Source organism: Streptomyces sp. NPDC046985 (assembly GCF_040644415.1).
GTDB lineage: Bacteria > Actinomycetota > Actinomycetes > Streptomycetales > Streptomycetaceae > Streptomyces.
The window spans coordinates 7,882-108,895 of sequence record NZ_JBEYWK010000012.1; the positions used below are offsets into that span (position 1 = coordinate 7,882).

Genomic DNA, 101,014 nt, shown 5'->3' on the forward strand with positions numbered 1-101,014 from the left:
CGGCCGGGAGGCCGGGAGGCCGGGAGGCCGGGAGGCCGGGAGGCCGGGAGGCCGGGAGGCCGGGAGGCCGGGAGGCCGGGAGGCCGGGAGGCCGGGAGGCCGGGAAGTACCGGTAGGACCGGAAGCAGGGAAAGAAGCCGAAGAGCAGGAGGCGCCGGGCGGACTGGGAAGACCGGGAGAGCAGGAAGCATCGGGCGGGCGGCAGGACAGTACGCCCCGGGCGGACCCGCAGGACAGGACGCACCAGACGGACTGGCAGGGGTGATGAGGGTCAGTCCCTCGATGTGGTCTTCAGGGCCAGCCACAGTTCCATGCGGACGTCCGGATCGTCCAGGGAGCGGCCCAGGATCTCTTCGACCCGGCGCATCCGGTAGCGGAGGGTGTGCCGGTGGACGCCGAGGTCGGCCGCCGCCGCGTCCCACTGGCCGTGCCGCGACAGCCAGGCCCGCAGCGAGGCCACGAGGTCGCCGCGTCCGGTCGCGTCGTGCTCGCGCAGCGCCCGCAACAGCCCGTCCGCGAAGGCCCGCACCGCGTCGTCCGCCAGCAGCGGCAGCACGGATCCCGAGGCGAGCTGCTCGTGCTCGACCAGGACCCGGCCGCGCCGCCGCGCCACCGACAGCGCCTGCTCGGCCTGCTTGTACGCTGCGGCGGCCGCGACCGGCCCGGCCGGTGCGGACAGGCCGACGACCAGTCCGTCCTCGTCGCGGGCCGTCTGCTCGGGCCCGGCGGCGCGGGCGGCCTCCAGGGCGGCGGCGTACTCGCCGCACGCCGCCGCGGCGGCGCTGCCGTCCCCGGCCAGCACGACGAGGCGCTCCCCGTCGGGGACGACCAGGACGGCCTCCCCGGACCGGGCGGCGGCCGACTCCGCCACCTCGGCGAGAGTCGCGAGCGCGGCCCCCGTGCCGCCGGTCCCGGCCGGCAGGGCGTCGGACGCGACGGCCTGCCCGCGTGCAGGCCCGTCGGCGTGCGCCCGCGCCGCGGGCGCCGGGACCGACTCGGCGACGATCAGCCGGAACGGCGCGTCCAGCAGAGCGCCGTACAGTCCCCCGGCGACGGCGCGGGCGTGGTCGGGCTGGCCGGTGAGCAGCAGGCGCAGCACGGCCGCGCCGATCCGCTGCTCGGCGGCGTGCAGCGAGCGCGAGCGCTCGGTGACGAGGGTCAGCAGGGCGGCGGCGGAGTGCACCGCGTACCGCTCCGCGGTGCCCAGTGGAGCGGCGGTGCCGACGGCGAGCGCGGCGCGGGGGCGGCGGCCGGTGCCGAGGGAGTGCAGTTCGATCCGGTCCTCGGCCTCCGGTCCGCCGGCGACGACCGCGCTGGCGGGCGCGGGCCGGTCCCGCAGCCGTTCGACGTCGGCGGTGATCCGGGCCGCTCTGCGGCCCGCCCACTCGGGTGCGGCGGCGACGACGGCGCCCGAGGCGTCGTAGAGGGCCGCCCAGCCGTCGACCTGGGCGGCGAGCGCGGCGAGCAGCCCCTCGGGGCCGGCGTTCAGCGCGTGCTTGGTCAGCTCCCGCTGGGCGGCGAAGCCCGCGGTGACCGAGCGGTACTGGTCGGCGGCGATGGCGGCGGAGACCGCCTTGCTGATGGCGAGGAAGGGGGTGCGCCGGGGCACCTCCAGCAGGGGCAGGCCCTCCTCTTCGGCCGCGTCGAGCAGCGCCTGCGGGATCTCGTCGTAGTTGACGCCGACCGCGAAGCCGAGCCCCACCACTCCGGCGCCGACCAGCCGCTTCACGTAGCGGTGCATGGCCTCGGGGTCCTCTGCGTCCAGTTTGAGCGCGGTGACCAGCAGCAGTTCCCCGCCCTCCATGTAGGGGACGGGGTCGGCGAGTTCGCTGACGTGCGCCCAGCGGACGGGCACGTCCAGGCGGTCCCCGCCCGCGCGCACGGTCAGCTTGAGCGCGGAGTGGTGGACGAGCGAGGCGAGCGTCGGGGGCATCGGGCCTTCAGGGCTGCGGGGTCTCAGGGCGGGGACGGGAGAGAAGGAGAAGGGGGGCGAGCGGGGCGAGGGGGCGCGGAGAACTCGGGGCGCGCGCTGATGCGTGAGGGGGCGGGAGCGCGTCCGGGGACGCGTGGCGAGGCGATGAGGAAGGGCGATCTTTGGCCGCCGCGTATGAACGGCCTCTGTCGATTCTGCCTCACTGTACGGTCCCCGCGCGCCGGGGCGTCCACACGGTCGGCCACGCGGCCGCGTACGCCGGGCGTGTGGCAGGGCGGCCTCCGGCCGGACGTCCGGGCGGGGGTGGGCGCGCCGCCCCTGGCCGGGCGGGGGGGCACGCGGCCCTGGCCGGGCGCTCGGGCGCTCGGCTGGCGCCCGGCAGGCGTCCGGCAGGCGTCCGGCGGGCGTCCGGCGGCCACCCAGCGCGCCCCCCGTCTGACGCGACCATGCGGCCCGGTGCCAGCCCCGCAAGCCCCCGGGCCCGGTGTTCAGCCCCGCAGGCTCACCAGGCCCGGTGCCAGCCCCGCAGGCTCACCAAGACCGGTGTGCGCCCCACAGAAGCACCACCCCCCGCGTCAGCCCCGCAGGTCCACCAGCAGCGGCGGCGCGTGCTCGCCCCGCACGCTGGTCAGCGACAGCACCGCGTGCCCCGGCGGGACCCGGTGGGCCAGCTCGGAGGCGGACCAACGCTCCCGCTCCACCTGCTTGGTGGTCACCGCGTCGGTGGTCACCGCCCGTCCGGTGAGCAGCTTGCGCAGGGCGTGCAGGGCCCGGGTCATCGGCTGGGCGGCGAAGACGGTGTGCTTCGCGACCTCCGTCGTCTCCACCCATTCGGTGCCCCAGGCCTGTGCGAACCGGCTGCCGTCCCAGGTGGTGATCCCGGCCAGCGTCATCCGGCAGCCGACGGCGCCCAGCAGCGGGCCGTGCAGGGGCTCGGGGACGTCGGCGAGGGTGCGCAGCGCGAGGACGACCCCGGCGTGGTGCGCGCGCAGCCGCTGGACGCGGCGCACCGACTCGGCGGTGACGCACCCGGTGGCGTCGTCGAGGACCAGGCAGGCGAAGTGCGGGCGCCCGCCGTCGCGGGTCACGGCGTGGAACTGGGCGAGGACCAGCCGGGTGAGCAGCCGGTTGGCCTCCTCGTGTCCGCGTTCGGGCAGGTCGACGCGGACCCGCAGCGGGTGGTGGGCGACGGCGCGCAGCGAGAACGCCCTGCCGCCCGTCGCGGCGGCGCCGAAGAACGAGGCGAAAACCGGCCGGTCGAGCAGGGCCAGCCGGCCGGCCAGGGCCGGCCCGACGTCGGCCGCGCCGCCCGCCTGCCGCATCCGGGCGTCGAGTTCGCGGCGCATCGCGGCGTGCCGGTCGGTCAGGCCCGCACGCAGAGCGGCCAGGGCGCCCGGGTCGCCCTCCAGCAGCTCGCGCAGCTCGGGCAGCGGCGGGAAGCGGCCGTGCACCGCGCGGTAGGGGCCGAGGAGCTGGGCGAGGGCGGTGGCGGCATGCGGGCCGCTCACGGTGTCGAGGTCCCCGACCAGGGCCTCGGCGAGGAACGCGGCGGCCTCGTCGGGGTCGTCGGACTCCGCGTAGGGGTCGAGGTCGTGGACGGAGGCCGGGTCTCCGAGGCGCACCACCACGTCGTAGGCCGCGTCCGCGCCGAGCGGCGCCCCGGCCGCGCCGACGGCGACGAGGGCGCAGCCCCCGGTGAGCGCCTGGAGCGCGAGCGCCTCCGCGACCGGCGCGGTGACGTGCCGGGTCTTGCCCGAGCCGGGCGGTCCGACCAGGAGCAGCGAGGCGCCCAGGGTGTCCGGCCCGACGGCGGCGCCCGCCCCGTGGTAGGCGCGGGGCGTCCGCTCCCCCGGCGTCCAGCGTCCGAGGCGCACCTGCCCTTCCAGCAGGTCGTGCGGTGCGGTGCGGCCCGGCAGGTCGCGGGCCCCGGACGGGTGGGTCCAGGCGGCCGCTCCCCCGCGCAGCACCGTGTCGGTGAAGGCGGCGAGCCGCGCCGCGCGCCGGGCCTCGCTCCACGCGCGCTCCACCCGGGCGCAGTCGACGTCGGTCATCCGCCCGGCGGCCACCTCGGCGGTGAGCAGGTCGGCGGCCTGGTGCTGCCCGGCGTGGCGCAGGGCGGGCCACTGCGAGCGGGGCAGGTCCGCGACCGGGGCCGCGGCCGGACCGGCGGCCGCCCCCGGGCGGGCGGCGATCTTCTTGGCGTACGTCCACCAGCCGCCGACACGGGCGAAGGGCCACAGGACCAGGGCGGTGACGAGCGCGTACAGGGCGAGGGTGAGCAGCGGCACGTGGAACAGCTCGTAGCCGCCGGGGATCAGCAGGATCAGGGCGAAGACGTAGTCGAAGAGCGGCAGCGGGTTGCCGCCGCCGGAGACGTCGCCGGAGTAGAGGAGGATCACCACGACGACGGCGCCGAGGGCGGCGAGCCGTGCCCGCGCGGGCTGCGGGCGGTCGGCGAGGAACCGTGACACCACGGACCAGCCGCCCAGGCGCCCCACGGCGAACACGAGCACGAGGAAGAAGACGCCGTCGTAGACGACCGCGGCCTCGCTGCCCTGATCGGTCCTGGGCGCGTCGGTGCCGCTCCACCACCAGTCGGCGGGAGTGAGCATCCTCAACGGCACCCGCTCGTAGGGCACGGCGCCGTGCAGCCACAGGACCCATACGAGCAGGCCGGCGGCCAGTGGGATGAGCAGCCCGGCCAGCGCCATGGGCGGCAGCCGGTCGGCGGCGTCCTTGGGCGGACGGTGACCCAGGCGCCAGATACCGGTCGCGGCGGCCGGACGGGGGGCGTCGAGCCAGTCGGCGACGGGGTTGCGCGGCGCGGGCGGCCGGTACCGGTCCTGCTCCCAGGCGCCCGCCTTCTCCGCCGCGCCCGCCCCGGTCCACGCGCCCGCCGCGCCCGCCCCGGCCCAGGCGCCCGCCGCACCCGTCGCATCCACCGCACCCATCGCATCCGGCACGCCCGCCGCATCCGGCACGCCCGGCGCATTCGGCGCACCCGGAGCATGCGGCGAGCCCGCCTCGGCCCACGCGCCCGCCGCATCCGGCGGCCGCGCGGGCCGGGGCGGCGCCGCGGGGGCGTCCCGCGGCGGCGCCGGGCGCGGCACCGGGTGCGCGTGCTGCGGGCGCGCGCCCCGGGCGTCCTGCGTTCCGTCGTCCATCTCCCGTGCCCCCTGGCCAGCCGTTCCGTGCACCGTCAGCGAGTCAATCTAACGCTCGCGCAAGGGGAGTTCACCGACGGCGCGGCGAGCCGCGCCAGCGGACGGTCCCGTCCCCGGCGCGCCCGCCCGCCCCCCTCTCTGTCCACCGCGGACAAGGGTGAGCGCGGACAACGCCCACATGGAGCATGCCCACGCCGCGGCCATCGACCTAACCTGCGAGAAAAGAAGGAATCGCGTCCCCTACGCCCCCGCGCGCACGACACGCAAGATCTCACCAGGGAGCCCCCCATGACCGCACTTGAGCAGCAGCGCCGCGTCGTCACCGCCATCCCCGGCCCGAAGTCGCAGGAGCTGCAGGCCCGGCGCACGGCCGTGGTCGCGCAGGGCGTGGGCTCCACGCTCCCGGTCTTCGTCGCACGTGCCGGCGGCGGCATCGTCGAGGACGTCGACGGCAACCGCATCATCGACTTCGGCTCCGGCATCGCGGTGACCTCGGTCGGCGCCTCCGCCGAGGCCGTCGTCCGCCGCGCCTCCGCGCAGCTCGCCGACTTCACCCACACCTGTTTCATGGTCACCCCCTACGAGGGCTACGTGGCCGTCGCGGAGGCGCTGGCCGAGCTGACGCCGGGCGACCACGCCAAGAAGTCCGCGCTGTTCAACAGCGGCGCCGAGGCGGTCGAGAACGCCGTCAAGATCGCCCGCGCCTACACCAAGCGGCAGGCGGTCGTCGTCTTCGACCACGGCTACCACGGCCGTACGAACCTGACCATGGCGCTCACGGCGAAGAACATGCCGTACAAGCACGGCTTCGGTCCGTTCGCCCCCGAGGTCTACCGCGTTCCGGTGGCCTACGGCTACCGCTGGCCGACCGGCCCGGAGAACGCGGGCCCGGAGGCCGCTGCGCAGGCCATCGACCAGATCAGCAAGCAGGTCGGCGCGGACAACGTGGCCGCGATCATCATCGAGCCGGTGCTCGGCGAGGGCGGCTTCATCGAGCCGGCCAAGGGCTTCCTGCCCGCGATCCGCCAGTACGCCGCGGACAACGGCATCGTCTTCGTCGCCGACGAGATCCAGTCCGGCTTCTGCCGCACCGGCCAGTGGTTCGCCTGCGAGGACGAGGGGATCGTCCCCGACCTGATCACCACGGCCAAGGGCATCGCCGGCGGCCTCCCGCTCGCCGCTGTGACCGGCCGCGCCGAGATCATGGACGCCGCGCACGCGGGCGGCCTCGGCGGCACCTACGGCGGCAACCCGGTGGCCTGCGCGGGCGCGCTCGGCGCGATCGAGACGATGAAGGAGCAGGACCTCAACGCCAGGGCGAAGGACATCGAGGCGCTCATGAAGGCGCGCCTGACCGCCATGGCCGAGAAGTTCGACGTCATCGGCGACGTCCGGGGCCGCGGCGCGATGATCGCCGTCGAGCTGGTCAAGGACCGCGCGACCAAGGAGCCGCACCCCGAGGCGACCGCCGCGCTGGCCAAGGCCTGCCACGCTGAGGGCCTGCTGGTCCTGACCTGTGGCACCTACGGCAACGTGCTCCGCTTCCTGCCCCCGCTCGTCATCGGCGACGACCTCCTGAACGAGGGCCTGGACATCATCGAGCAGGCGTTCGCGCGCATCTGAGCGCGGTGTTCGCACAGGTGACGGATTCAGGGGCAGGGCATGTGAAGAACGTGTGCGGGGAGGATGGCGGGATGCCCGTCCTGCTGTCCTCGGGCCCCCGGCTGCCGTAGGTTCTGTTCCAGATGAGAGATACACCCGCCCACGGGTGACCGTGGGCGGCATCAGGCCGCGGCCTCCCCAGCTTCGACCTGGTTCGTGCCTCGCGCACACCGACCGGCGCCCTCGGGCTCCGGGTCTCCTCACCGATCGGACGGTCGCTCGCCCCACACCCCCCGGGGCGCGCGACGTTCCGTATCGGACGGTCGCTGACGTGGAACGGCCGTTTCTCTCCGACGGGCCGGCGCGGATCCCCCCTCTTGCGCCGGCCCTTCGGCATGCCGGGACTCTGCGAAGCTGGGCCCGTGCCGACCCACCCCGACCCCGCTCCGCACCACGACCCCGCCCCGCAGTCCGCGCCCCCGGCCGCCCCGTCCGGGCGCCGCGACCGGCGGCGAAGCGGGTTCCTGCTCTCCCTCGCCGTGCTGCCCGCCGTGCTCTTCGCGGTGATCACCTGGCAGGTGGCGGCCTCCGGCCCGCTCCTCGGGCTGGACCGGAGCGTCAGCCACGCCCTGCTGGTCCCGGACCGCACCGGGCAGTTTCTCGCCGACCTCGGCGACGCGACGGTCGCCGTGCCGGTCCTGGCGGCCGCGCTCGTCTGGGCGGCGCGGCGGGCGCGCGCCGCGGGCGCGGCCCGCTGGTGGGCGGCGCCCCTGGCCGCGGCCGTGCTGACGGCGCTGCTGCCCGCGCTGGTCGTGCCGCTCAAGGAGTGGACCGCGCGGCACGGGACCGCGGTGATGCCGCCCGGGGTCGGGTACTACCCCTCGGGGCACGCGGCCACCGCCGGCGTCGCCTACGGCGCCGCGGCCCTGGTGCTGCGCCCCGTGCTGCGCGGCGCCCGCGCACGGCGCGCCGTGGTGGGCGTGTGCGCGGCGCTGGTGCTGGGCGTCTCCTACGGGCTGGTGCGGCGCGGCTATCACTGGCCGCTGGACGTGGTGGCCAGTTGGTGCCTGTGCGCCGTGCTGCTGACGCCGCTGCTCGCCGTCGCCGGGCCCGTCCTCCGGCGCGCCCGCCCAGGGTCCGGATGACCCGCCGGCGGCGGGCGCCCGGGGCGGCCGCGGGACGGGGGCCGCGCCGCCCGCGTCAGCCGTCCTCCTCCGCCGTCCTGGCCGCCGCCTCGTGCATCGCCATCTCCAGCAGCGCGGGATCGGTCAGGGTGCCGGAGCCGTCCGGCGGGATCAGCCAGCGCACCGTCCCGGCGGTGCGCCCCGGGCAGGGGACCACGATCCAGACGCCGGGTCCGGCGCTGCGGACGCCGGTGCCCAGCCAGCGCGCCGCCGTGCCCGGCGGCACCAGGAAGCCCAGCCGCGCGTCGCCGAAGTCGGCCAGCACCGGGCCGACCTGGTCCAGGACGCGGGTCAGCACGTCCAGCGTGGGGTAGCCGAGGTCGCCCGGCAGGATGAGGACGTCCCACGCCTTGCCCGCGGGCAGCAGCGCGGGGGCGTGCGGGTCGCGCTCCCACTCCCGGCGGCAGGCCCGGGGATCCGGTGCGACGGATGCCAGCCATTCGACCGCCGTCTTCGCACGCGTCATGGAAAGACCTCCCTGTCCCGTCCTGCTTCCGTTCCGGACGCGGGCGGCGTCCACGACGAGAGAGGGAGGTCCCCGCGGCGCATTACGCGGGTCCGGGCGCCCCGATGGAGTGAACCGGCGCGCAGCCGGGGCGGGAGGCGGCCGCCCCGCGCCGTTCAGGCGAGCGCCCCGCGCCGGTTCAACTGTCGAAGCCCAGGCCCAGCCGGTCCATCGAGCGCAGCCACAGGTTGCGCCGGCCGCCGTGCGCGTCCGCCCGCGCCAGCGACCACTTGGTGAGGGCGATGCCGGTCCAGGCGAACGGCTCCGGCGGGAAGGGCAGCGGCTTGCGGCGCACCATCTCCAGTTCGGTGCGCTCGGTGCGCTCTCCGGCGAGCAGGTCGAGCATCACCTCGGCGCCGAAGCGGGTCGCCCCGACGCCCAGGCCGGTGTACCCGGCGGCGTACGCCGTCCTGCCCTGGTGGGCGGTGCCGAAGAACGCGGAGAAGCGCGAACAGGTGTCGATCGCCCCGCCCCAGGCGTGGGTGAAGCGGACGCCCTCCAGTTGCGGGAAGCAGGTGAAGAAGTGCCCGGCGAGCCGGGCGTACGTCTCCGGGCGGTGGTCGTACTCGGCGCGCACCCGGCCGCCGTAGGGGTAGACGGCGTCGTAGCCGCCCCACAGGACGCGGTGGTCGGCGGTGAGCCGGAAGTAGTGGAACTGGTTGGCGCTGTCGCCGAGTCCCTGGCGGTTCTTCCAGCCGATCGACGCCAGCCGGTCGGCGGTGAGCGGCTCGGTCATCAGGGCGTAGTCGTAGACCGGGACGGTGTACGGGCGGACCCGTCTGACCAGGTTGGGGAAGACGTTGGTGCCGAGCGCGACCCGGCGGGCGCGGATCCGGCCGTAGGGGGTGCGGACCGCCATGCCGGCGCCGGACGGCTTCAGGGCGAGGGCGGGGGTGTGCTCGTAGATCCGGACGCCGAGCCGGAGGCAGGCCCGCTTCAGGCCCCAGGCGAGTCTGGCCGGGTGGACCATGGCGACGCCCCGGCGGTCCCACAGGCCGGCCTCGAAGGTGGGCGAGGCGACCTGTTCGCGGACCGCGTCCCGGTCGAGGAACTCGGTGTCCGCGGCCAGCCCGTTCCGTTCCAGCTCCGCGTGCCGGTCCTTCAACTCCCTTGCCTGGTAGGGCTCGGTGGCGACGTCGATCTCGCCGGTGCGCTCGAAGTCGCAGTCGATGCCGTGGCGGACGACCGCGGCCTCGATGGCGTCCAGGTTGCGGGCGCCCAGGTTCTGGAGGGCGTGGATCTCGCCGGGCCAGCGGGTGAGGCCGTTGACCGGGCCGTGGGTCAGGGAGGCGGCGCAGAAGCCGCCGTTGCGGCCGGACGCGGCCCAGCCGGCCTCGCGGCCCTCCACCAGGACCACGTCCCGCTCCGGGTCGCGTTCCTTGGCGATCAGCGCGGTCCACAGCCCGCTGTAGCCGCCGCCGACGACCAGCAGGTCGCGGGTCTCCTCGGCGGTGAGGGCGGGCTCGGGGCGGGGGCGGCCGGGGTCGTCCAGCCAGTACGGGACCGGCTGGGCCTCGGCCAGGGACGTCGTCCAGTCGGTGCGGCTCATGGCGTTCGGGGCCATGATCTCAGCTCCCTACGGGGGTCTTTCGGTCAGGCCCGGTGCTTGGTGCGGCGGTCGGCGAGGGCCATGGAGGCCAGGGTGAGCAGGACGGCGACGACGAACATGGCCGTCCCGATCACGTTGATCTGCACGGGCGTTCCGCGCTGGGCCGATCCCCACACGAACATGGGGAAGGTGACGGTGGCGCCCGCGTTGAAGTTGGTGATGATGAAGTCGTCGAAGGAGAGCGCGAAGGCGAGCAGCGCGCCGGCGGCGATCCCGGGGGCCGCGATCGGCAGCGTGACCCGCAGGAACGTCTGGAACGGCCCGGCGTACAGATCCTGCGCGGCCTGTTCCAGCCTCGGGTCCATCGACATCACGCGGGCCTTGACGGCGGTGACGACGAAGCTGAGGCAGAACATGACGTGGGCGATCAGGATGGTCCAGAAGCCGAGCTGGGCGCCCAGGTTGAGGAACAGGGTGAGCAGCGAGGCGGCCATGACGACCTCGGGCATCGCCATCGGCAGGAAGATCAGCGAGTTCACCGCGCCGCGGGCGCGGAAGCGGTAGCGGACCAGCGCGAAGGCGATCATCGTGCCCAGGACGGTGGCGCCGAGGGTGGCCCACACGGCGATCTGGAGGCTGATCGACAGCGAGCCGCACAGGTCGGCGACGCCGCAGGGGTCCTTCCACGCGTCGGTGGAGAACCGCTGCCACTGGTAGTTGAAGCGGCCCTTGGGGCGGTTGAAGGAGAAGACCGTGACGACGACGTTCGGCAGCAGGAGGTAGCCGAGCGTGCACAGTCCGGCGAGGACGACGAGACGGCGCTTGAGCCAGGTGACGACGGCCATGTCAGACCAGATCCTCCGTCCCGGAGCGGCGGATGTAGACGGTGACCATGACGAGGATCGCCGCCATCAGGAGAAAGGAGAGGGCCGCGGCGGTCGGGTAGTCCAGGACGCGCAGGAACTGCGTCTGGATGACGTTGCCGACCATGCGGGTGTCGGTGGAGCCGAGCAGGTCGGCGTTGACGTAGTCGCCGGCGGCCGGGATGAAGGTCAGCAGCGTTCCGGAGACCACGCCCGGCATGGACAGCGGGAAGGTGACCTTGCGGAAGGCGGTGAAGGGCTTGGCGTACAGGTCGCCCGCCGCCTCGTGCAGCCGGCCGTCGATGCGCTCCAGCGACGTGTAGAGCGGCAGGATCATGAACGGCAGGAAGTTGTAGGTCAGCCCGCACACCACGGCGAGCGGGGTGGCCAGCAGGCGGTCGCCCGCCGTCCAGCCCAGCCAGTCGGTCACGTCCAGGACGCCCAGGGCGTGCAGGGCGCCGACGACCGGGCCGTCGTCGGCCAGGATCGTCTTCCAGGCCAGGGTGCGGATCAGGAAGCTGGTGAAGAACGGCGCGATCACCAGGACCATGATCACGTTGCGCCAGCGGCCCGCCCGGAAGGCGATCAGGTACGCCAGCGGGTAGCCGAGCAGCAGGCACAGGAACGTCGCGGCCGCCGCGTACAGGACCGAGCGCAGGAACTGCGGCCAGTACTGCGACAGCGCGTCCCCGTAGGTCGCGACGTGCCAGGTGACCTTGTAGCCGTGCTCCAGGGAGCCGGTCTGCACGGACGTGGACGCCTGGTAGACCAGCGGCAGGGCGAAGAAGACGACCAGCCAGAGGATGCCGGGCAGCAGCAGCCAGTACGGGGTGAGGCGGCCCCGGGCGCGCGGCGGCCCCGGCTCGGGGGCGGCGGGCGCGAGCGGGGGCGGCGCCTCGGCGGTGACGGCCATCAGGCGGCCTCCTCCTCGTCGGAGCGCACGCCCGCGCCCGCGTCCTGTCCGGCGTCCAGGCCGAAGGTGTGGGCGGGGCTCCAGTGCAGGACGACCTCGGCGCCGGGCGTGAGCCGGGGGTCGCGGTCGATGTTCTGGGCGTAGACCTCGAAGCGCGAGCAGACGGGGCTGTCGACGACGTACTGCGTGCTGACGCCGAGGAAGCCGGCGTCGGCGATCCGTCCGGTGACGCGGTTGCGGCCCTCGGGTATCGCTCCGGCGTCGTCGGCGTGGGTGAGGGAGACCTTCTCCGGGCGCACGCCCGCCAGCACCCGGCCGCCGGCCGCGGCCGGCGCCGCGCACCGGGCCCGGGGCAGGAGCAGCTTGCCGCCGCCCGCGGTGAGCACGATCTCGTCGCCGCTCGCGGAGTCGACCTCGGCCTCGACGAAGTTGGAGGTGCCGAGGAAGTTCGCGACGAACGTGGTCCGCGGGTTCTCGTAGAGGTCGGCGGGCGAGCCGAGCTGCTCGACCCGGCCCGCGTTCATCACCGCGATCGTGTCGGCCATGGTCATGGCCTCCTCCTGGTCGTGGGTGACGTGCACGAAGGTGATGCCGACCTCGGTCTGGATGCGCTTCAGCTCCCCCTGCATCTGGCGGCGCAGCTTGAGGTCCAGCGCGCCGAGCGGTTCGTCGAGCAGCAGCACCTTGGGGTGGTTGATCAGGGCGCGGGCCACGGCGACGCGCTGCTGCTGGCCGCCGGAGAGCTGGTGCGGCTTCTTGCGCGCCTGCTCGCCGAGCTGGACCAGGTCCAGCATCTCCTCGACCTGCTTGCGCACACCGCTCCTGACGCCGCGCCGGCGCAGGCCGAAGGCGACGTTCTCGAAGACGTCCAGGTGCGGGAAGAGGGCGTAGGACTGGAAGACCGTGTTCACCGGCCGCTTGTACGGCGGCAGGCGGGTCACGTCCTGGTCGCCGAGGAAGACGGCGCCCTGGGTGGGCTCCTCCAGGCCGGCGATCATGCGCAGGGTGGTGGTCTTGCCGCAGCCGGAGGCGCCGAGCAGGGCGAAGAAGGCGCCCTGCGGCACGGTGAGGTCCAGCGGGTGGACGGCGGTGAAGCCGCCGTAGCGCTTGCTGATCCGCGAGAGGCGGACGTCGCCGCCGCGGTCCGTCGTCGCGTCTGTCGTCGTCTTCATCGTCACGCCCCTGTGAGCTTCGCGAACTTCTTCTCGTAGGCCGTCGCTTCCGTCTCGCTCAGGGCGCGGAAGGAATGAGATTTGGCCGCCGTCTCCTTGGTGGGGACGATCAGCGGGTTCTCGGCCGCGGCGGGGTCGATCTTCGCCAGGTAGGGCTTGACGCCCGCGACGGGAGACACGTAGTTGACGTAGGCGGCGAGCGCGGCGGCCTGTTCGGGCTGGTAGTAGAAGTCGATGAGCCGTTCCGCGTTCTGCTGGTGGCGCGCCTTGCGCGGGATGAGCAGGTTGTCGGTGGACGTCATGTAGCCGCTGTCCGGGATGACGTAGTCGACGTCCGGGCTGTCCGCCTTGAGCTGGACCACGTCGCCGCCCCAGGCGACGCAGGCGGCCAGGTCGCCCTTGGCGAGGTCGGAGGTGTAGTCGTTGCCGGTGAAGCGGCGGATCTGGCCGTCGTCCACGGCCTTCTGGAGGCGGGCGACGGCCGCGTCGTAGTCGTCGGCGGTGACCGTCGCCGGGTCCTTGCCCATGTCGAGCAGGGTCATGCCGATGCTGTCGCGCATCTCGGACAGGAAGCCGACCCGCCCCTTGAGGCGGGGGTTGTCCAGGAGGTCGGAGACGGACTTCACCTCGACGCCGTCCAGCGCCTTCTTGTTGAAGGCGATGACGGTGGACACGCCCTGCCAGGGGTAGGAGTAGGCGCGTCCGGGGTCCCAGTCGGGGCTGCGGAACTGGTCGGCAAGGTTGGCGAAGGCGTGCGGCAGGCGGGCCGGGTCGAGTCTCTCCGCCCAGCCCAGGCGGATGACGCGGGCGGCCAGCCAGTCGGTGAGGACGATGAGGTCCCGGCCGGTGTCCTGGCCCGCGGCGAGCTGCGGCTTGATCTTGCCGAAGAACTCGTCGTTGTCGTTGATGTCCTCGGTGTACTCGACGCTGATGCCGGTGCGCCGGGTGAACGTCTCCAGCGTCGGGTGGTGCTTGCCGCCGGCGTCGACGTCGATGTACTCGGGCCAGTCGGAGAAGGCGACGGTCTTCTCCAGGGCCGAGTGGTCCTCGCTCGCGGCGCCGCCCCGCGTCGTGCCGGCCGCGGGGATGCCGCAGCCGGTCAGCGCGCCGAGTCCGCCGGCGGCCAGCGCCCCGACCGAGGAGGCGCGCAGCAGGGACCGCCGGGTGAGGGCGGCCCGGCCGCCCCGGAAGCTGCGCCGTACGGCGGCGGCCTGCGCCGCCGGCCGGCGATCGGGCTCGTACTGCTCCATGCGCGTGGTGCCCTTTCGGAAGGGTTCGCCCTGGTCACGGGCCGGGTTACGGCTGCCTGTCCCCGAAGATCGTGCGGTGCCAGTCCTTGCGGGCCACCGCGGTGTTGTCGAACATGACGTGTTTGATCTGGGTGTACTCCTCGAACGAGTACGCGGACATGTCCTTGCCGAAGCCGGAGGACTTGTGTCCGCCGTGCGGCATCTCGCTGACGATCGGGATGTGGTCGTTGACCCAGACGCACCCGGCCTTGATCTCGCGGGTGGCGCGGCCCGCCCGGTAGACGTCGCGGGTCCACGCGGAGGCGGCCAGCCCGTACGGGGTGTCGTTGGCGAGCCGGACGCCCTCGTCGTCGTGGTCGAAGGGCAGGACGACCAGCACCGGGCCGAAGATCTCCGCCTGGACGATCTCGCTGTCCTGCGCGGCGTCCGCGACCAGGGTGGGCCGGTAGTAGGCGCCGTGCTTCAGCGCGCCCTGCGGGGCCTCGCCGCCGGTCACGACGCGGGCGTGGGAGCGGGCCCGGTCGACGAAGGCGGCGACCCGGTCGCGCTGCGCGTGCGAGATCAGCGGGCCGAGGTCGGCGCCGTGGGCGAACGGGTCGCCGAGCCGGACCGTCTCCATCAGCGCGGCCGTCCGCTCGACGAACGCCTCGTACAGCGGCCGCTGCACGTAGGCGCGGGTGGCCGCCGTGCAGTCCTGGCCGGTGTTGATCAGCGCGCCCGCGACGGCGCCGTGCACCGCGGCCTCCAGGTCGGCGTCGTCGAAGACCACGAACGGGGCCTTGCCGCCCAGCTCCAGGTGGAGCCGCTTGACGCCGCCTGCGGCGATCTCGGCGACGCGGCGGCCGACGGCGGTGGACCCGGTGAAGGAGATCATGGCCACGTCCGGATGCCCGACCAGGCGCTCGCCCGCGGCCTTCCCGGTCCCGGTGACGACGTTGACCACACCGTCCGGGATTCCCGCCTCGGTCGCGGCCTGGGCGAACATCAGCGAGGTCAGCGGGGTCAGCTCGGCGGGCTTCAGGACGATCGTGTTGCCCGCGGCGATGGCCGGGAGGATCTTCCAGGCGGCCATCTGGAGCGGGTAGTTCCACGGCGCGACGGCGCCGACCACGCCGATCGGCTCGCGGCGGACGTAGGAGGTGTGGTCGCCCGAGTACTCCCCCGCCGACTGGCCCTGGAGACCGCGGGCGGCGCCCGCGAAGAAGGCGGCGTTGTCGACCGTGCCCGGCACGTCGAACTCGCGGGTCAGCTTCAGCGGCTTGCCGCACTGGAGGGACTCCGCGCGGGCCAGGTCCTCGGCCTGCTCGGCGAGCACGCGGGCGAGGCGGTGCAGCGCGTCGGAGCGCTCGCCGGGCGTGGCGCCCGCCCAGCCGGGGAACGCCTCGCGGGCGGCGGCGACCGCGGCGTCGACGTCCTCGGCGCCCGCCAGCTCGTAGGCGAGGACGTCCTCGCCGGTGGCCGGATCGACCACGCGGTGCGTGCGGCCCGAGCCGCCCCGGGTCAGGCGTCCGGCGATGTACTGCGCGCCGTCCGCGAAGCGGTCCTGTGCGGGGAATCGCTCCGGGGGCGCGGCGCCCGGCTTGTGCATGTCGCTCTCCTCTGCCGACGCCCTGGTGTCCACAGCGGCGGCTGGCGTAGCTCCAGCTCGATATGAGTGTCGATCCTGACAGAGCAACAGGGTGTCAACAAGTGATTCCGTTGTTGCCTTTTGGTTACGCGACGGAATCTGTCGACCAGATGTCAAGCCCACCGCGAGAAGGCAGTACGGACTGTCCGTGGCGCCTGCGACACTCGCGTGCATGGGTTCCGCACGGCGGCGGGCGCGCGGGCCTTGTGGTGGGGCGGGTGCGAAGGCTCAGCGCGGTGGCATGCCCGAGGGCGCTGGGCTGGGGCGGGCGCGCGGGCGTGGCGTTCGGCGGCGCGTGGGGTGCGCCTACGATGGCTGTGCTCATTCGATCAGCCGATCACCCGCGTCGTGCCCGCTTCCGGGGCCCCGGCGCCGTTCCGGGAGGGACCTCTTGACCGAGCAGCACGCACCCCGCGATCCGCACGCCTTCATCGCCGGGTTGCCCAAGGCCGAACTGCACGTCCACCACGTCGGCTCCGCCTCCCCCCGGATCGTCTCCGAACTGGCCGCCCGGCACCCGGACTCCAAGGTGCCCACCGACCCCGAAGCCCTCGCCGACTACTTCACGTTCACGGACTTCGCCCACTTCATCCAGGTGTACCTGTCCGTCGTCGACCTGGTCCGCACCCCCGAGGACGTCCGCCTGCTGACGTACGAGGTGGCCCGCGACATGGCCCGCCAGCAGGTCCGTTACGCCGAGCTGACCATCACGCCGTACTCCTCCGTACGCCGCGGCATCGACGAACGCGCCTTCATGGACGCCGTCGAGGACGCCCGCAAGGCGGCCGAGGCCGACTTCGGCACCGTGCTGCGCTGGTGCTTCGACATCCCCGGCGAGGCCGGGCTGCGGTCGGCGGAGGAGACCGTCCGGCTCGCCACCGACGACCGGCTGCGCCCGGAGGGACTGGTGTCCTTCGGCCTCGGCGGACCCGAAGCAGGCGTGCCGCGCCCCCAGTTCAAGCCGTATTTCGACCAGGCCATCGCCGCCGGGCTGCACTCGGTCCCGCACGCGGGCGAGACGACCGGGCCCGAGACGGTCTGGGACGCGCTGACCGAGCTGCGCGCCGAGCGGATCGGCCACGGCACCAGCTCCGCCAGGGACGAGAAGCTGCTCGCGCACCTGGCCGAGCACCGCATCCCGCTGGAGGTCTGCCCGACCTCCAACATCGCCACCCGGGCCGTCCGCACCCTCGACGAGCACCCCCTCAAGAAGTTCGTCGAGGCCGGCGTCGTCGTCACGGTCAACTCCGACGATCCGCCGATGTTCGGCACCGACCTCAACGCCGAGTACGCCACCGCCGCCCGGCTGCTCGGCCTGGACGAGCGGGGCATCGCCGAGCTGGCCAAGAACGCGGTGCACGCCTCCTTCCTGGACGCGGGCGGCAAGGCGCGCATCGCCGACGAGATCGACGCCTACACCGCGCGCTGGCTCGCGCCCTGAACCCCGCGCGCTGGCTCGCGCCCTGAACCCCGCGGCGGGAAAGGCAGCGGACACAATGGGGGCCATGCAGACCGTGACCGCCGTAGGCCACCGCGGCGACCCCTACCGCTTCCGCGAGAACACGATCCTCTCCCTCCGCTCCGCGCTCAACCAGGGCGCGGACGCGGTGGAGATCGACGTGCGGCTGACCCGAGACGGCGTCCCGGTGCTCCTGCACGACGACTCCCTGAAGCGGTTGTGGGGCCACGACCTGCCGCTGCGCTCGCTGTCCGCCGAGGAGGTACGGGACCTGACGGCGGGCGGGGCGCCCACCCTGGTGGAGGCGCTCTCCGCGACGGAGGGCAGCCGGGTGATGGTCGACCTGCCCGGCGCCCCCGATCCGCGCTCGGTGCGCCGGATCGTCGATGTGATCGGCGAGTGCGGGGCGCGGGACCGGGTGTACTACTGCGCGGGCGCCGAGACGATGCTCGCCGTGCGCGCGGCCGACTCCGCCGCCGAGATCGCCCTCACCTGGACGACGCTGGCGCCCCCGCGCGCCGCTCTGCTGGACGCGGTGCGCCCCCGCTGGCTGAACTGCCGCTTCGGCCTGGTCGACCGCGAACTCGCCGCCCGCGTCCACCGCGACGGCATGCTGCTGTCGGTCTGGACCCCCGACACTGGCCGCTCGCTGCGCCGCCTGATCCGCCTGGGCGCCGACTCGATCACGACGAACCGCGTCGGCCTGCTGTGCACGCTACGCGACCGCTGACGCCCGACCGCGGCCTGTACGGACCCGCCCCACACGCGCCGCGGCCCCGGACGGCCTGTGCTTCGTCCGGGGCCGCGCGCCGGCGCCGCCGCGCCGCTCACCTCACGCGTCGCTCACCTCACGCGTCGAGCGACGTCATCACGTGCTTGATGCGGGTGTAGTCCTCGAAGCCGTAGCCCGAGAGGTCCTTGCCGTAGCCGGACTTCTTGAAGCCGCCGTGCGGCATCTCGGCGACCAGCGGGATGTGGGTGTTGATCCACACGCAGCCGAAGTCGAGCTTCTTGGACATCCGCATGGCGCGGGAGTGGTCCTTGGTCCACACCGAGGAGGCGAGGGCGTACTCGACGCCGTTGGCCCACTCCACCGCCTGGTCCTCGTCCGCGAAGGACTGCACGGTGATGACCGGGCCGAAGACCTCCCTCTGCACGATCTCGTCGTCCTGCTTCAGACCCGAGACCACGGTCGGGGCGTAGAAGTAGCCCCGCTCGCCGACCTGGTGGCCGCCGGCCTCGACCTTGGCGTGGGCGGGCAGCCGCTCGATGAACCCGGCGACCTGCTGGAGCTGGTGGGGGTTGTTGAGCGGACCGAAGAGCACGTCCTCGTCGTCCGGCAGGCCGGTCTTGGTGTCCTCGGCGGCCTTGGCGAGCGCGGAGACGAACGCGTCGTGGATCGCCTCGTGCACCAGCACGCGGGTGGCGGCCGTGCAGTCCTGGCCGGCGTTGAAGAAGCCCGCGACCGAGATGTCCTCGACGGCCTTGTCGATGTCGGTGTCCTCGAAGACGACGACCGGCGCCTTGCCGCCCAGCTCCAGGTGGACCCGCTTGAGGTCCTTGGAGGCGGACTCGGCGACCGACATGCCGGCGCGGACGGAGCCGGTGATGGAGGCCATCGCCGGGGTGGAGTGCTCGACCATCAGGCGGCCGGTGTCGCGGTCGCCGCAGACGACGTTGAAGACGCCCTCGGGCAGGATCGAGCCGACGATGTCGGCGATCAGGACCGTGGAGGCCGGGGTGGTGTCCGAGGGCTTGAGGACGACCGTGTTGCCCGCCGCGATCGCCGGGGCGAACTTCCACACGGCCATCATCATCGGGTAGTTCCACGGCGCGACCTGGGCACAGACGCCCACCGGCTCGCGGCGGACGATGGACGTCAGCCCCTCCATGTACTCGCCGGCCGAACGGCCCTCCAGCATCCGCGCCGCGCCCGCGAAGAAGCGGATCTGGTCGACCATCGGCGGGATCTCCTCGGTGCGGGTCAGCCCGATCGGCTTGCCCGTGTTCTCCACCTCGGCCGCGATCAGCTCCTCGGCCCGCTCCTCGAACGCGTCCGCGATCTTCAGCAGCGCCTTCTGCCGCTCCGCCGGAGTGGCGTCGCGCCAGCCCGGGAAGGCCGCCGCGGCCGCCGCCATGGCGGCGTCGACGTCCGCCTGACCGGACAGCGGCGCGGTCGCGTACGCCTCGCCCGTCACGGGGTTGACCACCTCGGTGGTCCGTCCGTCGGCGGCGTCCCGGAACTCGCCGGCGATGTAGTTGCGTAGCCTGCGCAGCCGTGCCAGCTCGGTGCTCACTGCCGGCCCTCCTGGTCTGGTTCTAGATGTCCGATCGCTGAGACACCACCCTAGTCCGCCCGCCCGCGTTCTCAACACCCCCGACCCGGCCCCTTCTGCGAAATCCGTATCTCAAGGTCACCCAGACAACGAATTTCATTGAATGAGGGTTGCGACACGGTTGAGACGTCGTGCACAGTGAGGGCGTGGCCAGTCGAAGCGCAGAGCAGAGGGACTCCTCCCGCGAGTCCCGCAACGGGAGCGGCACCCCCCAACTGGACGCCGTCTCCCTCGCGATCATCGAGCAGCTTCAGGAGGACGGCCGCCGGCCGTACGCGGCCATCGGCAAGGCCGTCGGGCTCTCCGAGGCGGCCGTGCGCCAGCGCGTGCAGAAGCTGCTCGACCAGGGCGTCATGCAGATCGTCGCCGTGACGGACCCGCTCACCGTGGGGTTCCGCAGGCAGGCGCTGGTCGGGGTGCATGTAGAGGGCGACGTCGACTCCGTGGCGGACGCGCTGACCGACATGCCGGAAGTCGAGTACGTGGTGATGACCGCGGGCTCGTTCGACGTCCTCGCCGAGATCGTCTGCGAGGACGACGACCACCTGCTGGACGTCATCAACAAACGCATCCGGGCGCTGCCCGGCGTGCGCTCCACCGAGAGCTTCGTCTACCTCAAGCTCAAGAAGCAGACCTACATGTGGGGAACCCGATAACCGTGAGCCAGGACCTCAGCCGCACCGCGTACGACCACCTGTGGATGCACTTCACCCGCATGTCCTCGTACGAGAACTCCCCCGTGCCGACCATCGTGCGCGGCGAGGGCGCCTACGTCTTCGACGACAAGGGCAAGCGCTACCTGGACGGCCTCGCGGGCCTGTTCGTGGTGCAGGCCGGGCACGGCCGCACGGAGCTGGCCGAGACCGCGTTCAAGCAGGCGCAGGAGCTGGCGTTCTTCCCGGTCTGGTCCTACGCCCACCCCAAGGCCGTGGAGCTGGCCGAGCGCCTGGCCCACCACGCGCCGGGCGACCTGAACAAGGTCTTCTTCACCACCGGCGGCGGCGAGGCCGTGGAGACCGCCTGGAAGCTCGCCAAGCAGTACTTCAAGCTGACCGGCAAGCCCGCCAAGCACAAGGTCATCTCCCGCGCGGTCGCCTACCACGGCACCCCGCAGGGCGCCCTGTCCATCACAGGTCTGCCGAGTCTGAAGGCCCCGTTCGAGCCGCTGGTGCCGGGTGCGCACAAGGTTCCCAACACCAACATCTACCGCGCCCCGCTCTTCGGCGACGACCCGGAGGCGTTCGGCCGCTGGGCCGCCGACCAGATCGAGCAGCAGATCCTCTTCGAGGGCCCGGAGACCGTCGCCGCTGTGTTCCTGGAGCCGGTGCAGAACGCCGGCGGCTGCTTCCCGCCGCCGCCCGGCTACTTCCAGCGGGTGCGCGAGATCTGCGACCAGTACGACGTGCTGCTCGTCTCCGACGAGGTGATCTGCGCCTTCGGCCGCCTGGGCACGATGTTCGGCTGCGACAAGTTCGGCTACGTGCCGGACATGATCACCTGCGCCAAGGGCATGACCTCGGGCTACTCCCCCATCGGCGCGTGCATCGTCTCCGACCGCCTGGCCGAGCCGTTCTACCAGGGCGACAACACCTTCCTGCACGGCTACACCTTCGGCGGCCACCCGGTCTCCGCCGCGGTGGGCCTGGCCAACCTCGACCTGTTCGAGCGCGAGGGGCTGAACCAGCACGTCCTGGACAACGAGTCCGCGTTCCTGTCCACCCTCCAGAAGCTGCACGACCTGCCGATCGTCGGCGACGTCCGCGGCGCCGGCTTCTTCTACGGCATCGAGCTGGTGAAGGACAAGACCACCAAGGAGACCTTCGACGACGAGGAGACCGAGCGCGTCCTGTACGGCTTCCTCTCCAAGGCCCTGTACGACAACGGCCTGTACTGCCGCGCCGACGACCGCGGCGACCCGGTCGTCCAGCTCGCCCCGCCGCTGATCTCCACCCAGGAGACCTTCGACGAGATCGAGCAGATCCTGCGCGCGACGCTGACGGAGGCGTGGACCAAGCTGTGACCGCGCCGGACGGTCCCGGACGGGGTGAGCGTCCCGCACGCTGCCGGACACGGTGAGCGTCCCGGGCGCGTACCTCCGATCAGATGATCATCACCGGCTCCGGCGCCGTCCGTTCGAGTGGGAAACGGCGGCCCGGGGCCGCGTGGCGTCCGGCCTGCCCGCCTCGGCTGCCTAGCGTGCCACGTGACCGATCGGGTCCGCCTTCGTTCCCCCGTACGGGGGATGCGCGCGAGGGATTCCACGGACCCGCACGGCAACCCCCGCGGCATTCCTGCTCCGAACCGAGGTGTACGCCATGGTGGCCCCGCCGGACGACGAACTGCTCTGGGCACGCGCCCTGCACTACACCCACGACGACGGCTCCCCCGCGCTCGGCGGCGTCTCGCTCGGCGTCCGCGAGGGCGAGATCCTCGCCGTGGCCGGACCGCGCGGCAGCGGCAAGACGACCCTGCTGCGGTGCCTGTCCGGCATGCTGCGGGTGCGCCAGGGCGAGGTGTGGTTCAACAGCGCCCCCGTCCACACCCTCGGCCCGCTGGCCCGCGAACGGCTGCGCCGCGACCGGTTCGGCTGGATCGACCCCGTCCCCTCGCTGGTGCCCGAGCTGAACGTGTGGGAGAACGCCGCCCTGCCGCTGATGCTGCGCGGCACCGGCCGGCGCCGGGCCAAGGCGGCCGCCCTGGAGTGGCTGGAACGGCTCGACGTGGGCGAGCTGGCCCGCAGGCGCCCGCACCAGTTGCGGCAGGCCGAGCGGCAGCGCGTGTGCGTCGCCCGCGCGCTGGCGCCCGCGCCGACGGTGCTGTTCGCCGACGAGCCCACGGCCCCGCTGCACCGGGCCGACCGCGCCCACGTCCTGCGCACGCTCACCACGGCGTCCCGCTCCCACGGCATCACGGTCGTGCTGGCCACCCACGACGCGGAGACGGCCGCCCTGGCCGACCGCACGGTGCCGCTGCTCGACGGCCGGCGCGTGAAGACCGTCCACCTGCCGCCGACCGGCGACGCGACGGAAGGCCGGGCGGCGTGCTCGCTCTCCGTCTGACCCGCGTCGCGCGGCCCGCTGTCCAGCTCCGCCGGTGCGCGGTCGCGGCGGCCTCGGCGGGCACGGGCTTCCTCCTGCTGAGCAGCCTGGGCCACGCCCTGAGCCACCCGGACGACGCGCACGCCGCGCTGCTGCGGCTCTCCTGGTGCGCGGCGCCGCTGGCCGCGACCGCGTACCTGGCGGTCGCGGTGGCCCGCACCGACCCCGGCGTGCGCCCCCGCGCCGCCCTGTCCGCGCTCGGTCTCGGGCCCGGCCGGATGATGGCCGTCTCGGCGGTCACGACCGCGCTGTCCTGCGCCTTCGGCACACTGCTCGCGCTGCTGCTCTTCCTGCACCTGCGCGGCGACCTCGCGGCCCTGCCGCACGGCACGGCCCCTGGGTTCACGGCGGCGGGGAAGGGGCTGCCGGTGGCCGGGGTGCTGACCCTGCTGGCGACCGTCCCGTCGATCGCGTCGGCCGCCGTGGCGCTGACCCTGCGCCCCCGCGAGGACCGTGGCGGCGCGACGGCGCGGGGCGGCCGCACGGCGCGGCCCGCGGACGGCGAGCCGGCGCCGCGACCGCCCGCGGAACAGCGGGCCGCGGAGCCGGACGAAGCCCGCACCGGCAACGCAGCCGTCGCCGTCGCCGTCGTTGAACGGGGTGACGCCCGGACCGCGACGACCCCGGACGCCCCGGCGGACGGCGCGGCCGACGCCCGGGACGAGCGGGCCGCCCGGGAAGGAGACCCGCACCGCCCGCTCCCGCCGCACCGGGCCCCCACCGGCCTGCCCTGGGGCGTCGCCGTGCTCGCCGCCGGGCTCTGCGTCGAGGCGTACGCGGGCCGCGCTCCCGGCGCCCCCGCCGGCTCGGCCGCCGCGCTGCCCGGCGGCCTGGCCGCCGACTCCGCGCCGGTGCTCGTGGGCTGGCTGCTGACCGCGCTCGGACTGGCCCTCGCCGGACCCGGCCTGACGTACCTGTGCGGTCGCCTGCTCCAGGCGGCCGGGCCCGGGGCGGTCCGTCTGCTCGCCGGGCGGATCCTGATGGCGGAGGCGGGCCGGATCGGCCGCCCGCTGGGCGTCGTGTGCGCGGTGGCCTCGGGGGCGTACGCGCTGACCGCGCTGCACGACGACGGCGGCCGGTCGCTGCTCGGCCCGCTGACCGCCCTGGGCGGTGTGCTCGTAGCGGGCTGCACGCTGGGAGCGCTGCTCAGCGCGGCCGTGGAGGCGCGTCAGGCGCGCGCCGGGGCCCGGGACGCCCTGCGGCGGCTGGGCGCGCCCGCCTCGGCCCTGCGCCGCGCCGCCGCGCTGCGCGCCGCCGCCCTGCTGGTCCTCTTCGTCCCGCTCACCCTGGTGATCGCGGACCTGGCCGCGCTGCCCCTGGTCCGCTGAGACCTCAGCGGGCCGGGAGGCGACGGCCGGGAGGCGGCGGCCGGGAGAACGTCTCCTCGCCTCACGTCCCTCGCCCCCCCCGCCGGGGGCGGGGGACGGCCGGAGAGCGGGGGCGGCGGAAAAAGATCGCCGGGGCCGATGAGTTCGGCGCGCGGCCCCGGTCCATCTCTGCGACACACGCGGGCGCCGCGACCGGCGCGGCAGGGCCCGCACCTCGACGGGAGACCCACCGTGTACCAGCAGATGATCTTCGTGAACCTCGCCACCGCCGACGTGGCCGCGGCGAAGGAGTTCTTCACCCAGCTCGGCTTCTCGCTCAACCCGCAGTTCACGACCGACCAGTCCGCCTGCGTCGTGATCAGCGACACCATCGTCGTGATGCTGCTCGGCAAGGAGCACTACGCGGGCTTCACGAAGAAGGAGATCGCCGACTCCACCCGGACCAGCGAGGTGCTGCTCTGCCTGAGCGCGGAGAGCCGCGAGAAGGTCGACGAACTGGTGGACCGGGCCCTCGCGGCCGGCGGCTCCGCGAGCGGCGAGACGCAGGACTACGGGCACATGTACGGCCGCGCCTTCGACGACCTCGACGGCCACACCTGGGAGGTCATGTGGATGGACCCGGCGGCGGTGCAGAGCTGACCCGGAGGCCGGGGCGCCGGGGAGGTGACGCCGGTTCGCCGGTTCGCCCTCGTTTGACGGGATCGAGAAGACTGTCGACCCGTCAAACATCCCGGTGATTAACAAATAGGTAAAGTCAACGCCCTTGCGGGGCTCCTGCGTTGACACTTCTCACGGCTCGCTTATAGAACCAGAGCTTCCTGGGGGTGCTGGGGCGGCGCACTTCTCGTGGTGCGCGTCCGCCCCGACACCCCTGATCTCCCCCGCAAGTGCACCTCCCGTGAAGGGCGAAGTGGCCATCTTGTCCATATCACCGTCCCGTCGAACCGCTCGCGTCCTGGGCGTCGCCTCCGCGTCCGCCGCGTTCGCGCTCGGCTTCGCCGGCAACGCGCTCGCCTGCAACATCAGCGAGTTCTCCGCCGAAGCCACGTGCACCGGCGGCAAGGGCGCCATCGTCGTCACCGACAAGGACAGGTCCGGGACCGAGGCGACCGTCTCGGTGTTCCTGGAGAACAACGGCGCCGACGCCAAGATGATCGGCGAGAAGTCGGTCAAGGGCACCGCGGAGGGCGTCTCGGTCACGTTCGCCGAGGACTGGCAGCCGAACGCCGTCTACCGCGTCCACGTCAAGGCCACCGGCGGCCGGGTCGACGAGGACGTCAAGCCCAGCCTCACCGTCCCGTCCACCGCCTGCGCGACGAGCACGCCGAGCGCGCCGGCCACTCCGACGAAGCCGGCCAGCCCGACTCCGTCGGCCTCCACGGCGCCGTCGCAGAGCGGCGCCCCGGCGCCGGTCCCGTCCGCCTCGCAGAGCAGCGGCACCGCCCCGGCGGGCACGGTGAGCAACGCGCCGTCGCCCGCGGTCGGCGACTCCAACCTCGCCGAGACCGGCGCCAGCTCGAACACCGGCCTGATCGCCGGCATCGCCGCCGCGCTGGTCGTCGTCGGCGGCGGCGCGGTCTTCTTCGGCCTGCGCCGTCGCGGCGCCGGTCAGGGCCGCTGACGCTCCGGCACTCCGGCACTCCGGCAGGCTGACCGGCAGCGGCCCGTCCCCGACTCGGGGGCGGGCCGCTGCCGTTGCCTCCGCGCTCCGCGGCCGTGCGGTCACTCCAGGACCACGACGTCCGCCGGATCGAACGCCACCCCGACCTCGTCGCCGACCTCCGGGGCCGACCGGAGCGGGCAGGCCGCCTCCAGGCGGGGTGCGTCGTGCGGCTGGAGGTGCACGGCGACGTGGGCGCCCCGGAAGGTGCGCGCGGCGACCCGGCAGGGCAGGCCCTCCCCGGCGGGGACGAGCCGGACTCCGGCGGGGCGGACGAGGAGCGTGCGCGCGCCCTGCGGCGTCCCGCGGGGCGCCGGGACCTTGCCCCACGGGGTGAGGGCGACGTCGCCCTCGACGCGGGCCTCAGCGACGTTCTCGAAGCCGAGGAAGCGGGCCACGAAGGCGTCCGCCGGGCGCTGCCAGACCTCCAGCGGCGTACCGGACTGGGCGATCCGCCCGTCCCGCATCACCACCACCCGGTCCGCGAGCGCGAACGCCTCGCCCTGATCGTGGGTGACCGCGAGCACGGTCGTGCCCAACGCCCCGAACAGCTCCCGCAGTTCCACGACGAGCCGTTCGCGCAGCGAGCGGTCGAGCTGGCCGAGGGGTTCGTCGAGCATCAGCAGCCGGGGGCGGGGCGCCAGGGCGCGGGCGAGCGCGACCCGCTGCTGCTCACCGCCGGACAGCGCGGCCACGGCCCGCCCGCCGGCCCCCGGCAGCCCGACCAGCTCCAGCAACTCTCTTACTTTGGCTTCCCGTTCGCTTCTCGGCACGCCGTGCATCCGCAGCCCGAAGCCGACGTTCCCGGCCACGTCGCGCTGCGGGAAGAGCTGGTGGTCCTGGAACATCAGGCCGACCTCGCGCCGGTGCACGGGCACCCGCGCCTGGTCGCGGCCGTCCAGCAGCACCCGCCCGGCGTCCAGCGGTTGCAGCCCCGCGACCGCCCGCAGCAGCGTGGACTTGCCGCTGCCGCTGGGGCCGAGCACGCAGACCGTCTCCTGCTCGGCGACGCCGAGGCCGACGGCGTCGAGCGCGGCCCGCCCGCCGAAGCGCACGGTGGCGTCCTCCAGAGCCAGCAGCATCAGAACTCTCCCGTTCGGTCCGTGCCCCGCAGCCGCTCCAGGAGCAGCAGGGCCGTGGCGCACACCAGCATGAGGATCGTCGACAGGGCCATCGCCTGCCCGTAGTTGAGGTCGCCGGGCCGCGCGAGCAGGCGGGCCACGGCGACCGGCAGCGTCGGGTCGCCGGCCCGCGCGAGGAACACGGTCGCGCCGAACTCGCCCAGCGACACCGCGAAGGCGAACCCGGCGGCGATCAGCAGCGCCCGGCGCACCAGCGGCAGGTCGACCTCCCGCCACGCCCGCCAGGGCGACGCGCCGAGCACGGCCGCCGCCTCCCGCAGCCGTGCGTCCACCGCGCGCAGCACCGGCAGCATGGTCCGCACCACGAAGGGCGCCCCGACCAGCGCCTGCGCGAGCGGGACCAGGATCCAGGAGTCGCGCAGGTCCAGCGGCGGTTCGTCCAGCGCGATCAGGAACCCGAAGCCGACGGTGACCGCCGAGACGCCGAGCGGCAGCATCAGCAGCGCGTCGAAGCCGCGGACGATCCGGCCGGCGTCCCGCCGGGTCAGCGCGGCGGCGGCCAGGGCGCCGACGACCACGGCGATGCCGGTGGCCGCGGCGGCGTAGGACAGCGAGACGCCGACGGCGTCGATCGGGGCGACGAGGAAGACGCCGCCGTCCGCGTTCGTCAGCGCCCGGTAGTAGCCGAAGCCGGGCGCGGTGAGCGAGCGGCGCACCAGCACGCCGAGCGGCAGCAGCAGGAGCACGGCGACGGTGGCGAGCACACCGGCGAGCAGCGCCCACTGGCGTGCGCCGCGCGGACGGCGGGCGGCTCCGGCGGCGCCGACGAGCCGCAGCGCGCTCTCCTGGCGCCGTACGGTCCAGGCGTGCACGACGAGGACGGCGCCCACCGCCACGAACTGCACGAGGGTGAGGACCGCCGCCGTGGACAGGTCGAAGACCTCCGAGGTCTGCCGGTAGATCTCGACTTCGAGCGTCGAGAAGGCGGGGCCGCCCAGGATCTGCACCACGCCGAAGGACGTGAAGGTGAACAGGAACACCATCAGCGCGGCGGCCGCGACGGCGGGGGCGAGCGCGGGCAGGGTGACCTTGCGCCAGGCGGTCAGCGGCGAGGCGCCGAGCACCCGCGCGGCCTCCTCCTGCCGCGGGTCGAGCTGGGACCAGAGGCCGCCCACGGTCCGCACCACGACGGCGTAGTTGAAGAAGACGTGGGCGAGGAGGATGGCCCACACGGTGGTGTCCAGGCGCACGCCCCACAGTTCGTCGAGCAGGCCGCCGCGCCCGAGCAGGGCGAGGAAGGCGGCGCCGACCACGATGGTGGGCAGCACGAACGGCACGGTGACCAGCGCCCGCAGCAGGCGCCGGCCGGGGAAGTCGTAGCGGGCCAGGACGTACGCGCCGGGCAGGGCGATCAGCAGGGTGAGCGCGGTGGAGGCGACCGCCTGCCAGGCGGTGAACCACAGCACGTGCCGGATGTCGGACTGCCCCAGCACGTCGGCGATCCGCCCGAGCCGCCAGGCGCCGTCGACCTTGAGGCCGCGCCGGACGATCGCGGCCACGGGGTAGGCGAAGAACGCCGCGAAGAACGCGACGGGCACGGCCATCAGGCCGAGCCGCGCCGCGTTCCCCCGGCGGCGGGCGCGCGGGCGGGCTACTTCAGTACGAGCGAGGTCCACGACTTGACCCACTGGTCGCGATGGGCGGCGATCCGGTCGGGCGCCAGCGTCTCGGGGTCCTTCGCCTGCGGTCCGTAGGCGGTGAACTCCTTTGGCGTCTGGGCGCCTTGGCGCACCGGGTAGACGAACATGTTCAGCGGCATGTCCTCCTGGAACCGCCGGGTGAGCAGGAAGTCGAGGAACGCCTTCCCGCCCCGGGAGTCCTTCGCGTTGCTCAGCAGTCCCGCGTACTCGACCTGCCGGAAGCAGGTGCCGTAGGCCACCCCGGTCGGCGCGGTCTTGGGGCGGGGGTCGGCGTAGACGACCTCGGCGGGCGGGGAGGAGGCGTAGGAGACGACGAGGGGCCGGTCGCCTCCCGCCTTGCGGCCTCCGGCGGATCCGGAGAACTCCTGGTCGTACGCCTGCTCCCAGCCGTCGACGACCTTCACGCCGTTGGCCTTGAGCTTCTTCCAGTAGCCCTGCCAGCCTCCGTCCCCGTACCGCGCGGCGGTGCCGAGCAGGAAGCCGAGGCCGGGCGAGGAGGCGGCGGCGTTCTCGGTGACGAGGAGGTTCTTGTACTGCGGCTTGAGCAGGTCGGCGAAGGAGGCGGGCGGGGCGAGGCGGTGGTCGGCGAAGTACTTCTTGTCGTAGTTGACGCAGATGTCGCCGGTGTCGATCGGCGTGACCCGGCGCCGGGCCTCGTCGACCCGGTACTGGGGCTGGACCAGGTCGGCGTCCTTCGCCCGGTACGGCTGGAACAGCCCGTTGTCGAGGGCGCGGGAGAGCAGGGTGTTGTCGACGCCGAAGAAGACGTCGCCCTGCGGGTCGTCCTTGGTGAGGATGGCCTTGTTGACGGCCTGGCCCGCGTCGCCGTCCTTGAGCACCTTGACGGTGTAGCCGGAGCTCTTCTCGAAGGCCGCTATGACGCTCTTGGAGGCGGCCCACGAGTCGTGGCTGACGAGGGTCACCGTCGTGGAGTCCGCGCCGGCGCGGCCGTCGGACGACCCGCACGCGGACAGCGTGACCAGGCCGAGGCCGAGGGCCGCGGCGACGAACGTGGTGCGATGCACTGATGTCCTCCTGGGTGACGGCCAGGAAGAGACGCGGCCCTGCCCGGGTTCCGCGGCGGGTTCCCGGGCAGGGCACAACAGCTTGAGTGATGACCGAACTTCCTACCCAGAATGACCTGGGCGAGGTTCAGAGGGTCTGCGGCCGGGCCGCACTCTCAGCGCTGTGGCGCTCCCCTGTCGGAATATGAAGGTGTGTACGGCCTCAGAGTACCGTCCGGCTACCGCTCGGTGGCGGCGAGCTGACCGCACGCCCCGTCGATGTCCTGGCCCCGGGTGTCCCGGACGGTCACCGGCACGCCGTGCGCGGCGACGGCCTCCACGAACGCCTTCTCGTCCTCGGGCCGCGAGGCGGTCCACTTCGAGCCCGGCGTCGGGTTGAGCGGGATCAGGTTGACGTGCACCGGCCTGCCCTTGAGCATGCGGCCGAGCCGGTCGCCGCGCCAGGCCTGGTCGTTGACGTCCCGGATCAGCGCGTACTCGATGGACAGCCGGCGGCCGGACTTCGCCGTGTAGTCGAACCCGGCGTCCAGCACCTCCCGCACCTTCCAGCGCGTGTTGACCGGGACGAGGGTGTCGCGCAGCTCGTCGTCCGGCGCGTGCAGGGAGATGGCGAGGCGGCACTTGAGGCCCTCGTCGGCGAACCGGTGGATCGCCGGGACGAGGCCCACCGTGGAGACGGTGATCCCGCGCTGCGACAGCCCCAGCCCGTCGGGCTCGGGGTCGGTCAGCGCGCGGACGGCGCCGATCACGCGCTTGTAGTTGGCCAGCGGCTCGCCCATGCCCATGAACACGACGTTGGACAGCCGCGCCGGACCGCCCGGGACCTCGCCGTCGCGCAGCGCCCGCATCCCGTCGACGATCTGGTGCACGATCTCGGCGGTCGACAGGTTGCGGTCCAGTCCGGCCTGTCCGGTCGCGCAGAACGGACAGTTCATCCCGCAGCCGGCCTGCGAGCTGATGCACATGGTCACCCGGTCCGGGTAGCGCATGAGCACCGACTCCACGAGCGTGCCGTCGAACAGCCGCCACAGCGTCTTGCGGGTGGCGCCCTCGTCGGTCGACAGGTGCCGCACGACCGTCATCAGCTCCGGGAGCAGCGCCTCCTGGAGCCTGCCGCGCGCCCCGGCCGGGATGTCGGTCCACTGCTGCGGGTCGTGCGCGTACCGCGCGAAGTAGTGCTGCGAGAGCTGCTTGGCGCGAAACGGCTTCTCCCCGATCGCGGCGACGGCCTCCTTGCGCTCGGCGGGCGAGAGGTCGGCGAGGTGCCGCGGCGGCTTCTGGGCTCCGCGCGGGGCGACGAAAATGAGTTCTCCGGGCTTGGGCATGGTGGTACCAGTGTCGCAGATCGACTGGGGTGGCCTGCGGCCGTCGGCGCGCAAGCCCGTCGCCGAGGCGAGACGCCGGGCGAGTGCCCGGCGTGCGGTCAGTTCCCCGTGGTCGCGGGGAAGAGGCGCTCGACGGCGGCGACGACGGCGGCTCGGCGCGCGGCCAAGAACGCGGCGCGTCCGTCGCCGGGCGGAGGCAGCAGGTCGGGCTGGGCGGCCCAGGCCATGGCGAGCTGGCTGACGAAGACGACGACGTCGACCGGGTCCCAGCCGGCGTCCAACCGGCCGGCTTCCTGGGCGTCGCGCACCCGCTGGACCTTGCGGGCCACCGTCTCCCGGAGGGCGTCGTCGGGGAGGGAGTCGCCGGCGCCGAGCTCCAGTTGTCCCCAGGTCATGAGGCGGAACCGTTCGGGGTGGGCGGCGAAGTAGTCATGGACGCGGCCTGCGTAGCCGGGCAGGTCCGCGGGGTCCAGGCGGGTCGCTTCGGCCACGGCCGCCAGCTCCTGCGCGGAGACGAACCGGTAGAGGGCCTCCTTGCTGGGGAAGTAGGCGTAGACGCGTTCCTTGCTGGTCCTGGCGGCCTTGGCGATCCGGTCGATGCGTGCTCCGGCGATCCCGTGCTGGGAGAACTCGGCCTTGGCCGCGGTCACGATGCGGTCGCGGGCCGAGTCGGTGCGGACCTGGGGAGTCATGCCTCCCACGCTACCTGACCGAACTGTTCGGTTTGGCACAGGGCCGCGGTCGGCCTAGACTTCAAACCGAACAGTTTGGTTTGACGTCGGGAGCTTCTCATGCAGCACAGGACACTAGGCGCCCAGGGCCTGACCGTCTCCGCGATCGGCTACGGCTCGATGGGCCTGACCATGGCCTACGGCCCAGGCGACGAGGATGCGGGCATCGCCGCCATCCGCCGCGCCCATGACCTGGGCGTCACCTTCTTCGACACCGCCGAGCTCTACGGCTGGGGCGCCGGGTCCAACGAGATCCTGGTCGGCAAGGCCGTCAAGGACTTTCGCGACGAGGTGGTCCTGGCCACCAAGTTCGGCTTCACTTTCGAGGAGCGCGGCTTCGGGCTGGACAGCCGCCCGGACAACATCCGCAAGGTCGCCGACAACAGCCTGCGCTACCTGGGCGTCGACCACATCGACGTCCTCTATCAGCACCGCGTCGACCCGGCCGTGCCGATCGAGGACGTCGCCGGGACCGTCAAGGAGCTGATCGACGCGGGAAAGGTGAAGTACTTCGGGCTCAGCGAGGCCGGCCCGCAGACCATCCGCCGCGCGCACGCCGTCCAGCCGGTCTCGGTCCTCCAGACCGAGTACTCGCTGTTCGAGCGCGACGTCGAACAGCTCTTCCCCACCCTGGAGGAACTCGGCATCGGCTTCGTCGCCTACTCCCCTCTCGGCCGCGGCTTCATCACCGGCGCCGCGAAGCCCGCCGGCCAGTACGACGCCTCCGACATGCGCAACACCGACCCGCGCTGGCAGCCCGGCGCCTTCGAGAAGAACGTCGAAGCGGTGGCCCTGCTCACCCAGCTCGCCGCCGCCAAGGGCATCACCGTCTCGCAGCTCGCTCTCGCCTGGCTGCTGGCCCAGGGCGAGCACGTCGTCCCGATCCCGGGCACGCGCAGCGCCGCCCGCGTGGAGGAGAACGCCCACGCCGCCGACGTCACCCTCACCGAGGCCGACCTCGCCGCGATCCGCGAGATCCTCCCCACCGGCGGCTTCGGCGCCCGCTACACCGAAGAGAACGTCCCCCACTGGATCTGACCCCACCCCAAGCAGACCTCCGAACCGACCGAAAGCTCCCCAACACGCCCACCCCAAGCCCCGGCGGCCGTCAGCGGCCGGGGCCTCCCCCACCTGGGCGCCTCGGTCTGGATGGGCCACACCATGGCCAATGTCGACTACGGACAGCCGCACCCGACGGCCCCCCAGATCACCCAGGCGGGGCAGGTGGGTATTGCCCACCTGCCCCACCTGGGCTAGGCTTCCGGTATCGCGATCCCGCCTGGGCTCGGCGCTCTCCCGCGATGTTGACCGACCAACGCCGAGAAGTCGGACACCAAGGAGTGCAGCAATGAGGACCACCGCGCGCGAGGAGTTCGAAGTCGTAGCAGAGACCGAAGTCGACGCCCGGGGACGCGTTTCCCTCGGACGCGCCGGAGCCAAGCCAGGCCGGCGCTACCGAGTAGAGGCAGACCCCGACGGCGTGCTCTTGCTGACCCCTGTCGTCTCCATCCCTGAGCGCGAGCTGCTGGTCTGGACAGACCACGAAGTAGCCGATCGCGTTCGTCGCGGAGTGCAGCAGGCGAAGGAAGGGAAGACCAAGGACCTCGGCGACTTCAGTCAGTACCTCGCGGAGGACGACACTGAGGACTAGCCTTTGTTCACCCTTCGCTTCTCCGACGATGCTGAAGCCACGCTCGAGCGGCTGGTGGCAGGTGGCAACGCCACTCTCTCGAAGCTGAAGAAGGTCCGCCGCACCCTTGGACGCCTGCAGAGGGACCCGAGGTACCCCGGCCTGCGTTCACACCAGTACGAGAACTTCCCGAACCTGCCGAACGAGAAGGTCTGGGACTCCTACGTAGAGAACCAGACGGCCTCCGCCTGGCGCGTCTACTGGATGTACGGCCCGAACGAAAAGGACGAGCAGGGCAACGAGGTCTCCGTGATCACGGTGCTGCTGATCGGTCCGCACCTGTAGCGGCGAGGCGGCATACGAGGCCCGGGGCGCGAGCCTTGGGCCTCGGTCCGTTTTCTGTCAGCAGCCGGTGACCGCGGGACACGTGCGACACGTCAGTGCCCTGGCTGCCGCAGGCGACGTCCCGTCGCGCAGCCGCCGGGGGCGGTCGGCGGGGGACGCTCGGCGGGTGGGACGGGGGCGAGCCCCGCCGCCGTTTCCGGTGGGGGGCTCGCCTGGGCGTCGGCGGCGGAGGCGGGTCAGGCCGCGCCGACGAAGAGGACCATCAGGAGCCAGACCACCGGGGCCGTCGGGAGCAGGGAGTCCAGGCGGTCCATGATGCCGCCGTGGCCCGGCAGCAGGGTGCCCATGTCCTTGATGCCCAGGTCCCGCTTGATCATGGACTCGCCGAGGTCGCCGAGGGTGGCGCTGACGGCGACCGCGAGGCCGAGCACCAGGCCCTGCCACCAGACGCCGTCGTCGATCATGAACTGCATGCACAGCGCCCCGGCCGCCATCGCGAAGGAGATCGCGCCGAGCAGCCCCTCGCGGGTCTTGCCGGGACTGATCCGCGGGGCGAGCTTGTGCTTGCCGAAGCGCCAGCCCACGGCGTACGCGCCGGTGTCGCTGACCACCGTGAGCAGCAGGAACGTCAGGACGCGGTACGGGCCGTCGTGCGCGCTGAGCAGCATCGCCACGAACGTGGCCAGGAACGGCACGTAGAAGGCGGCGAAGACGCCCGCCGTGACGTCCTTCAGGTAGCCCTCGGGCGGCTGGGTCATCCGCCAGACCAGGACCGCGAGCGCGGTCAGCGCCATCGCCACCCAGGCGCCCTCAGCGCCGCGGACGTAGCCGGCGACCACCATCGCCGCGCCGCCGACCGCCAGCGGCGCCAGCGGCGCGTGGACGCCCTTGCGCTCCTCCAGCCGCTTGGTCAGCTCCCACAGGCCGACCACCACCGCGGCGGCGACCACGCCGACGAACACGGCCTTGACGACGAACAGCGAGGCGATGATCACCACGCCGAGGCCGACGCCGACTCCTATCGCGGCGCCCAGGTCGCGGCCCGCGCTCTTCTTCTGCGGGGCTGGCGCCTGCTGCGGGGCGTCGGGCATGGGCTCCGGATTCTGCGGCGCCGCCCCGTGGGCGGGCGGCGGCTGCGGCATGTCGTAGGGCCGGGGCTGGGGGCGCGGCGGCCGCGTCGCCGGATGGGGCTGCGCGTGCGGCTGGGGCCGCGCCGCCTGGAACGACGCGGGGTCGTGGAGCGGAGGCTGCGGCTGCGCGTCGTAGGGGTACGGCTGGGCCTGCGGCATGCCGTACGGCTGCGCGGGCGCACCGTGGAGCGAGGGGCCGCCCAGCGGAGCGGCCCCCCGGTCGTCCTCCTGGTCCGCGCCGTGTGCGGACGCCTCGGGCACGAGAGGCATGGGGCGAGTCTGCTGGGCGCCCTGCGCACCGTACCCGGCTGGCTGCGGCGCTCCCCAGGAAGAGTCGTTCATCAGACCTCGAGCAGCTCCGACTCCTTGTGCTTCAGGAGCTCGTCCACCTGCGCGACGTACTTCGCGGTGGTGTCGTCGAGCTCCTTCTCCGCACGGCGGCCCTCGTCCTCGCCGACCTCGCCGTCCTTGATCAGCTTGTCGATGGCATCCTTGGCCTTGCGGCGCACGGAGCGGATGGACACCTTGGCGTCCTCGCCCTTGCCCTTGGCCACCTTGATGTAGTCGCGGCGGCGCTCCTCCGTCAGCTCGGGGAACACCACCCGGATGATGTTGCCGTCGTTACTGGGGTTGACGCCCAGGTCGGAGTCCCGGATCGCCTGCTCGATGTTGCGCAGCGCGGTCTTGTCGAACGGGGTGACGACCGCCATCCGCGGCTCCGGCACGGAGAACGACGCTAGCTGGTTGATCGGCGTCGGCGCGCCGTAGTAGTCCGCCACGATCTTGTTGAACATCGCCGGGTGCGCACGGCCGGTGCGGATCGCGGCGAAGTCCTCCTTGGCGACCACGACGGCCTTCTCCATCTTCTCCTCGGCCTCGAGGAGGGTCTCTTCGATCACCACTTGCTCCTGCGTGTCTTGAAGTAGGCCCGGCTGCGGTTCCTCGTCGGGGCCGACGGCCGGCTGCGTCGCGTCTTCTTCCTGCACGGTTCCCGACCGGCAGGACATTGTCCATCCCCTGGCCCGGCTCCGGTCAGTCCCGGCCCGCCGGTTCGCCCACCAGCGTGCCGATCTTCTCACCCTTGACGGCTCGGGCGATATTGCCCTCCTTCAGGAGTTCGAAGACGACGATCGGCAGCCGGTTGTCGCGGCACAGCGTGATCGCCGTCGCGTCGGCCACCTTCAGGTCGCGGGTGATGACCTCGCCGTAGCCGAGGGAGTCGAACTTCACCGCGTCCGGGTTGGCCTTCGGGTCGGAGTCGTACACGCCGTCCACGCCGTTCTTGCCCATGAGCAGCGCCTCGGCGTCGATCTCCAGGGCGCGCTGGGCGGCGGTGGTGTCGGTGGAGAAGTACGGCATGCCCATGCCGGCGCCGAAGATGACCACGCGGCCCTTCTCCAGGTGGCGCACGGCGCGCAGCGGGATGTACGGCTCGGCGACCTGGCCCATGGTGATGGCGGTCTGGACCCGGCTGTCGATGCCCTCCTTCTCCAGGAAGTCCTGGAGGGCGAGGCAGTTCATCACCGTGCCGAGCATGCCCATGTAGTCGGAGCGGGCGCGGTCCATGCCGCGCTGCTGGAGTTCGGCGCCGCGGAAGAAGTTGCCGCCGCCGATCACGACCGCGATCTCGGCGCCGTCCCGCACCACGGCCGCGATCTCGCGGGCGATGGCGTGGACCACGTCCGGGTCGACGCCCAGACCCCCGCCGCCGGAGAAGGCCTCTCCGGACAGCTTCAGCAGAAACCGGCCGGTCACGTTGCCGTCGTCGCTCTTCTGGGCCTTGGTGGTCATGAGATCCCGCCTCTGTTGCGTGCTGCACATACGAGAAGGCCATTGCCGGTGGGGCGTGTTTCGCATCCCATGCAGCGGCAATGGCCTCCTCGTCAGATCTGCTGCCGTACGTCTCTCCCGCCTGCGGGCCGGCAGGCGCGGGCGACGTGGACGGCTGCTGTCGACCCTATCCGGGCCGGGTGTCCGCGCGGTACGGACGCAAGGCTCAGATGCCGACCTTGATGCGCGCGAAACGCTTCAGGGTGACACCGGCCTCGTCCAGGACCTTCTGGACCGACTTCTTGTTGTCCAGGGCGTACGGCTGGCCGAGCAGCGTGGCGTCCTTGAAGAAGCCGTTCACACGACCATCGACGATCTTGGCGATCGCGGCCTCGGGCTTGCCCTCGGCGCGGGTGGTCTCCTCGGCGATGCGGCGCTCGGACTCGACGACGTCGGCCGGCACGTCCTCCTGGGACAGGTACTTCGGCGCGAAGGCGGCGATGTGCTGGGCGATGCCCTTGGCGACCTCGGCGTTCGGCTTGTCCAGCTCGACGAGGACACCGATCTGCGGCGGCAGGTCGGGCATCGTGCGGTGCATGTAGGCGGTGACGAAGCCGTCGGAGAACTGCGCGAAGCGGTCCAGGACGATCTTCTCGCCGAGGTTGGCGTTGGCCTCGTCCACGAACGCCTGGACGGTCTTGCCGGCCTCGATCTCGGAGGCGAGCAGGGCGTCGAGATCGGCCGGGGAGGTCTTGGCGACGTGCTCGGCGATGGTCTGCGCGACGGCCTGGAACTTGTCGCCCTTGGCGACGAAGTCCGTCTCGCACTTCAGCTCGACGAGGACGCCGGAGGAGTTGTCGTCCGCGAGGAGGGAGACCACGGCGCCGTTCTCGGCGGAGCGGCCCTCGCGCTTGGCGACGCCCTTCTGGCCCTTGATGCGCAGCGCCTCGACGGCCTTCTCGACGTTGCCCTCGGCCTCGTCCAGCGCCTTCTTGCAGTCCATCATGCCGGCGCCGGTCAGCTCGCGGAGCTTCTTGACGTCGGCGGCGGTGTAGTTCGCCATGAGTCTGTGAGTCTTTCTCGAAGTCGGGAAGATCGAAGGTCAGGGGGTCAGCGGGAACCCGTGCCGCCCGTCGAGCCCACCGCTCTCGGGGCCGGTCCCGCCGACGCGCCGCTGACCTACGGGTGAACGGCGGGAGCGGACTTCATGCGCCCGCTCCCGCCGTCGGCGCCTGACGGACGGGTCAGGCCTGCGGCTCGCCCTCGGCGGCCTTGACCTCGGCGGTCTCGGCCTCAGCGGTCTCGACCTCGGCGGTCTCAGCCTCAGCGGTCTCGGCCTCGGCGGTCTCGGCCTCAGTCGTCTCGACCTCGGCGGCGGCCTCCTCGACGGCCTCGGAGACCGGAGCGTCCGGAGCCGGAGCCTCGGCGGCGGCCTCGACGGCCTCGGCAGCCTCGTCGGACTTCTTCTCGCCCTCGAGCAGGTCGCGCTCCCACTCGGCCAGCGGCTCGCTCGCGGCCTTCTCGCCCTTGTCGCCGGCGTTGACGCCGGAACGGGAGATGAGGCCCTCGGCGACGGCGTCGGCGATCACGCGGGTGAGCAGGGTGACGGAGCGGATCGCGTCGTCGTTGCCCGGGATCTTGTAGTCGACCTCGTCGGGGTCGCAGTTGGTGTCGAGGATGGCGACGACCGGGATGTTGAGCTTCCGGGCCTCGCCGACCGCGATGTGCTCCTTCTTGGTGTCCACGATCCAGACGGCGCTGGGCACCTTCTGCATCTCGCGGATACCGCCCAGGGTCTTCTCGAGCTTGGTCTTCTCGCGGGAGAGGACCAGCAGCTCCTTCTTGGTGAGGCCGGAGGCGGCCACGTCCTCGAAGTCGATCTGCTCGAGCTCCTTCAGGCGCTGGAGGCGCTTGTAGACGGTCGAGAAGTTGGTGAGCATGCCGCCCAGCCAGCGCTGGTTGACGAAGGGCATGCCGACGCGGGTGGCCTGCTCGGCGATGGCCTCCTGCGCCTGCTTCTTCGTGCCGACGAACATGACCGTGCCGCCGTGGGCGACGGTCTCCTTGACGAACTCGTAGGCGCGGTCGATGTACGACAGCGACTGGAGCAGGTCGATGATGTAGATGCCGTTGCGCTCGGTGAAGATGAAGCGCTTCATCTTCGGGTTCCAACGGCGGGTCTGGTGACCGAAGTGGACGCCGCTCTCCAGCAGCTCCCGCATCGTGACGACGGCCATGGCCGTACTCCTTGGGTTCTCGGTTGTGCCGCGGAAGCCGGACGGCTCCCGCGCCTGACGCCCGCGTTGCGCCGTGCCGCGAAGGACCGAGGGGCGCTGACACCAGCCGTTGCCGGCCGAGATGTCGGGGCGTGCGAAGTCGACCCGGTGACCCGGGTCGCCACCAGAAGTGTACGGGACCCAGGAGGCCCCGGGTGACGCCGCTGTCCACAACTTCCGAGTTGTCCACAGACTCCGGCGGACTCGGACGGGGTGCGGCACGGTGGGCGCATGTCTGGGATGCGTGCGGTGCGGTGGGCGGGCCGGTGGTGCGGGGCGGCGATCGGTGCGGCGGCGGGGGCTGCGGTCGCCCTGCTGGCCTCGGTGGCGTGGGCGGCCGGAGGCGGCCCGGCCCCGCCGGGAGCTTCGCGCGCGCCGTCCGCCCCCTCCGCGCCGGCCACTGCGATCTCCCCGGCGGCGTCCCCTGCGTCGTCTCTGGCGTCCTCCCCGGCGCCGCCGGACGGCGTAGCGGTACCCGCGGTGGCACGGGCGTGGCCGGTGGGCGTGCGGCCCAGGGTGCTGCGCGGCTGGGAGCCTCCGGCGTCGGCGTACGGGCCGGGGCACCGCGGCGTGGACCTGGCCGCCGCGCCGGGGGCGCCGGTACGGGCGGTGGCGGCGGGCCGGGTGTCCTTCGCCGGGCGGGTGGCGGGACGGGGCGTGGTCTCGGTGGAGCTGACGGGGACGGGCGACCCGCCGCTGCGCACGACCTACGAGCCGGTGCGGGCCACGGTCGGCGAGGGCGACGCGGTGACGGCGGGCCAGATCGTCGGCGTGCTGGAGGCGGCAGGCCCGCACTGCGGGAACGGCTGCCTGCACTGGGGCCTGCTGCGCGGGGAGGAGTACCTGAACCCCCTGCTCCTGCTCCCCCCATGGCTCCTGAACACCGGCCCCCCACGCCTGCTGCCGGTCCTGGAGGTCGCCCTGCCATGACCCGAACGGGCCGGCGGCTGGCGCGGCGGAGGCAGTGGACGGCGGCGGGGCGCGGCGACCGGGCGCGCCGAGCGACGGCGGCAGTGGACGGCGGCGGGGCGCGGCGACCGGGCGCGCCGGGCGGCGACCGAGCTCTCCGGGTGGCGACCGCGCCCGGCAGCAGCGGCACCCGGGGGCCGCCGAGCCAACGGCGCGTCCCGGCTTCAGCCCCGCCTGGCTTCAGCCCCGTATCCGGCTCCGTCCGCGGCGGGGCGCGGCACGGACGGCGGGGCGGCGGCGAGGCGCGGCAGCGGGGTGACGGCCCGTCCCGGCTTCAGCCCCGCCTGGCTTCAGCCCCTGTCCGGCTCAGTCCGCGGCGGGGCGCGGCAAGGTCGGCGCGGCAGCGGCGAGGCGCGGCAGCGGGGTGATGGCGGCGCCGCCCGCTCCGGGCGACCTCCGCACCCGGCGGCCGCTGCCGAGCCGACGGCCCGTCCCGGCTTCAGCTCCTGTCCAGCTCCGTCCACGGCGGGGCGCAGCACGGACGGCGGGGCGGCGGCGGGGCGCGGCAGCGGGGTGACGGCCCGTCCCGGCTTCAGCCCCGCCCGGCTCAGTCCTCGGCGCGGCGCGGCGAGGCGGGGCGGAAGGGTTCAGCCCTGTACGCCGCGCAGCGCCATCCGCACCGTCGCCTCGGCGATGGCCGAGGGTTCCTCCGCCACGCCCAGTTCGATCCTGCGCACGGCCGCGTCCACCGTGCCCTGGAGGAGCATCGCCGCGAGGCGGGGGTGGTCGTGGCCCAGTTCCGCCAGAGCCTGGACGATCAGCGTGATGAGGCCGCCGTGGGCGGCACGGATCCTCTCCCGCGCGCCCGCGTCCAGCTCGCTCGCGGAGATCGCCACCACGGCCCGGTGACGGCGGTCGCCGACCAGCTCCAGTTGCGTGCGGACGTATGCCTCGACCTGGGCCTCGGGGCTCCCCGCCGCGGCCATCGCCGCCGCCACCTCCGCGGCCCAGACCGGGATGTCGACCTCGCACAGCTCCTCGACCACGGCGGCCCGGGACCGGAAGTACTCGTACACCGATGAGCGTGCCAGCCCGGTCCGCTCGGCCAGGGCCGGGAAGGTCAGCGCGTCCGTCCCGCCCTCGGACAGCAGGGTCCGCGCCACGTCCAGCAGGGCGGCTCGCTGCATCGACCGGTGCTCGGCCACGGAGGCCGCTCGAATCCTTGGCACGCCCCCACTGTACGGAGGCGCTACTCGGAGCGGGAGCGCGTCCGTGCCGGGCTGGCCACGTCCGGGCAGGGCCCGGCCGGTGCTGCCCACGTCTGGCCCGCGGTGCGGTCGGCGTTCCGCCTCGTGCGGCGCGCCTCCGGCCTGGCGCGGCCCGCGCCCAGCGCGGCGCAGCCCGCGCCCAGCGCGGCGCAGCCCGCGCCCAGCCCGGTGCGGCCCGCGTGCGGCCTTGCGCGGACCGCCTCTGCAGCCCGTGCGGACGCGGCCGGGCCGGTCAGCGGCCGAAGCTCGCCAGCTTTCCGCGCAACTGGAGCACGGACTTGGTATGGATCTGGCTGACCCGGCTCTCGGTCACGCCGAGCACGTTGCCGATCTCGGCGAGGGTCAGGCCCTCGTAGTAGTACAGCGTGACGACGGTCTTCTCGCGCTCGGGCAGCGTGTTGATCGCCCGTGCCAGGAACCGCCGCAGCTCCCGGTCCTCGGCGACCTCGACGGGATTGTCGGCGGCGGTGTCCTCCAGCGTGTCCATGAAGCTCAGGCCGTCGCCGTCCTCCCCGCCCACGTGCAGCAGCTCCTCCAGCGCCACCACGTTGGCCAGGGACAACTGGCTGAATACCGCGTGCAGCTCCTCCACCGCGATGCCCATCTCGGCGGCCACCTCGCCCTCCGACGGGGTACGCCGCAGCCGGGCCTCCAGCGTCGCGTACGCCCGCTCGACGTTGCGCGCCTTCTGCCGCACGGAGCGCGGGATCCAGTCCAGCGCCCGCAGCTCGTCGATCATGGCGCCCCGGATCCGGGTGATCGCGTACGTCTCGAACTTGATCTCCCGGTCGACGTCGAACTTCTCGATCGCGTCGATCAGCCCGAAGACCCCCGAGGACACGAAGTCGGCCTGCTCCACGTTGGGCGGCAGCCCGACGCTCACCCGTCCGGCCACGTACTTCACCAGCGGCGAGTAGTGCAGGATCAACTGCTCGCGCAGCCGGTCGTCCCCGGTCGCCTTGTACGACCGCCACAGCTCGTCGAGCGTCGAGGGAGCGGGCGGGCGCACGCTGCCGCCGTCGCGGGCGGCGGGCGGGGCCGCCGTCCGGTCGAACCCGGAGGTGTGCTGGGGCATTCGTCGCCTTGCGCTGTTCTGCCGTCGGGTGCGGCGTCCTGGGTGAATTGTCGGTGTACGTGCGAGAGAGGGCGGAGATGGGCGCTGCTGCGTCGGAACCACGTGAGCGTAGCGTGACTGAGGTGTCGCGATGCGCGAACGAGGACGCCCCGGGCGTGCGCGGACACGCTCCCCAGGGCACTTCGGCGGCCCATCTTCATCACTCAGGGTGAGTGATCCCCGGTGGCGGCGGCGGGTATTTCCGCAGGCACCGGCATTCCCCCGGACGGCCGAACACGCTCTGTCATCGCTCCTCGCGGCCTGGCCGGATCGAGTTCATCGCCTGGCGTGTCAACTTCCATCCTTCGCCTTGCCGTTCGGCGTAACCAAGCGCTCGGAGTTCGTACAGTCGCGCGACCGCGTCGTCCGTCGTGGTCCGTGCGCCGCGGGCGACCTCGGCCGCGCCGACCACGCCGCGAGCGGGGAGCGCGGCCAGGACCTGCCGGGTGTCGGCCTCCAGCAGGTCGCGCGGGAGGACGGGGCCGCGCCGGTCCGGCGCCAGCTCGCCCATGTCCCCGACCAGCTCGACGACCTCCGCAGCGTCCGTGACCAGCTCCGCCCCGCCGCGCAGCAGTTCGTGCACGCCCGCGGAGAGCGAGCTGGTGACCGGGCCCGGCACCCCTATGGTGTGCCGCCCGAGCCGCCGCGCGGCCCGCGCGGTGACCAGGGAGCCGCTGCGGTAGGCGGCCTCGACGACGACGGTGCCCCGGGTCAGGGCCGCGATGACCCGGTTGCGGACGACGAACCTGCTCGGCGTCGGATGCTCCCCCGGCGGCAGCTCGCCGATCACCAGACCCTGCTGGGCGATCCGGTGGATCAGCTCGGCGTGACCGCGCGGGTAGGGCCGGTCGACGCCGCAGGCCAGGACCGCGACGGTGGCGCCCCCGCTGCCGAGCGCGCCGCGATGGGCGGCGCCGTCGACTCCGTAGGCGCCGCCGGAGACCACCACCCAGCCGCGCTCCGCGAGGTCGGCGGCGAGCATCGCGGCCATGTGCGCGCCGTACCCGCTGCACGCCCGCGCGCCGACCACGGCGACCGAGCGCAGCGCCCACAGGCGCAGACTGGGCGCACCGCGCACCCAGAGTCCGGTGGGCCGGGCGTCCGACAGGTCGTCGAGCTGGGCGGGCCACTCGGCGTCGCCGGGCCGCACGAACCGCACGCCCGCCGCGCGCGCCTGGGCGAGGTCCTGCTCCGGGTCGGCGCGGGCGGCGCGGGCGCACAGCCCGGCCCACCGCCGGTCGGAGGCGCCGGCGAGCCGCGGGCCGCCCTCGCGGAGCCTGCGGGCCACCGTCGCGGCGCCCAGTTCGCGCACCCAGCGGCCGCCCGCGGGGTCGCCGGGTTCGAGGACGCGGCTGAGGAAGACCCGGGCCAGCAGATCGCCGCGGTCGCCGCCGTCCGGGGCGCTCACGCCGGCCCCCCGACGGACAGGGGCACGCCGCGCGGCACCCCGGTGCGCAGTTGCAGGGCGAGCGCGACGTCGCCCGCGCCGGGCCGGTCGTGACCGGCCAGGTCGGCGACGGTCCAGGCGACCCGGAGCACCCGGTCGAGTCCGCGGGCGGTGAGCGCCCCGCGCTCCAGGCTGCGCTCGGCCTCCTCCAGCACGCCGGGTGCCGGATGCCAGCGGCTGCGCAGCTCGCGGCCGGGGACGTCGCTGTTGGTCCGCCAGGGCGTGCCCGCGAGCCGGGCCGCCGCCCGCTCCCGGGCGGCCCGCACGCGGGCGGCCACCGTCGCGGTCGACTCGCCCCGGGCCCCGGCGCCGGTGAGCTGCGAGCGGGTGACCGGATCGACCTCGACCCGCAGGTCCACCCGGTCGAGCAGCGGCCCGGAGAGGCGGGCCTGATAGCGGCGGATCGCGGCCGGAGGGCACTCGCACAGGGGGTCGCGCAGCGAGAACCGGCCGCACGGGCACGGGTTGGCCGCGAGCACCATCAGGAAGCTGGCCGGGAAGCGCACCACCCCGGCACTGCGGGCGATCACCACGTGCCCCGCCTCCAGCGGCTGGCGCAGGGCGTCCAGGGCGCGGCTGCTGAACTCCGGGGTCTCGTCCAGGAAGAGCACGCCGCGGTGGGCGAGGGAGACGGCGCCGGGGCGGGCGATGCCGTGTCCGCCGCCGACCAGCGCCTGCATCGTGGCCGAGTGGTGCGGGGCGCAGTACGGGGCGCCGTCGATCAGGGGCTTGCCCGGCGGCAGCAGTCCCGCCACCGAGTGGACCGCCGTGACCTCCAGGGACTCCTGCCGGTCGAGGGGAGGCAGCACGGCGGGCAGCCGCTCGGCGAGCATGGTCTTGCCGGCGCCGGGCGGCCCTTGCAGGAACAGGTGGTGTCCGCCGGCGGCGGCGACCTCCACGGCCGTCCGCGCGGAGGTCTGGCCCACCACGTCGGCCAGATCGTGGCCGTGGTCGTGCTGGACGGCGCCCAGGCCGCCCATGCCGTCCGCGCCGGTGGCCGCTCCCGTGCCCGGCATCCGCAGTCCGGCCAGGAGCGGGTCGGGGCGGCCCCGGTCGTCCGGTTCCTCCTCGGGGACGGGCTCGTCGGTCAGCACGGCGATGAGCTGGCGCAGGCTGCGGACGCCGAGCACGGCGACGCCGGGCACCAGCGCGGCCTCGGCGGCGGCGCACTCGGGCACGACCACCTGCTCGTATCCGGCGTCGGCGGCGGCCAGCACGGCCGGCAGGATGCCCCGCACGGGGCGCGCCCGGCCGTCCAGTCCGAGTTCGCCGATCATCACGACGTCGGCGAGCACCCGGGGGTCGATCCGCTCGGCGGCGCCGAGCACCGCGCAGGCCACGGCCATGTCGAAGCCGCTGCCGGCCTTGGGCACCGAGGCCGGGCTGAGTCCCACGGTGAGCTTCTTCTGCGGCCACTCCGCCCCGGAGTTGACCACGGCGGCCCGCACCCGGTCCCGGCTCTCGGTCAGGCTCTTGTCGGGCAGGCCCACCAGGGTGAAGGCGGCGACGCCCGGTTCGAGGTCGGCCTGCACCTCGACGACCACGCCCTCGACGCCGACGAGGGCGACGGAGCAGGTACGCGCGAATCCCATCAGGCCGCCCCCCGCACGTGCTCGACCACGGGCGCGCCGCGCCGGGGCAGCAGGACGCCGACCAGATCGATGCGGACGCCGCCCGGAGGAGCGCCGCCGTGGGACTGGATCCAGCGCTGCGCGAGACCGCGCAGCCGCTCGGCCTTCCGCGGGGTGAGGGCCGCCATCGGATGCTGGAAGGCGCCGGCCCGGCGGGTCTTGACCTCGCAGACGACCAGCACGTCGCCGTCACCGGCCACGATGTCGATCTCGCCGCTTCTGCCGCAGCGCCAGTTGCGCTCCAGGACCGTCAGACCGGCCCCGGCGAGCCGCCGGGCGGCCAGATCCTCTCCGTACCTGCCGAGCGCCCTGCGCGCCTGCTGTGTGCTCATGTCGGCACCACCTCCGGCGCCCACGATGGGGCAGCCGGGCGGGCCGTGTGGATCTTGGTGGACTACTCGCCGGTTGTGGACAATCCCGTCACCCGGGAGGGTGCGCGCGTCAGCCGCCGGGCAGTTCCAGGTCGGTCTTGTTCAGCTCCTCGATGTTCACGTCCTTGAACGTGAGGACGCGCACCTGCTTGACGAACCGGGCTGGCCTGTACATGTCCCACACCCACGCGTCGGCCATCGTCACCTCGAAGAACACCTCTCCCTGGACGGAGTGCACCTGCATCTCGTAGTCGTTGGTGAGGTAGAAGCGCCGCTCGGTCTCGATCACGTATTTGAACAGACCGACGACGTCGCGGTACTCCCGGTAGAGCTTCAGCTCCATCTCGGTCTCGTACTTCTCGAGGTCCTCGGCGCTCATGGCATGTTCCCCTTCAGCCGTGCGGTCCCCCCATTGTGCGCCAGTCCCGCGCGCACCTAGACGATTTCGGTGTCCAGGGTGACGGGCCCGGCCGGGGGACCTTCGTCGAGCAGCGTGCGCAGCAGCTCGGCGAGTCTGGTCGGATACACGGTCTCATGCGACCGGGCCAGTTCCCGGCACGTCCACCAGCGTGCTCCGGCGACGCTGCGCCGCTCCAGTTCGGTCAGGCCGGTCGCCGCGATCGCCGTCTGGGCGGTGCGGGCCAGGTAGTACCACTCGTCCTGGTCCCAGCGCCGGCCGGCGAAGGGGAAGGAGCAGCGGCGGCGCCACAGCACGGGCCCCAGTTCGACCTCGGTGACGCCGGTCTCCTCCGCGAGTTCCCGCAGTGCGGCCTCCTCGCGGGTCTCCTCGCCCTCCAGGCCGCCGCCGGGCGTGAACCACCAGTCGTCGGCCGGGTCGTCCGGCTCGTGGCCGTGCAGCAGCAGGACGCGGTCCGCCGGATCCAGCAGGACCACCCGGGACACCTTGCGCAACCCACCGCCGTGCGCCTGCCGCTCCGCCGCCGGGCCGCGCTCGCCGCTTGAGCGGTGCTCCCCGCCGGGGCTGGGCTCCCCGCTTGAGCCGGGCTCCCCGGGCCCGCGATCGGCGCCGTTCCCGGCCTCAGCGGGCACGGACCGGCTCCGTCCGGCCGCGGGCCCGGGAGGAGGCGCCCAGCCGCTTGGCGATCGGGCCGTAAGCGCCCCCGGCGAGCACCAGGACGGCACCGGCGACGATCATCAGGACGACCGTGCGCAGCGGCCCCGGCTCGGACAGGGCGCCCAGCGCCCGGAACCCGGTGGGGCGCTCCAGCATGCCCTTGGCGGGCCAGACGACGGCGTCCACCCGGGCGCTGACGTCGGAGCGGGAGACGGTGCCCTGGGCCGCGTCGGCGAGGTGGGCGCTGGAGTCCAGGGAGCCCTGGCGTTCGTCGCCGAGCAGGAAGAGGCGGCCCGGGGGCACCTTCACCGTGGGGAAGTTCCTGACCTCGGCGGGGCCGCCCTTCAGATACGGCTCGTCGATCTCCTTGCCGTTCACGGTCAGCTTGCCCTGCCGGCAGCAGGCGACCGTGTCGCCGCCGACCGCCACCACCCGCTTGACCACGGGCGCGTTCTGCACCCAGGACGTGTCGCGGAACACCACGACGTCGCCGCGGCGCACCTCGGCGCCGTCCACGCGCTGGGCCAGCACCCGGTCGCCCATGCCGATCGTGGGCGTCATCGAGCTGGTGGGCACGGTGTAGGGGCGGTAGACCACCGCCGCCCAGGCGAATCCGCCGAGGAAGAGCACCAGGCCCAGCGCCACGGCCAGTCCGGACAGTCGCTGTCCCGTCTTGCCGCCCGCCGGGCCGGTGCCTGTGCCCCCGCTGCGCGGGGCCGTACGCGTCGTGCTCTCGCTGCCCATGGAGCCGCACCCTACCGGGCGGTACCCGGCCGGGGCAGCCCCTCCGGGGCCGCCGCGGAACAGTTCCACGACGGCTTCACAGGAGGCCGCTCAACGACCTGACCTCCAGAGCCGTCCCCCGCAGGGCCTCGCTCAGCGGCTTCCGGAGGCCGCCCCGGCGGGGCCTCGCTCAGCGGCTTCCGGCGGCCGTCCCCGAGTTGCCCGCGCCCAAGCGTCCCCGCGCGGCCGACTGGATCCGGCGGCGGCGCCAGAGCACCAGCGGGACGGCGGCGCTGAGCGCCACACCGCCCGGGGCCGCGGTCAGGGCGCCGGCGGCCGTGGTGTGCTGGCCGATGCCCGGCTGGTCGAAGGTGTCGGGGACCGGCAGGGTGCCCCAGCGGTTGACGGGCCAGGCCCGCACGATGGCGCGGCCGACGACTTCCTTGACCGGGACCATGCCGTGGTGCCGGTCCATCTGGTTGTAGCGGGAGTCGCGGGAGTTCTGCCGGTGGTCGCCCATGACCCAGATGTAGCCCTTGGGCACCGTGACCCGGAACTGGCCGCCTTGGTCGTCGACGCTGCACGGGGTGTTGCCCGGGTAGACGTACGACCCCTCGTTCAGCGGCTTGCCGTTGACGGTCAGCGGGCCGGAGTTGCGGCACTCGACGGTGTCGCCGCCGACGCCGATGACCCGCTTGATGAGGTCCTTCTCCTGCGCGGACGGCATCAGGCCGATCCAGCTCAGCACGGTCTGGAGGCCGTTGGGCTTGGCCGTGGGCTCACCGGCCAGCCAGTCGTCCGGGTCGTGGAAGACGACGACGTCCCCGCGGTCGGGCTCGGAGCCGAACCACGGGGTCAGCTTGTCGACCAGGACCCGGTCGCCCCGCTGAAGCGTGTTCTGCATCGAGTCGGACGGGATGGAGAACGCCTGCACCAGGAAGGTCTTGATCAGCAGCGCCAGGACCAGCGCGATGACGACCAGGATCGGCAGCTCCTTCCAGAAGGAGCGCGGCTTCTTCGCTTCCCGGGAGGGCTCGCCGGGCCCCGCCGTGTCCGTCTGGTTGTGCTCCGTCACTCTGCCGTCCTCGACCGCTTCGCTCTCACCTGCGGGGCGCTCAGCGCGGTGCTCAGCGGAGGCCGCCGCGTCCACCGGACGCCCGCGGTACTCCTCGCCGTCGCTTCCGGACCGTGCGCCCACCGCCACATCCCCCACGCTGACTCCTCACTCTCTGCCGCCGCCCGCACCGTACCCGGCGCAGGCCCACCACTCCCATAACGAGCGGGAGTTCCGCAGGGGTCGGGAGCTGAACCGATCGGTTGGGATCATAGGGGGCAACCCTATGCGACGGCGCCGCGGCGGCGGACGACCCGGCCGCCGGACCCGCCACGGCGGAGAAGGTCTTCGGCTCCTTGAGCGTGGTCCAGTGACCGAACGGCCAGCCGATGACCATGGCCCGGCCCACCACGGACTGCTCGGAGACCGTGCCGCCGTACGGGGTGTCGCGATGGGCGCGGGAGTCGGCCGAGTCGGCCCGGTGGTCGCCCATCACCCACAGCCGGCCGCGCGGGACGGTGACGTCGAACGGGGTGTCGGAGGGGGTGTTGCCCGGATAGAGGTAGTCGCCCTCGTTCAGGGGGACGCCGTTGACGGTCAGCCGCCCCTGGGCGTCGCAGCACTCGACGTGGTCGCCGCCGACGCCGACGACGCGCTTGATGAGGTCCTTCTCGTCGTCGGAGGGCAGCAGGCCGATGAAGGTCAGTCCCTGCCGGACCTGCTTGACGACGACCGGGTCGTGCTTCGCCGGGGTCTGCTCCCCGGCCAGCCAGCCGCCCGGGTCGTGGAAGACGACGACGTCCCCGCGCTTGGGCTCGGAGCCGAACCACGGGGTCAGCTTGTCGACCAGGACGCGGTCGCCGATGCGGATCGTCTGTTCCATGGAGCCCGACGGGATCACGAACGCCTGCACCAGGAACGTCTTGAGCACCAGGGCGATCAGCACGGCCACGCCGACGAGCAGGGGGATCTCCCGCACGGCGGACCGCCTGCGCTTGCGCTTGACCTTGCGCTGGAGCTTGCGCCGCTCGGCGCGGGTGCGCCCGCCGGCCGGCCCGGAGGCGCGCCGGGCCCCGGTGGGCAGCAGGTTCTCGGAGGAGCCGCCCGTCGTGCCGCGCGGTCGGCCGCGGTTACCCATGGTCGCCGCCCGCGTGGCCGGCGGCCGGCACCCGCGCGTAGGCGCCGGGGCGGGTCAGGCGGGCCGCGTCCCGCAGGGGCCACACGATCCAGTCGGCCCGGCCGATCACGGCGCCGACCGGGAGCATGCCGCCGCCCGGGGAGCCCAGGCGGTCGCGGGAGTCGCGGGAGTCGCCGCGGTGGTCGCCCAGCAGGAACAGCGTCCCGGCGGGCACGACGACGTCGAAGGGCGCCGCGGAGGGCGCGTCGCCGGGGTACAGGAAAGCCGACTCGTCGACCGACCGGCCGTTCACGTCGATCCTGCCCTCCTTGTCACAGCAGACGACATGGTCTCCCCCCACGCCCACGACGCGTTTGACGTAGTCCCCGTCACCGAAGTACCCCGTGCCGTCGAACACGACCACGTCGCCGCGCCGCGGCGCGGCCCCGAAACGGTACGCGACCTTGTTTACGAGTACGCGGTCACCGATCCTCAATCCCCGTTCCATGGATCCGCTCGGGATCTGGAACGGCTGCGCAAGGAAGGCGTTGACGAGCAGCAGCAGAGCCAGGCAGGTCAGCGCGCCCAGGGTGAGCCGCCCGCCGGGCGTCGCGTCCGCGATCCGCGCCGGCCACGACGAACGCGACCGCTCCTCCGGCCCCTGTGGGTCCGGGACCGGTTCGGGTCCGGCGCCGGAGGGGCGGGAGGAGCGGTCGCGCTCCGTCGGCTGTGCTTCGGTGTCCATCGGGGCGGAATGCTATCCCGCCCCGCCATGAACTCCGGAAGGCGCTCAGTTGTCGCGCTTCTCCTTGATCTTCGCGGCCTTGCCGCGCAGCTCACGGAGGTAGTACAGCTTGGCGCGGCGCACGTCGCCCCTGGTGACCAGCTCGATCTTCTCCACGATCGGGGTGTGCACCGGGAAGGTGCGCTCGACGCCGACGGAGAAGGAGACCTTGCGGACCGTGAAGGTCTCGCGCACGCCGGAACCCTGGCGGCGGATCACCACGCCCTTGAACTGCTGCACACGGGAGCGGTTGCCCTCGATGACGCGGACGTGCACGTTGACCGTGTCGCCCGGACGGAAAGGGGGGAGGTCCTCGCGCAGCGAAGCGGAGTCGACGGTGTCGAGCAGGTGGGCCATGTCGTCTGCTTTCCTCGCCGATGCCACAGGTCATCGACGGAAACTAGGAAGTCTTCAGGAGGTATGCCGTGCGGTCGGGGCGGGCGTCGTGTCCCCCCGTGGCAGGGGCGCACGCCGGACGGCGCACAGCAGCGGCTCATTGTTCCACGTCATCGGCCCTGCGCCAAAATCGGCCCCACGGCGCCCCGTCGGGGTCGGGGGCCCAGCCCAGGATGGACAGCGTCTCGCGGTCCTTCTTGTCGAACGCGTCGGGGGCGCAGCGCACGATCAGGTCGGGCCGGTGGGCGGCGGTGCGCCGCAGGGCCTCGTCGCGGCGCCAGCGGGCGATCTTCCCGTGATGGCCGCTGAGCAGCACCTCGGGGATGCCCCGGCCGCGCCAGACGGGCGGCTTGGTGTGCACGGGGCCCTCCAGAAGGCTCGCCATCGCGCCGGGCGCGAAGGAGTCGTCGCGGTGCGACTCGGCGTTGCCCAGGACGCCCGGCAGCAGCCTGGCGACGGACTCCGTGACGACCAGCACGGCCGCCTCGCCGCCGGCCAGGACGTAGTCGCCGATGGACACCTCGTAGACGGGCATGCGGGTGGCGTACTCGTCCATGACCCGGCGGTCGATGCCCTCGTAGCGGGCCGGGGTGAAGACCAGCCAGGGCCGCTCGGAGAGCTCGACGGCGAGTTCCTGGGTGAAGGGGCGTCCGCTGGGGGTGGGGACGATCAGCGCGGGCGCGTGGGCGCCGTGCTCGTAGCCGTCGGCGAGGACGGCGTCCAGCGCGTCGCCCCACGGCTCGGTCTTCATGACCATGCCGGGGCCGCCGCCGTAGGGGGTGTCGTCGACCGTGTGGTGGCGGTCGTGGGTCCAGGCGCGCAGGTCGTGCACGTGCACGTCGAGCTGCCCGCGCGCGCGGGCCTTGCCGACCAGGGAGACGTTCAGCGGTTCCAGGTACTCGGGGAAGATCGTGACGACGTCGAGGCGCATCAGGACTCGTCCCGGGAGGAGGCGATCTCAGCCCGGTCGTCGATCAGCCCGGGGGGCGGGGCGATGACGGCGCGCTGCTCGGTCAGGTCGATCGCGGTGACGATCTCCTCGACGAACGGGATCATGACCTCGCTGCCGTCGGGGCGCTCGACGATGAACAGATCCTGGGAGGGCAGGTGCGAGATCTCGGTGATCCGGCCGACCTCCGTCCCGTCCTCGGTGACCACGTCGAGGTCCATGAGCTGGTGGTCGTAGTACTCGTCCTCGTCCTCGGGCAGTTCCTCCGGGTCGACCTCGGCGATGAGGACGATGTTGCGCAGCGCCTCGGCGCCGGTGCGGTCGCTCACGCCCGCGAAGCGCAGCAGCAGGCGGCCGCTGTGCACCCGTCCGGTCTCGATGGTGAGCGGTCCCGCGGAGGCGGGATCGGTGGCCAGTACGGCGCCCGGCGCGAGCCGCAGCTCCGGTTCGTCGGTGCGTACCTCGACGGTGACCTCGCCCTTGATGCCGTGGGCGCGGCCGATCCGCGCGACTACCAGCTCCACGTGTGCACATCTCCTGTCATACGACTGCGGGCCGGGGACGGCCCAGTGGCCCTCCCCGGCCCGAGCCGGTGTGCGAAAAGCGTCAGCGGACGTGGTCCACGTCGACGAGGTCGACGCGTACGCCGCGACCGCCGATGGCGCCGACGACGGTGCGCAGCGCGCGTGCGGTGCGGCCGTTGCGGCCGATCACCTTGCCGAGGTCCTCGGGGTGCACCCGGACCTCCAGCACGCGTCCGCGGCGCAGGTCGCGCGAGGCGACCTGCACGTCGTCAGGGTTGTCGACGATGCCCTTCACGAGGTGCTCAAGCGCCTCTTCGAGCATGCTGCTCAGGCCTCGGTCGACTCGGAGGACTCGGCGGCGGCCTCGTCCTTCTTCTCAGCCTTCTTCTTCTGGGTGATCGCCTCACCCTTGCCCTCGTCGTCGCCGCCCAGCGCCTCGAACGACGGACGCGCGGTCTTCTCCTGCGGCTGGAGCAGCGGCGCAGGGGCGGGCTCGCCCTTGAACTTCTGCCAGTCGCCGGTCTTCTTCAGGATGGCGAGGACGGCCTCGGTCGGCTGGGCGCCGACGGAGAGCCAGTACGCCGCGCGCTCGGCGTCGACCTCGATGCGCGACGGGTTCTGCACCGGGTGGTACAGGCCGATCTCCTCGATCGCCCGGCCGTCACGGCGGGTACGGGAGTCGGCGACGACGATGCGGTAGTGAGGCGAACGGATCTTGCCCAGACGCTTCAGCTTGATCTTGACTGCCACGGGAGTGGGTTCTCCTGGATTTGACGTGGTAGGGCACGGCGGAACGCCGCGTGGGGTTGCGGTACCCGAGTGCCCGACGGACGCGTCAGCCGGAGGAGAGAGGGGTCCTGTGCGGCTGTCGAGTACAGCTTGCCATTGTGCCATACGTGGCACGGCGGCTTCAGCGCGGGGCGGAGGGCGGCCCGCGCGCGAGGAGGAGTGCGGATAACGCGCCCGCGCGGGAGGTGCATGGCAGGGCGCGCGGGAGGTGCGGGTAGGGCTCCCGCGCGTGGGAGTGCGGGCCGTCCCCTCGGCGGGCTCGGGCAACGCGAAAGGTAGGACCCCCGCGCGCGGGGGTGCGGGCGCACGGCGGCCCCGAGCGGGGGCACCCCCGGCATAGGGCACCCGCGCGCGGGGGTGCGGGCGAGCGCGCGGGGCCGCGAATCGCGAAGTGCGGGGTGCGGGCAGAGCGCCCGCGAGCGCCCGCGCGGGATGTCCGGGCACGCGTCGGGGCATACGTCCGGGCAGGACAGAGCGGCGCCGGGCTCGGCCGGGGCCCCGTAGCCCCGGCCCGGCGCCGCCTCCGCCTGCCGGACCGCGTCCGCGGCTGAGGCGCGGCTGCCACGAGCAGCCGCGCCTCAGCTCGCCGACGCGCCCACGGCCTCCGGGATCCGGAACGGCTTGCCGCACCCGCCGCACACGATCGGGGCCTGGGCCAGGACCGAGGGGACGACCCGGACGTTGCGCCCGCAGTCGCAGACCGCCTTGACCCGGACCCCGCCCCCGGAGGAGCCGTGGCGGGCGGCCGGGCCGCGGAAGGCCCGGCCGGTGTCGGCGGCCGTGGCGGCCGTGTGCGCCTTCAGCGCGCGTTGAAGGCGCTCGATGGTGGTGCGGTAGCGCCGCTTCGCCTCGGGACTGAGCGTGACCAGGGAGAAACCGCTGCTCGGATGCGGCTCGTCCGGGTGGTCGAGGCCCAGTTCCTCGGCGACGGCGAGGAACCGGCGGTTGTGGTAGCGGCCGGCGCGGGAGGTGTCGCGCACCCCGCGTGCGGCGGCGATTCCGTGGACTGCCTCATGGAGCAGTCGCTCGAAGGAGAGTTCGTGCCCGCACGCGGACGACGACTCCCCGATCAGTGACTCGGGCGCGGCGAGATCGGGCAGCTCGGGGTGGTGCCGTTGGATGTCGGCCCACGCCTGCGCCAGCTCCGCGGCGAGAACAGGTGGTGTCTGTGTCGTGCTCACGTAATAAGAACGAGCGAGGGCGCCAGTGTGTTCCGATTCCGGGGCATCCCAAATATTTTGCACGTACCCGTCAGTTGCCGCTGATGCGTCCGGACGAGGGCGGGTGCGCTGATCTGCGGAGAAGCCGCACAGCCCCGCCCAAGGTGGTGCGTAGCCCCGCGTACGCCCCGGCGCGTAGACCGCCGCGCCCGCGGGTGCGGCGGTGCGCCCGCCCCGGGCAAGAGGTGTTTCGGCCGCTTTCCCCGCGGAAGCCTTCCCTGGGCACGGCGTGCGCGTCGGCCCTGACGTTACCGGGCGCTCCCCCGGCGCTCCGCACCGGCCCGTCTCGGCGGCCGCCGGGCGGGCGGCCGGTACCCGGGTCGCCGGGATGTGACGTCCGGGACCGGGGCGCCTTAAGGGGACGACCGAGCCCCCCACGACCCCTGGACGCGAGGGGAAGCGGGGAGTTATCTGGCATACGGGCAGTGCGGGCGTACTGCACGGGGGCCATGGAACCGGACACAGCGGCATCTCTCGTCGGATTGGGGCGCTTATCCATGACACCTACGCTCGTGCGCGGGCATGTCCGTCACGCGGGGCGGACGCCCCGGGTGGACTCGCGTGCCCGCGCGCGTGACTGGTCCGAGATCCAGGAGCGGATGCTGGTCCCGCTCTACCAGGCCGTCTACGAGCGACTGGAAGTGGGCGGCGGCACCCGGCTGCTGGCCCTGGGCTGCGGCACCGGACTGGCCCTGCTGATGGCGGCGTCCCGGGGGGCGGCGGTCACCGGGACGGACTCCGACTTCCCCGAACGGCTCGCCCTCGCCCGGCGGCGGCTTCGGCCCGGGACGGCGAACCCTGGCGGGTCCGCCGGGTCGCCGCACGCGCGGGCGGACGTCCGGATCGTCGACGGGCCGCCCGACGGCGACGGCCTCGCGGACGCGGTCCGCCCCGGCGCGGCCCGGTTCAACCTGGTGACGGCCTTCGAGCCGATCGGCGGGCTGCCGGGCGACGCGGAGGGGCTGGAGCGGCCGCTCGCCGCGGCGGCGCCGCTCGCCGAGCGCGGGACCCCCGTCGTGCTGGCCGGCTGGGGGCCGCCCGAGCGGTGCGCCACGTCCTCGGTGCTGCGGGTGGCGGGCCGGCCGGCCGATCCGCCGCGCGGCGCGGTTCCTCCCGCCGCCGCCCGCGACGACTTAGAGGAGGCGGCACAGAACGCCGGCCTGCGTCCGGACGGCTCCGGGCGGGTGGCCTGCCCGTTCGGGTACGCCGACCTCGACAGCGCGGTGCGCGGCATGCTCTCCACGGGACTGTTCGACGCGGCCGTCGCCGCGAGCGACCGCCACCAGGTCGGCAAGGAGCTGACGGAGGCGCTGCACGCGCACCGCCGCCGGGACGGCACCGTGTGGATGCCGAACGTCTTCCGGTACCTGATCGCGCGGGTTCCCTAGCAGACGCCGTCAGGGCCGGACCGGTCCTCCGCGGCGCCGTCGGCGGCGGCTCCGTCGCCGACGGCGCCACGGGAGTCGGTGGTGTCAGCGGCAGGGCGGGCGTCGGTGATGGTGTCGACGTCGGCGGTGGTGTCGACGTCGGCCTCCAGGTCCTTCTTCAGGCGGGTGATGCCCGCGACCCGGTAGGCGTCGGCCTCCTCCAGGGTCTCGTTCTCCAGCAGGGCGGCGGCCAGCGCGTCCAGTCGGCCGCGGTGGTCGCGCAGTTTGCCGCGCGCCTCCTCGTAGCACTCGTCGACGATGCGCCGCATCTCGGTGTCGATGGCGTCCAGCGTCTGCGGGGCGGCGGAGAGGCCGTACGCCTGCTGGGCGTCGCCGGGCAGCGCCGACAGCCGGCCCAGGTGCTCGCTCATGCCCCAGCGGCCCACCATGCCGCGGGCGATGTCGGTGACCTGTTCGAGGTCGTTCTCCGATCCGGTGGTGACGACGCCGTAGACCATCTGCTCCGCGGCCATGCCGCCGAGCGCGCCGATGATCCGGCCGCGCAGGTAGTCCTCGGTGTACGCGTACTTGTCGGACTCCGGCGTCGACAGGGTGACGCCGAGCGCCCGGCCGCGCGGCACGATGGTGATCTTGCGGACGGGGTCGGCGCCGGGCTGGAGCATGCCCAGCAGGGCGTGCCCGCTCTCGTGGTACGCGGTGCGGCGGCGCTCGTCCTCGGGCATCACCAGGGCGCGCTCGGCGCCGAGCTGGACCTTCTCCAGCGCCTCGGAGAAGTCGGCCCGCGTCACGTCCCGCTGGCGCCGCCGGACCGCGAGCAGCGCGGCCTCGTTGGCGAGGTTGGCCAGTTCGGCGCCGGTCATGCCCGGAGTCGTGCGCGCCACCCGGGCCAGGTCGACGTCGGGGGCGAGCGGGATGTCCCGGCTGTGGATCCGCAGGATCGCCTCGCGGCCGCCCCGGTCGGGCGGCGCGACCTGGACCAGCCGGTCGAAGCGGCCCGGACGGGTCAGGGCCGGGTCCAGGACGTCGGCGCGGTTGGTCGCGGCCAGCACGATCACGCCCTCGGCGCCGGAGAACCCGTCCATCTCGGTCAGGATCTGGTTCAGCGTCTGCTCGCGCTCGTCGTGGCCGCCCATCGAGGCGCCGCCGCCGCGCGCCCGGCCTATGGTGTCGATCTCGTCGATGAACACGATCGACGGGGCCACCTTGCGCGCCTCCGCGAACAGCTCGCGCACCCGGGAGGCGCCGACGCCCACGATCATCTCGATGAACTCGGACGCGGAGGCGGAGAAGAAGGGCGCCCCCGCCTCGCCGGCCACCGCACGGGCCAGCAGGGTCTTGCCGGTGCCGGGCGGCCCGGTGAGCAGCACGCCGCGCGGCATCTTGGCGCCCATGCGCCGGTAGTCGTCGGGCCGCTTGAGGTAGTCGACGACGTCGTCCAGCTCGCCCTTGACCTCGTCGATCCCGGCCACGTCGGCGAACGTCGTGCGCTGGGCGCCCGGCAGCAGTTCGACGGGCCGGGGCGGCGCCTTGCGGCCCAGCAGACCGCCGGGGCCGCCCAGTCCGGAGCCGATCCGCCGGGCGAAGAAGATCCACAGGGCCGCGATCACCACGATCGGCGCCAGCGACAGCAGCAGGTTGGCCAGGAACCCGCGTTCCTGGACGACCGGCTGGGCGGTGACCGTGACGCGGTGGCTGCTCAGGCTCTGCCACAGCCTGTCCCCGGCGAAGGCGGGGCGCTGCGTCTTGAACTTGGTGTAGGCGCCGCCGCCCGCCGCGGTCCGGGCGCTTTTAAGCTGCCCTTGGATGGCCTCGCCCTTGGAGTAGATCGTGCTGACGTTGCCGGCGTCGACCTGCTTGCTGAACTCGGTGTACGAGATCGTCGGTTCGTCGCCGGCGCCGAAGTAGCTCAGGCCGCCGTAGGCCAGCAGGAAGACGATCACCGCGGTGACGACCAGGCCCCACCACCGGCCGCGCATCCTCCGTCCGCCGGGCCGCCTGGGCGGCTCGTCGGGGGTGCCCTCGGTGCGCCACGGCTGATCAGGTGCCTTGCCCGGCGGCGCGGCATTGCTCATATCTGGACGTTACGGCGCCTGGCGGACCCCGGCACGCGCTGAGGGCGCCCCCCGCGCGGGGGGCGCCCTCAGCGCCGTACGGCCCGGCGGGCGCGGTGCGCGCGGGCCGGGGCGGTCAGCTCGCGGAGTGCTCGGATCCTCGGATCAGCCCATGAACTTCTTGAACTCGTCCGGCAGCTCGAAGTCCTGGCCCTGCTGCGGCAGGCCGAGGGCGCCGCCGCCCTGAGCCGCGGCGGCGCGGCGCGCGGCCTCCTCCTGCTCCTGCTGCTTGCGCTTCATCGGGTTGCCCGAGCGCTGCTTGCCCTTGGCCTGCTTCTGCTGCTTCTTCTGCCGGCCGGGGCCGCCGCCCATGCCCGGGAGGCCGGGCATGCCGGGCATCCCGCCGCCCTGGGCCATGCGGGACATCATCTTGCGGGCCTCGAAGAACCGCTCGACCAGGTTCTTCACCGCGCTGACCTCGACGCCGGAGCCCCGGGCGATGCGGGCGCGGCGGGAGCCGTTGATGATCGTCGGGTCCTGGCGCTCACCGGGGGTCATCGACTTGATGACGGCGGCGGTGCGGTCCACGTCGCGCTCGTCGATGTTGCTGATCTGGTCCTTGATCTGCCCCATGCCGGGCAGCATGCCGAGCAGCTTGGAGATGGAGCCCATCTTCCGGACCTGCTCCATCTGGGCCAGGAAGTCGTCGAGCGTGAAGTCCTGGCCCTTCTTGGACGCCAGCTTGGAGGCCATCTTCTCGGCCTCTTCCTGACTGAACGTCTTCTCCGCCTGCTCGATCAGGGTGAGCAGGTCGCCCATGTCGAGGATGCGGGAGGCCATCCGGTCCGGGTGGAAGGCGTCGAAGTCGTCGAGCTTCTCCCCGTTGGACGCGAACATGATCGGCATGCCGGTGACCTGGCGGATCGACAGCGCCGCACCGCCGCGGGCGTCGCCGTCGAGCTTGGAGAGCACCACGCCGTCGAAGCCGACGCCGTCGCGGAACGCCTCCGCCGTGTTCACGGCGTCCTGGCCGATCATGGCGTCGACGACGAACAGGATCTCGTCGGGCGAGACCGCGTCGCGGATGTCCGCGGCCTGCTGCATCATCTCGGCGTCGATGCCGAGGCGGCCGGCGGTGTCCACGATCACGATGTCGTGGACCTTGGTCCGGGCGAAGTCGAGGGAGTCCTTCGCGACCTTGACCGGGTCGCCCACGCCGTTGCCCGGCTCGGGAGCGTAGACGGCGACGCCGGCCCGCTCGGCGACGACGCTGAGCTGGTTGACGGCGTTGGGGCGCTGGAGGTCGCAGGCGACCAGGAGCGGCGAGTGGCCCTGCTCCTTCAGCCAGTGACCGAGCTTGCCCGCCAGGGTGGTCTTGCCCGCGCCCTGGAGACCGGCCAGCATGATCACGGTCGGCGGCTGCTTGGCGAAGCGCAGGCGGCGCGTCTCGCCGCCCAGGATGGTCACCAGCTCGTCGTTGACGATCTTGAGGACCTGCTGGGCCGGGTTCAGCGCCCGGGACACCTCGGCGCCGAGAGAGCGCTCCTTGACGTTCTTGATGAACGTGCGGACGACGGGCAGCGCCACGTCCGCTTCCAGGAGCGCGATCCGGATCTCGCGCGCGGTGGCGTCGATGTCCGCCTCACTCAGGCGCCCCTTGCCGCGCAGATTCTTGAAGGTCGCTGAGAGGCGGTCGGAGAGAGTATCGAACACGGCGGCGTCGGTCCTCGGAGTCGGGGGCGGTCTGAGCTGCTTTAAGGGTATCCGGCGAAGCAAGCGAATCATCCCCCTCCGCCGCACCCGACCGCCGGGGTCGCCGCGGAGCCGTGCCGCCGGGCCCGAAACCGCTCCCCCGCGGGCCCCACGCCCCACCGTCCCGCAGGTCCCCCGCGTCCCCGCGCGGCCGGTACGCCGGGACCCCGCACGGCCGGGGGCGGCCGCGGAATCTCGTGCGGCCCAGAACGGCTGCGGGCTCCGCACAGCCGGGAACGGCCCGAGAACCCGCGCGGCCGGGAACGGCCCCGGACCCCGGGCGGCCGGAGACGGCCCGGGGGTCCTCACCGCTGGAGACGGACCCACCCCGCGTACGCCAGGCGCGCCCCCTCGCCCCGGATGGCCGGGGCCGCGCGCGGCCCCGGGAGCCGTACAACCGCAAGCGCCCTCGGGACCCCCGGACGGGGCCCGTCACGCGACGCACCCCGTTCCCGGAGCCCGCCCCCGGGGACGGGAGCGGGGCCCAGGGATCACCCCCGTAGCGTCTCCTCCAGGCGTCGGGCCACCGAGGTGGCCTCCTCGGCGGGGAGGGGGTCGCCTGTCGGGTCGGTGACGTAGAAGGCGTCCACGGCGTTGGCGCCGAGGGTGGAGACGTGGGCGCTGCGCACGCGCACCTTGGCGTCCTCCAGCGCCCGTCCGATGCGGAACAGCAGCCCCGGCGCGTCCTGGGCGCGGACCTCGATCACAGTGGCGTGCCGGGAGGCCGCCGGTGCGACCGTCACCCGCGGCGGGGGCGCCGTCAGGCCCCGGCGGCGCGGGTAGGCGGCGTCCCGTTCGGCGAGCCGGCCGGGGATGTTCAGGGAGCCGTCCAGGGCCCGCGCCAGGTCGGCGCGGAGCCGGGCGGCCTGCGGCAGCGAGCCGTACTCGGCGGCGACCCGCCATTGCAGCAGCAGGACGTCCCCGTCGCCGGCGCCGCCGGGCACGTCCAGGGTGCGCAGTTCGGCCGTGCGGACGGTGAGCCGGTGCACCGCGAGCAGTCCGGCGGCCGCGGGCAGCACGCCGGGCTGGTCGGGCACGGCGATCAGCAGCTCCGCGCCGAGCGGGCCGGGCCCGGTGGACTCCTCGGAGGACTCGTCAGAGGAATCCTCCGCGGGATGCTCGGTCCGGGCGTGCAGCGCCAGGACCGGGCCGCCGGTGCGCCACGCCTCGACGGCGAGCCGCTCGTGCTCCGCGCTGGGCGCCGCGTCCGGTGCGGACTCGGCGGGCAGGTCGCCTGCCAGCACGGCCGAGACCCGCCGGACCAGGTCGGCGACGAGCGCGTCCCGCCAGGACGACCAGGCGGCCGGGCCGGTGGCCAGCGCGTCCGCCTCGGTCAGGGCGTGCAGCAGCTCCAGGGTGCTCTGGTCGCCGACCGCCTCGGCGACCGCGCGGAGGGTGGCCGGGTCGTCCAGGTCGCGCCGGGTGGCGGTCTCGACGAGCAGCAGGTGATGGCGGACGAGGGCGGCGAGCACGGCGGCGTCGGCGCGGTCGAAGCCGATCCGGGCGGCGACGTCCCGGGCGATCGTCTCGCCCGTCTCGCTGTGGTCGCCGGGCCAGCCCTTGCCGATGTCGTGCAGCAGGGCCGCGACCAGGAGCAGGTCGGGGCGGCCGACGCGGCGGGTGAGCGCGGCGGCGCGGACGGCCGTCTCGATCAGGTGGCGGTCGACGGTCCAGAGGTGGACCGCGTTGCGCTGCGGGCGGCAGCGCACCCGCTCCCAGTCCGGCAGCAGCCGGGTGATCAGGCCCTCGGCCTCCAGCGCCTCCCAGACGTCGACGGTGGGGCGGCCGGAGCCGAGCAGGGTGACGAGCTGTTCGCGGGCCTCGGCGGGCCAGGGGGCGGGCAGCGGGCGCGCGGCGGCGGCCAGGCGGCGCACCGCGTGCGGGGAGAGCGGGAGGCCCGCCTGGGCGGCGGCGGCAGCGGCGCGCAGCGGCAGCACCGGGTCGCGTTCGGGGCGCGCGGTGCGGGCGAGCACCGCCTCGCCGTCCTGCTCCACGACCCCGTCGGCCAGCGGGGTGCGCTCGGCGGTCGGCTTGCCGCCGCCCAGCATGGCGCGCAGCCTCGGCCGCACGGCGCGTGCCTTGAGCACGCGTCCCACCTCGCGCCAGGTGACGTCGCTGGCGTAGGCGATGACGCGGGCCGCCTCGTAGACCTGGCGCAGCAGCGCGTCGGCGTCCAGCAGGTTCAGTTCCGCGGCGACCTGGTCCTGCTCCTGGAGGGCGAGCCGGTCGGTGGCGCGGCCGGTGGTCAGGTGCAGGGCGTCGCGCACGTCGAGCAGCCGGCGGCGGGCGTCGTCGAGTCCCTCGCGCGGGGCGTCGGCCAGCCAGGAGGCGGCGACGGCGCGCAGGGCGGTGGCGTCGCGCAGACCGCCGCGAGCCTCCTTGAGGTCAGGTTCCAGCAGGTAGCGCAGCTCGCCGTGGCGTTCGGCGCGGTCGGCGCACAGTTCGCGCAGTTCCGGCAGGCGCTTGGGCGCCTGGTTGCGCCAGTCGGCGAGCACCGTGGTGCGCAGGGCTGCCGCGGCGCCGCGGTCGCCCGCGAGGCAGCGGGCGTCGAGCAACCCGAGCTGCACCTTGAGGTCGTCGGCCGCCGCGGTGCGGACCTCGGCGGGGGTGCGCACGGAGTGGTCGAGGGCGATGCCGAGGTCCCACACGGGGTACCAGAGCCGGTCGGCGAGCGCGGCGACCGCGCCCGGGTCGCTGCCGTCGTGCACCAGGAGCAGGTCGAGGTCGCTGCGCGGGGACAGCTCGCCGCGCCCGTAGCCGCCCACGGCGAGCAGGCAGACGCCGCGCGGCGGTCCGCCGGCCGTCTGGGCCGTCGCCGCGTCGAACAGGCCGGCCAGCCAGTCGTCGGTGAGCCGGGCGAGGCCGGCGCGGCGCGGCGGCCCGGACCGCGCCTCCTCGGTGAGAAGGCGCAGCCGGGCCGCCGCGTAGCCGCCGGGTCCCGGGTCGTCTGCCTGGTCGCGCTGATCCGTGTCCGTCACCCGGTGACTCCCGTCCTCGTGCGGTTCAGAGCGCGTCCGGGCCGCGCTCGCCGGTCCGCACCCGTACGGCCGTGTCGACCGGGAGGGACCAGACCTTGCCGTCACCGATCTTCCCCGTCCGGGCCGCCTTGACCACGACCTCGATCAACTGCTCGGCGTCGTCGTCCTCGGCCAGCACCTCGATGCGGATCTTCGGCACCAGGTCGACCGTGTACTCGGCGCCCCGGTAGACCTCGGTGTGGCCGCGCTGCCGGCCGTAGCCGCTGGCCTCGGTGACCGTGAGGCCGTGCACGCCGAAGGCCTGGAGGGCCTCCTTGATCTCGTCGAGCCGGTGGGGCTTCACGACGGCGGTGATGAGCTTCATGCGTCCACCTTCTTGGTCGCGGAGGCGGAGACGGAGGCCGTGGCGACGCTGGAGAGTCCCCCGCCGGTCCCGCTGTAGTCGTACGCGGTCTCGGCGTGCGCGCTCTGGTCGAGGCCGGTGACCTCGTCTTCCTCGCTCGCCCGGAAGCCGATGGTCTTCTGGATGACGAGGGCCAGCAGGTAGGTCACCACGAAGGTGTAGCCCATGACGGAGAAGGCGCCGATGGCCTGGGAGCCGAACTGGCTCAGCCCGCCGGCCCCGTTGATCGCGAGGAGGCCGACCAGCAGCGTGCCGATCACACCGCCGACCATGTGGACGCCGACCACGTCGAGGGAGTCGTCGAAGCCGAGCTTGTACTTGAGGCTGACCGCCCAGGAGCAGATCGCGCCCGCGAGCACGCCGATCAGCAGCGCGCCGAACACGTTGACGTTGCCGCCGGAGGGGGTGATCGCGACCAGTCCGGCCACGGCGCCGGAGCAGGCGCCCAGCGTGGTGAACGCGCCGTGCCGGATGCGCTCGTAGGCCAGCCAGCCGAGCATCGCGGCGCCCGTGGCGACCTGGGTGTTCAGCGCCATGTTGGCGGCGGTGCCGTCGGCGGCCAGCTCGGAGCCGGCGTTGAAGCCGAACCAGCCGAACCACAGCAGGGCCGTGCCGATCATGACCAGCGGCAGGTTGTGGGGCCGCATCGGGTCCTTCTTGAAGCCGACCCGCTTGCCGACCACCAGGACGGCCGCCAGCGCGCCGATGCCGGCGTTGATGTGCACCGCGGTGCCGCCCGCGAAGTCGATGACGGCCGGGTCCAGCTTGGCGAGCCAGCCGCCGCCCCACACCCAGTGGGCGACCGGGAAGTACACCACGGTGACCCAGACGGCGACGAAGACCATCCAGGAGCTGAACTTCACCCGGTCGGCGAGCGCGCCGCTCATCAGGGCCGGGGTGATGACCGCGAACAGCATCTGGAACAGCGAGAAGGCGAAGACCGGGATCTTCCGGCCGGCGAAGTTCTGTATCAGGGTGTCGCCATGGACGCCCTTCAGCCCGACGAGGTCGAGGTTGCCTACGAAACCCCCGACGTCGCCGCTGAAGGCGAGCGAGTGTCCGTACAGCACCCACAGCACGCTGACGATGCCCAGGGACACGAAGGACATCATGAGCATGTTGAGGGTGCTCTTGGTGCGGACCATACCGCCGTAGAAGAGGGCGAGGCCCGGCGTCATCACCATGACCAGCGCTGCGCTGATCAGTACGAATCCGGTATCTCCAACATTCAAGGCCTGAGACTCCTTCTGCGGAAAGGTCCTGTGCGGATGCCTGCGACTACGGCGTCGACTAGGTCCAGAGACTGACTCAGGACGGTTTCGCGGAGCACGCGGAAATGTTTCCTGGAGGTGACGAAGGCCACGGGCGCGTTACGCCCAGGTGAAACGCCGGAGTCAGGCGGGTCACGCGCGGTGCGCCCGCCTCCGGCGGTGCGACGCCCGCGGCACGCGGCGCCGGACAGGGCCTCGGCAGGACGCCGGGCCGGCCGCGGCGGCCCTCCGACGACCTGGCACGGGGGAGCCGAGTCGGGCAGTTCGGGAGGACCGGCCGCGGCCGGGGTTCTGGGGAGTCCGGCGCTGCGGCGGGCGGGTCAGACGGCCTCGGCGGTCTCGGGCAGTTCGACGGCGAGCTGCTCGGTCAGGTCGATGACCTCGGCGACGTCGCCGTAGTCGCGGGCGGCGGCGCCGACCGTCTTGCGGATACGGGTGTTCACCCGTTCGGAACGGACCTTCTTGGCCACGCGCATGGCGTCCACGGCATACCGCGTGCTCACCTCGGGCTCGCGCTGGAGCAGGTGGACGGTGGCCTTGCCGATGAGGTTCAGCGCATACGAGCGCTGGTGCTCGCAGTCGTGGGCGAAGAGCTGGACCGCCTTCTCCATCAGCGGCTCGGCGAGCGAGGCGTAGGTGGGGCTGCGGCCGGCGACGTAGGCGAGGTCGCGGTAGGAGTGCGAGTTCTCCGCGTACAGCTCGGCCTCGGAGAAGAAGCGGATCCAGTCGGGTTCGGGCCCGCCCCAGTCGTCGACGTCGGCGAAGGTGTCCTCGGCCATCCGCACGGCGCGCTTGCACCTGCCGGGCTGGCCCATGTTGGCGTACGCGCGGGCCTCCATCGCATACAGCATGGACTGGGTGCGCGGGCCCGCGCACTCCCGGCTGCCGTACTGGGCGAGGTGGATCAGCTCCAGAGCGTCGTCGGGACGGCCGAGGTGGATCATCTGACGGCTCATGCTGGACAGGATGTAGGAGCCGAGGGACTTGTCGCCCGCTTCCTTGGCCGCGTGCAGGGCGAGCACGAAGTACTTCTGCGCGGTGGGCTGGAGGCCCACGTCGTAGCTCATCCAGCCCGCCAGTTCGGCGAGTTCGGCGGCGACCTTGAACAGGCGCCCGGTGGTGGCCTGGGGCTGCGGCTCCTGGAGCAGGTCCGTCACCTCGTGGAGCTGCCCGACGACTGCCTTGCGGCGCAGGCCGCCGCCGCACTGGGCGTCCCACTGCCGGAACATCCGGGTGGTGGTCTCCAGCAGTTCCAGCTCGGGCCGGGACAGGCGGCCGGGGCGGCGGGCGGCGGCCGACTCGGGCTCGCCGGAGGCGGCCTGGGCGGTGGGCACCAGCCAGCGCTGCAACGGCTCGATGAGGGACGGGCCCGCGGACAGCGCCAGCGAGGTCCCGAGGAAGCCGCGCCGCGCCAGCATCAGGTCGCTGCGCGAGAACTCGCTGAGCAGGGCGACCGTCTGCGGGCCCGTCCAGGGCAGGTCCACGCCGGTCGCGGCGGGCGTCGGGCGGGCGGCGCGCAGCCCCAGGTCCTCGACGGAGACCACGCAGCCGAAGCGCTCGGAGAACAGCTCGGACATGATCCTGGGGATCGGCTCGCGCGGGTTCTCCCCGTCCAGCCAGCGGCGCACCCGCGAGGTGTCGGTGGAGATGTGGTTCGCGCCCAGACGCCGGGCCCGGCGGTTGACCTGGCGGGCCAGCTCGCCCTTGGACCAGCCGCTGCGCACGAACCACGAGGTGAGCAGCTCGTTGGGGCGCTTGTCCGCATACGCAGCGTTCGCACCGCTGCCGCCGTTGCCGCTCACTGAACGCCCCCATTCCTGAGACTGCTCGCCGCCGAGTGGGCTGGAGCACTCTTCAGAATGCCCGTCGACACCGGCCCGCGTCCCGCGATCGTCACTCGTCGAACGGAAGACCGACTTGCCTCCGGCATGTCCATTTCGGCATGTGCCCCTGGGACTCGCGCACTCACCGTAGTGCCGCGATCACCCGTCCGGCCATGCGGTTCGCAGAAACGCCACCATTCGCCACCCCTTCGAATGAATCCCCCGTGGCCTTCGCGCGATTCACTTGACACCGAACCACGCCCGGTCGACGGAATGGCGCACAACGGGGCACGCGTCGCCGGGCGCACCACCCGCAACGCCGTCGAGCGCCACCCGGCCGCGACGGCGCCGGGACACGTGATGCATACACAGAGGCGATCCGCATCCCTCACGTAACCGGCGAGGCGGCGGACCCGTTGGAGGGGGCATGGGCTTCACGATCGGCGGCATTCGCGAGATCCGCTCCGGCGCGCGGCGGCGCGGCCGGCCCGACCGCTCGTCGGAGTGCACGGCGGTGGCCGAGTACACCGGACTGTGGGGCTGGGACGTGGTGCGGGGCGCGCGGGCCGCCGGCGGCGCCTGCTCCTGCGGCCGGGACGACTGCCCCGATCCCGGCGCCCATCCGCTGGATTTCGCGCCCGGGATCCCCGCCGGGTCCACGCTGGACGAGGCGACCCGGGCCTGGGCCGAGCTGCCCGGGGCCGCGGTGATGCTGGCCGTCGGGCGCGTCTTCGACGCGATCGAGGTCGCCGAGCCGGCCGCGCGGCGGGCCCTGGCCCGGATGGAGCGCATGGGCCTCCCGCTCGGCCCGGTGACCGCCTCCCCGGACGGCCGCGCCCACTTCTTCGTCGCCCCCGGGGCGGCCGCCGAGCTGCCCCGCCTGCTGTACCGCTTGGGCTGGGACGACCCCGCCTCGCTGGACCTGACCGGTCTCGGCCCGGGGACCTATCTGACGGCGCCGCCCTCCGACCGCGGCGGCCGGGGGCCGGCCCGCTGGCTGCGCCCGCCCGCCCTGGACACGGCCGGCAACCCGCCGCAGGCCCGCCTCCTCCTCGGTGCCCTGGCGTACGTGGCCCACCGGTCTCCGGCCCAGTAGCGCCCCTCCCCCACTGCTGCGCAGGGCCCGCGGCGCTGTGGCCGCTCGTGGCCGTAGCTTCTCGTGGCCGTGGCCGCACGTGGCCGTGGCCGCTCGTAGGGGGCGGCTTCTCATGGCGGCGCTGGCTTCTCATGGCGGCGGCGCCCGCCCCACTGGTGGGGGCGGGCGCCGCGGCGCCGTCGGGAAGGGGCGAGAAGGGCGGGGTCAGTCTCCGAGGAGGGCGTCGACGAACGCCTCCGGGTCGAACGGGGCGAGGTCGTCGGGCCCCTCGCCGAGACCGATCAGCTTGACCGGGACGCCCAGTTCGCGCTGGACCGCGATGACGATGCCGCCCTTGGCGGTGCCGTCCAGCTTGGTGAGCACGATGCCGCTGATGTCGACCACCTCGGCGAAGACCCGCGCCTGGACCAGGCCGTTCTGGCCGGTGGTGGCGTCGAGCACGAGCAGCACCTCGTCCAGCGGGGCGTGCTTCTCCACCACGCGCTTGACCTTGCCCAGCTCGTCCATGAGACCGGTCTTGGTGTGCAGGCGCCCGGCGGTGTCGATGAGCACCACGTCGGCGCCCATCTCCTTGCCCTCCTTCACCGCGTCGAACGCGACGGAGGCGGGGTCGCCTGCCTCCGGCCCGCGCACGGTGTACGCGCCGACCCGCTCGCCCCAGGTCTGGAGCTGGTCGGCGGCGGCGGCGCGGAAGGTGTCGGCGGCGCCGAGCACCACGCTGCGGCCGTCGGCCACCAGCACGCGCGCCAGCTTGCCTGTGGTGGTGGTCTTGCCGGTGCCGTTGACGCCGACGACCATCACGATGCCCGGCTTGCTCGTCGCGGGCTCGGTCTTCACCGTGCGGTCCATGGCGGGGTCGACCAGCGTGAGCAGCTCCTCGCGGAGCAGGGCGCGCAGCTCCTCGGGGGTGCGGGTGCCGAGCACCCGGACGCGCTCGCGCAGGCGCTCGACCAGCTCCTGGGTGGGCTGCACGCCGACGTCGGCGGTGAGCAGCGTGTCCTCGATCTCCTCCCAGGTGTCCTCGTCCAGGTGCTCTCGGGACAGCAGCGTGAGCAGGCCCTTGCCCAGGGCGTTCTGCGACCGGGAGAGACGGGAGCGCAGCCGGATCAGGCGGCCGGCGGTGGGCGCCGGGACCTCGATCTCCGGCGCCAATAGCTCCTCGACCGCGGGCGGCTCCTCCACGGCGACGGGAGACGAGCCGTCCGGAAGGTCCACTTCCTCGATCGTCCGCCGCGGCTCGTCGCGCGGCGTCTCGGCCTCCTCGCCGACGGACGGCTCGGCCGGAGGGGCGGTGATGTCGGGCGGGCTGGGCGGCGGCGGGGGCAGCGGCTTCCTCCGCCGGCTGCCGACGACGAGCCCGCCGAGCGCGCCGAGCACCACCACGGCGATGACTACAGCAAGGATGATGGTTTCCATAACGCGTCCAGTATCAAGCATGGCTCCCGGCCCGAGGCCGTTTGCGGCGTCCCGCGCGCGAGGGAAAGACCGCGGAAGGCCGTGAACCGGATCGGAGGACGGCGGTCCGGCCCGCGCCTGCGCCTTCGCGATACGACTGCTCGCGATACGGGTCGTCGGTCCGGCCCGCGCCTGCGCCTGCGCGCGGAGAGTGCCCGAGGCCGCCGTCGGTCGCGACGGCGCCCTCGAACCCCCGCGCGGGTCCAAGGCGCGGTGGGCGCGGGCCCCTCCGCTGAGCCTGCTGGAACGCGTGCGGCCCCGGCTTCTACGGGGAAGCCGGGGCCGTACGCGTTCCGGGTGCCGAGGGGCGGTCAGCGGGGGATGGTGGCCCGCTCCTCGAGTTTTCGGGGCTGGGGAGCGTATCCCCAGCCCATCTCCTCAGCCCATCTCCTCCAGCGCCTTGCCCTTCGTCTCCTTGACGAACTTCAGGACGAACGGGATGGAGAGCGCGGCGAAGACCGCGTAGATCACGTAGGTGCCGGAGAGGTTCCAGTCGGCCAGCGACGGGAAGCTCGCGGTGATCGCCCAGTTGGCGATCCACTGGGCGGCGGCGGCCACGCCCAGGGCGGCGGCGCGGATCCGATTGGGGAACATCTCGCCGAGGAAGACCCAGACCACCACGCCCCACGACAGGGCGAAGAAGAGCACGAAGACGTGGGCGGCGATCAGGGCGACCAGGCCGGGCGCAGTGGGCAGCTTGCCGTCGACGAGGTGGTGCGAGAACGCCCACGCCTCCAGGCCGAGGCCGAGCGCCATGCCGACCGAGCCGATGAGGGCGAGCGGCTTGCGGCCGACGCGGTCCACGAAGATCATCGCGATCACGGTGCCGACGATGTTGATGATCGACGTCGTGAAGGAGTAGAAGAACGAGTCCGCGGGGTCGACGCCGACCGACTGCCACAGCGTCGAGGAGTAGTAGAACGCGACGTTGATGCCGACGAACTGCTGGAAGACCGACAGGCCGATGCCGATCCAGACGATCGGCTTGAAGAAGAAGCCGCCGCCGAGCAGGTCCTTGAAGCTGGACCTGTGCTCGCGCGTCATGGCGTGCTCGATCTCGGCCACGCGGGCGTCGAGGTCGGTTCCCTTGCCCTCGACTTCGGCGAGGATCTCCCGGGCGCGCTCACGGCGGCCGACGGAGAGCAGGAAGCGCGGGGACTCGGGGATGGCGAAGGAGAGCAGGCCGTACAGGGCGGCCGGGACGACCATCACGCCGAGCATGACCTGCCACGCCTCCAGGCCCATCAGGCGCCCGCGCTGGTCGCCGCCCGCCGCGTTCAGCAGCCCCCAGTTGACGAGCTGCGAGACGGCGATGCCGACGACGATCGCGGCCTGCTGGAAGGAGCCGAGCCGGCCGCGGTAGGCGGGCGGGGCGACCTCGGCGATGTAGGCCGGGCCGATGACCGAGGCCATGCCGATGGCGAAGCCGCCGACGATGCGCCACAAAGCGAGGTCCCACAGGGCGAACGGCAGGGCGGAGCCGACGGCGCTGACGGTGAACAGGGCGGCGGCGATCTGCATGCAGCGGATGCGGCCGATGCGGTCCGCTATGCGGCCGGCGGTCGCGGCGCCGATGGCGCAGCCGATCAGGGCGATGGCGATGACCTGGGCCAGCGCGGCGGAGCCGATGTCGTAACGGCTCCGGATGGCCTCGACGGCGCCGTTGATCACGGAGCTGTCGTAGCCGAAGAGGAAGCCGCCCATGGCCGCCGCCGCGGCGATGAAGACGACATGCCCGAGATGATCGGGGTGAGCCGTGCCGGCTCCTGGCCTGGGCGCCTGCGCTGTGCTGGTCACGTGTACTCCTCGGGCACACCGGCAACGCTGCCGGGGTGGGGGTCAGCCCTCTCAGATCGTGAGATCTGAAGGTGAAAGCAACGTGGCAGAGACTATGACTTCAAGTTTCGAAGTCCATAGTTCATCTGATGTGACTTTTTTCCCGATCGACATGTCGGCTTGCGTTCAAGTTATGAAGTCAAGCAGCAGACACGGGGTGCCTACCTCGAAGTCCCACGCGCACACGGCGACATGGGCCGCCGCGGTCGTCGCGCCCGCGGGTCGGCTAGCGCAGCCGCTGGCTGATGACCTTCGACACACCGTCGCCCTGCATGGAGACCCCGTACAGCGCGTCGGCCACCTCCATGGTGCGCTTCTGGTGGGTGATCACGATGAGCTGGGACGCCTCCTGAAGCTCCTGCATGATCCGGATCAGCCGCTGGAGGTTGGTGTCGTCCAAGGCGGCCTCGACCTCGTCCATCACGTAGAACGGGCTCGGCCTCGCCTTGAAGATGGACACCAGCAGCGCGACCGCGGTCAGCGAGCGCTCGCCGCCGGACAGCAGGGACAGCCGCTTGACCTTCTTGCCCGGCGGGCGGGCCTCCACGTCCACGCCCGTGGTGAGCATGCTGTCCGGGTCGGTCAGCACCAGCCGGCCCTCGCCGCCCGGGAAGAGCCGCCCGAAGACCCCCTCGAACTCGCGGGCGGTGTCCCGATAGGCGTCGGTGAACACCTGCTCCACGCGCTCGTCGACCTCCTTGACCACCTGAAGCAGGTCGGCCCGGGTCTTCTTCAGGTCCTCCAGTTGCTCGCCGAGGAACGCGTGCCGCTCCTCCAGCGCCGCGAATTCCTCCAGGGCCAGCGGGTTCACCTTGCCGAGCTGCTGGTAGGCGCGCTCGGCGGCCTTCAGCCGCTTCTCCTGCTCGGCCCGGACGAAGGGCCGGGGCCGGTTGCGGGGGTGCCCGGGGTCGTCCGGGAGCTGCTCGCCCTCGGCCGGGAGCGAGGGCGGCACCGGCTGGTGCGGCCCGTACTCCTCTGCCAGCACGGCCGGCTCGACGCCCAGCTCCTCCAGCGCCCTCGTCTCCAGTTGCTCGATGCGCAGCCGCTTCTCCGCGCCGAGCACCTCGCCCCGGTGCACGGAGTCGGTCAGCTTGTCCAGCTCCGCCTTCAGGTCGCGGCCCTGGGTGCGGGCGCCGGTCAGCTCCTGCTCGCCGCGCGCCTTGGCCGCCTCGGCGGCGGCCCGCTCCCGCTCCGCGCGGGCCACCGAGACCTCGATGTGCGCCAGCAGTTGCCGCGCGCCCGAGGCCACGGCCCCGGCGACGGCCGCCTCGTGCCGCAGCCTCGCCCGCCGCTGCTCCGCCCGCGCGCGTGCCTCGCGTTCGGCGCGGGCGGCCCGGTCCAGGGAGTCCGCCCGGCCCGCGAGCCCCTTGACCCGCTCCTCGTGCGTACGGACCTGGAGGCGGGCCTCCATCTCGGTCTGCCGGGCGTTGGCCCCGTCGGCGGAGAGCCGGTCGCGCACCGAGGTGTCGGGCTCCTCCTCGACCGGCGCCTCCTCGGCGACGGCCAGCCGCTCGGCGAGTTCCTCGACCTCCTGGAGCGCCTGGTCCAGGGCGTCCTGGGCGCGGGCCGCCGCCGCGGCGGAGCGCTCGGCCTCCCCGGCGGCGCCGCGCGCCTGCCCGGCGAGGGCGCCGAGCTGCTGCGCGACGGCCGACTTCTCCCGGTCGGCGGTCCGGCGCCGCTCCCCCAGCTCCTCGACGAGCGCGGCGCACCGCGCGCGCCGCTCGGCGGCCCGCCGCTGGTCCTCGGCCAGCTCCTCGCAGCGCACGGCGAGCTGCCGGAGTTCGGCGGCGGCCTCGTCGACGGACGCCTGCACCTCCAGCAGGCTGGGCGCCCCGGCGGAACCCCCGTGGGCCAGGTGCGCCGCGAGCAGGTCGCCCTCGGCGGTGACGGCGGTGAGGCGGGGGTGGGCGCGGATCAGGTCCTCGGCGTCCTCCAGGGTGGCGACCACGACGACGCCGCGCAGCAGCCTGCGCACGGACGGCATCAACTTGGCGGGGCCTTGGACCAGGTCGACGGCGAAGAGCAGGGCGTCGGCGCGCGGCGGCGGGGACGCGGTGGCCTCGGGGGCGTGGGTGACGTGGGTGACGTGGGTGGCTTCGGGGGCGTGAGGGATCTCAGCGGCTTCGGGGGCCTCGGCCGCCTCGGGGGCTTGGGGAGTGTGAGGGGCCTGGGGGGCTTCGCGAGTTTGGGGGGCTTCGGGGGCGTGAGGGGCCTCGGGGGCCTGGAGGGTGTGAGGGACCTGGGGGACCTGGGGGACCTGGGGGACCTGGCGAGTTTGGTCGGCTTCGGCGGCTTCGGCGGCTTCGGCGGCTTCGGCGGCTTCGGCGGCTTCGGCGGCTTCGGCGGCTTCGGCGGCTTCGCGAGTTTGGGGGGCTTCGGAAGCGTGAGGGGTCTCGGGGGCCTGGGAGGCGTAAGGGGCCTCGGCGGCTTCGGGGGTCTGGGGGGCTTCCGGCGCCTGGGGGTCTTCGGGTGCGCCGCTGAGCAGCAGCGCGGCCCGGCCCGCGTCCTGTTTGCGCAGCAGGCGCAGGGCCTCGGCGGCCTCGGCGGGGCCGGCGAAGGCCAGCGCGTCCGCCGCGGCGCCGAAGGCGGCGGCCAGCGGGACCTCGTGGCCGGGGGCGAGGGTCAGCAGTCCGGCGGCCGGACCGAGCAGGCCGCCGAGCCGGTCCCCGGCGTCGAGAAGGGCCCCGGTGCCGTCCTTGCGGCGCAGGCCCAGCGCCAGGGCGTCGTGCCGGGCCAGGGTCGCCGCCCGCCGCCGCTCGGCCGCGGTGACCGCCTCGCGGGCGGCGGCGAGGGCGGTCTCCGCCGCGGCCAGTTCCGCCTTCGCGCTCCCATGCCGCTCGGCCAGTTCGCTGTCGTCGGCGTCCAGACCGTCGACCTCGGCGCGCAGGGCCTCGTACTCCTCCTGCGCCTGGACGGCCCGGTCCTGGGCCTCGTCCCGGGCGGCGGTCAGCCGGTCGATCTCGGCCTGCGCGGAGGCGGCGCGCGAGCGGGCGGCGTTCACCTGGCCGCTCAGCCGGGCCAGGCCCTCGCGGCGGTCGGCGAGGGCGCGGGCGGCGTCCTTCAGCCGGCGTTCCTCGGCGGCGAGCAGGCGCTCCAGCTCGGCGCGGTGGGCCGCGGTGTCCTCCAGCGCCCGTTCGGCCGCCTCCAGCGCCGCCTCCAGCTCGGCTTCCTGCTCGCGGACGCGCGCCGCCTCACGCTCCAGATCCTCGGGGTCGCGTCCGCGCCGCTCCTCGGGGGGCGCGGAGGTCGCGCTCCTGACCCGGGCGTCCGCGAGCGAGGCCGTGCCGCGGACCCGTTCGGCGAGCTGGGACAGCTCGTACCAGGTCTGCTGGGCGCGCTGGAGGCGCGGGGCGAGCCGGCGCACCTCGTCCTCCAGCAGCGCCTCGCGCCGCAGTGCCCGGCGCAGCTCCTGCTCGGCGGCCTCCCGGCGCTCCTTCAGGGCGGTCTCGTCCGCGATCTCCGCTTGCAGCGCCCCGCGCAGGCGCACCAGGTCGTCGGCGAGCAGGCGCAGCCGGGCGTCGCGCAGATCGGCTTGGATGACGGCCGCCCTGCGGGCTGCCGCCGCCTGCCGGCCCAGCGGTTTGAGCTGGCGGCGCAGTTCGTCGGTGAGGTCCTGGACGCGGGCCAGGTTGGCCTGCATCGCGTCCAGTTTGCGCAGCGCCTTCTCCTTGCGCTTGCGGTGCTTGAGGACGCCCGCGGCCTCCTCGATGAAGGCGCGGCGGCCCATGGGATCGGCGTGCAGCACGGAGTCGAGCTGGCCCTGCCCGACGATGACGTGCATCTCGCGGCCGATGCCGGAGTCGGACAGCAGCTCCTGGATGTCGAGCAGCCGGCAGGTGTCGCCGTTGAGCCGGTACTCGCTGCCGCCGTTGCGGAACATGATCCGCGTAATGGTGACCTCGGCGTACTCGATGGGCAGCGCGCCGTCGGAGTTGTCGATGGTGAGGGACACCTCGGCGCGGCCGAGCGGGGGGCGGCCGGTGGTGCCGGCGAAGATGACGTCCTCCATCTTGCCGCCGCGCAGCGACTTGGCGCCCTGTTCTCCCATGACCCAGCTCAGCGCGTCCACGACGTTGGACTTGCCCGAGCCGTTCGGGCCGACGACGCAGGTGATCCCCGGTTCGAAGCGGAGCGTGGTCGCGGAGGCGAACGACTTGAAGCCGCGGAGGGTCAGGGCCTTGAGATGCACGCCGCCGGACTCTACCCGCCGCCCCTACCCCATTCCACGAACCCTCGCAACCGCGCGGTTTCACTGGTGAACGCGCAGGGCACACCAGACGTTGAAGACGTGAAAGGACCGGCGGGGGCGGCGGAGGCCGGGAGGGGGCCTTCGCGAAGGACGCGCGGAGTCGCCGGCGTGGGGGCCTTGGCGAGGCCCTTCACCGAAGGAGGGGCGGGGGCAGGCGGGGCCACGAGGCGCGAGCCGGGGGCGGGGCGGGGAGGCACACCACGGGCACGCGAGAAGCGCAGGAGGCGGGGGCGGCAAGAAAGAAGGGACGCCGAAGCGTCCCTTGCAACTCTGAGAGCCGAGCGGTGGACTTGTGCGGCCCGACCACTGTGTCGTGAGGTGAGGCGGTGATCAGGTCAGCGCAGGCTCCGCCTGGTGTGCGTCGACGCGCTCCATGATCGGGTCGTGAGAAGCGGCAGCCGCCAGCACGTCGTTCTCCGCCTGGATCCGTACGAGCTCGGATTCCAGGTCCTGGACGCGCTGCTGGAGCCGTCGCATCTCGGCGAGGAGTCGAGGGTCGGAGCCACCGACGTAACCGAGAAGCGCCTTTGCCATGATGGATGGTCCTCCACACTGAGTGACCGATCGAATCGGTGTGGGTCGTGAGGGATTCGCACCCGCGGTGCTTGGCACTGTGGAGTTTTGCTGCCGTTCATCCATGCCAAACAGCTAAGGTGCGCGGGCTTTCAGCGTCTCACCAAAAAGTTTGACGGTCAACACGATCACACCCCGTATCGGCGGGGGGCCCGGGAGTACGACGCCGGCGGGGGTGGCGCGGCGGCTCCTGCGGGCCCCTGGGGGCGTGGCGAGCATCCTGCCTCGCGCGGCTCCCGAAGACAAGCGCTGAGAAGCGCTTCTCGCCGATCACCTGCTTCTTTTCCGTCCGGGCGGTCCGCTCGCGGCGGGTCGGGCGGCCTGCGCGCCGACGCGGGCGGCGCCGCGCTCAGCGGATGGCGAAGTCGTCGTAGCCGCCGCGCGGTGTGTCCCAGATCTCGGTGACGCCGTCTACCCGACCGGGCGTGTCGCTGCCCTGGAGCCAGTCGAGGAGCCCTTGACACGCTTCGCGCGGGCCCTCGGCCACCACCTGCACCCGTCCGTCGCCCAGATTCACGGCGAAGCCGCGCAGGCCGCCGATCTCCAGCGCCCGCGCCCGGGTGAACCAGCGGAAACCCACTCCCTGGACCTGTCCGCGCACCCACGCGACCAGTCGAACATCCTCGCTCATGACTGCAACCTAACCGGGCAATGTCACTCTGGGCACTTCCGCCACCCGTGCCATGCGGTACCGTCCCGCTCCAAAGAACTTCACAAGAAACTCACTCGATTGAGTGAGTTCGGTTGACCGGCGCGGCTCAGAGCTCGCAGCGGCCGCCGGGACGAGGAAGGCCAGGACATGGGACGCCACCGACGCCCGGACGCCGGACGCGCCGCCACGGACCGCACCACGGGGGCCGCCGACCGGCCCGGCTCGTACGCACCGGGCCCGAACGGCGGGGTCGCGCTCGCGGACGACCGCATGGGCATCGCGCCCTACCTCAACCAGGGCCGGTACGAGGACGCCTACGCGACGGCGCGTGAGGACTCCTACGGGACCGTGCGTCAGGCCCCCTTCGGGGACTCCATGCAGTTCAGGGACTCCATACCCTTCGGGGACTCCATGGATTACGGGGACTCGATGCAGTTCGGGGACTTCCCTGACCTCGGAGTCCTGGGGGACCTCGGGAACTTCGGGGATCTCGGGGACTTCCGCGACGTCCCGGGTTTCGTCGGCGAGGACTTCTCCGCGGCCGACGACGCCCACGCCCGCACCGCCGACACCGCGCTCCTCACGCCCGGGGGCTTCCCGTCGGGGGACTACCGCTCTGGAGACTTCCCGTCCGGGAGCTTCCCGTCTCGGGACTTCACCTCCGGGAGCTTCCCCTCCGGAGACTTCCCGACCGGGAGCTTCCCGTCCGACGGCTTCCGGCCCTCCGGCGACGCGCGGCGCGGGACCGGTCACCGCCGCCGGAAGAAGGCGGCCGCGCCGGTCCGCACGGGACTGCTCGGCGTCTCGGCCGCCGTCGCCCTGGGCACGGTCGCCGTCGCCACCGGGGCCGTCCCCGGCCTCCAGAACTACCGGCTGGGCGGCGACGACAGCACCGCCGACCAGGTGCAGGCCGCCGGCACGCCCACCAACAGCGCCTCCGAGCAGGGCGGCGCCTCCGGTGACGCGCTTCCTGGCGCCCGGCCGGGCGGCTCGGGCGCCGACCGCGGCGCCGGCCGGTCCGCCGTGCCGACGCAGTCCGCCTCCTCCGCGCCCTCCGCCCCCTCGGCGGCGCCCTCCGCCTCCGCGTCGTCCGCGCCCGCGGCGCCGTCCGCGAAGCCGACGACCGCGCCCGGCCGGACCGCTGGCTCCCAGGCCCCGCAGGCCGCCCCGAGCCCGGACGCGCCGGCTCGCACCGCGGCGCCGACCGCGCCGAGCACCCGTCCGCCCGCGGCGGCCTCCGCCGAGGCCGCCGCCGAGGCGGAGGTGCTGCGGCTGGTGAACCAGGAGCGGGCGCAGGCGGGATGCCACCCCCTCACCGCGAACGGCCCGCTGACCTCGCTGGCCGAGGGCTTCAGCACGGCCATGGCCGAGCAGGGCTTCTTCGACCACACCGACCCCAGCGGGGCCACCCCCTGGGACCGGGCGGCGAAGCGGGGCATCACCGGCCTGGGCGGCGAGAACATAGCCCGCGGCCAGGCCGACGCGGCGGCGGTGATGACGGCCTGGATGAACAGCCCCGGCCACCGGGCCAACATACTGAACTGCGACTTCAAGACCCTGGGCGTGGGCGTGCACTTCGGCGCGGGCGGACCGTGGTGGACGCAGGACTTCGGCTACTGACGTCGCAGTTCAGAGCACTGAGGGCCGTTCTGGGGCGGTCGGACGGGCGCCGCGTTTCGCAGTTCGTTCACGGTCCAGACGGTGACGGGGCGAGAGCGGTCTAGGTACTCTCAGGGAAGACAGTCGGAGAGCCGTCGCCGAAGGAGGAGAGCTGTGTCGAAGCGTGGGAAGCGCTCATCAGCAGCCCTGGTGGGGGCAGCGTCTCTGCTCGATCTCGCGGGGACGGCCACATATCGGGCGCTGCGGCGTCGAGCGTCGGGAACATCTGGCAAGGAGTCCGATTGGCAGAGGGTGGGCGCGGACCTGCGTCGAGCCGTGGCGAAGGCGAGCCAGACGGCGAAGGCGAGCCAGACGAGGGCGGCGGGCACCACGCCTCGGTAGAGGCATCCGTCTCAGGCGGTGAGCTGGTCCCGTCCGAAGCGGAGGCAGTAGAGGGCACACTGCTTGAGCCGAAGACGTTGCAGCAGGTCAGGCGGGTAGTCCGGTCCGAGGTTCGACGCCACAGCGGCCCGATACCGGACCCGGCCACGCTGGCGGGGTACGAAGCGATCCAGGCCGGCTTCGCCGAACGCATCATGGCCATGGCGGAGCGGGAGCAGGATCACCGTCACGGCGTGGACGATCTCGAGATCTCGCATGCGTACAAGCTCGCCAGTCGCGGCCAGGTCCTCGCCTTGGCGGCGCTCGCGATCATGGCCTCTTTGGCGATCACGCTGGCGGTCATGGGCGAGCCTGCTTGGGCCGCCGTCGTCGGCGGTGTCGACGTAGCGGCCGTGGTGGGCGTCTTCCTCACCGGGCGGCAAGGCGGCGCCGAGGAGCCGGGGAACGGAGAGACGTCAGCCGAGCGCGGCGCCCTCCCGGCAGCAGAACAAGACGGCGACGCCGGGGACGACGCCTCCAGCTAGGTCCGAGCGAGAACGCGACGGGGCACACGAGCACTAACCGCTGGTTAGCGCAATCTGTCGGTTTGCGCTGTGGTGGCGTATTCTTCGGTCATGAGCATCACGCAGGAGGGCGCCGCGGAGCGGGAGCTGCCCTATGACGTGTTCGCCAAGGCGTGCCCCTCGCGCGGCACGCTGGAGCACATCACCGGGCGCTGGGGCGTGCTGACCGTCGGCGCGCTATACCACGGCTCGCTCCGGTTCAACGAGTTGCGCCGCCGGGTGGACGGCGTGAGCGAGAAGATGCTGTCCCAGACCCTCCATGCCCTGGAGCGGGACGGCCTGGTGCACCGCGAGGCCCAGCCCGTGAACCCGCCCCGGGTCGACTACGAGCTGACCGGCTTGGGCCGCGAGGTCGCCGGACGGCTGCTGGCCCTGATCCACTGCGTGGAGGGCCGGATGGACGAGGTGCTGGCCGCCCGGGAGCGCTACGACAGCGCCCGCGGCGCCCGCTGACACACGGGGCAGTAGTAGCTGGAGCGGTTCATCCATGGGCGGCGGCGTATCGGCGTGGCGCAGCGTCGGCAGGGCAGGCCCTCGCGGCCGTAGGCCTCCAGGGTGCGGTCGAAGTAGCCGGACTCGCCGTTGACGTTGACGTAGAGGCTGTCGAAGCTGGTGCCTCCGGCGGCGAGCGCCGCGTTCATCACGTCCCGGATGTGGGTGAGGAGTTCGGCCGTGCGCGGGCGGGTGAAGCCGGCCGTGGGGCGCTCGTAGTGGACGCGCGCCCGCCACAGCGCCTCGTCGGCGTAGATGTTGCCGACGCCGCTGATCAGCGACTGGTCGAGCAGGGCGCGTTTGATCGTGGTGCGCTTGCGCCGCAGCGCCTGGTGGAAGCCCTCGTCGTCGAAGAGCGGGTCGAGGGGGTCGCGGGCGATGTGGGCGATGACGTCGGGCAGTCCGTCCGGCCCCGTCTCGTGCAGCGACAGGCCGCCGAAGGTGCGCTGGTCGACGAAGCGGAGTTCGGTGTGCAGCTCGTCGGCGAAGCGGACCCGGATGCGCAGGTGCTTCTCGGCGGCCGACTCCTGCGGCTGGACGAGGAGTTGGCCGCTCATGCCGAGGTGGGCGAGGATCGCCTGCGGGGTGTCGTCGAGGGGCAGCCACAGGTACTTGCCGCGGCGGCTCGGCGTGCCGATCCGGTGGCCCTTCAGCCGGTGCGCGAAGTCGTCGGCGCCCGCGAGATGGCGGCGCACGGCGCGCGGGTGCAGCACCTCGACGTCGGCGACGGTCCGGTGGGCGACCCACCGCTGAAGGCCGCGCCGGACGACCTCGACCTCGGGCAACTCGGGCATCGGGCCCCCCTGTGGACCGCTGGATGAGCCGAGCGCCCGCCCCGGCGTCGTGGACGGGAGGCGGGCGCTTCGGCGATGTTCGGAACAGAGCTTCAGGCGGTGGCGGGCGACGGGTCGCCGTCCCTGACGGCCTCCCCGGCCGGCTCGGCCGTCTTGGCGCGCTCGTCCGCGGCGGCCCGGATGGCCCGCCAGGCGGACTCGGCGGCCTGCTGCTCCGCCTCCTTCTTGCTGCGGCCGGTGCCGGTGCCGTACGAGACGCCTCCGACGCGGGCAGCAGCGGTGAAGGTCTTCTCGTGGTCGGGGCCGGTCTCCGTGACCGCGTACTCGGGGACGCCGAGTCCTTCGGTCGCGGTCAGCTCCTGGAGCGACGTCTTCCAGTCCAGGCCGGCGCCGAGGTTGGAGGACTTCTCGATCAGCGGGTCGAACAGGCGGTGCACCAGTTCGGAGGCCGCGTCGAGGCCCTGGTCGAGATAGACCGCGCCGATCACCGCTTCGAGGGTGTCGGCGAGGATGGACGCCTTGTCCCGGCCGCCCGTGCCCTCTTCACCGCGGCCGAGCCGGATGAAGGAGCCGAGGTCGAGCCCGCGGCCCACCTCCGCCAGCGCACGCGAGTTGACCACCGCGGCCCGCAGCTTGGCCAGTTGGCCTTCGGGCAGGTCGGGGTGGACCCGGTACAGCGTGTCCGTGACGACGAGGCCGAGGACGGAGTCACCGAGGAACTCCAGCCGCTCGTTCGTCGGCAGGCCGCCGTTCTCGTACGCGTAGGAACGGTGGGTCAGCGCACGCACCAGAAGGGCGGACTCGAGCCGGTAGCCGAGCCGCCCTTCCAGAAGCGTGTGGGACGAGGCTGTGTTGTCCGCCTTGGCGGCGTTGTCTGCCTTCCTGGCAGTGGACACGGTGCCTCTCACCAGCCGCTCAGACCTCGAGGACCTGGCGCTTGTTGTAGGTGCCGCAAGACGGGCACGCGATGTGCTGCTGCTTGGGCTCGTGGCAGCGCTCGCACGCAACCAGGGTGGGGACCGCAGCCTTCCACTGCGACCGGCGGTGGCGCGTGTTGCTGCGCGACATCTTCCGCTTCGGAACAGCCACGGCTACTTCTCCTGCTTCTCGTCGACGCCAGGTTCGGCGCCGCTCATCTCGTCCTTCTCGCCGTCCGTCATGGTTTCGGCGAGTCCCTGCAATGACGCCCAACGGATGTCGACGGCGTCATGGTGGTGGTCCGGATCGTCCGTGAGCCGCGCTCCGCACTCGGAGCACAGACCCGCGCAGTCGTCCTGGCACACCGGCTGCATGGGCAGTGCGAGCACCACCGCATCGCGCAGCACGGCCTCGAGGTCGAAGAGTCCGTCCTCGAGGAAGAGCCTGTCCTCGTCGTCCTCGGCGTCATCGCCCGGTTCCGCGATCACGCGGCCCCGGTCGTCGGCGTCAGGGTACGAGAACATCTCCTGGAAGTCCGCTTCGAGCTCCAGCCCGACCGGCTCCAGACACCTTACGCACTCCCCCTCGGCCTGTGCACGGGCGGCGCCGGTGACGAGCACGCCGTCCATCACCGACTCCAGGCGGAGGTCGAGTGCGACCGGGGCGCCTTGCGGCACTCCGATCACTCCCGCGATGCCGAGGTCCCGGGGAGCGTCGACCGTGCGGGTCAGGCGCTGGAGCGCGCCAGGACGCCGACCCAGCTCGTGCGTGTCGAACACGAGAGGGTTGCGGTGGTCGAGGCGGACTTTGTGAGCCATTCCTGCTTTCGGCTTCCGAACTCGGAGGGACGCCGTCCCGGCGGTGCTTCCGGGCAGCGGGGATCGCGGACGTAGGCGCGACCGAACAGCCAGGATACTGGACCATTCGCTTTCGGCCCAATCCGGCGCCCGGGAGCCGCCGCGCCACACCCGCCGCCGCCCCGCCAGGGGGCGCCGGGAGCGCTTATGAGGGTTCTAGAGGCCGCGGCCCTGCTCGTACGCCCTGAGCTGTTCGGCGCTGATCATGCCGGTGTCGAAGAGGCTGGTCTCGTCCAGGGCGTAGTCCTGCGGGGACGCGTGCGACTGCTGCTGCGACGCGTGGGACTGGTGGTCCGGCTGGTGCGGGACCTGACCGGTGGGGAAGGCGCCCGGGTGCGAGGCGTCGTAGCGCTCGTCGTACGCCTCCTCGTAGCTCTCGGCGTAGTTCTGGAAGGCGGCGCCGGCCGCCGGGGCGTAGCCGCCGGCGGCGTACGGGTCGGCCTGCGGGTAGCCGTACGGGTCCTGCTGGCCGTAGTCCTGCGGGTAGCCGCCGTAGGGGTCGGCCTGCGCGGGCTGCTGGTAGCCGTAGGCGGGCTGCGGCTCGTACGCCGGTTGCGCGGGCTGGGGCGGCCGGGCGGGGCGCCCGGCGGGCGCGGCCGGGGCGTCGGCGAGGGCGGCCAGGTCGGCGAGGTAGTCGGCGTCGCTGGAGTGCCGCACGGTGGTGGTGTCGTCGGCCAGGGCGCCGAGGTCGTCGGTGGCGATCCGTCCGTGCAGCTTCTGCCGGCCGCGGCCGACCGCCTCCAGGGTCTTGGCCAGGACGGCCTCGAAGGCGCCCAGTTTGGCGTCGACGTAGGCGTCGGCGGTGCGGCGCAGGGTCTCCGGGTCGTGGCTGCGCTCGGGGGCGTCCTCGTCCTCGTAGCCCTCCTCGTCGAGGCCGGGGCCGGTGCCGAGCAGCTTCTCCCGGCCGCGGCCGACCGAGCCGAGCGTCTTGGTGAGGACCACCTCGAAGTTGGCGAGCTTGGAGTCGACGTAGTCGTCGGCGTCGGCGCGGACCTCTTCGGCCTCGGTGCGGGCCTCGGTGAGGATGCGGTCGGCCTCGGCCTGGGAGCGCAGGGCGACCTCGGTGCCGGAGACGAGGGAGCCGCGCTCGGCGTGCGCGGTCTCGATGATCTGCTCGGCCTCGCGGCGGGCGTCCTCGACCATCTGCTCGCGGCCGCCGATCAGTTCCTGCGCCTGCGCGAGCGAGCCGGGCAGCGCCTGGCGCACCTCCTCCAGCAGCGCGAGCAGGTCGGCCCGGTTGACGACGCACGACGCCGACATGGGCATGGACCGGGCGCCGGAGACCGCGGCGGCGATCTCGTCGAGCTTCTTCTGCACGTCCACGGTGTGCTCGCCACTTCCTGCCGATGGGGGGAACGGACGGGACGACCGTACCGCCACGGGGCGACCCCCGGACAGCGGGTGACGGGACGTCAGCGGATCAGCGCTCGCCGAGCCGCCCGGACAGCGCCTGGAGGACCTGCGGCGGCACCAGTTGGGCCACGTCGCCGCCCCAGGCGGCGACTTCCTTGACCAGGGACGACGACAGGAAGCTGTAGGCGGGGTTGGTGGGCACGAACAGCGTCTCGACGCCGGTGAGGCCGTTGTTCATCTGGGCCATCTGGAGTTCGTAGTCGAAGTCGCTGACCGCGCGCAGGCCCTTGACGATGGCGGGGATGTCGCGCTGCTTGCAGAAGTCGACGAGGAGGCCGTGGAAGGACTCGACGCGGACGTTGCCGAAGTCGGCGGTGACCTCCCGGATGAGGTCGATCCGCTCCTCGATCTCGAACAGGCCCTTCTTGGCCTGGTTGATCATCACCGCCACGTAGACCTCGTCGTACAGGCGGGAGGCGCGGGCGATGATGTCGAGGTGCCCGTTGGTGATGGGGTCGAACGACCCGGGACAGACGGCGCGGCGCACTTGAGTTCCCTCGCTCTCCGGTCCGGTCATCGTGCGTCTTCGCACGTAGAGGCGGCGCGACCGTACCAAAACGTTCCCTCGCCGTAGCGGCGGGCCCTGATCGCGTCGAACCCGGCCGGCCACCGGAAGTCCCCGCCTCTGGTGCTGCGCTCCACGGTGACGAGGGCGCCCGCCGCGAGCCACCCCCGCGAGCGGAGTGTGAGCAGGATCTCTCCAAGATCGCCGTCCGAGACGGCGTACGGCGGGTCCAGGAAGACGAGGTCGTACGGCTCGGCGGGCGGCGGCGACTGGACGACCTGCTCCGCCTTGCCCGCCCGCACCTCGGCGCCGGGCAGGGCGAGGGAGCGCACGTTGTCGCGGACGGTGCGGACGGCTCGGGCGTCGGCCTCGACGAGCAGCGCGTGCCCGGCGCCGCGGGACAGCGCCTCCAGTCCGACGGCACCCGAGCCGGCGTACAGGTCGAGGACCCGTTCGCCGTCGAGCGGGCCGCCCAGGAGGGCCTGCCAGGTGGAGAACAGGCCCTCGCGCGCCCGGTCCGAGGTCGGCCGGGTCCCGTTGCCCGGGGGTACGGCGAGACGGCGTCCACCGGCCCGGCCGGCGATCACGCGGGTCATGTCCTGGGGTCCTCGGGTCTTCGTCAGGCGGTGGGGCGGCGGGGCCGGCCGGCGGCGCGCGGTCAGGCGGACGGGGCGGACGGCGGTCGTTCGCCACCCAGTCTGTCAGTCCTGCTCCCCTTCCACCCCGTCAGTCCCGCTCAGCCGCCCTGCCCGCCGCCTCGGCCGCCTCTCCCGCCTTCGCGGCAAGGAGCGTCGTCACCCTTCCTGACTCTTCGCCGCCCTCTGCCGCTCCTCGGCGCCTCGGGCCGCTTCTCGTCATCCCTTGTCGAGGAACTGCTCGCGCTCCTCGTCCAGCAGGGCGTCCAGGGCCGTGCGCAGGGCGGGCAGGCCCTCCAGGCCGGGGTCGGCGGCCACGACCGCGGCGGCCTCCTCGCGGGCCTCGGCGATGACCTCCTCGTCGTCGATGACGGCGAGCACCCGCAGGCTGGACCGGGCGCCGGACTGGGCCTGGCCGAGCACGTCGCCCTCGCGGCGCTGTTCGAGGTCGATGCGGGACAGCTCGAAGCCGTCGAGCGTGGCTGCCACCGCGTTGAGCCGCTGCCGGGCGGCGCTCGCCTCGGGCATCTCGGTGACCAGCAGGCACAGGCCGGGCGCCGAGCCGCGGCCGACCCGGCCGCGGAGCTGGTGGAGCTGGGAGACGCCGAAGCGGTCGGCGTCCATGATCACCATCGCGGTGGCGTTGGGGACGTTGACGCCGACCTCGATGACGGTGGTGGCGACCAGGACGTCGGTCTCCCCGGCCGCGAAGCGGCGCATCACCGCGTCCTTGTCGTCGGGCGGCATCCTGCCGTGCAGCACCTCCACCCGCAGGCCCTGAAGGGGTCCCTGGGCGAGCTGGTCGGCCACGTCCACGACGGCGAGCGGCGGGCGCTTCTCGGCCTCGTCCTGCGCGGACTGCTTCCCGGCGCCCTTATTCGGGCCGCCGGGTCCGTCCGGCTTGTCCAGGGAGTCCCCGATGCGCGGGCAGACCACGTACGCCTGGTGCCCCTTGGCCGCCTCCTCGCGCACCCGCTCCCAGGCCCGGGACAGGAAGTGCGGTTTGTCGGCGGCCGGGACGACATGGCTGGCGATGGGCGAGCGCCCGGCCGGGAGCTGGTCCAGGACCGAGGTCTCCAGGTCGCCGAAGACGGTCATCGCGACGGTGCGCGGGATGGGCGTGGCGGTCATGACCAGCAGGTGCGGGGTCCGCTTCTCCCCCAGGCGGTCGCCCTTGCCGCGCAGGGCGTCGCGCTGCTCCACGCCGAAGCGGTGCTGCTCGTCGACGACCACGAGTCCGAGGTCGTGGAACCGCACCTTGTCCTCGATGAGGGCGTGGGTGCCGATGACGACGCCCGCCTCGCCGGTGGCCAGGTCGAGCAGCGCCTGACGGCGGGCCGCCGCGCCCATGGAGCCGGTGAGCAGCACCACCTTGGTCGCGTGCTCGGCGCCGCCCAGCAGGCCCTGCTCGGCCAGCTCGCCCATCATCTCCGTGATCGACCGGTGGTGCTGCTGGGCCAGCACCTCGGTGGGCGCCAGCATCGCGGCCTGCCCGCCCGCGTCGACGACGGCGAGCATCGCGCGCAGCGCCACCATGGTCTTGCCCGAGCCCACCTCGCCCTGGAGCAGGCGGTGCATGGGGTGTTCGGCGGCCAGGTCGTCGAAGATCTCGCGGGAGACCTTCTGCTGGCCCTCGGTGAGGGTGAAGGGGAGGCGGTCGTCGAACGCGGCGAGGAGGCCGTCCGGGCGGGGGCGGCGGGCGACGGCGGGGAGTTGGGCCTCCGCGTGCCGGCGGCGGGCGAGGGCGACCTGGAGGACGAACGCCTCGTCCCACTTCAGCCGGGCGCGGGCGTCCTCGATGTCCGCCTTGGTGTGCGGGCGGTGGATCCTGAGCAGCGCCTCGGGCAGCGTGACCAGGCCGCGGCCGTCGCGCAGCGACTCGGGCAGCGGGTCCAGCGCCTCCTGGGCGGTGGGCAGCACGGTCTGCACGGCCTTGGCGATCTTCCACGACTCCAGCTTGGCCGTGGCCGGGTACATCGGGATCAGGGCGCCGGCCCAGGACTCGACGGTCTCCTCCGGGTCGTCGGCGCCGCCCTTCAGCAGTTCGTAGGCCGGGTGGGCCAGTTGGAGGCGGCGGTTGAAGACGGAGACCTTGCCCGCGAACATCGCGCGGGTGCCCGGCAGCAGGTCCTTGTGCGGCTTGTGCACGCCGGCGCCGAAGAAGACGAGCTGGAGTCTGCCGCTGCCGTCGGTGATCGTCACCTCCAGGCGCTGGCCCTTGCCGCGCGGCGCCCGGGAGGAGGCGAAGCTGTGCAGGCGCGCGTCGGCGACCTGGGCGACCACCGTGACGTGCTCGTCCATGGGCAGGTCGGCGAGGTGGGTGAGCTGGCCCCGCTCCTCGTACCGGCGCGGGTAGTGGTGGAGGAGGTCGCCGACGGTGTGCAGCCCGAGGTGCTCGGCCATCACCTTCGCGGTGGCGGGGCCGAGCACCGGCTTCAGCGGCTGTCGCAGGGATTCTCGCGGTGCGTGCACGAGATCCATTGCACACCACGGCACTGACAATGCCGTAGACGTGCCGGGAAACACCTGGTCAGAGGGGGCGTCCACGGGCCGGAGCGACGCGCTCGGGCCCCTCTCGGCGCGATTCGCCCCTCTCGCCCTGTCATTCCACGTTATTCCACCTGTCATCCCACCTGTCATTCCACGCCGATGAGCAGCAGCGCGCCCTGGCGGCCGCCGCGGTAGACCACCGTGTCCACGGCCAGGTAGGAGTCGCGGACGCGGGTCTCCAGGGAGTCGGCGACGGCGTCGGGGGCGTCGTCGCCCAGCACGAGGGTGACGAGTTCGCCGCCCGCCGCGAGCATGCGGTCCAGGACGGTCTGCGCGGTGGCCGCGACGTCCGAGCCGATCACGGCCACGTCGCCCTCGATGAGGCCGAGGACGTCCCCGGCCTGGCAGATGCCCGCCGTGGTCCAGGACCGGTGCTCGGCGACGGTGACCTCGGCGTGGCGGGTGGCGCCGGCCGCCGAGGTCATGGCGACCACGTCCTCGTAGAAGCGGCGGTCCGGCTCGTGCACCGCGAGGGCGGCGATGCCCTGGACCGCCGAACGCGTCGGGATCAGGGCGACCCGGACGCCCTCGCCGCGGACCTGTTCGGCCGCCGCCGCGACGATGTCGCGCAGGTCGGCGTCGTTGGGCAGCAGGACCACCTCGCGCGCGTGCGCCCTGCGCACCGCCTCGACGATTTCGCCGCTGGCCGGGGGCTCGCCGGGGCGGGCCAGCACGGCAGTGGCGCCGGCCTCGGCGTAGAGGCCGGCCAGGCCCTCGCCGGGGACCACGGCCACCACGGCGCGCTGGGCGCGCTCGCGGGGCGGCCGCTCGGCGCGGGTGGCGTGCGCGTCGTCGGCGGCGAAGTGGGTGATGCGGACGCGGTGCGGGCGGCCCGCCTCGACCCCCGCCTCCACCGCGGCGCCCGCGTCGTCGACGTGCACGTGCACGCTCCACAGCCCGTCGCCGCCCACGACGACGAGGCTGTCGCCGAGCGCGTCGAGCCGCTGCCGCAGCCGGGCGACGGCCGTGTCGTCGGCGTCCAGAAGGTAGACGACCTCGAAGGCGGGACCCGCGTCGGAGACACGGGCAGCGGAAGCCGGACCGGAGGCAGCAGGGCCGGAGGCAGCACGGGCGGCGGAAGCCGGACCGGAGGCAGGAAGGCCGGAGGCAGCAGGGGCAGCAGGGCCGGAGGCAAGGGCGGCCTTGGCGGCCGCGCACGGGGGCGTCTCCCCCGCCCCGTCGTCCCGGTCGTCCCGTACGCGCGCGTGCGGGACGACCGGCGGGTCCGCGTCCGCCGCCCGGCCGGTCTCGCCCGGCGGGACGGTGTCCGCGGGCGCCCGGCCCGTGAACGTCTCGACCAGGGCGGCCAGCACCGTCACCAGGCCGCGCCCGCCCGCGTCGACGACCCCGGCCCGTTCCAGGGCCGCCAACTGGCCGGGGGTCGCGGCCAGCGCGCGGGACGCTCCCTCGTAGGCGGCCCGTGCGACCGCGCCGCAGTCGCCCTCGGCGCCGGCCGCCGCGTCGGCGGCGGCCGAGGCGACCGACAGGACGGTGCCCTCGACCGGGTGCGCCACCGCCTGCCGGGCGGAGTCGGCGGCCCGCCGCAGAGCGGCCCGCAGCGCGTCCCCGCCCGTACGGGCCCCCTCAGCGCCCGCCCGGACGCCCTCGCCGCCCGCCACCACCTGGGCCATGCCGCGCAGGAGTTGGGCGAGGATCGTGCCGGAGTTGCCGCGCGCCCCGATCAGCGCCCCGTGCGCCATCGCCTGGGCGGCCTCGGCCGGTGAGGGGCCGCCGCGCGCGTCGGCGCCGGTCTCGTGCGCGGAGAAGACGGCCTCCACGGCCGCCGCGGCGGACTCGACGGTCAGGTACAGGTTGGTGCCGGTGTCCCCGTCGGCCACGGGGAAGACGTTGATCGCGTCGATCTCCTCGCGCGCCCGCCCCAGCGCCCGCAGCGCCAGAGAGCACCAGGTGCGCACCGCCGGCGCGTCGAACGTCTGCGCCACCTGCGCCACCTGCGCCTCCCTGAGCTGCTGGACTGGACGGCAGCGTAGACCCAGGGGCCGGGTCCGGGGGTAGAGGGCCGGAAGGGGTCCTGGGGAGAACATGGTAGTTTCGCTGTACCGGAGCAGACGTTGTATGCTGCTCCGGTTGCCCGATCCCGGTCGGGCTCTCCCCCTGGCAACGCCACTCGGATCTCCCGGACCTCGTTGAGGTCGGGTCTTGATTCCGGCACGCTGGGATCAACCGTAAGTGCATCTGAAGTCTTTGGAGTGACCCGTGGCTGCCAACTGCGACGTCTGCGGCAAGGGGCCGGGCTTCGGCAACAACATCTCGCACTCGCACCGCCGTACGCCCCGTCGCTGGAACCCGAACATCCAGCGCGTGCGTACTGTGGTCGGCGGGACGCCGAAGCGCGTGAACGCCTGCACCTCGTGCATCAAGGCCGGCAAGATCTCGCGCTGACGCACAGCAACAGCTAAGCGCGCGGCCACTGCTGGTTCGCTGCACTAAGCCGGTCCGTCTCGACGGACCGGCTTTTTGCCTTACCCCGATGCCGTCACCGGCCCCCACCTGCCAGAATCCGGGGAATGCGCTTCGGCGTCCTGGGCCCCTGGACATCCGCACCGACGAGGGCGCCTCAGTGGACCCCGGCGGCCCCCGCCCGCGCGCGCTGCTGACCCTGCTGCTCCTGGACGCGGGCCGCACGGTCGCCGCGGAGCGCCTGACCGACGGCCTGTACGGGACCGAGCCGCCCGCCGGCGCCGCCGCCATCGAGCTGCCCGCCTATCCGGCCGTCTGAGTCCCGCGCAGGCGCCAGCCGTGGTCCACGGGACCGATGCCGCCGCCGAGCGCGAACCCGGCCGCGATGGCCCCGGTCACGTACTCCTTGGCGGCCGTCACCGCCTCGGGCACCGGGCGCCCCTTGGCGAGCTGGGCCGCGAGGGCGGAGGCGAGGGTGCAGCCGGTGCCGTGGGTGTGCCGGTTGTCCAGGCGCGGGGCGCGCAGCCAGTGCTCCTCGGCGCCGTCGGTGAGCAGGTCCACGGCGTCCCCGGGCAGATGGCCGCCCTTGATCAGCACCCACCGGGGCCCGTAGGCGAGCACGGCCGCCGCGGCCTCGGGAAGCTGCTCGGGCGCGGTGACGCGGACGCCGGTGAGCTGGGCGACCTCGTCGAGGTTCGGGGTGGCGACGAGGGCCGCGGGCAGCAGCCGGGTGCGGACGCTCTCCAGAGCGGAGGCGGCCAGCAGCGGATCGCCGTGCTTGGAGACGCCGACCGGGTCGACGACCGCCGGGGCATCCGTGCCGGCGATCAACTCGGCCACCGCGGCGACCAGTTCCGCCGAGGCGAGCATGCCGGTCTTGACCGCCTGGACGCCGATGTCGTCGACGACGGAGCGGTACTGGGCGCGGACGGCCTCCACCGGCAGCTCCCAGGCGCCTTGGACGCCGAGGGAGTTCTGCGCGGTCACCGCGGTGATCACGCTCATGCCGTGCACGCCGAGGGCCAGCATGGTCTTCAGGTCGGCCTGGATCCCCGCGCCGCCGCCCGAGTCCGAGCCGGCGACGGTGAGGACCCGCGGGGGCGCGGCGGTCATGCGTCCAGGTCCCCGAAGTGGTCCCAGCCGCCCTTGCGGGTCCACGGCGCCCCGTCGACCGTGACCTGCGGCAGGGCCGAGGGGTTGAGCACCTCCCCGATCACCTTCCAGCGGGCCGGGAGCTTCACGTCCGGCGGGAAGGTGGCCACGATGGCGTGGTCCTCGCCGCCGGAGAGGACCCACTGGAGCGGGTCGACGCCGACGGCCTGCCCGATGTCGTTCATCTGGGAGGGGACGTCGACGGCGCCGGAGCGGACGTCGATGCGGACCTTGCTGGCCTCCGCGATGTGCCCGAGGTCCGCGATCAGTCCGTCGCTGACGTCGCACATCGCGGTCGCGCCGAGCCCGGCGGCGGCCGGGCCCGCGTGGTAGGGCGGCTCGGGGCGGCGGTGCGCCTCGACGAAGGCGCGCGGGGAGCGGAAGCCGCGGGAGAGCACCGCGTACCCGGCCGCGGACCAGCCCAGCCAGCCGGTGACCGCGACGAGGTCGCCGGGCTGGGCGCCCGCCCGGGTCACCGGCTCGTGGCCGCGCAGGTCGCCGAGGGCGGTGATGGACACCGTGATCGTCTCGCCGCGCACCACGTCGCCGCCGACCACCGAGGCCCCGGCGACCTGGCACTCGTCGCGCAGGCCGTCCATCAGCTCGGTGGGCCAGGTGACCGGGAGTTCGGCGGGGACCACCAGGCCGAGCAGCAGGGCGGTCGGCACGGCGCCCATGGCGGCGATGTCCGCGAGGTTCTGGGCGGCGGCCTTGCGGCCCACGTCGTAGGCCGTGGACCAGTCCCGGCGGAAGTGCCGCCCCTCCAGGAGTATGTCGGTGCTCGCGACGACCCGGCGGTCGGGGGCGGCGACCACGGCGGCGTCGTCGCCGGGTCCGACCCGGACCGCCGGGGTGGTGGTGAGACGGGAGGTCAGCTCCCTGATGAGCCCGAACTCCCCTAGCTCACCGACGGTGCCCTTCATGGCCCTTTCGCCCCTTCTGTCCCTGTGCGTTCCCGGCCGCGACCCCGGTCGTGATCCCGGTCGCGCGTCCGCGCGGTCCTCGCTACGGTCTAGGTGACCGTCGCCTTCCGTCCAGCTTCCGTCCTACCCGCACCCCGGCGCGCGGGCCATGCCCCCGCAGGGTCTCCCCGCGGCGCCCGGCGACGCGATACCGTGGCGTTCCCCTTCCCCACATGATCCTCGTGGCCGCCCTGGAGGTTCCGTGGTACAGGCGTACATCCTGATCCAGACGGACGTCGGCAAGGCGTCGACCGTCGCCGAGACGATCTGCGAACTGCCGGGAGTGATGCAAGCCGAGGACGTGACAGGACCGTACGACGTCATCGTGCGCGCGCAGGCCGAGACCGTGGACGACCTGGGCCGCATGGTGGTCGCCAAGATCCAGCAGGTGGACGGGATCACGCGCACCCTGACCTGCCCGGTCGTGCATCTGTAGCCCCCGTCTACCCTTGGCCCGGTGAGTTCCTCGCGCCACCGGCTCTCCGGCCTGCCCGCCCTCGCCGCGCTGCTCGCCGTCGCGGGCTGCTCCTCAAGCGACGACGGCGCCGCCGCTGCGGTTCCCCGCCCGGACGCGGCCGTCGCGAAGCTGTGCCGCAACCTGGACGCGAAGCTGCCGCGGACCGTGGACGGGCAGCGCCGCTCCGACCCGCGGCCCGCCTCCGCGCTGACCGCGGGGTGGGGAAGCCCGGTGATCATACTGCGCTGCGGCGTCCCCCGGCCGCCGAAGATGATCGACCCGAAGGTCGCCGAGGGAAGCGATCCGGACGCGGTGGCCGGCGCGGTGAACGGCGTCGACTGGCTGATGGAGAGGCAGGGCGGCGGCGGGTACCGCTTCACCACCGCCAACCGCGAGGCGTACGTGGAGGTCAGCGTGCCCGCGGTCCGGGACAGCGCCACCGTGCTGGTCGCCCTGGCCCCGGCCGTGCAGAAGGCGATCCCCGAGGGGATCGCCGACTGACCGGGGCGGCCTGCGTCAGCGCAGGCCCGTGGAGCGGCGCAGCGCCGCCTGGATCAGGAGGTCCACCAGTTCCGCGTAGGAGACCCCGGTGGCCTGCCACATCTGCGGGTACATCGAGATGGGCGTGAAGCCGGGCATGGTGTTGATCTCGTTGATCACGAACTCCCCGTCCTCGTCGAGGAAGAAGTCCGCGCGGACCAGGCCCTCGCAGGAGGCCGCCTCGAACGCGTCCACCGCGAGGCGCCGCACCTCGGCGGTCTGCTCCTCGGTCAGCGGGGCGGGCACGACGCCGGGCGTGGAGTCGATGTACTTCGCCTCGAAGTCGTAGTACGCGTGCGCCGTGGGCGGCGGGATCTCCGCGGGCAGCGAGGCGCGCGGGCCGTCCTCGAACTCCAGCACGCCGCACTCGATCTCGCGGCCGCGCACGGCGGCCTCGACGAGCACCTTCGGGTCGTGCCGCCGCGCCTCCTCCAGGGCCTCGTCCAGGCCGCCGAGGTCGTCCACCTTGGTGATGCCGATCGAGGAGCCGGCGCGGGCGGGCTTCACGAACAGCGGCCAGCCGTGCTCGCCGGCGAAGTCCACGATCCGCTTCCGGGCGGCGGCCTCGTCCCGCGCCCAGTCGCGCGGCCGGATCACCGTGTACGGGCCGACCTTGAGCCCGAAGGAGGCGAACACCCGCTTCATGTACTCCTTGTCCTGGCCGACGGCCGAGGCGAGCACGCCGGAGCCGACGTAGGGCGTCCCGGACAGCTCCAGCAGGCCCTGGAGGGTGCCGTCCTCGCCGTAGGGGCCGTGCAGCACCGGGAAGACCACGTCGACCTCGCCGAGCGCCTTGGGCACCGAACCCGGCTCGCTGTAGACGACTTCGCGGGCGGCCGGGTCGACGGGGAGCACCACGCCGCCTTCGCCGGGCTCGGCCAGTTCCTCGACGCTGGGCGTGCGCCGCTCGGTGATCGCCATGCGGTCGGGGTCGTCCGCGGTCAGGGCCCAGCGGCCGTCCCGGGTGATGCCGATCGGCAGGACCTCGTAGGCGGACCGGTCGATGGCGCGCAGCACCGCTCCGGCGGTGACCACGGAGATCCCGTGTTCGGAGCTGCGCCCGCCGAAGACGACGGCCACGCGCGGCTTGCGCGGCTGCTGCTCAGGGCTCTGGGGGAGGTTCTCGGTGCTCATATCGCGATGAGCGTACCCGGTGGTAGGGCCCGGTGGCCGCCTTGAAGACGCGCCGTCGCTCAGCGTCGCTCGGGCTTCGCGCTGCGCGACATCAGCTCCTTGAGAGCGACCGCCGGGGGCTTGCCCTCGTGCACGATGCCGACGACCGTCTCGGTGATCGGCATGTCGATGCCGTGCCGGCGGGCCAGGTCGAGGACCGACTCGCACGACTTGACGCCCTCGGCGGTCTGCCGGGTGACCGCGACGGTCTCCTGGAGCGTCATGCCCTTGCCGAGGTTGGCGCCGAAGGTGTGGTTGCGCGACAGCGGCGAGGAGCAGGTGGCCACCAGGTCGCCGAGGCCCGCGAGTCCGGAGAAGGTCAGCGGGTCGGCGCCCAGGGCCATGCCGAGCCGGGTGGTCTCGGCGAGCCCGCGGGTGATGAGCGAGCCCTTGGCGTTGTCGCCGAGGCCCATGCCGTCTGCGATGCCCACCGCGAGGCCGATCACGTTCTTCACCGCGCCGCCCAGTTCGCAGCCGAGGACGTCGGTGTTGGTGTACGGGCGGAAGTACGGGGTGTGGCAGGCGGCCTGGAGCCGCTGGGCGACGTCCTCGTCGGCGCAGGCCACGACGGCGGCGGCCGGCATCCGGGCGGCGACCTCGCGGGCGAGGTTGGGTCCGCTGACCACGGCGACGCGGTCGGCGCCCGCCTTGGCGACGTCCGCGATCACCTCGCTCATCCGCATCGCCGAGCCGAGTTCGACGCCCTTCATCAGGGAGACGAGGACCGTGTCCGGCGCGAGCAGCGGCAGCCAGTCGGCGAGGTTGGCGCGCAGGGTCTGCGAGGGGACGGCCAGCACGGTGAAGTCGGCGTCCCGGGCGGCCTCGGCGGCGTCCGCGGTGGCCCGCAGGCGCTCGGGCAGCGCCACGCCGGGCAGGTAGTCCGGGTTGGTCCGGGTGGAGTTGACCGCCTCGGCGAGTTCGGGGCGGCGGGCCCACAGGGTGACCTCGCAGCCCGCGTCGGCGAGGACCATGCCGAAGGCGGTCCCCCACGATCCGGCGCCGAAGACGGCGGCCCTGACCGGCCCGGCCGGACCGACCGACCCGGCGGATCGCGCCGGTTCGGCGGACTGCGCGGGCGCGGTGGACTGCGCCGGTTCGGCGGACTGCGCGGACGCGGTGGACTGCGCCGGTTCGGCGGACTGCGCGGACGCGGTAGGTGCGGCAGGTTCGGCGGACGCGGTCGTCGCGACGGGCTCGCTCACGTGCCCTGCCCCTCTTCCTGGACGGCTTCGCGCGCCACCGGCGCCTCCTCGGCCGAGGCGGCGGCGGGGGCCGGCGTCGGGGCCGGGGCGGGCGCCGGGCTCTGCGTCTGGGTGCGGCGGCGCTGCTCGATGCGCTCGCGGCGCGGGTCGTAGGGCACGGCGGGCGCGGTGCGGCCGCGGATCTGCTCCAGGCGCCCGGTGATGGCGGCCATGATGACCTCGGTCGCCTCCCTCAGCAGCTCCGGAGTCATCTCCCGGTCGTAGAAGCGGGACAGGTCCACCGGCGGCCCGGCCAGCACGCGGTGGGTCTTGCGCGGCAGCAGCGCCGGCTTCTTCGCGTAGGGCGGCAGGAGTTCGTTGACGCCCCACTGGGCGACCGGGATCACCGGGCACTTGGTCTGGAGGGCGACCCGCGCGGCGCCGGTCTTGCCGGTCATCGGCCAGCCGTCCGGGTCGCGGGTGAGGGTGCCCTCGGGGTAGAAGGCGACGCACTCGCCGCGCTCCACGGCGTCGATGGCGGCGCGGAAGGCGCTCAGCGCGTCGGTGCTCTCCCGGTAGACGGGGATCTGCCCGGTGCCGCGCATGACGGCGCCCACGAAGCCCTTCTTGAAAAGCCCGCTCTTCGCCAGGAATCGCGGCACCCGGCCGGTGTTGTACTGGAAATGCGCATAAGCGAAGGGGTCGATGTACGAATTGTGGTTCATCACGGTGATGAATCCGCCGTCGACCGGAATATTCTCCATTCCGCGCCAGTCCCGTTTGATCAGAACCACCAGGGGCGGTTTGCAGATCACCGCTGCGAAGCGATACCAGAAGCCGATTCTGCGGCGGGACACGCGGACACCTTCCTCTAGGACTGCCCCTGGAGCCGGGAGCCGCACAAGTGTCGCCCCAGGCCGCCGGTCTGTCGAGAACACCGTACGCCCCGGCCCGCGCGCCCTCCGATGCGCCGGTGACAATGTCCTCGACGAGAGAGGGGCGAACGCCCGTGCAGTGGACCTTGGTCATTCCCCTGAAGCCCCTGGCGCAGGCCAAGAGCAGACTGGCGGACACCGCCCACGACGGGGTCCGGCCCGACCTCGCCCTCGCGTTCGCGCAGGACACGGTGGCGGCCGCGCTGTCCTGCCCGGCGGTCGCGGATGTGGCGGTCGTCACGGACGACGCACGGGCCGCACGGGAACTGGCGGCGCTGGGCGCGCGGATCGTCCCGGACGCGCCGGGCGCGGGCCTGAACGCCGCGCTGGCGCACGGCGCGGCGGCCGTGCGGGCCGCGCGCCCCGACGGCGCGGCGGCCGCCCTGAACGCCGATCTCCCGGCGCTTCGCCCGGCGGAACTGGCCCGGGTTCTGGAGGCGGCCGGTGAATTCCCGCGCGCGTTCCTCGCGGACGCGGCCGGCGTCGGCACCACGCTGCTGGCCGCGACCGCGGGCCGGGAGCTGCGTCCGTCGTTCGGCGCCGGCTCCCGCGCCCGCCACCGGGCCTCGGGCGCCGCGGAACTGCGGCTCGGCGCGGTCGACTCGGTGCGCCAGGACGTGGACACGGGCCAGGACCTGCGCGTCGCCCTGGCCCTCGGCGTGGGTCCGCGCACGGCGGCCGCGGCCGCCCGGCTGCTGATCCCGGAGAGCTGAGCCCCCGTACGAACCGAGGTCGCGTACGAACCGAGGTCACGGACGGGCCGAGCCAGTAGGCTTGCCGTTCATGCAGGCCACCGCGTACACCTACGACCCCGACAGCCGCAGCGGGCAGGTGCTCCTGGACGACGGCACCCCGGTGCCGTTCGGCGCGGCGGCGTTCGACGCGGGCGGCCTGCGGCTGCTGCGCCCGGGGCAACGGGTGCGGATCGAGACGGCGGGCGAAGGCGCGGAGCTGCGCATCACCCTGGTCACGTTGCAGACGTTCTGACCCTGTCCGCGCGCCTCTCCCCCGGCGCGCAGGGCGCACGGCAGTCCCCTCGGCGCGTGCGGGCGGAACGCCGCGGGCCGGACTCCCCCGGAAGTCCGGCCCGGCGCGCGAGCGGCGCCTCCGCGCTCCTCAGAAGATCGCTGCTAGGGGATGTCTGCCCGCTCCTCGCGGATCGGCTCACGGCGTCGGGGGCGGCGAGGCGCCGGGCCGGGCGCCGCGGGTCCGCGAAGATCAGGGAGGCACTCCCTAGGCGAGGGACGCGGTCTTCTTGGCGGTGGTCTTCCGGGCGCTCGACTTCTTGGCCGGGGCCTTCTTCGCCGTCGCCTTCTTGGCCGGGGCCTTCTTGGCGGCGGTCTTGGCCGCCGGGGCCGCGGTCTTCTTGGCGGCGGTCTTCTTGGCCGCCGCGGTCGTCTTCGCCGCGGTGGTCTTCTTGGCCGCCGTCTTCTTGGCCGCGCCCGTGGCCTTCTTCGTGGCGGCCTTCTTGCCGGCGGCCTTGGCGATGACGGCGGGCGGGCCGGACAGGCTGCCCTTGGGCGCCTTCTTCACCGCGATGTCGTTCTTCGGGAGCTTCTTCGAGCCGCTCACCAGGTCCTTGAAGCCCTGACCGGCGCGGAAGCGGGGAACGGAGGTCTTCTTGACCCGCACCCGCTCGCCGGTCTGCGGATTGCGGGCGTAGCGCGCCGGGCGGTCCACCTTCTCGAAGGACCCGAAGCCGGTGACCGAGACCCGGTCTCCCGCCACGACCGCGCGCACGACGGCGTCCAGCACCGCGTCGACGGCGTCGGCGGCCTGTTGCCGGCCGCCCATCTTGTCGGCAATCGCTTCTACGAGCTGCGCCTTGTTCACGTCTTCCCCTTCGGAGACCTCGCCAGAACGAAAGTGTTCAAGCCTTTTCGCACGTTAGGCAGATATATACCGCAAATCAAACACGAAACGGGCTGATCACCCTTGTGCCGCAACGGATTCGGCGGACGCGGGCTGTTCAGCCTTCCTCGCCGGGGATTCGGCCCTCGTCGAGGTCGGCCGTGAACCGCTCCAGCCGCCGTGCCGCACCGGCGAGATCGTGCTTGGCCGCGGCCGTGATGACCAGCAGCTTCCGGGTCAGCGCCATCCGTACGCCCTCCGGGACTTGCAGTGCGCGCACGCGTCCGTGCGCTTCCTTGAGCCGGACCGCGACCGCCGTATAGAGCTCGAGTTGGCCGTCGTCGTCCATGCACAGATTGTGCCATCTGGGGCGAGTTGTCGCCTGCGCAGGGGGCAACTACCGTGCCCCCCGGCCTTCCAGAGCGTCCGGCCGGGCGGCGCGGCGGGCGGGGTGCTCGCCGCCGAAACCCCTTCTGACGTGGGGAGTTGATCGCGCGCACCCTCGTGCGGCGGGGGCGGGCGACCCCGGAGACGGCGGTACCCCCGATCGTGGCGATCGGGGGTACCGGGGTGTTGCGCGGTGGCCGAAACTCGACGCTCCGGACCCGGACCGGGGTCCCGGGCCGCAGCCCCGCGGGGGGGGGGGCGCGGCCCCGGTGCCGTCCGGGGGCCGGATCAGACCGGCAGAGTGCGCGGCTTGAAGGACGGGCGCCGCTCCTCGTACGCGGCGATGTCGTCCTCGTTCCGCAGGGTGATCGAGATGTCGTCGAGCCCGTTCAGCAGCCGCCAGCGGGAGTTCTCGTCCAGCTCGAAGGAGGCGGTGATCCCCGCGGCGCGCACCTCGCGGGTCTGGAGGTCCACGGTGACCTCGGCGGCCGGGTCCTGCTCCGTCAGCTCCCACAGGGCGTCGACGATCTTCTGCTCCAGGACCACCGTGAGCAGGCCGTTCTTCAGCGAGTTGCCTCGGAAGATGTCCGCGAAGCGGGAGGAGATCACGGCCTTGAAGCCGTAGTTCTGGAGCGCCCAGACGGCGTGCTCGCGGGAGGAGCCGGTGCCGAAGTCGGGCCCGGCGACCAGGACCGTGGCGCCCCGCCGCTCGGGGCGGTTGAGCACGAAGCCGGCGTCCTTGCGCCATGCCTCGAACAGCCCGTCCTCGAAGCCGTCGCGGGTGACCTTCTTGAGCCAGTGGGCGGGGATGATCTGGTCGGTGTCGACGTTGCCGCGGCGCAGCGGGACGGCCCGGCCGGTGTGCGTGGTGAAGGCTTCCATGGCTCTCAGACTCCAGCGGGCGTACGGGTCTCGGCGTCGGACAGGTCGGCCGGGGAGGCCAGGTGGCCGAGGACCGCGGTGGCGGCGGCGACCTGCGGCGACACCAGGTGGGTGCGGCCGCCCTTGCCCTGCCTGCCCTCGAAGTTGCGGTTGGAGGTGGAGGCGGAGCGCTCGCCGGGGGCGAGCTGGTCGGGGTTCATGCCCAGGCACATCGAGCAGCCCGCGTGCCGCCACTCGGCGCCGGCCTCCTTGAAGACCGTGTCCAGTCCCTCGGAGACGGCCTGGAGGCCGACCCGGGCGGAGCCGGGCACGACCAGCATCCGTACGCCCTCGGCGACTTTGCGGCCCCGGACGACGTCGGCGGCGGCGCGCAGGTCCTCGATGCGGCCGTTGGTGCAGGAGCCTACGAAGACGGTGTCCACGGTGATGGAGCGCAGCGCCTGGCCGGCCTCCAACCCCATGTACTCCAGCGCCTTTTCGGCGGCGAAGCGCTCCGAGGCGTCTTCGTACGAGGCCGGGTCGGGGACGTCCGCCGAAAGGGGCGCGCCCTGGCCGGGGTTGGTGCCCCAGGTGACGAACGGGGACAGCTCGGCGGCGTCGACGACGACCTCGGCGTCGAACACGGCGTCGTCGTCGGAGCGCAGCGTCCGCCAGTAGGCGACGGCGGCGTCCCAGTCCTCTCCCTCGGGGGCGTGCGGGCGGCCCTTGAGGTAGGCGAAGGTCGTCTCGTCGGGGGCGATCATGCCCGCGCGGGCGCCGGCCTCGATCGACATGTTGCAGACGGTCATGCGGGCCTCCATCGAGAGCTTCTCGACGGCGCTGCCGCGGTACTCCAGGACGTAGCCCTGGCCGCCGCCGGTGCCGATCCGCGCGATGACCGCCAGGATCAGGTCCTTGGCGGTGACGTCGTCGGGCAGTTCGCCCTCGACGGTGATCGCCATGGTCCTGGGGCGGGTCATCGGCAGGGTCTGGGTGGCCAGCACGTGCTCGACCTGCGAGGTGCCGATGCCGAACGCCAGCGCGCCGAAGGCGCCGTGCGTGGAGGTGTGCGAGTCGCCGCAGACGACCGTGGCGCCGGGCTGGGTCAGGCCGAGCTGCGGGCCGACCACGTGCACGACGCCCTGCTCGACGTCGCCCAGCGGGTGCAGCCGGACGCCGAAGTCGGCGCAGTTCTTGCGCAGCGTCTCCAACTGGGCGCGGGAGACCGGGTCCGCGATCGGCTTGTCGATGTCGAGGGTCGGGGTGTTGTGGTCCTCGGTGGCGATGGTCAGGTCGAGCCGGCGCACGCCGCGGCCGCTCTTGCGGAGGCCGTCGAAGGCCTGCGGGCTGGTCACCTCGTGCAGCAGGTGCAGATCGATGAAGAGGAGGTCGGGCTCGCCCTCGGCGTGCCGGACGACGTGGTCGTCCCAGACCTTCTCCGCGAGTGTCCTACCCATCGCGTTCCCTTCGGCCGGGCGCACGGCGGCGCCGGTCCTACTAGAGATCTTGTGGAGGCGGGCGTCCGTGCCCCGGGCGGGCGGCCGTCTCCGGACCCGCCGGTCCACGGGCCGCTGTGACTACCAGGGTGGCGCGTTCCATGGAAAATTGAACTTGCGTTTCACAGAGTGAGACGCGAGTATCGTTTCATGGACAACAGTAGCGGCGTCGGCGTTCTGGACAAGGCGGCCCTCGTCCTGAGCGCTCTGGAGTCCGGTCCGGCCACCCTCGCGGGCCTGGTCTCGGCCACCGGACTGGCACGGCCCACGGCTCACCGGCTGGCCGTGGCACTGGAACACCACCGCATGGTGGCGCGGGACATACAGGGCCGGTTCATCCTCGGCCCCCGGCTGGCGGAGCTGGCCGCCGCCGCGGGCGAGGACCGCCTGCTGGCCACCGCCGGGCCGGTCCTCACGCATCTGCGCGACGTCACGGGCGAGAGCGCGCAGCTCTATCGCCGCCAGGGGGACATGCGGATCTGCGTCGCCGCTGCGGAACGCCTGTCCGGACTGCGGGACACGGTCCCGGTCGGCTCGACGCTGACGATGAAGGCGGGCTCCTCGGCCCAGGTGCTGATGGCCTGGGAGGAGCCCGAGCGGCTGCACCGCGGGCTCCAGGGCGCCCGCTTCACGGCGACGGCGCTGTCCGGTGTGCGGCGGCGCGGCTGGGCCCAGTCGATCGGCGAGCGCGAGCCGGGCGTCGCCTCCGTCTCGGCCCCCGTGCGCGGCCCGTCCAACCGCGTGGTGGCCGCCGTGTCCGTCTCCGGTCCCATCGAGCGCCTCACCCGTCACCCGGGCCGGATGCACGCCCAGGCCGTCATCGACGCGGCCGGCCGGCTCTCCGAGGCCCTGCGCCGCACCGGCTGACCGCGCCGCCGGAACCGGCCCCCGAGGCGCCCGCCGCACGCTCCCGGGCTTCCCCGACAGACGAGCGGCGCGGCGCCCGGCGCGCTGACCGGCCTGGCGCCCGGCGCCGCGCCGGAAACGCCGAAGGGCCCTCCCACGGGAGGGCCCTTCGGTCGATGCGTACCCCCGACCGGATTCGAACCGGCGCTACCGCCTTGAGAGGGCGGCGTGCTAGGCCGCTACACAACGGGGGCGTGGACTCTGCGTTTCCGCAGGCCCGAGCTGGTCTACCTGGACTCGAACCAAGACTAACTGAACCAGAATCAGTCGTGCTGCCAATTACACCATAGACCAATGATGGTTTAGACCAGTCAGTACCCCCGACCGGATTCGAACCGGCGCTACCGCCTTGAGAGGGCGGCGTGCTAGGCCGCTACACAACGGGGGCCCTAGCGATCCTGCATCGACG

At 73.4% G+C, this 101,014-nt stretch carries 93 protein-coding genes, 3 tRNA genes and 1 riboswitch; of the genes, 26 read left to right on the forward strand and 70 right to left on the reverse strand.

All coding sequences use genetic code 11. The annotated features are described in order from the left end of the window. Window positions 1–271: 271 nt before the first annotated feature. The gene (locus ABZ861_RS16940; protein ID WP_361630485.1) at window positions 272–1,933 is read right to left on the reverse strand and encodes a PucR family transcriptional regulator; all 1,662 of its coding nucleotides are present in this window, start codon (window positions 1,931–1,933) and stop codon (window positions 272–274) included. 575 nt (window positions 1,934–2,508) lie between these two features. Then, entirely contained in the window at window positions 2,509–4,884 is a 2,376-nt protein-coding gene (locus ABZ861_RS16945; RefSeq protein WP_361630488.1) for an ATP/GTP-binding protein, read from the reverse strand. 501 nt (window positions 4,885–5,385) lie between these two features. Here ABZ861_RS16945 and gabT point away from each other — a divergent pair. Further along, window positions 5,386–6,720 (forward strand): 4-aminobutyrate--2-oxoglutarate transaminase, encoded by a 1,335-nt coding sequence (gene gabT, locus ABZ861_RS16950; RefSeq protein WP_361630491.1) that lies wholly within the window; start codon window positions 5,386–5,388, stop codon window positions 6,718–6,720. A gap of 503 nt (window positions 6,721–7,223) precedes the next feature. Then, window positions 7,224–7,844, forward strand: coding sequence for a phosphatase PAP2 family protein (locus ABZ861_RS16955; RefSeq protein ID WP_361631026.1), 621 nt, complete (start codon window positions 7,224–7,226; stop codon window positions 7,842–7,844). 55 nt (window positions 7,845–7,899) lie between these two features. On the opposite strand, the gene ABZ861_RS16960 is transcribed toward ABZ861_RS16955, so the two are convergent. From ABZ861_RS16960 to ABZ861_RS16990, 7 genes are all read right to left on the reverse strand, one after another. Further along, a complete protein-coding gene (locus tag ABZ861_RS16960; RefSeq protein WP_361630494.1) occupies window positions 7,900–8,349 on the reverse strand; it encodes a hypothetical protein in 450 nt (149 codons plus the stop codon). 178 nt (window positions 8,350–8,527) lie between these two features. After that, window positions 8,528–9,952 (reverse strand): FAD-dependent oxidoreductase, encoded by a 1,425-nt coding sequence (locus ABZ861_RS16965; RefSeq protein ID WP_361630497.1) that lies wholly within the window; start codon window positions 9,950–9,952, stop codon window positions 8,528–8,530. Between the two features lie 29 nt (window positions 9,953–9,981). Continuing rightward, window positions 9,982–10,782 (reverse strand): ABC transporter permease, encoded by an 801-nt coding sequence (locus tag ABZ861_RS16970; RefSeq protein ID WP_361630500.1) that lies wholly within the window; start codon window positions 10,780–10,782, stop codon window positions 9,982–9,984. A gap of 1 nt (window position 10,783) precedes the next feature. Further along, window positions 10,784–11,713: an ABC transporter permease gene (locus ABZ861_RS16975; protein ID WP_361630503.1), complete on the reverse strand. Its 930-nt coding sequence runs from the start codon at window positions 11,711–11,713 to the stop codon at window positions 10,784–10,786. Then, entirely contained in the window at window positions 11,713–12,885 is a 1,173-nt protein-coding gene (locus ABZ861_RS16980; RefSeq protein ID WP_361630506.1) for an ABC transporter ATP-binding protein, read from the reverse strand. The genes ABZ861_RS16975 and ABZ861_RS16980 overlap by 1 nt, the downstream gene beginning before the upstream one ends. A 2-nt stretch (window positions 12,886–12,887) precedes the next feature. Continuing rightward, the gene (locus ABZ861_RS16985; protein ID WP_361630509.1) at window positions 12,888–14,135 is read right to left on the reverse strand and encodes a spermidine/putrescine ABC transporter substrate-binding protein; all 1,248 of its coding nucleotides are present in this window, start codon (window positions 14,133–14,135) and stop codon (window positions 12,888–12,890) included. 46 nt (window positions 14,136–14,181) lie between these two features. Further along, a complete protein-coding gene (locus ABZ861_RS16990; protein ID WP_361630512.1) occupies window positions 14,182–15,723 on the reverse strand; it encodes a gamma-aminobutyraldehyde dehydrogenase in 1,542 nt (513 codons plus the stop codon). 430 nt (window positions 15,724–16,153) lie between these two features. Between ABZ861_RS16990 and ABZ861_RS16995 the strand changes: the two genes are divergently transcribed. Further along, window positions 16,154–17,203 (forward strand): adenosine deaminase, encoded by a 1,050-nt coding sequence (locus ABZ861_RS16995; RefSeq protein WP_361630515.1) that lies wholly within the window; start codon window positions 16,154–16,156, stop codon window positions 17,201–17,203. 64 nt (window positions 17,204–17,267) lie between these two features. Continuing rightward, window positions 17,268–17,951, forward strand: a complete 684-nt coding sequence (locus ABZ861_RS17000) for a glycerophosphodiester phosphodiesterase (RefSeq protein ID WP_361630518.1) — start codon at window positions 17,268–17,270, stop codon at window positions 17,949–17,951. 118 nt (window positions 17,952–18,069) lie between these two features. Here the strand turns inward: ABZ861_RS17000 and ABZ861_RS17005 are convergent, their stop codons facing one another. Further along, window positions 18,070–19,518 (reverse strand): gamma-aminobutyraldehyde dehydrogenase, encoded by a 1,449-nt coding sequence (locus tag ABZ861_RS17005; protein WP_361630521.1) that lies wholly within the window; start codon window positions 19,516–19,518, stop codon window positions 18,070–18,072. Window positions 19,519–19,688: 170 nt separating this feature from the next. Here ABZ861_RS17005 and ABZ861_RS17010 point away from each other — a divergent pair, with 170 nt between their 5' ends. From ABZ861_RS17010 to ABZ861_RS17035, 6 genes are all read left to right on the forward strand, one after another. Beyond that, window positions 19,689–20,213, forward strand: a complete 525-nt coding sequence (locus ABZ861_RS17010) for an Lrp/AsnC family transcriptional regulator (RefSeq protein ID WP_361630524.1) — start codon at window positions 19,689–19,691, stop codon at window positions 20,211–20,213. After that, on the forward strand, window positions 20,198–21,577 hold the full coding sequence (locus ABZ861_RS17015; RefSeq protein ID WP_361630527.1) for an aspartate aminotransferase family protein: 1,380 nt from the start codon (window positions 20,198–20,200) through the stop codon (window positions 21,575–21,577). Before ABZ861_RS17010 ends, ABZ861_RS17015 begins: the two co-directional genes overlap by 16 nt. Before the next feature lie 295 nt (window positions 21,578–21,872). Continuing rightward, complete coding sequence (locus ABZ861_RS17020; RefSeq protein WP_361630530.1) at window positions 21,873–22,616, forward strand: ATP-binding cassette domain-containing protein; 744 nt, start codon at window positions 21,873–21,875, stop codon at window positions 22,614–22,616. Then, window positions 22,598–23,983 carry a hypothetical protein gene (locus tag ABZ861_RS17025; protein ID WP_361630533.1) on the forward strand — a complete coding sequence of 462 codons (1,386 nt, stop codon included), beginning with the start codon at window positions 22,598–22,600 and terminating at the stop codon, window positions 23,981–23,983. Before ABZ861_RS17020 ends, ABZ861_RS17025 begins: the two co-directional genes overlap by 19 nt. A gap of 231 nt (window positions 23,984–24,214) precedes the next feature. Beyond that, complete coding sequence (locus ABZ861_RS17030; protein WP_361630536.1) at window positions 24,215–24,622, forward strand: VOC family protein; 408 nt, start codon at window positions 24,215–24,217, stop codon at window positions 24,620–24,622. A gap of 286 nt (window positions 24,623–24,908) precedes the next feature. Beyond that, window positions 24,909–25,604: an LAETG motif-containing sortase-dependent surface protein gene (locus ABZ861_RS17035; RefSeq protein ID WP_361631029.1), complete on the forward strand. Its 696-nt coding sequence runs from the start codon at window positions 24,909–24,911 to the stop codon at window positions 25,602–25,604. Window positions 25,605–25,705: 101 nt separating this feature from the next. Here the strand turns inward: ABZ861_RS17035 and ABZ861_RS17040 are convergent, their stop codons facing one another. The 5 genes from ABZ861_RS17040 to ABZ861_RS17060 form a co-directional block, all read right to left on the reverse strand. After that, window positions 25,706–26,725 (reverse strand): ABC transporter ATP-binding protein, encoded by a 1,020-nt coding sequence (locus tag ABZ861_RS17040; protein WP_361630538.1) that lies wholly within the window; start codon window positions 26,723–26,725, stop codon window positions 25,706–25,708. After that, window positions 26,725–28,401 (reverse strand): iron ABC transporter permease, encoded by a 1,677-nt coding sequence (locus ABZ861_RS17045; RefSeq protein WP_361630541.1) that lies wholly within the window; start codon window positions 28,399–28,401, stop codon window positions 26,725–26,727. The genes ABZ861_RS17040 and ABZ861_RS17045 overlap by 1 nt, the downstream gene beginning before the upstream one ends. Beyond that, on the reverse strand, window positions 28,377–29,450 hold the full coding sequence (locus ABZ861_RS17050) for a thiamine ABC transporter substrate-binding protein (RefSeq protein WP_361630544.1): 1,074 nt from the start codon (window positions 29,448–29,450) through the stop codon (window positions 28,377–28,379). Before ABZ861_RS17050 ends, ABZ861_RS17045 begins: the two co-directional genes overlap by 25 nt. Before the next feature lie 81 nt (window positions 29,451–29,531). Continuing rightward, window positions 29,532–29,636, reverse strand: a riboswitch (TPP riboswitch). 32 nt (window positions 29,637–29,668) lie between these two features. Continuing rightward, window positions 29,669–30,775: a 23S rRNA (adenine(2503)-C(2))-methyltransferase RlmN gene (gene rlmN, locus ABZ861_RS17055; protein WP_361630546.1), complete on the reverse strand. Its 1,107-nt coding sequence runs from the start codon at window positions 30,773–30,775 to the stop codon at window positions 29,669–29,671. A 98-nt stretch (window positions 30,776–30,873) separates the two neighbouring features. After that, entirely contained in the window at window positions 30,874–31,467 is a 594-nt protein-coding gene (locus ABZ861_RS17060; RefSeq protein ID WP_361630549.1) for a TetR family transcriptional regulator, read from the reverse strand. A gap of 99 nt (window positions 31,468–31,566) precedes the next feature. On the opposite strand from ABZ861_RS17060, the gene ABZ861_RS17065 reads away from it, so the two are divergent. The 3 genes from ABZ861_RS17065 (at window position 31,567) to ABZ861_RS17075 (ending at window position 33,481) form a co-directional block, all read left to right on the forward strand. Then, the gene (locus ABZ861_RS17065; protein ID WP_361630552.1) at window positions 31,567–32,544 is read left to right on the forward strand and encodes an aldo/keto reductase; all 978 of its coding nucleotides are present in this window, start codon (window positions 31,567–31,569) and stop codon (window positions 32,542–32,544) included. Window positions 32,545–32,854: 310 nt separating this feature from the next. Then, a complete protein-coding gene (locus ABZ861_RS17070; RefSeq protein WP_361630555.1) occupies window positions 32,855–33,157 on the forward strand; it encodes a hypothetical protein in 303 nt (100 codons plus the stop codon). Window positions 33,158–33,211: 54 nt separating this feature from the next. After that, on the forward strand, window positions 33,212–33,481 hold the full coding sequence (locus ABZ861_RS17075) for a hypothetical protein (RefSeq protein WP_361630557.1): 270 nt from the start codon (window positions 33,212–33,214) through the stop codon (window positions 33,479–33,481). Window positions 33,482–33,717: 236 nt separating this feature from the next. Here ABZ861_RS17075 and ABZ861_RS17080 read toward each other — a convergent pair whose 3' ends face one another. From ABZ861_RS17080 to rpsB, 5 genes are all read right to left on the reverse strand, one after another. Continuing rightward, window positions 33,718–34,953 carry a phosphatidate cytidylyltransferase gene (locus ABZ861_RS17080; protein WP_361630559.1) on the reverse strand — a complete coding sequence of 412 codons (1,236 nt, stop codon included), beginning with the start codon at window positions 34,951–34,953 and terminating at the stop codon, window positions 33,718–33,720. Beyond that, window positions 34,953–35,510, reverse strand: a complete 558-nt coding sequence (gene frr / locus ABZ861_RS17085) for a ribosome recycling factor (protein ID WP_361630561.1) — start codon at window positions 35,508–35,510, stop codon at window positions 34,953–34,955. The genes ABZ861_RS17080 and frr overlap by 1 nt, the downstream gene beginning before the upstream one ends. A 133-nt stretch (window positions 35,511–35,643) precedes the next feature. Then, complete coding sequence (gene pyrH, locus ABZ861_RS17090; protein ID WP_361630564.1) at window positions 35,644–36,402, reverse strand: UMP kinase; 759 nt, start codon at window positions 36,400–36,402, stop codon at window positions 35,644–35,646. Between the two features lie 205 nt (window positions 36,403–36,607). Next, window positions 36,608–37,444, reverse strand: coding sequence for a translation elongation factor Ts (gene tsf / locus ABZ861_RS17095; protein WP_361630567.1), 837 nt, complete (start codon window positions 37,442–37,444; stop codon window positions 36,608–36,610). A gap of 181 nt (window positions 37,445–37,625) precedes the next feature. After that, the gene (rpsB, locus tag ABZ861_RS17100) at window positions 37,626–38,618 is read right to left on the reverse strand and encodes a 30S ribosomal protein S2 (RefSeq protein ID WP_361630570.1); all 993 of its coding nucleotides are present in this window, start codon (window positions 38,616–38,618) and stop codon (window positions 37,626–37,628) included. Window positions 38,619–38,888: 270 nt separating this feature from the next. Between rpsB and ABZ861_RS17105 the strand changes: the two genes are divergently transcribed. Beyond that, complete coding sequence (locus ABZ861_RS17105) at window positions 38,889–39,587, forward strand: M23 family metallopeptidase (RefSeq protein ID WP_361630573.1); 699 nt, start codon at window positions 38,889–38,891, stop codon at window positions 39,585–39,587. A 626-nt stretch (window positions 39,588–40,213) separates the two neighbouring features. On the opposite strand, the gene ABZ861_RS17110 is transcribed toward ABZ861_RS17105, so the two are convergent. From ABZ861_RS17110 to ABZ861_RS17190, 17 genes are all read right to left on the reverse strand, one after another. Continuing rightward, window positions 40,214–40,771, reverse strand: coding sequence for a helix-turn-helix domain-containing protein (locus ABZ861_RS17110; protein WP_361631032.1), 558 nt, complete (start codon window positions 40,769–40,771; stop codon window positions 40,214–40,216). Between the two features lie 295 nt (window positions 40,772–41,066). Continuing rightward, entirely contained in the window at window positions 41,067–41,909 is an 843-nt protein-coding gene (whiG, locus tag ABZ861_RS17115) for an RNA polymerase sigma factor WhiG (RefSeq protein WP_361630576.1), read from the reverse strand. Window positions 41,910–42,192: 283 nt separating this feature from the next. Continuing rightward, entirely contained in the window at window positions 42,193–43,356 is a 1,164-nt protein-coding gene (gene dprA, locus ABZ861_RS17120) for a DNA-processing protein DprA (protein ID WP_361630579.1), read from the reverse strand. Then, complete coding sequence (locus ABZ861_RS17125) at window positions 43,353–44,987, reverse strand: YifB family Mg chelatase-like AAA ATPase (RefSeq protein WP_361630582.1); 1,635 nt, start codon at window positions 44,985–44,987, stop codon at window positions 43,353–43,355. The genes dprA and ABZ861_RS17125 overlap by 4 nt, the downstream gene beginning before the upstream one ends. Continuing rightward, window positions 44,987–45,358 carry a YraN family protein gene (locus ABZ861_RS17130; protein ID WP_361630585.1) on the reverse strand — a complete coding sequence of 124 codons (372 nt, stop codon included), beginning with the start codon at window positions 45,356–45,358 and terminating at the stop codon, window positions 44,987–44,989. The genes ABZ861_RS17125 and ABZ861_RS17130 overlap by 1 nt, the downstream gene beginning before the upstream one ends. A gap of 109 nt (window positions 45,359–45,467) precedes the next feature. Continuing rightward, window positions 45,468–45,776 (reverse strand): DUF2469 domain-containing protein, encoded by a 309-nt coding sequence (locus ABZ861_RS17135; protein WP_358653186.1) that lies wholly within the window; start codon window positions 45,774–45,776, stop codon window positions 45,468–45,470. A 56-nt stretch (window positions 45,777–45,832) separates the two neighbouring features. Next, entirely contained in the window at window positions 45,833–46,309 is a 477-nt protein-coding gene (locus ABZ861_RS17140) for an NUDIX hydrolase (RefSeq protein ID WP_361631035.1), read from the reverse strand. Window positions 46,310–46,436: 127 nt separating this feature from the next. Beyond that, window positions 46,437–47,216 carry a signal peptidase I gene (lepB, locus tag ABZ861_RS17145; RefSeq protein WP_361630588.1) on the reverse strand — a complete coding sequence of 260 codons (780 nt, stop codon included), beginning with the start codon at window positions 47,214–47,216 and terminating at the stop codon, window positions 46,437–46,439. Between the two features lie 169 nt (window positions 47,217–47,385). Then, entirely contained in the window at window positions 47,386–48,408 is a 1,023-nt protein-coding gene (gene lepB, locus ABZ861_RS17150; RefSeq protein ID WP_361630591.1) for a signal peptidase I, read from the reverse strand. Beyond that, complete coding sequence (gene lepB, locus ABZ861_RS17155) at window positions 48,323–49,387, reverse strand: signal peptidase I (protein WP_361630594.1); 1,065 nt, start codon at window positions 49,385–49,387, stop codon at window positions 48,323–48,325. The genes lepB (ABZ861_RS17150) and lepB (ABZ861_RS17155) overlap by 86 nt, the downstream gene beginning before the upstream one ends. Continuing rightward, a complete protein-coding gene (lepB, locus tag ABZ861_RS17160) occupies window positions 49,380–50,111 on the reverse strand; it encodes a signal peptidase I (protein ID WP_361630597.1) in 732 nt (243 codons plus the stop codon). Before lepB (ABZ861_RS17160) ends, lepB (ABZ861_RS17155) begins: the two co-directional genes overlap by 8 nt. Window positions 50,112–50,156: 45 nt before the next feature. Next, window positions 50,157–50,507 (reverse strand): 50S ribosomal protein L19, encoded by a 351-nt coding sequence (rplS, locus tag ABZ861_RS17165; RefSeq protein ID WP_361630600.1) that lies wholly within the window; start codon window positions 50,505–50,507, stop codon window positions 50,157–50,159. A 136-nt stretch (window positions 50,508–50,643) separates the two neighbouring features. Beyond that, window positions 50,644–51,477 (reverse strand): tRNA (guanosine(37)-N1)-methyltransferase TrmD, encoded by an 834-nt coding sequence (gene trmD / locus ABZ861_RS17170; RefSeq protein WP_361630603.1) that lies wholly within the window; start codon window positions 51,475–51,477, stop codon window positions 50,644–50,646. After that, on the reverse strand, window positions 51,477–52,019 hold the full coding sequence (rimM, locus tag ABZ861_RS17175; RefSeq protein ID WP_361630606.1) for a ribosome maturation factor RimM: 543 nt from the start codon (window positions 52,017–52,019) through the stop codon (window positions 51,477–51,479). Before rimM ends, trmD begins: the two co-directional genes overlap by 1 nt. Window positions 52,020–52,101: 82 nt before the next feature. After that, on the reverse strand, window positions 52,102–52,341 hold the full coding sequence (locus tag ABZ861_RS17180) for an RNA-binding protein (protein ID WP_161180513.1): 240 nt from the start codon (window positions 52,339–52,341) through the stop codon (window positions 52,102–52,104). Window positions 52,342–52,346: 5 nt separating this feature from the next. Next, complete coding sequence (gene rpsP, locus ABZ861_RS17185) at window positions 52,347–52,769, reverse strand: 30S ribosomal protein S16 (protein ID WP_361630609.1); 423 nt, start codon at window positions 52,767–52,769, stop codon at window positions 52,347–52,349. A 617-nt stretch (window positions 52,770–53,386) separates the two neighbouring features. Then, a complete protein-coding gene (locus ABZ861_RS17190; protein ID WP_361630612.1) occupies window positions 53,387–53,989 on the reverse strand; it encodes a hypothetical protein in 603 nt (200 codons plus the stop codon). A gap of 536 nt (window positions 53,990–54,525) precedes the next feature. Between ABZ861_RS17190 and ABZ861_RS17195 the strand changes: the two genes are divergently transcribed. Beyond that, window positions 54,526–55,416, forward strand: coding sequence for an SAM-dependent methyltransferase (locus tag ABZ861_RS17195; RefSeq protein WP_361630615.1), 891 nt, complete (start codon window positions 54,526–54,528; stop codon window positions 55,414–55,416). Here the strand turns inward: ABZ861_RS17195 and ftsH are convergent. The 6 genes from ftsH to ABZ861_RS17225 form a co-directional block, all read right to left on the reverse strand. Continuing rightward, window positions 55,413–57,488, reverse strand: a complete 2,076-nt coding sequence (gene ftsH, locus ABZ861_RS17200; protein ID WP_361630618.1) for an ATP-dependent zinc metalloprotease FtsH — start codon at window positions 57,486–57,488, stop codon at window positions 55,413–55,415. The two genes, ABZ861_RS17195 and ftsH, sit on opposite strands and share 4 nt — an antisense overlap. Window positions 57,489–57,632: 144 nt before the next feature. Continuing rightward, window positions 57,633–59,180 (reverse strand): signal recognition particle protein, encoded by a 1,548-nt coding sequence (gene ffh / locus ABZ861_RS17205; RefSeq protein ID WP_361630621.1) that lies wholly within the window; start codon window positions 59,178–59,180, stop codon window positions 57,633–57,635. Between the two features lie 530 nt (window positions 59,181–59,710). Further along, complete coding sequence (locus ABZ861_RS17210; protein WP_361630624.1) at window positions 59,711–62,197, reverse strand: [protein-PII] uridylyltransferase; 2,487 nt, start codon at window positions 62,195–62,197, stop codon at window positions 59,711–59,713. Between the two features lie 25 nt (window positions 62,198–62,222). After that, window positions 62,223–62,561 carry a P-II family nitrogen regulator gene (locus ABZ861_RS17215; RefSeq protein ID WP_086730248.1) on the reverse strand — a complete coding sequence of 113 codons (339 nt, stop codon included), beginning with the start codon at window positions 62,559–62,561 and terminating at the stop codon, window positions 62,223–62,225. Beyond that, window positions 62,558–63,832: an ammonium transporter gene (locus ABZ861_RS17220; protein ID WP_361630627.1), complete on the reverse strand. Its 1,275-nt coding sequence runs from the start codon at window positions 63,830–63,832 to the stop codon at window positions 62,558–62,560. The genes ABZ861_RS17215 and ABZ861_RS17220 overlap by 4 nt, the downstream gene beginning before the upstream one ends. Before the next feature lie 359 nt (window positions 63,833–64,191). Further along, a complete protein-coding gene (locus ABZ861_RS17225) occupies window positions 64,192–65,673 on the reverse strand; it encodes a hypothetical protein (RefSeq protein ID WP_361630630.1) in 1,482 nt (493 codons plus the stop codon). Window positions 65,674–66,121: 448 nt separating this feature from the next. Between ABZ861_RS17225 and ABZ861_RS17230 the strand changes: the two genes are divergently transcribed. Then, window positions 66,122–66,790, forward strand: coding sequence for a bifunctional DNA primase/polymerase (locus ABZ861_RS17230; RefSeq protein WP_361630633.1), 669 nt, complete (start codon window positions 66,122–66,124; stop codon window positions 66,788–66,790). Window positions 66,791–66,994: 204 nt separating this feature from the next. Here the strand turns inward: ABZ861_RS17230 and ftsY are convergent, their stop codons facing one another. The 5 genes from ftsY to ABZ861_RS17255 form a co-directional block, all read right to left on the reverse strand. After that, the gene (gene ftsY / locus ABZ861_RS17235; RefSeq protein WP_361630636.1) at window positions 66,995–68,206 is read right to left on the reverse strand and encodes a signal recognition particle-docking protein FtsY; all 1,212 of its coding nucleotides are present in this window, start codon (window positions 68,204–68,206) and stop codon (window positions 66,995–66,997) included. Between the two features lie 417 nt (window positions 68,207–68,623). Continuing rightward, the gene (locus tag ABZ861_RS17240; RefSeq protein ID WP_361630639.1) at window positions 68,624–70,042 is read right to left on the reverse strand and encodes a sugar porter family MFS transporter; all 1,419 of its coding nucleotides are present in this window, start codon (window positions 70,040–70,042) and stop codon (window positions 68,624–68,626) included. A 265-nt stretch (window positions 70,043–70,307) separates the two neighbouring features. Continuing rightward, on the reverse strand, window positions 70,308–74,270 hold the full coding sequence (locus ABZ861_RS17245) for an AAA family ATPase (protein ID WP_361630642.1): 3,963 nt from the start codon (window positions 74,268–74,270) through the stop codon (window positions 70,308–70,310). 390 nt (window positions 74,271–74,660) lie between these two features. Next, window positions 74,661–74,864 (reverse strand): hypothetical protein, encoded by a 204-nt coding sequence (locus ABZ861_RS17250; RefSeq protein ID WP_361630645.1) that lies wholly within the window; start codon window positions 74,862–74,864, stop codon window positions 74,661–74,663. Between the two features lie 388 nt (window positions 74,865–75,252). Then, on the reverse strand, window positions 75,253–75,534 hold the full coding sequence (locus ABZ861_RS17255) for an acylphosphatase (protein ID WP_361630648.1): 282 nt from the start codon (window positions 75,532–75,534) through the stop codon (window positions 75,253–75,255). 168 nt (window positions 75,535–75,702) lie between these two features. On the opposite strand from ABZ861_RS17255, the gene ABZ861_RS17260 reads away from it, so the two are divergent. Then, the gene (locus ABZ861_RS17260) at window positions 75,703–77,175 is read left to right on the forward strand and encodes a CAP domain-containing protein (protein ID WP_361630651.1); all 1,473 of its coding nucleotides are present in this window, start codon (window positions 75,703–75,705) and stop codon (window positions 77,173–77,175) included. 392 nt (window positions 77,176–77,567) lie between these two features. Here ABZ861_RS17260 and ABZ861_RS17265 read toward each other — a convergent pair whose 3' ends face one another. Beyond that, entirely contained in the window at window positions 77,568–77,786 is a 219-nt protein-coding gene (locus ABZ861_RS17265) for a hypothetical protein (protein ID WP_361631053.1), read from the reverse strand. Between ABZ861_RS17265 and ABZ861_RS17270 the strand changes: the two genes are divergently transcribed. Further along, on the forward strand, window positions 77,724–78,080 hold the full coding sequence (locus ABZ861_RS17270) for a DUF2335 domain-containing protein (protein ID WP_361631038.1): 357 nt from the start codon (window positions 77,724–77,726) through the stop codon (window positions 78,078–78,080). The two genes, ABZ861_RS17265 and ABZ861_RS17270, sit on opposite strands and share 63 nt — an antisense overlap. A gap of 90 nt (window positions 78,081–78,170) precedes the next feature. Then, on the forward strand, window positions 78,171–78,572 hold the full coding sequence (locus ABZ861_RS17275; RefSeq protein WP_361630654.1) for a helix-turn-helix domain-containing protein: 402 nt from the start codon (window positions 78,171–78,173) through the stop codon (window positions 78,570–78,572). On the opposite strand, the gene mutM is transcribed toward ABZ861_RS17275, so the two are convergent. From mutM to ABZ861_RS17320, 9 genes are all read right to left on the reverse strand, one after another. Further along, a complete protein-coding gene (gene mutM, locus ABZ861_RS17280; protein ID WP_361630657.1) occupies window positions 78,545–79,405 on the reverse strand; it encodes a bifunctional DNA-formamidopyrimidine glycosylase/DNA-(apurinic or apyrimidinic site) lyase in 861 nt (286 codons plus the stop codon). The two genes, ABZ861_RS17275 and mutM, sit on opposite strands and share 28 nt — an antisense overlap. Before the next feature lie 92 nt (window positions 79,406–79,497). Beyond that, window positions 79,498–80,313, reverse strand: coding sequence for a ribonuclease III (gene rnc, locus ABZ861_RS17285; RefSeq protein ID WP_361630660.1), 816 nt, complete (start codon window positions 80,311–80,313; stop codon window positions 79,498–79,500). 7 nt (window positions 80,314–80,320) lie between these two features. Further along, a complete protein-coding gene (rpmF, locus tag ABZ861_RS17290) occupies window positions 80,321–80,494 on the reverse strand; it encodes a 50S ribosomal protein L32 (protein ID WP_003951102.1) in 174 nt (57 codons plus the stop codon). 2 nt (window positions 80,495–80,496) lie between these two features. Beyond that, the gene (locus ABZ861_RS17295) at window positions 80,497–81,141 is read right to left on the reverse strand and encodes a YceD family protein (RefSeq protein ID WP_361630663.1); all 645 of its coding nucleotides are present in this window, start codon (window positions 81,139–81,141) and stop codon (window positions 80,497–80,499) included. Window positions 81,142–81,336: 195 nt separating this feature from the next. Continuing rightward, window positions 81,337–82,503 carry a cell division initiation protein gene (locus tag ABZ861_RS17300; protein WP_361630666.1) on the reverse strand — a complete coding sequence of 389 codons (1,167 nt, stop codon included), beginning with the start codon at window positions 82,501–82,503 and terminating at the stop codon, window positions 81,337–81,339. Window positions 82,504–82,600: 97 nt separating this feature from the next. Further along, window positions 82,601–83,080: a pantetheine-phosphate adenylyltransferase gene (gene coaD, locus ABZ861_RS17305; RefSeq protein WP_361631041.1), complete on the reverse strand. Its 480-nt coding sequence runs from the start codon at window positions 83,078–83,080 to the stop codon at window positions 82,601–82,603. Window positions 83,081–83,106: 26 nt separating this feature from the next. Beyond that, window positions 83,107–83,694 (reverse strand): 16S rRNA (guanine(966)-N(2))-methyltransferase RsmD, encoded by a 588-nt coding sequence (rsmD, locus tag ABZ861_RS17310; RefSeq protein WP_361630669.1) that lies wholly within the window; start codon window positions 83,692–83,694, stop codon window positions 83,107–83,109. A gap of 258 nt (window positions 83,695–83,952) precedes the next feature. Beyond that, window positions 83,953–86,214, reverse strand: a complete 2,262-nt coding sequence (recG, locus tag ABZ861_RS17315; RefSeq protein ID WP_361630672.1) for an ATP-dependent DNA helicase RecG — start codon at window positions 86,212–86,214, stop codon at window positions 83,953–83,955. A 155-nt stretch (window positions 86,215–86,369) separates the two neighbouring features. Further along, entirely contained in the window at window positions 86,370–88,235 is a 1,866-nt protein-coding gene (locus ABZ861_RS17320; RefSeq protein ID WP_361630675.1) for a DAK2 domain-containing protein, read from the reverse strand. 265 nt (window positions 88,236–88,500) lie between these two features. Between ABZ861_RS17320 and rpmB the strand changes: the two genes are divergently transcribed. Together rpmB and ABZ861_RS17330 are read left to right on the forward strand one after the other, a co-directional pair. Beyond that, window positions 88,501–88,686, forward strand: coding sequence for a 50S ribosomal protein L28 (gene rpmB, locus ABZ861_RS17325; RefSeq protein ID WP_361630678.1), 186 nt, complete (start codon window positions 88,501–88,503; stop codon window positions 88,684–88,686). 88 nt (window positions 88,687–88,774) lie between these two features. Further along, entirely contained in the window at window positions 88,775–89,023 is a 249-nt protein-coding gene (locus ABZ861_RS17330) for a hypothetical protein (RefSeq protein ID WP_361631056.1), read from the forward strand. On the opposite strand, the gene thiD is transcribed toward ABZ861_RS17330, so the two are convergent. Both thiD and ABZ861_RS17340 read right to left on the reverse strand, forming a co-directional pair. Then, window positions 89,008–89,817, reverse strand: a complete 810-nt coding sequence (gene thiD, locus ABZ861_RS17335) for a bifunctional hydroxymethylpyrimidine kinase/phosphomethylpyrimidine kinase (RefSeq protein WP_361630680.1) — start codon at window positions 89,815–89,817, stop codon at window positions 89,008–89,010. The two genes, ABZ861_RS17330 and thiD, sit on opposite strands and share 16 nt — an antisense overlap. Then, window positions 89,814–90,779 carry a thiamine-phosphate kinase gene (locus ABZ861_RS17340; RefSeq protein ID WP_361630683.1) on the reverse strand — a complete coding sequence of 322 codons (966 nt, stop codon included), beginning with the start codon at window positions 90,777–90,779 and terminating at the stop codon, window positions 89,814–89,816. The genes thiD and ABZ861_RS17340 overlap by 4 nt, the downstream gene beginning before the upstream one ends. Window positions 90,780–91,020: 241 nt before the next feature. On the opposite strand from ABZ861_RS17340, the gene ABZ861_RS17345 reads away from it, so the two are divergent. Both ABZ861_RS17345 and ABZ861_RS17350 read left to right on the forward strand, forming a co-directional pair. Next, window positions 91,021–91,254, forward strand: coding sequence for an Lrp/AsnC ligand binding domain-containing protein (locus ABZ861_RS17345; protein ID WP_361630686.1), 234 nt, complete (start codon window positions 91,021–91,023; stop codon window positions 91,252–91,254). A 21-nt stretch (window positions 91,255–91,275) separates the two neighbouring features. Further along, on the forward strand, window positions 91,276–91,776 hold the full coding sequence (locus tag ABZ861_RS17350; protein WP_361630689.1) for a DUF3515 domain-containing protein: 501 nt from the start codon (window positions 91,276–91,278) through the stop codon (window positions 91,774–91,776). Between the two features lie 15 nt (window positions 91,777–91,791). On the opposite strand, the gene ABZ861_RS17355 is transcribed toward ABZ861_RS17350, so the two are convergent. From ABZ861_RS17355 to ABZ861_RS17365, 3 genes are read right to left on the reverse strand one after another with little or no spacing between them, the layout of a single operon-like run. Beyond that, window positions 91,792–92,949 (reverse strand): D-alanine--D-alanine ligase family protein, encoded by a 1,158-nt coding sequence (locus ABZ861_RS17355; RefSeq protein ID WP_361630692.1) that lies wholly within the window; start codon window positions 92,947–92,949, stop codon window positions 91,792–91,794. A gap of 59 nt (window positions 92,950–93,008) precedes the next feature. After that, window positions 93,009–94,190, reverse strand: coding sequence for an NAD(P)H-dependent glycerol-3-phosphate dehydrogenase (locus ABZ861_RS17360; RefSeq protein WP_361630694.1), 1,182 nt, complete (start codon window positions 94,188–94,190; stop codon window positions 93,009–93,011). Further along, window positions 94,187–95,026, reverse strand: a complete 840-nt coding sequence (locus ABZ861_RS17365; RefSeq protein WP_361630697.1) for a lysophospholipid acyltransferase family protein — start codon at window positions 95,024–95,026, stop codon at window positions 94,187–94,189. Before ABZ861_RS17365 ends, ABZ861_RS17360 begins: the two co-directional genes overlap by 4 nt. Window positions 95,027–95,178: 152 nt before the next feature. Here ABZ861_RS17365 and cofC point away from each other — a divergent pair, with 152 nt between their 5' ends. After that, window positions 95,179–95,817 carry a 2-phospho-L-lactate guanylyltransferase gene (gene cofC, locus ABZ861_RS17370; protein WP_361630700.1) on the forward strand — a complete coding sequence of 213 codons (639 nt, stop codon included), beginning with the start codon at window positions 95,179–95,181 and terminating at the stop codon, window positions 95,815–95,817. Window positions 95,818–95,887: 70 nt separating this feature from the next. Next, window positions 95,888–96,091: a hypothetical protein gene (locus tag ABZ861_RS17375; protein ID WP_361630703.1), complete on the forward strand. Its 204-nt coding sequence runs from the start codon at window positions 95,888–95,890 to the stop codon at window positions 96,089–96,091. A 246-nt stretch (window positions 96,092–96,337) separates the two neighbouring features. On the opposite strand, the gene ABZ861_RS17380 is transcribed toward ABZ861_RS17375, so the two are convergent. The 4 genes from ABZ861_RS17380 to leuC form a co-directional block, all read right to left on the reverse strand. Next, on the reverse strand, window positions 96,338–96,937 hold the full coding sequence (locus tag ABZ861_RS17380) for an HU family DNA-binding protein (protein WP_361630706.1): 600 nt from the start codon (window positions 96,935–96,937) through the stop codon (window positions 96,338–96,340). Window positions 96,938–97,073: 136 nt separating this feature from the next. After that, entirely contained in the window at window positions 97,074–97,304 is a 231-nt protein-coding gene (locus tag ABZ861_RS17385) for a hypothetical protein (RefSeq protein ID WP_361630709.1), read from the reverse strand. Window positions 97,305–97,630: 326 nt separating this feature from the next. Further along, window positions 97,631–98,224: a 3-isopropylmalate dehydratase small subunit gene (leuD, locus tag ABZ861_RS17390; protein WP_361630712.1), complete on the reverse strand. Its 594-nt coding sequence runs from the start codon at window positions 98,222–98,224 to the stop codon at window positions 97,631–97,633. Window positions 98,225–98,229: 5 nt separating this feature from the next. Further along, complete coding sequence (gene leuC / locus ABZ861_RS17395) at window positions 98,230–99,660, reverse strand: 3-isopropylmalate dehydratase large subunit (RefSeq protein WP_361630715.1); 1,431 nt, start codon at window positions 99,658–99,660, stop codon at window positions 98,230–98,232. A 189-nt stretch (window positions 99,661–99,849) separates the two neighbouring features. Here leuC and ndgR point away from each other — a divergent pair, with 189 nt between their 5' ends. Further along, window positions 99,850–100,566, forward strand: coding sequence for an IclR family transcriptional regulator NdgR (ndgR, locus tag ABZ861_RS17400; RefSeq protein ID WP_361630718.1), 717 nt, complete (start codon window positions 99,850–99,852; stop codon window positions 100,564–100,566). 160 nt (window positions 100,567–100,726) lie between these two features. On the opposite strand, the gene ABZ861_RS17405 is transcribed toward ndgR, so the two are convergent. The 3 genes from ABZ861_RS17405 to ABZ861_RS17415 all read right to left on the reverse strand — a co-directional run bounded on the left by ABZ861_RS17405 (window position 100,727) and on the right by ABZ861_RS17415 (window position 100,993). Beyond that, window positions 100,727–100,799 (reverse strand) — tRNA-Glu (locus ABZ861_RS17405). A 28-nt stretch (window positions 100,800–100,827) separates the two neighbouring features. Then, a tRNA-Gln gene (locus ABZ861_RS17410) sits at window positions 100,828–100,899 on the reverse strand. A gap of 21 nt (window positions 100,900–100,920) precedes the next feature. Beyond that, a tRNA-Glu gene (locus tag ABZ861_RS17415) sits at window positions 100,921–100,993 on the reverse strand. Window positions 100,994–101,014: the final 21 nt, after the last annotated feature.

Excerpts from the sequence above, each read along its gene's own strand:
- rplS (WP_361630600.1), bottom strand. The coding sequence starts at position 50,507 with ATGGCCCACCTGCTCGACACCGTCGACTCCGCTTCGCTGCGCGAGGAC.
- ABZ861_RS17230 (WP_361630633.1), top strand. The coding sequence starts at position 66,122 with ATGGGCTTCACGATCGGCGGCATTCGCGAGATCCGCTCCGGCGCGCGG.
- ABZ861_RS17340 (WP_361630683.1), bottom strand. The coding sequence starts at position 90,779 with ATGAAGGGCACCGTCGGTGAGCTAGGGGAGTTCGGGCTCATCAGGGAG.
- ftsY (WP_361630636.1), bottom strand. The coding sequence starts at position 68,206 with ATGGAAACCATCATCCTTGCTGTAGTCATCGCCGTGGTGGTGCTCGGC.
- tsf (WP_361630567.1), bottom strand. The coding sequence starts at position 37,444 with ATGGCGAACTACACCGCCGCCGACGTCAAGAAGCTCCGCGAGCTGACC.
- rlmN (WP_361630546.1), bottom strand. The coding sequence starts at position 30,775 with ATGCCCAAGCCCGGAGAACTCATTTTCGTCGCCCCGCGCGGAGCCCAG.
- ABZ861_RS16960 (WP_361630494.1), bottom strand. The coding sequence starts at position 8,349 with ATGACGCGTGCGAAGACGGCGGTCGAATGGCTGGCATCCGTCGCACCG.
- ABZ861_RS17130 (WP_361630585.1), bottom strand. The coding sequence starts at position 45,358 with ATGAGCACACAGCAGGCGCGCAGGGCGCTCGGCAGGTACGGAGAGGAT.
- ABZ861_RS16985 (WP_361630509.1), bottom strand. The coding sequence starts at position 14,135 with ATGGAGCAGTACGAGCCCGATCGCCGGCCGGCGGCGCAGGCCGCCGCC.
- ABZ861_RS17040 (WP_361630538.1), bottom strand. The coding sequence starts at position 26,725 with ATGCTGCTGGCTCTGGAGGACGCCACCGTGCGCTTCGGCGGGCGGGCC.
- ABZ861_RS17060 (WP_361630549.1), bottom strand. The coding sequence starts at position 31,467 with ATGACTCCCCAGGTCCGCACCGACTCGGCCCGCGACCGCATCGTGACC.
- ABZ861_RS17135 (WP_358653186.1), bottom strand. The coding sequence starts at position 45,776 with ATGAGCGCCGAGGACCTCGAGAAGTACGAGACCGAGATGGAGCTGAAG.
- ndgR (WP_361630718.1), top strand. The coding sequence starts at position 99,850 with ATGGACAACAGTAGCGGCGTCGGCGTTCTGGACAAGGCGGCCCTCGTC.
- ABZ861_RS17260 (WP_361630651.1), top strand. The coding sequence starts at position 75,703 with ATGGGACGCCACCGACGCCCGGACGCCGGACGCGCCGCCACGGACCGC.
- ABZ861_RS17385 (WP_361630709.1), bottom strand. The coding sequence starts at position 97,304 with ATGGACGACGACGGCCAACTCGAGCTCTATACGGCGGTCGCGGTCCGG.
- lepB (WP_361630594.1), bottom strand. The coding sequence starts at position 49,387 with ATGGGTAACCGCGGCCGACCGCGCGGCACGACGGGCGGCTCCTCCGAG.
- ABZ861_RS17125 (WP_361630582.1), bottom strand. The coding sequence starts at position 44,987 with ATGGGATTCGCGCGTACCTGCTCCGTCGCCCTCGTCGGCGTCGAGGGC.
- lepB (WP_361630597.1), bottom strand. The coding sequence starts at position 50,111 with ATGGACACCGAAGCACAGCCGACGGAGCGCGACCGCTCCTCCCGCCCC.
- ABZ861_RS16975 (WP_361630503.1), bottom strand. The coding sequence starts at position 11,713 with ATGGCCGTCACCGCCGAGGCGCCGCCCCCGCTCGCGCCCGCCGCCCCC.
- ftsH (WP_361630618.1), bottom strand. The coding sequence starts at position 57,488 with ATGAGCAATGCCGCGCCGCCGGGCAAGGCACCTGATCAGCCGTGGCGC.
- recG (WP_361630672.1), bottom strand. The coding sequence starts at position 86,214 with ATGGATCTCGTGCACGCACCGCGAGAATCCCTGCGACAGCCGCTGAAG.
- ABZ861_RS17180 (WP_161180513.1), bottom strand. The coding sequence starts at position 52,341 with ATGCTCGAAGAGGCGCTTGAGCACCTCGTGAAGGGCATCGTCGACAAC.
- whiG (WP_361630576.1), bottom strand. The coding sequence starts at position 41,909 with ATGCCCCAGCACACCTCCGGGTTCGACCGGACGGCGGCCCCGCCCGCC.
- ABZ861_RS16980 (WP_361630506.1), bottom strand. The coding sequence starts at position 12,885 with ATGAAGACGACGACAGACGCGACGACGGACCGCGGCGGCGACGTCCGC.
- ABZ861_RS16940 (WP_361630485.1), bottom strand. The coding sequence starts at position 1,933 with ATGCCCCCGACGCTCGCCTCGCTCGTCCACCACTCCGCGCTCAAGCTG.
- ABZ861_RS16945 (WP_361630488.1), bottom strand. The coding sequence starts at position 4,884 with ATGGGTGCGGTGGATGCGACGGGTGCGGCGGGCGCCTGGGCCGGGGCG.
- ABZ861_RS16990 (WP_361630512.1), bottom strand. The coding sequence starts at position 15,723 with ATGCACAAGCCGGGCGCCGCGCCCCCGGAGCGATTCCCCGCACAGGAC.
- ABZ861_RS17105 (WP_361630573.1), top strand. The coding sequence starts at position 38,889 with ATGTCTGGGATGCGTGCGGTGCGGTGGGCGGGCCGGTGGTGCGGGGCG.
- gabT (WP_361630491.1), top strand. The coding sequence starts at position 5,386 with ATGACCGCACTTGAGCAGCAGCGCCGCGTCGTCACCGCCATCCCCGGC.
- ABZ861_RS17330 (WP_361631056.1), top strand. The coding sequence starts at position 88,775 with ATGCCGTCACCGGCCCCCACCTGCCAGAATCCGGGGAATGCGCTTCGG.
- ABZ861_RS17000 (WP_361630518.1), top strand. The coding sequence starts at position 17,268 with ATGCAGACCGTGACCGCCGTAGGCCACCGCGGCGACCCCTACCGCTTC.
- trmD (WP_361630603.1), bottom strand. The coding sequence starts at position 51,477 with ATGCGCCTCGACGTCGTCACGATCTTCCCCGAGTACCTGGAACCGCTG.
- rsmD (WP_361630669.1), bottom strand. The coding sequence starts at position 83,694 with ATGACCCGCGTGATCGCCGGCCGGGCCGGTGGACGCCGTCTCGCCGTA.
- ABZ861_RS17065 (WP_361630552.1), top strand. The coding sequence starts at position 31,567 with ATGCAGCACAGGACACTAGGCGCCCAGGGCCTGACCGTCTCCGCGATC.
- ABZ861_RS17275 (WP_361630654.1), top strand. The coding sequence starts at position 78,171 with ATGAGCATCACGCAGGAGGGCGCCGCGGAGCGGGAGCTGCCCTATGAC.
- rpsB (WP_361630570.1), bottom strand. The coding sequence starts at position 38,618 with ATGGCCGTCGTCACGATGCGGGAGCTGCTGGAGAGCGGCGTCCACTTC.
- ABZ861_RS17020 (WP_361630530.1), top strand. The coding sequence starts at position 21,873 with ATGGTGGCCCCGCCGGACGACGAACTGCTCTGGGCACGCGCCCTGCAC.
- ABZ861_RS17215 (WP_086730248.1), bottom strand. The coding sequence starts at position 62,561 with ATGAAGCTCATCACCGCCGTCGTGAAGCCCCACCGGCTCGACGAGATC.
- lepB (WP_361630588.1), bottom strand. The coding sequence starts at position 47,216 with ATGGGCAGCGAGAGCACGACGCGTACGGCCCCGCGCAGCGGGGGCACA.
- ABZ861_RS17250 (WP_361630645.1), bottom strand. The coding sequence starts at position 74,864 with ATGGCAAAGGCGCTTCTCGGTTACGTCGGTGGCTCCGACCCTCGACTC.
- ABZ861_RS17355 (WP_361630692.1), bottom strand. The coding sequence starts at position 92,949 with ATGAGCACCGAGAACCTCCCCCAGAGCCCTGAGCAGCAGCCGCGCAAG.
- ABZ861_RS17375 (WP_361630703.1), top strand. The coding sequence starts at position 95,888 with ATGCAGGCCACCGCGTACACCTACGACCCCGACAGCCGCAGCGGGCAG.
- mutM (WP_361630657.1), bottom strand. The coding sequence starts at position 79,405 with ATGCCCGAGTTGCCCGAGGTCGAGGTCGTCCGGCGCGGCCTTCAGCGG.
- ABZ861_RS16965 (WP_361630497.1), bottom strand. The coding sequence starts at position 9,952 with ATGGCCCCGAACGCCATGAGCCGCACCGACTGGACGACGTCCCTGGCC.
- thiD (WP_361630680.1), bottom strand. The coding sequence starts at position 89,817 with ATGACCGCCGCGCCCCCGCGGGTCCTCACCGTCGCCGGCTCGGACTCG.
- leuD (WP_361630712.1), bottom strand. The coding sequence starts at position 98,224 with ATGGAAGCCTTCACCACGCACACCGGCCGGGCCGTCCCGCTGCGCCGC.
- ABZ861_RS17295 (WP_361630663.1), bottom strand. The coding sequence starts at position 81,141 with ATGGCTCACAAAGTCCGCCTCGACCACCGCAACCCTCTCGTGTTCGAC.
- pyrH (WP_361630564.1), bottom strand. The coding sequence starts at position 36,402 with ATGACCACCAAGGCCCAGAAGAGCGACGACGGCAACGTGACCGGCCGG.
- ABZ861_RS16970 (WP_361630500.1), bottom strand. The coding sequence starts at position 10,782 with ATGGCCGTCGTCACCTGGCTCAAGCGCCGTCTCGTCGTCCTCGCCGGA.
- ABZ861_RS17070 (WP_361630555.1), top strand. The coding sequence starts at position 32,855 with ATGAGGACCACCGCGCGCGAGGAGTTCGAAGTCGTAGCAGAGACCGAA.
- ABZ861_RS17195 (WP_361630615.1), top strand. The coding sequence starts at position 54,526 with ATGACACCTACGCTCGTGCGCGGGCATGTCCGTCACGCGGGGCGGACG.
- ABZ861_RS17080 (WP_361630559.1), bottom strand. The coding sequence starts at position 34,953 with ATGAACGACTCTTCCTGGGGAGCGCCGCAGCCAGCCGGGTACGGTGCG.
- leuC (WP_361630715.1), bottom strand. The coding sequence starts at position 99,660 with ATGGGTAGGACACTCGCGGAGAAGGTCTGGGACGACCACGTCGTCCGG.
- ABZ861_RS17255 (WP_361630648.1), bottom strand. The coding sequence starts at position 75,534 with ATGAGCGAGGATGTTCGACTGGTCGCGTGGGTGCGCGGACAGGTCCAG.